The sequence below is a fragment of the Kouleothrix sp. genome (assembly GCF_046328425.1).
Lineage (GTDB): Bacteria > Chloroflexota > Chloroflexia > Chloroflexales > Roseiflexaceae > Kouleothrix.
Genome location: NZ_JAXLWP010000032.1, coordinates 1 through 87,478, shown reverse-complemented (window position 1 = coordinate 87,478; position 87,478 = coordinate 1). Strand labels below are relative to the sequence as shown.

Annotated in this window: 72 protein-coding genes, 6 tRNA genes and 1 pseudogene; 39 read left to right on the top strand and 40 right to left on the bottom strand. The window is 66.6% G+C overall.

Annotated elements, in window-relative coordinates; all coding sequences use genetic code 11:
* The first annotated feature begins 75 nt into the window (after positions 1-75).
* Positions 76-1,062 carry an MDR family oxidoreductase gene (locus U0177_RS24515; protein ID WP_409573302.1) on the top strand — a complete coding sequence of 329 codons (987 nt, stop codon included), beginning with the start codon at positions 76-78 and terminating at the stop codon, positions 1,060-1,062.
* Between the two features lie 448 nt (positions 1,063-1,510).
* The gene (locus U0177_RS24510) at positions 1,511-2,245 is read left to right on the top strand and encodes a PIG-L deacetylase family protein (protein WP_409573301.1); all 735 of its coding nucleotides are present in this window, start codon (positions 1,511-1,513) and stop codon (positions 2,243-2,245) included.
* Positions 2,246-2,342: 97 nt separating this feature from the next.
* On the opposite strand, the gene rpmE is transcribed toward U0177_RS24510, so the two are convergent.
* The 6 genes from rpmE to fmt all read right to left on the bottom strand — a co-directional run bounded on the left by rpmE (position 2,343) and on the right by fmt (position 6,463).
* Entirely contained in the window at positions 2,343-2,645 is a 303-nt protein-coding gene (gene rpmE, locus U0177_RS24505) for a 50S ribosomal protein L31 (RefSeq protein WP_409573300.1), read from the bottom strand.
* Between the two features lie 21 nt (positions 2,646-2,666).
* A complete protein-coding gene (rpmA, locus tag U0177_RS24500) occupies positions 2,667-2,945 on the bottom strand; it encodes a 50S ribosomal protein L27 (RefSeq protein ID WP_409573299.1) in 279 nt (92 codons plus the stop codon).
* Between the two features lie 55 nt (positions 2,946-3,000).
* Positions 3,001-3,309, bottom strand: a complete 309-nt coding sequence (gene rplU / locus U0177_RS24495; protein WP_409573298.1) for a 50S ribosomal protein L21 — start codon at positions 3,307-3,309, stop codon at positions 3,001-3,003.
* 164 nt (positions 3,310-3,473) lie between these two features.
* The gene (locus U0177_RS24490) at positions 3,474-4,022 is read right to left on the bottom strand and encodes a cyclic nucleotide-binding domain-containing protein (RefSeq protein ID WP_409573297.1); all 549 of its coding nucleotides are present in this window, start codon (positions 4,020-4,022) and stop codon (positions 3,474-3,476) included.
* Between the two features lie 58 nt (positions 4,023-4,080).
* Positions 4,081-5,328, bottom strand: a complete 1,248-nt coding sequence (locus U0177_RS24485; RefSeq protein ID WP_409573296.1) for a S41 family peptidase — start codon at positions 5,326-5,328, stop codon at positions 4,081-4,083.
* Positions 5,329-5,527: 199 nt separating this feature from the next.
* On the bottom strand, positions 5,528-6,463 hold the full coding sequence (gene fmt, locus U0177_RS24480) for a methionyl-tRNA formyltransferase (protein ID WP_409573295.1): 936 nt from the start codon (positions 6,461-6,463) through the stop codon (positions 5,528-5,530).
* Positions 6,464-6,834: 371 nt separating this feature from the next.
* Here fmt and U0177_RS24475 point away from each other — a divergent pair, with 371 nt between their 5' ends.
* The 6 genes from U0177_RS24475 (at position 6,835) to U0177_RS24450 (ending at position 16,199) form a co-directional block, all read left to right on the top strand.
* Positions 6,835-7,965, top strand: coding sequence for an SPFH domain-containing protein (locus U0177_RS24475; protein ID WP_409573294.1), 1,131 nt, complete (start codon positions 6,835-6,837; stop codon positions 7,963-7,965).
* Positions 7,966-7,990: 25 nt separating this feature from the next.
* Complete coding sequence (locus U0177_RS24470; RefSeq protein WP_409573293.1) at positions 7,991-8,935, top strand: carbohydrate kinase family protein; 945 nt, start codon at positions 7,991-7,993, stop codon at positions 8,933-8,935.
* Positions 8,936-9,049: 114 nt separating this feature from the next.
* Positions 9,050-10,372, top strand: coding sequence for a response regulator (locus tag U0177_RS24465; RefSeq protein ID WP_409573292.1), 1,323 nt, complete (start codon positions 9,050-9,052; stop codon positions 10,370-10,372).
* 28 nt (positions 10,373-10,400) lie between these two features.
* Positions 10,401-13,982: a tetratricopeptide repeat protein gene (locus U0177_RS24460; protein ID WP_409573291.1), complete on the top strand. Its 3,582-nt coding sequence runs from the start codon at positions 10,401-10,403 to the stop codon at positions 13,980-13,982.
* A 98-nt stretch (positions 13,983-14,080) separates the two neighbouring features.
* A complete protein-coding gene (locus tag U0177_RS24455) occupies positions 14,081-15,391 on the top strand; it encodes an aspartate aminotransferase family protein (RefSeq protein ID WP_409573290.1) in 1,311 nt (436 codons plus the stop codon).
* Between the two features lie 199 nt (positions 15,392-15,590).
* A complete protein-coding gene (locus U0177_RS24450; protein WP_409573289.1) occupies positions 15,591-16,199 on the top strand; it encodes an FFLEELY motif protein in 609 nt (202 codons plus the stop codon).
* Between the two features lie 322 nt (positions 16,200-16,521).
* On the opposite strand, the gene gmd is transcribed toward U0177_RS24450, so the two are convergent.
* Positions 16,522-17,496 carry a GDP-mannose 4,6-dehydratase gene (gene gmd, locus U0177_RS24445; protein ID WP_409573288.1) on the bottom strand — a complete coding sequence of 325 codons (975 nt, stop codon included), beginning with the start codon at positions 17,494-17,496 and terminating at the stop codon, positions 16,522-16,524.
* Positions 17,497-17,784: 288 nt separating this feature from the next.
* Here gmd and U0177_RS24440 point away from each other — a divergent pair, with 288 nt between their 5' ends.
* Both U0177_RS24440 and U0177_RS24435 read left to right on the top strand, forming a co-directional pair.
* Positions 17,785-18,240, top strand: a complete 456-nt coding sequence (locus U0177_RS24440) for a helix-turn-helix domain-containing protein (RefSeq protein ID WP_409573287.1) — start codon at positions 17,785-17,787, stop codon at positions 18,238-18,240.
* Positions 18,241-18,338: 98 nt separating this feature from the next.
* On the top strand, positions 18,339-18,806 hold the full coding sequence (locus U0177_RS24435) for a hypothetical protein (protein WP_409573286.1): 468 nt from the start codon (positions 18,339-18,341) through the stop codon (positions 18,804-18,806).
* 176 nt (positions 18,807-18,982) lie between these two features.
* Here the strand turns inward: U0177_RS24435 and sucC are convergent, their stop codons facing one another.
* On the bottom strand, positions 18,983-20,122 hold the full coding sequence (gene sucC / locus U0177_RS24430) for an ADP-forming succinate--CoA ligase subunit beta (RefSeq protein WP_409573285.1): 1,140 nt from the start codon (positions 20,120-20,122) through the stop codon (positions 18,983-18,985).
* A 151-nt stretch (positions 20,123-20,273) separates the two neighbouring features.
* Here sucC and U0177_RS24425 point away from each other — a divergent pair, with 151 nt between their 5' ends.
* The 3 genes from U0177_RS24425 to U0177_RS24415 all read left to right on the top strand — a co-directional run bounded on the left by U0177_RS24425 (position 20,274) and on the right by U0177_RS24415 (position 24,412).
* On the top strand, positions 20,274-21,920 hold the full coding sequence (locus U0177_RS24425) for an ATP-binding protein (RefSeq protein ID WP_409573284.1): 1,647 nt from the start codon (positions 20,274-20,276) through the stop codon (positions 21,918-21,920).
* Between the two features lie 58 nt (positions 21,921-21,978).
* Positions 21,979-22,683, top strand: coding sequence for a hypothetical protein (locus U0177_RS24420; RefSeq protein ID WP_409573283.1), 705 nt, complete (start codon positions 21,979-21,981; stop codon positions 22,681-22,683).
* A gap of 220 nt (positions 22,684-22,903) precedes the next feature.
* The gene (locus U0177_RS24415; RefSeq protein WP_409573282.1) at positions 22,904-24,412 is read left to right on the top strand and encodes a phenylacetate--CoA ligase family protein; all 1,509 of its coding nucleotides are present in this window, start codon (positions 22,904-22,906) and stop codon (positions 24,410-24,412) included.
* 159 nt (positions 24,413-24,571) lie between these two features.
* Here the strand turns inward: U0177_RS24415 and U0177_RS24410 are convergent, their stop codons facing one another.
* Both U0177_RS24410 and U0177_RS24405 read right to left on the bottom strand, forming a co-directional pair.
* Positions 24,572-25,276 carry a PadR family transcriptional regulator gene (locus U0177_RS24410; RefSeq protein WP_409573281.1) on the bottom strand — a complete coding sequence of 235 codons (705 nt, stop codon included), beginning with the start codon at positions 25,274-25,276 and terminating at the stop codon, positions 24,572-24,574.
* 327 nt (positions 25,277-25,603) lie between these two features.
* Complete coding sequence (locus tag U0177_RS24405) at positions 25,604-26,851, bottom strand: PLP-dependent aminotransferase family protein (RefSeq protein ID WP_409573280.1); 1,248 nt, start codon at positions 26,849-26,851, stop codon at positions 25,604-25,606.
* A gap of 545 nt (positions 26,852-27,396) precedes the next feature.
* Between U0177_RS24405 and U0177_RS24400 the strand changes: the two genes are divergently transcribed.
* The 7 genes from U0177_RS24400 (at position 27,397) to U0177_RS24370 (ending at position 34,389) form a co-directional block, all read left to right on the top strand.
* Positions 27,397-27,705 (top strand): DUF6916 family protein, encoded by a 309-nt coding sequence (locus U0177_RS24400; RefSeq protein WP_409573279.1) that lies wholly within the window; start codon positions 27,397-27,399, stop codon positions 27,703-27,705.
* Positions 27,702-28,223 carry a GNAT family N-acetyltransferase gene (locus U0177_RS24395; RefSeq protein ID WP_409573278.1) on the top strand — a complete coding sequence of 174 codons (522 nt, stop codon included), beginning with the start codon at positions 27,702-27,704 and terminating at the stop codon, positions 28,221-28,223. The genes U0177_RS24400 and U0177_RS24395 overlap by 4 nt, the downstream gene beginning before the upstream one ends.
* Before the next feature lie 37 nt (positions 28,224-28,260).
* Positions 28,261-28,782 (top strand): phage tail protein, encoded by a 522-nt coding sequence (locus U0177_RS24390; RefSeq protein WP_409573277.1) that lies wholly within the window; start codon positions 28,261-28,263, stop codon positions 28,780-28,782.
* 13 nt (positions 28,783-28,795) lie between these two features.
* On the top strand, positions 28,796-29,296 hold the full coding sequence (locus U0177_RS24385) for a phage tail protein (RefSeq protein WP_409573276.1): 501 nt from the start codon (positions 28,796-28,798) through the stop codon (positions 29,294-29,296).
* 63 nt (positions 29,297-29,359) lie between these two features.
* Complete coding sequence (locus U0177_RS24380; protein ID WP_409573275.1) at positions 29,360-29,893, top strand: phage tail protein; 534 nt, start codon at positions 29,360-29,362, stop codon at positions 29,891-29,893.
* Between the two features lie 124 nt (positions 29,894-30,017).
* Positions 30,018-33,779, top strand: coding sequence for a beta strand repeat-containing protein (locus U0177_RS24375; RefSeq protein ID WP_409573274.1), 3,762 nt, complete (start codon positions 30,018-30,020; stop codon positions 33,777-33,779).
* 220 nt (positions 33,780-33,999) lie between these two features.
* Complete coding sequence (locus U0177_RS24370; protein WP_409573273.1) at positions 34,000-34,389, top strand: VOC family protein; 390 nt, start codon at positions 34,000-34,002, stop codon at positions 34,387-34,389.
* A gap of 319 nt (positions 34,390-34,708) precedes the next feature.
* Here U0177_RS24370 and U0177_RS24365 read toward each other — a convergent pair whose 3' ends face one another.
* Entirely contained in the window at positions 34,709-35,566 is an 858-nt protein-coding gene (locus U0177_RS24365) for a TIGR00730 family Rossman fold protein (protein ID WP_409573272.1), read from the bottom strand.
* 457 nt (positions 35,567-36,023) lie between these two features.
* Here U0177_RS24365 and U0177_RS24360 point away from each other — a divergent pair, with 457 nt between their 5' ends.
* The 6 genes from U0177_RS24360 (at position 36,024) to U0177_RS24335 (ending at position 42,621) form a co-directional block, all read left to right on the top strand.
* On the top strand, positions 36,024-36,617 hold the full coding sequence (locus U0177_RS24360) for a hypothetical protein (protein WP_409573271.1): 594 nt from the start codon (positions 36,024-36,026) through the stop codon (positions 36,615-36,617).
* A 64-nt stretch (positions 36,618-36,681) separates the two neighbouring features.
* Complete coding sequence (gene thrS, locus U0177_RS24355) at positions 36,682-38,466, top strand: threonine--tRNA ligase (protein ID WP_409573270.1); 1,785 nt, start codon at positions 36,682-36,684, stop codon at positions 38,464-38,466.
* A 51-nt stretch (positions 38,467-38,517) separates the two neighbouring features.
* Positions 38,518-38,766: a YtxH domain-containing protein gene (locus tag U0177_RS24350; protein WP_409573269.1), complete on the top strand. Its 249-nt coding sequence runs from the start codon at positions 38,518-38,520 to the stop codon at positions 38,764-38,766.
* 261 nt (positions 38,767-39,027) lie between these two features.
* Positions 39,028-39,699 carry a DUF4013 domain-containing protein gene (locus U0177_RS24345; protein ID WP_409573268.1) on the top strand — a complete coding sequence of 224 codons (672 nt, stop codon included), beginning with the start codon at positions 39,028-39,030 and terminating at the stop codon, positions 39,697-39,699.
* Between the two features lie 49 nt (positions 39,700-39,748).
* Complete coding sequence (locus tag U0177_RS24340) at positions 39,749-41,644, top strand: N-acetylmuramoyl-L-alanine amidase (protein WP_409573267.1); 1,896 nt, start codon at positions 39,749-39,751, stop codon at positions 41,642-41,644.
* A gap of 272 nt (positions 41,645-41,916) precedes the next feature.
* Complete coding sequence (locus U0177_RS24335; protein WP_409573266.1) at positions 41,917-42,621, top strand: DUF4013 domain-containing protein; 705 nt, start codon at positions 41,917-41,919, stop codon at positions 42,619-42,621.
* Between the two features lie 6 nt (positions 42,622-42,627).
* On the opposite strand, the gene U0177_RS24330 is transcribed toward U0177_RS24335, so the two are convergent.
* Entirely contained in the window at positions 42,628-44,820 is a 2,193-nt protein-coding gene (locus U0177_RS24330; protein WP_409573265.1) for a hypothetical protein, read from the bottom strand.
* A gap of 318 nt (positions 44,821-45,138) precedes the next feature.
* On the opposite strand from U0177_RS24330, the gene recN reads away from it, so the two are divergent.
* The 3 genes from recN to U0177_RS24315 are packed head-to-tail and all read left to right on the top strand — an operon-like array spanning position 45,139 to position 50,188.
* The gene (gene recN, locus U0177_RS24325) at positions 45,139-46,917 is read left to right on the top strand and encodes a DNA repair protein RecN (RefSeq protein ID WP_409573264.1); all 1,779 of its coding nucleotides are present in this window, start codon (positions 45,139-45,141) and stop codon (positions 46,915-46,917) included.
* A gap of 11 nt (positions 46,918-46,928) precedes the next feature.
* Positions 46,929-48,779, top strand: coding sequence for an O-antigen ligase family protein (locus U0177_RS24320; protein WP_409573263.1), 1,851 nt, complete (start codon positions 46,929-46,931; stop codon positions 48,777-48,779).
* A 2-nt stretch (positions 48,780-48,781) separates the two neighbouring features.
* Positions 48,782-50,188, top strand: a complete 1,407-nt coding sequence (locus U0177_RS24315; RefSeq protein ID WP_409573262.1) for a hypothetical protein — start codon at positions 48,782-48,784, stop codon at positions 50,186-50,188.
* Here the strand turns inward: U0177_RS24315 and U0177_RS24310 are convergent, their stop codons facing one another.
* From U0177_RS24310 to U0177_RS24270, 9 genes are all read right to left on the bottom strand, one after another.
* Positions 50,189-50,890 carry an ABC transporter ATP-binding protein gene (locus U0177_RS24310; protein ID WP_409573303.1) on the bottom strand — a complete coding sequence of 234 codons (702 nt, stop codon included), beginning with the start codon at positions 50,888-50,890 and terminating at the stop codon, positions 50,189-50,191. It abuts the gene before it with no gap.
* Between the two features lie 32 nt (positions 50,891-50,922).
* A complete protein-coding gene (locus U0177_RS24305; protein ID WP_409573261.1) occupies positions 50,923-51,705 on the bottom strand; it encodes an ABC transporter ATP-binding protein in 783 nt (260 codons plus the stop codon).
* On the bottom strand, positions 51,702-52,625 hold the full coding sequence (locus tag U0177_RS24300) for a branched-chain amino acid ABC transporter permease (protein ID WP_409573260.1): 924 nt from the start codon (positions 52,623-52,625) through the stop codon (positions 51,702-51,704). The genes U0177_RS24305 and U0177_RS24300 overlap by 4 nt, the downstream gene beginning before the upstream one ends.
* On the bottom strand, positions 52,622-53,596 hold the full coding sequence (locus U0177_RS24295) for a branched-chain amino acid ABC transporter permease (protein ID WP_409573259.1): 975 nt from the start codon (positions 53,594-53,596) through the stop codon (positions 52,622-52,624). Before U0177_RS24295 ends, U0177_RS24300 begins: the two co-directional genes overlap by 4 nt.
* 432 nt (positions 53,597-54,028) lie before the next feature.
* The gene (locus tag U0177_RS24290; RefSeq protein WP_409573258.1) at positions 54,029-55,306 is read right to left on the bottom strand and encodes an ABC transporter substrate-binding protein; all 1,278 of its coding nucleotides are present in this window, start codon (positions 55,304-55,306) and stop codon (positions 54,029-54,031) included.
* Between the two features lie 115 nt (positions 55,307-55,421).
* On the bottom strand, positions 55,422-56,360 hold the full coding sequence (locus U0177_RS24285; RefSeq protein ID WP_409573257.1) for a YitT family protein: 939 nt from the start codon (positions 56,358-56,360) through the stop codon (positions 55,422-55,424).
* A 121-nt stretch (positions 56,361-56,481) separates the two neighbouring features.
* Positions 56,482-56,557, bottom strand: a tRNA-Phe gene (locus tag U0177_RS24280).
* A gap of 77 nt (positions 56,558-56,634) precedes the next feature.
* Positions 56,635-56,710 (bottom strand) — tRNA-Val (locus U0177_RS24275).
* 3 nt (positions 56,711-56,713) lie between these two features.
* Positions 56,714-56,802: transfer RNA gene (locus U0177_RS24270), tRNA-Leu, on the bottom strand.
* A gap of 165 nt (positions 56,803-56,967) precedes the next feature.
* Here U0177_RS24270 and efp point away from each other — a divergent pair.
* On the top strand, positions 56,968-57,531 hold the full coding sequence (gene efp, locus U0177_RS24265; protein WP_409573256.1) for an elongation factor P: 564 nt from the start codon (positions 56,968-56,970) through the stop codon (positions 57,529-57,531).
* A 14-nt stretch (positions 57,532-57,545) separates the two neighbouring features.
* Here efp and U0177_RS24260 read toward each other — a convergent pair whose 3' ends face one another.
* Together U0177_RS24260 and U0177_RS24255 are read right to left on the bottom strand one after the other, a co-directional pair.
* Positions 57,546-58,634, bottom strand: coding sequence for a methyltransferase domain-containing protein (locus U0177_RS24260; protein WP_409573255.1), 1,089 nt, complete (start codon positions 58,632-58,634; stop codon positions 57,546-57,548).
* 5 nt (positions 58,635-58,639) lie between these two features.
* On the bottom strand, positions 58,640-59,449 hold the full coding sequence (locus U0177_RS24255) for a protein tyrosine phosphatase (protein ID WP_409573254.1): 810 nt from the start codon (positions 59,447-59,449) through the stop codon (positions 58,640-58,642).
* 923 nt (positions 59,450-60,372) lie between these two features.
* Between U0177_RS24255 and U0177_RS24250 the strand changes: the two genes are divergently transcribed.
* Complete coding sequence (locus U0177_RS24250; RefSeq protein ID WP_409573253.1) at positions 60,373-62,949, top strand: Ig-like domain-containing protein; 2,577 nt, start codon at positions 60,373-60,375, stop codon at positions 62,947-62,949.
* Between the two features lie 101 nt (positions 62,950-63,050).
* Here the strand turns inward: U0177_RS24250 and U0177_RS24245 are convergent, their stop codons facing one another.
* Genes U0177_RS24245 through U0177_RS24235 form a run of 3 tightly spaced genes read right to left on the bottom strand, consistent with a single transcriptional unit; the run spans position 63,051 to position 64,720 of the window.
* The gene (locus tag U0177_RS24245; RefSeq protein WP_409573252.1) at positions 63,051-63,803 is read right to left on the bottom strand and encodes a response regulator; all 753 of its coding nucleotides are present in this window, start codon (positions 63,801-63,803) and stop codon (positions 63,051-63,053) included.
* Positions 63,782-64,588 carry a Maf family protein gene (locus U0177_RS24240; protein ID WP_409573251.1) on the bottom strand — a complete coding sequence of 269 codons (807 nt, stop codon included), beginning with the start codon at positions 64,586-64,588 and terminating at the stop codon, positions 63,782-63,784. The genes U0177_RS24245 and U0177_RS24240 overlap by 22 nt, the downstream gene beginning before the upstream one ends.
* Positions 64,589-64,597: 9 nt before the next feature.
* Complete coding sequence (locus U0177_RS24235; protein ID WP_409573250.1) at positions 64,598-64,720, bottom strand: hypothetical protein; 123 nt, start codon at positions 64,718-64,720, stop codon at positions 64,598-64,600.
* 449 nt (positions 64,721-65,169) lie between these two features.
* Here U0177_RS24235 and U0177_RS24230 point away from each other — a divergent pair, with 449 nt between their 5' ends.
* From U0177_RS24230 to U0177_RS24210, 5 genes are all read left to right on the top strand, one after another.
* Complete coding sequence (locus U0177_RS24230; protein WP_409573249.1) at positions 65,170-65,859, top strand: response regulator; 690 nt, start codon at positions 65,170-65,172, stop codon at positions 65,857-65,859.
* 11 nt (positions 65,860-65,870) lie between these two features.
* The gene (locus U0177_RS24225) at positions 65,871-67,352 is read left to right on the top strand and encodes an ATP-binding protein (RefSeq protein WP_409573248.1); all 1,482 of its coding nucleotides are present in this window, start codon (positions 65,871-65,873) and stop codon (positions 67,350-67,352) included.
* Positions 67,343-67,419 (top strand) — tRNA-Trp (locus U0177_RS24220). Before U0177_RS24225 ends, U0177_RS24220 begins: the two co-directional genes overlap by 10 nt.
* A gap of 18 nt (positions 67,420-67,437) precedes the next feature.
* Positions 67,438-67,523, top strand: a tRNA-Ser gene (locus U0177_RS24215).
* Positions 67,524-67,547: 24 nt separating this feature from the next.
* Positions 67,548-67,638: transfer RNA gene (locus U0177_RS24210), tRNA-Ser, on the top strand.
* Positions 67,639-67,777: 139 nt separating this feature from the next.
* On the opposite strand, the gene U0177_RS24205 is transcribed toward U0177_RS24210, so the two are convergent.
* From U0177_RS24205 to U0177_RS24185, 5 genes are all read right to left on the bottom strand, one after another.
* Positions 67,778-68,200 (bottom strand): hypothetical protein, encoded by a 423-nt coding sequence (locus U0177_RS24205; protein ID WP_409573247.1) that lies wholly within the window; start codon positions 68,198-68,200, stop codon positions 67,778-67,780.
* A complete protein-coding gene (locus U0177_RS24200) occupies positions 68,197-69,828 on the bottom strand; it encodes a signal peptidase I (protein ID WP_409573246.1) in 1,632 nt (543 codons plus the stop codon). The genes U0177_RS24205 and U0177_RS24200 overlap by 4 nt, the downstream gene beginning before the upstream one ends.
* 3 nt (positions 69,829-69,831) lie before the next feature.
* Positions 69,832-70,227 carry a hypothetical protein gene (locus tag U0177_RS24195; RefSeq protein WP_409573245.1) on the bottom strand — a complete coding sequence of 132 codons (396 nt, stop codon included), beginning with the start codon at positions 70,225-70,227 and terminating at the stop codon, positions 69,832-69,834.
* A 432-nt stretch (positions 70,228-70,659) separates the two neighbouring features.
* Positions 70,660-72,114 carry an IMP dehydrogenase gene (gene guaB, locus U0177_RS24190; RefSeq protein ID WP_409573244.1) on the bottom strand — a complete coding sequence of 485 codons (1,455 nt, stop codon included), beginning with the start codon at positions 72,112-72,114 and terminating at the stop codon, positions 70,660-70,662.
* 162 nt (positions 72,115-72,276) lie between these two features.
* Positions 72,277-72,630, bottom strand: a complete 354-nt coding sequence (locus U0177_RS24185) for a hypothetical protein (protein WP_409573243.1) — start codon at positions 72,628-72,630, stop codon at positions 72,277-72,279.
* Positions 72,631-72,847: 217 nt separating this feature from the next.
* Between U0177_RS24185 and U0177_RS24180 the strand changes: the two genes are divergently transcribed.
* Together U0177_RS24180 and U0177_RS24175 are read left to right on the top strand one after the other, a co-directional pair.
* Complete coding sequence (locus U0177_RS24180) at positions 72,848-73,774, top strand: AraC family transcriptional regulator (RefSeq protein ID WP_409573242.1); 927 nt, start codon at positions 72,848-72,850, stop codon at positions 73,772-73,774.
* A 31-nt stretch (positions 73,775-73,805) separates the two neighbouring features.
* Complete coding sequence (locus U0177_RS24175) at positions 73,806-75,050, top strand: aminotransferase class I/II-fold pyridoxal phosphate-dependent enzyme (protein WP_409573241.1); 1,245 nt, start codon at positions 73,806-73,808, stop codon at positions 75,048-75,050.
* Between the two features lie 6 nt (positions 75,051-75,056).
* Here the strand turns inward: U0177_RS24175 and U0177_RS24170 are convergent, their stop codons facing one another.
* From U0177_RS24170 to U0177_RS24130, 9 genes and pseudogenes are all read right to left on the bottom strand, one after another.
* On the bottom strand, positions 75,057-76,121 hold the full coding sequence (locus U0177_RS24170) for a 3-deoxy-7-phosphoheptulonate synthase (RefSeq protein WP_409573240.1): 1,065 nt from the start codon (positions 76,119-76,121) through the stop codon (positions 75,057-75,059).
* A gap of 485 nt (positions 76,122-76,606) precedes the next feature.
* A complete protein-coding gene (locus U0177_RS24165; protein WP_409573239.1) occupies positions 76,607-78,604 on the bottom strand; it encodes a fructose-1,6-bisphosphatase in 1,998 nt (665 codons plus the stop codon).
* A gap of 148 nt (positions 78,605-78,752) precedes the next feature.
* Entirely contained in the window at positions 78,753-79,316 is a 564-nt protein-coding gene (locus tag U0177_RS24160) for a DoxX family membrane protein (protein WP_409573238.1), read from the bottom strand.
* Positions 79,317-79,649: 333 nt separating this feature from the next.
* On the bottom strand, positions 79,650-80,681 hold the full coding sequence (locus tag U0177_RS24155; protein WP_409573237.1) for a mannonate dehydratase: 1,032 nt from the start codon (positions 80,679-80,681) through the stop codon (positions 79,650-79,652).
* A gap of 93 nt (positions 80,682-80,774) precedes the next feature.
* Positions 80,775-82,808 (bottom strand): hypothetical protein, encoded by a 2,034-nt coding sequence (locus U0177_RS24150; protein ID WP_409573236.1) that lies wholly within the window; start codon positions 82,806-82,808, stop codon positions 80,775-80,777.
* Between the two features lie 30 nt (positions 82,809-82,838).
* Positions 82,839-83,738, bottom strand: a complete 900-nt coding sequence (rocF, locus tag U0177_RS24145; protein ID WP_409573235.1) for an arginase — start codon at positions 83,736-83,738, stop codon at positions 82,839-82,841.
* 154 nt (positions 83,739-83,892) lie between these two features.
* Entirely contained in the window at positions 83,893-84,291 is a 399-nt protein-coding gene (locus U0177_RS24140; RefSeq protein WP_409573234.1) for a hypothetical protein, read from the bottom strand.
* Positions 84,292-84,813: 522 nt separating this feature from the next.
* A pseudogene (locus U0177_RS24135) lies at positions 84,814-85,224 on the bottom strand (RNase H family protein); the annotation flags it as partial.
* Positions 85,225-85,370: 146 nt separating this feature from the next.
* Positions 85,371-85,811: a hypothetical protein gene (locus U0177_RS24130; protein ID WP_409573233.1), complete on the bottom strand. Its 441-nt coding sequence runs from the start codon at positions 85,809-85,811 to the stop codon at positions 85,371-85,373.
* A gap of 440 nt (positions 85,812-86,251) precedes the next feature.
* On the opposite strand from U0177_RS24130, the gene U0177_RS24125 reads away from it, so the two are divergent.
* A partial coding sequence (locus U0177_RS24125; RefSeq protein ID WP_409573232.1) for a L,D-transpeptidase occupies positions 86,252-87,478 on the top strand: 1,227 nt, incomplete at its 3' end.

The window sequence follows — 87,478 nt, the reverse complement described above, 5'->3', positions numbered from 1 at the left end:
CTCCTAAGAAAAAGAAGTTTGGGGCGGCGAAGCCACCCCAAACCCCCGCCAAAGTGTAAGTAATCAGGGGAAGCTATGACAAACGAGCTATTTCAAGCGCTGGTGCTCGAACAGCGCGATGGCGCCACTGTCGCCGAGATCCGCTCGCTGGCCGCCGACGCGCTGCCAGCTGGCGATGTGCTGGTCGATGTGGCCTTTTCGAGCCTGAACTACAAGGATGGGCTGGCGATCACCGGCCGTGGCAAGGTCATCCGTCAGTTCCCGATGGTGCCGGGTATCGACTTCGCCGGCACCGTGGCCGAGTCGCAGCACCCTGGCTTTCAGCCCGGCGATGCGGTGGTGCTCACCGGCTGGGGCGTCGGCGAGCGCCACTGGGGCGGCCTGGCCCAGCGCGCGCGCGTGCGCGGCGACTGGCTGGTGCCGCTGCCGGATGGCCTGGACACGCGCGCGGCTATGGCGATCGGCACGGCCGGCTTCACCGCCATGCTGTCTGTGCTGGCGCTCGAGGCCCACGGGCTGGCGCCCGGCCGCGATCTGCTCGTCACCGGCGCGGCCGGCGGCGTGGGCAGCGTGGCGGTGGCCTTGCTGGCCCGCGCAGGCCACCGCGTGGTCGCGTCGAGCGGCCGCGCCGACGCCGCCGACTACCTGCGCAGCCTGGGTGCCGCCGAGGTGATCGGGCGCCTGCCGGCCGAGGGCCGCCCGCTCGAGAGCGAGCGCTGGGGCGGCGTGGTCGATACCGTAGGCGGGGCCACGCTGGCGGCGGCGCTGCGCGCCACGGCCTATGGCGGCAGCGTGGCTGCCTGCGGCAATGCCGGGGGCGCCGATCTGAATACCACGGTGTTCCCGTTTATTCTGCGCGGCGTCAATCTGCTCGGCATCGAGTCGGTTATGTTCCCCGCCGAGCGCCGGCCGGCCGCGTGGGCGCGGCTCGCCCGCGACCTCCCGGCCGATCTGCTTGAGCGTATGATCCACGATGCCACGCTGCGCGACGTGCCGGCGCTCGCCGCGGCTATTCTCGACGGCCAGGTGCGCGGCCGGGTGGTGGTGAACGTCGGCACCTGAGACCAAGCGGCGAAGCCACGTAGTGCAACATAATCTTAGGGCAAACGCTTGGCGCCCTCAGCCTTCGCCAGAGCGGTACTTTTTCATGTAATGGTGCTGAGAAGGTGGCGCAAAGCGCCACCTTCTCAGCACAAAAGAAAGCGAAGTACCATGCTGCCGCAGGCAGAAGGAGCCAATATCGCAGGTGACCGCGTTTGTCCTGTAATACCAAATTCGCTTGATTACTTACACTTTGGTGGGGGTTTGGGGGCGGCGAAGCCGCACCTTCTTATTGTGTTGCACTACGTGGCGAAGCCATGTAGTGCAACACACTCTATAAGTGATCAAACGGAGTTGGTATAAGTGAAAAAAAGAAAGGCATCAAACGGAGTTGCTATGATGTGCCGGCAGCCGCAGCCAGGTGGTATACTGTAGCGCGGTACCGCGACACAGTATGAAGGAATGTCTCATGAGCGAGCAGGAGCTGCCGCGCATCGCGATGGTGATAGTTGCCCACCCCGACGATGCCGAGTTTGGCTGCGCCGGGTCGGTGGCGGCGTGGGCGCGCGAGGGCTGGGAGATCTACTTTGTGATCTGCACCGACGCATCGGGCGGCGGCGCCGACGAGGCCACCGATGTCGGGCCGGCCGCGCGCAAGCAGATCACCGATACGCGCAAGGCCGAGCAGCGCGAGGCCGCTCGTATTCTGGGTGTCAAAGACGTGATTTTTCTCGACCGGCCCGATGGCTTGCTGCAGCCAACCATCGACTTGCGGCGCGATCTGGTGCGCCTGATGCGCCGCTACCGGCCGACCCGCGTGCTCTGCCAGTCGCCCGAGCGTACCTGGAAGCCAGCCTACCCGATCGGCCGCCATCACCCCGACCATCTGGCCGCCGGCGAGGCGACGATCGCCGCGCTTTACCCCGCCTGCCAGAACCCCTGGGATTTCCCCGAGCTGCTCGACGAGGGGCTGGCGCCACACAAGGTGCGCGAGCTGTATGTCATGGGCGCGCCCGAGATCAACCACGCCGTCGATATCTCGGCCACGCTCGACGCCAAGATCGCCGCGCTGGCGGCGCATGTTAGCCAGCTTGGCCCGCGCATGCCCGAGCTTGAGCCGCGCCTGCGCGCTTGGGCCGCCGAAACGGGCAAGGCCCACGAGATGGCCGCCGCCGAGGTGTTTCACCGCACCGAGAACGGCTAGCTCGCCGCGCCCGAAGGCCGGCGCGTCCCAGCCAAAAGCCCCGCCGATGCGCGCATCGGCGGGGCTTCGAGTTGCTATGCGAAATCGCGGCCGGGCCTTACGCCTCGTCGCCGTAGATCTCTTTCAACAGGCTGGGCTTCTTGGGCGCAGGCTTGTTCTTCTCTTCGCGGCGGCGCGCGGCGTCGGCCTGCTGGGCCTGGCTGCTCTGCAGCCGCTTCATGAAGCGGTCGACCTGCCCGGCGGTGTCGACGATGCGCTGCTCGCCGGTGTAGAACGGGTGGCAATGCGAGCAGATGTCGACGCGGATGTTCTGCCGGGTCGACTGCGTCGGCCAGTTAGTGCCGCAGGTGGTGCAGACGATCGTGGTGTTGAACACCTTCGGATGAATAGTATCTTTCACGGAAATTCTCCAGGTTGTAAGTTAGGCCGCCGCGCTCTCGGCCGCCGGCGCGCTGTAGACGCTCACCTGCCGCTGCGTGCGCGAGTAGTGCTCGAACGTGACGACGCCCTCGACCATCGCGTAGATCGTGTGGTCGCGGCCGAGGCCGACATTCACGCCAGGCTTGATCTTCGTGCCGCGCTGGCGCACAATAATTTCGCCGGCCTGCACGTGCTGGCCGCCATAGCGCTTCACGCCCAGCATTTTCGGCTTGCTGTCGCGGCCGTTGCGCGAGCTGCCGACACCTTTTTTATGCGCCATTATTGCCTCCGTTATCATACGCGGTGCGCCGCGGGTTTGCTCTCACACCTGGCCGCTAGCCGACGATCTGGCTGATCGATACCGTGGTGTACTGCTGGCGATGGCCCGTCCGCCGGCGGTAGCGCTTCTTGTTCTTGTACTTGAAGACGATGATCTTATCGCCCTTGTCGGTGCCGACAACTTTTGCCAGCACTTTGGCGCCCGCCACAACCGGCGTGCCAACCGTGGGCGTGTCGCCGCCGACCATCAGCACTTCGCCAAGCTCAACCTGGCTGCCAACCTCGGCGTCGAGCAGGGCGATCTGAAGTACTTGGCCTTCTTCGACGCGGTACTGCATCCCGCGATCACGAATAATTGCGTACACGACGCAGCTCCTCAATACTGGCGTGACCGGGGCGCATCGTCCGCCCCCGAAACGTTCTTCACACGAAAAAAGAGTGGACCAGCCACTCTCTGGATGGAGAGCCCTCGCATCAGACTGCGCCTGATTATAGCAAAGCGTGCCGGCTCTGTCAAATTGGTTGGGCGCTACAGCTCGCTCGAGTAGAGCCGCATATCCTGCAGGCGCAGCCGCAGCGCCAGCGCGCCGGCGAGGTTGCGCATGATTCGGTAGCCGATCGCGGTGTCGGCGTCGCACAGCGCCAGCAGCTGCTGCCGCCCGAAGGCCATGAGGCGCGCGCCGTGCGGGCCGGCGCGCAGCTCGGCCGAGCGCACGCCCCCGTCGATCAGCGCCAGCTCGCCGCAAGCCTGGCCGATCTGGAGCGTCGCGATCCGGCGCGGCGTGCTCACAGTATCGCCGATCGAGGCCGGGTCGAGCCATACCTCCACCGCGCCGCCGCCCACGACATACAGCTCGTCGCTGTGCTCGTGCTCGTCGCACACGATCTCGCCGGCAGCAAATGCGCGCATCCGGCCGATCGCCGCCAGGCGCGCCAGCTGGTCGGGCGCGAGCCCATCGGCGATCTCCGAGCCGCCCAACGCCTGGCTGGCAAACTCAACAAACGCCGGATCCTGGCTGATCGCGTCGAGATCGGGCACAAGCGCGTCGTTGTTCGATTGCAGTTCGACACCAGGCATGGCGGCCTCCGGCAGGTGCAAGACGATAGCGAGATCTATGAAAAGTATACCATGCTCGCTATTGGCCCGCCAGCCCTTTCAGCACCATGAGGCCACGCGCAAGCTGAGTGTCGTCGCTGTGCAGCAGCGCCTGGGCGTCGAGGTTGGCGGCGTTGGCCGGCGTCAGCGGCGTGGCCTCGGGTGCTAGCGCCACTAGCTCGTCGGGCGCGATGCCCTTGCCGCGCACCACCTGGCCCTTGGGCGTGAGCCACTGCGTCGTGCCGATGCGCACTTGCGCGCCGTCGTTAAGGTTGTATGTGCGCAGCACCGTGGCGGTGCCGAAAGTCGGCTCGCCAATCAGCCGCGCGCGGCCCGCATCCTTCAGCGCGCCGGCCAGGATCTCGGCCGAGCTGGCGCTGTTGTTGTTCACCAGCACCACCAGCGGCAGGCTGGTGGCCAGGCCGCCGGCGCTGGTTTTGTAGGGCGTCTGCTCGCCCGCGCGGTTCTGCTCGATCAGCACCGTGGTGTCGGCCGGCAGGAACTGGCTGGCCACGCCAACCAGCTCGTTCACGTAGCCGCCGGGGTTGTTGCGCAGATCCAGCAAAATCGCCGTGGCGCCCTGCGCCTGCGCGTCGGTCAGGGCCTGCTTGATCTCGTCGCTCGAGCGGTCGGCGAATTGGGTCAGGCGAATCATCGCGACCTTGTCGGCCAGCATGCGCCAGCTCACGCTGGGCGAAACGATCTCGGCGCGGGTGATGGTGATATCAACCGGCTGAGTTTCGCCGGTATGCTGGATCGTCAGCGTGACACTGGTGCCCTTGGGGCCACGCACGCGGCTGCGCAGCTCGGAGACGGTGATGCCGTGGACTTCCTGGCCGTCGACTTTCAGGATGGTGTCGTTGGGCCGCAGCCCGGCTTTTTCGGCCGGCGAGCCTTCCATCGGCTGCACGATCAGCGGCTGGCCGTCTTTCACATCGATGTATGCGCCAATGCCTTCGAACTTGCCCGAAAGCTCGGCGCGCTCGGATTGGGCCGCCTCGGGCGAAAGATAGCGTGTGTGCCCGCTGTCGCCGAGCGAGTCGAGCATGCCCTCGATCGCGCCGTCGATCATTTTGCTCGGCACTGCGGCGCTTGGGTCGACATACTCGTCGCGCGCGAGGTTCCAGCTCTTCCAGAAGTTCTCGAAGCTGGTGCAGATCTCGGGCGACTCGGGGCAGGTGGTCGGGCCGCGCAGCCACTCGCCGGCGAAGTAGCCGCCGCCTAGGCCGATCGCCAGCGTGAGCGCCAGCATTGGCACTACCAGCCAGATCGGCAGCTGAATTCGCACGATGTTCGATACCAATTGGCGCATAGTATGTATCAGGTGGTTGCCTGCTCCTTGGTCTGCTCGAACGGGGTAAGGCGCCAAACTGCGCCTAATCTTTGATGGCGCGGTTTTTCCGCGCGCCGCACGGAAAAACCGCGCACAGTAGCTTTAGTAGTATACCATCGGGCATGGTGTTTTGGATGAATGGATGGTGAGCCGGCTATTCGCCGAAGCGCGCGGGCGCGGCGCCGCGCAGGCCATTGCGCCACGCCTGCGCATCAAGCGGGCGCTTGCCGGCCGGCTGCACAATCAACAGCTCGAGCGCGCCCGCGCCGCAGGCCACCATCGCCGCGCCCGCCCGCGCCAGCAGCGTGCCGGGCGGCTCGGCCCCGCGCCAGCCTGGCTCGGCGCGCGCCGCGATGACCTTGAACGGCTGCCCGCCCCAGTTGGTCTGCGCGCCAGGCCATGGGTCGTAGGCCCGGGTCATGCGCTCGATCTGCTCGGCCGGCGCGCTCCAGTCGATCGCGCCGTCGCTCTTTTGCAGCATTTTGCAGTAGCTGGCCTGCGCGTCGTCTTGCGGCGCAGGCGCCAGGCTGCCTGCGGCGAAGCCCGCCAGCGCGCCCAGCAGCAGCTGCGAGCCAAGCTCGAACAGCTGGTGCGTAAGCGGCAGGTTGCGCGCGTCGGGCGGCAGCGGCACGCGCTGCTGCGCCAGGATCGGCCCGCTGTCCATCTTCGCGTCGAGCAGCATCACTGTGACGCCAGTCTCGGCGTCGCCGTTGAGGATGGCGGCGTGCACTGGCGTTGGGCCGCGGTAGCGCGGCAGCAGCGAGGGATGGATGTTGAGGTAGCCCAGCGGCGGGAGGCTCAGGACGTGTTTGCGCAGGATCTCGCCGTAGGCCGCCACGACGCCGGCGTCGGGCCGCCAGGCGGCGATCTGCTCGGCGGCGGCTGGGTCGCGGAGCGTCTCGGGCTGGATCACCGGGACGCCCAGCTCGGCGGCGGCCCGCTTGACAGGCGGCGGCTCGGGCGCGCGGCCGCGCCCGCTCGGCCGGTCGGGCTGCGTCACCACACCTACCAGCTGGTAGCGCGGGTCGCTTGCGAGCGCGCGTAGTGGGATGGCCGCATACTCGGGGGTGCCCAGAAAAATCACTCGCATACGATCAAACCCTTTCAAGGCGCTATTGCATCCGCCGCTCGGGCTGTAGTATAATGCAACAACGCGGCGCGGCATAGCGCAATCTGATGCGTCGTTCCGTCGGTAAATAGTATAGCGTTCTTGCGCGGCGATGGGGGCGCGCTGCAACCACCTCAGGCGTCGGTATCGGCCTGCGAGCAACCAAATTCCCGTGAAGAGATAACGCCGTCGCGCTTCGCTGCGCCGCACTAGCCTGCAAGCAATGCCGGCCGTGGCGCAGAATCTGCAATATCGGCGTATGCGCTCTTGCGGCGCCGGGCTCGTGCCTGGCGGCGCGCTTCGTTGTCAGTTGCTGCTCCATACCAATCACAAGCATATTAAGGGAGGTCTGAATGGCTATCAAAAACGTCGCAACCTCTGCCGTTCTGGGTCTTCTGTTCGTTTCGCTGGTCGTGATCTATCTCCTGATCCCCACCAATAACCTGGTGCTGTTTTTGTCGGTGCTGATCATGCTGGTGAGCCTGATCGTCGCCCAGAGCCGCAGCTGGCGCGAGATCGGCGTGATGGCCGGGTTTGCCGCGCTGATGTCGCTGGTGGCCGCCACGCTGCTGGGGCGCGCGCTGTTTGGCACCTTCGGCACGGTGCTGGGGCCGGTGGTGTGGCTGCTGGCGCTGCTGGCCATGTTCTCGTGGACGCAGCGCAACATGCTCACGGTGCCGCGCGAGCGGGCGATCCTGATCGCCAACCGCTACACCGGCGCGGTGCGCGAGGCCGACGGCCCAATTGCGCCGCCGCTGGCGCCGGGCGTCGAGGTGAAGCTGGCCGAGCTGCCGCTGTATGAGCTGAACAGCGATGTGCAGATCGACAAGATCAACACCCGCGCGCGCCATAATGTCGACATGATCAAGGTGCACCTTGAGTACCGCGTGCGCGATAAAGAGGGCCGCAAGGTGCTCAGCGGCATCCCCAACCGCAGCCAGGCCGAGGCCAAGGTCGCCGACGAGCTGAAGAAGCCGCTCGGCGAGGCCCGCCAGGAGGTGGTGTACTGGGAGAAGCTGATCGACCGCCAGATGCAAGCCGAGGCCGAGGATGTTGTGCGCGCGGTGATCTTCAATAATGTCACCGCCCAGAATGTGATCGAGATCTACAATAACCGCGAGGCCTTGGCCGACATGGTGCGCGAGCGTCTGAGCGGGGCGGTGCGCCGCTGGGGCATCGAGCTGCTGGCCGTCGACTTCGAGCGAATCGACTTCAACCCCGATATCGCCAAGGGCATCAACAAGGCCAATGTTCGCGAAGACGAGACGCTGCTCGAAAAGATCAAGGCCGAGCGCGAAGCGACGCGTATTCGCCTCACCGGCACGGCCCAGGCCGAGGCCGAGGCGGTGCGCGTGGCCGAGATGGTGAAGGCGCTGCGCGAGACTGGGGTGGAGCTTTCGCCCGAGGCGCTGCGCGACATCGTGGTCGACGCCATCCACGCTGCGGCCGACGCCTATATCGATAACGGTGTGCTTCGCTCCTAGAGCGGCGCTGCGGCGCTGAACGCCCATGGCACAGCCAAACACAACCGAGGTGGCCGACGTGGTGGTGGTGGGCGCGGCGTGTCTCGATATCAAGGGCCGCATCGCCGGGGATGTGGTGGCCGGCACCTCGAACCCCGGCGATGTACGCATCAGCGTGGGCGGGTGCGCGCGCAACGTGGCCGAGAACCTGGCGCGCCTAGGTATGCCAACCGCGCTGCTGAGCGTGGTGTGCCAGGACGATTTCGGGCATATCATCGTGCAGCAAACCGAGCGGGCCGGTGTGAATACCGACCACATGCTGATGAGCTGCGAGCAGCACTCCGCGGCGTATATGGCGCTGCTCGGCGCTGGCGGCGCGCTGGTGGTGGGCATCGACGATACCGCAGCGGTGGCGGCGCTGACGCCCGGCTACATTCACGATCACGCCGAGCTGCTGGCGCAGGCGCGCATGGTCGTGATCGACGCGAATGTGCCGCTGCCGGCGGCCGAGGCGCTGCTGGCGATCTGCGGCGCCGCTGGCGTGCCAGTTGCGCTCGACCCGGTGGCGTATGGCCTGGCGGTGCGCTACCGCGAGCTGATTGGCGCGTTCTACCTGGCCGTGCCCAACGCCGTCGAGGCGCAAGCGCTGACTGGCCTGCCGGTTTCAACCCCCCAGCAAGGCGCGCTGGCTGCCAAGCAGCTGATCGCGCAAGGGGTTGAGATCGCCATTATTACGCTTGGGCTCGATGGCCTGGTGTATGCCACCGCCGACTCCAGCGGCTATGTGCCAGCCCTGAAAGTCGAGGCCGTCGACCCGACCGGCGCAGGCGATGCGCTGACTGCGGCGGTGGTGTATGCCCTGCTGAACGATATCCCTGTCGATGATGCTGTGCGCCTGGGTGTCAGCGCCGCGACACTGACGATCGACTCGGCCGACACTGTACGCCAGGATCTCAGCCTGGAAAGCCTCTATGCCCAGCTGGTCATCTAGCTAGGCTTGTACAGGCTTATGCAGAAGTTATGAGTTACAAGCGATGAGTTTTGAATTACAACGCTTCCATTACAACTCAAAACTCAAGACTCAAAGCTCAAAACTTTTAACTCTATGACACGCATTCTGATAGCGGACGACGAGTTGACCGTTCGGCAGTTGCTCGAGCTGGTGTTGACCGGTCAGGGGTATGAGGTTGCATTGGCGGCGAATGGCGCTCAGCTGGTGCGTATGGCCCAGGAACGCGTCCCCGATCTGGTGTTGGTCGATCTGATGATGCCCCAGCTTGACGGTTACGAGGCCATCCGGCAGCTGCGCAACGATACCCGCACTGCCCACCTGCCAATGCTGATCCTGACAGCTAAATCGACCCTTGACGATGTTGTGACCGGGTTTGAGACCGGCGCGGACGATTATATTACCAAGCCGTTCAATATTCCCGAGCTGCTCGCGCGGATCAAAGGGCACCTGCGGCGCGCCTCGCAACAGCCGGTGCGCAACCCGCTGACTGGCTTGCCAGGCAATGTGCTGCTGACCGAAGAGCTGAAATACCGGCTGAGCCAGCCCGAGCAATTTGCGTACCTGTACGTCGATCTCGATAATTTCAAAGCGTTCAACGATACCTACGGCCCGGCGCGCGGCGACCGGGTGATCAAGCTGTTGGCCGAGGTGCTGTCCGAGGCGGTCGATGCGCACGGCACCGGGCCGGATTTCATTGGGCATATCGGCGGCGACGATTTCGCGGTGCTGACGACCCCGGCGGTGCTCGATGAGCTGTGCGCGGCGATCATCAGGATGTTCGACGAGCGCGTGCGCCTGCTGTACGACCCCACCGATCTCGCTCGTGGCTACTTGCAGGGTATCGATCGCCAGGGGGTCATGCGGCGCTTCCCGCTGATCACGCTGTCGATTGGCGTGGCTACCAACCGCAACCGGGCATTTGCCGATTATGAAGAGCTTAGCCGGGTGGCGGCCGAGATGAAGCAGTTTGCTAAGCAGGAGCCTGCCAGCTCGTACGCGGTGGATGTGCGCGGCGAGCGCGAGGCCGATGTGCCGGCCGAGCGGCGCGGCACCAAGCTGCCGGTGGTGCTGCTGGTGGCCGGCAATGCCCAGCCGCGCAAGACGCTGCGGCCGGCGCTGCACCAGAGCGGCTACCGGGTGCTCGAGGCTGCTGGCCTGCTCGAGGCGAATGTGCTGCTCTCGCAGGTGCCCGAGCTCGATCTGATCGTCGCCGATGTGCAGCTGGGCGATCAGCTGTGGGAGCTGGCCGCCTCGCTGCAGACCGATATGCCGGGCGTGCCGCTGCTGGCGCTTGTCGCCGACGAGCGCGACGAAGCCGCGGCGCGGGTGCACGGGATCACGGCGTTCGTGCGCCAGCCCTTTCAAATCGAAGATTTTCTCGCGATCGTTGCCCAATCGCTACGTCGCCAGGAGTGAACGCGTTGACGAAAAGCAGGATTGAGCTATGCCATCCCAGTACCTGATTGCGCTGCTGCTGGTTCTGATCGTGTTGGTTGTCCTCCTCGTGGCTCGAACGTCGCTGGCGAGCCAGTTCCACCGCCTCCGGCGACGCCTGTTCCCCCCTCCCCAGCCCCCGGCAAACACCGGTGTCACTATCATCCAATCCAACGGCGAAGAGTACGCGGTTCCACCCGAGCCCGCGCCGGCCGCGAGCCTGGCCGATCGCGCGCTAGCGCTGGGCCGCCAGCGCGCGCTGGTGCTGGTTGTCGTGGTGGGCCTGCTGGCGCTGCTGGCTGCGTGGCAGCTGTACCGGCTTGCTGCGGCACCAGCTGGCGGTCAGTTCGTCGTGCTGGTGGCGCCGTTCCACGAGCCCGGTGGCGCAGTGGGGCAGACTGGCCGCGAGGTCGCGGCTGCGCTGGCTGCGGCGCTGCCGAACGATACCGGCGGGCGGGTGGCCGCTCGCACGATCGCCGACCCGCCCGCCGACGCGGCAGCCGCGCTCGATCTGCTGAGCCGCGAGAATGCCGATGCGCTGGTGTGGGGCGATATTGCGGCGGGCGGGATGCTCGACCGCGCCACGCTGCAGCCGGTGCTGACGTACCGGCCGCGTGGGCCACTGGCCGCGCTTGGCTGGGACGGCTACGCCGGGCGCTTCGCCATGCCAACCGACTATGTGCTTGCGAGCAGCCCGATCAACGGCCAGGCGGTGCTGCGCGACCTGCTCGGGGCGCTGGCCGACTACGACGCCGGGCGGCTCGACCCGGCCTTTGACGGGCTTGGCCGGCTGATGAGCGACTACTCCGCGCTGGCGCCGACGCTGCCGCGAGCGCTGCGCGGCAATATCCTGTGGGCGCGCGGCGAGTTTCAGCAAGCTACCGGCGAGTACCAGGCCGCGCTGCTGGGCGTGTCGAGCGAGCGCGGCGCGGCCCAGTCGGCACTTCTGTACAACAACCTCGGCGCGATTCAGCACGACGCCGGCGATACTGCTGGCGCGGCAGCGTCGTTCGAGCAGGCGATCCAGGCCCTGCAGGGCCATGACCTGAGCGTGCTGCGCTACAACCTTGGCCTCCAGGCGCTGAGCAGCGGCAACACAGCCGATGCGGTCGTGGCGCTTGAGATCGCGCGCTCGCCGGATCTGCTGGGCGGCGCGAACCCGCCCGCCGCGCTGCTGCTGGCGCTGGGCGAAGCCTACCGCCAGAATGCGCAGTTTGAGCAGGCCAGCGCGGCAATTGCCGCCGCCGAGCGCCAGGCCGCTGCCGATGCCGCCGGCACAACCGCCGACATGCGCAATAGCGTCAGCGCGCGCCTGCAGGCCGATGCCGAAACCCAGCGCGCACTGCTCGCGCTGGCCCAGAGCGCCGGGGCGCGCGGCCCGCTGCTGTGGGAACTGCTTGGCAATAATGTGCGCCCGACGCGCGAGCTCGAAAGCGCGCGTAGCGATCTTGGGCGTGCAGTGGACGACACCCAGGTGGCCGCGCAGCTGTGGACACGGCTTTCGACGACCAAGGATGCCGCCGGCGAGCCGATCAGCGGGCAGGTGGCCATCAACCAGGCGCAGCAGGCCCAGGAGCAGCTGCGCGAGCGCCAGCGCTGGCAGGCGCTGGTGGAGCTGGCGCGCGGATCGCTGCAAAGCGCGCAAAAGCCTGGTGGCCTGGCGTCGGTATGGGCGGCGCTTGTCGGCGATCGCTCGCCGGTGGGCCGCGGCCGCAGCATCCTTGAAACTTTGCTCAAGAGCCAGCCCGGCGATGTCGATACGCTCGTGCTGCTGGGCAACAGCGCGCTGCTGAGCGGCAACAACGACGACGCGCTGGCGCAGTTCAACCGGGCGGCCGCGCTGGCTCCCCGGCGCCCCGAGCCGGCGTATGGCCAGGCGCTCGCGACGCTGCCATCCGATCGCGCCCGCGCCAAGCAGCAGATGGCCCAGGCAATTGCAAACAACCCGGCATTCTTCCCAGCGCGCCAGCGGCTGGCCGTGCTGGCCGAAGAGGATCGCGAGTGGGCCGCCGCCGCCGAGCAGCGCCGCTGGCTGGCGCAGAACCGCCCAAGCCTGCAGAACACGCTCGCGCTGGCCGCAGTGCTACAGCAGATCGGGCCGGGCGGTGCTGCCGAAGCCGAGCAGATCCTGCTGCCGCTCGCCAACCAGAATAACACCGAGGCGATGATCGCCCTCAGCGCGCTGTACGAAAAGCAGGGCGACGCCGACGGCGCGCGCCAGCTGCTTGAGCGCGCTCAGCAGGCCGCGCCGAATAGCTCGGAGGTGGCCTACCAGTATGGCCAGCTGCTCGAGCGCCAAAAGAACCCCGACGGCGCGCTGGCTGCATACAGCCACGCGATCGACCTGGACTCCGGCAATGTGCCGGCGCGCCTGGCGCTGGGCCGGCTGTACGCCGACCGTGGCGAGCCCGTCCAAGCCGGCCAGCAGTACCAGGTAGCGCTGAAAGCGGGCGCGAGCGATCCGCGCGAGCTCCAGCACGTGGGCGATGTGCTGCTGGCGAATGGCGAGTACGATGATGCCGCCACCGCGTATCAGAACGCAATCGACTCAATGAAGACATCCAACGCCGCGCTGGCGGCCGGCGATAGCGCCGAGCCGCAGGTTGAGCTCGCCGACCTGTACCATGGCCTGGCGCAGGCCAACCTGAAGCGCAACCTGCTCCCGGCAGCCGAGCAGGCCGAGCTCGAGGCGCTGAAGCTGCGCAGTGCGTTCCCGGCGGCGCTGGTGGGCCTTGGCGATATCGCGCTGCTGCGCGGCAACTCTCCGGTGGCCGCCCAGCAGTACGATGCCGCGCTGAAGCTCGACGCTAACCTCGTCGATGCCTACATTGGCCTGGGGCGCGCCCAGGGCGCACAGGGTAACTGGGCGACGGCGCTGGCGCACTTCAACGACGCCGCGCGCATCAAGCCCAAATCGCCCGAGGCGCACCTGTGGATCGGCGAGGCGCTCGTCCGCCCGCCGAACTCCAACCCGCAGGCCGCGATCGACCAGTACGTGCAGGCGTTGGCGCTGCGCGAGAACCGCTACCCCGAGGCTTACTTCGGGCTGGCCCAGGCGCAGATCGCCGCCAACCGGCCCGATCTGGCCGGCGAAAACCTGGCGCTGGCGCTGCAGCTCAAGCCGAACTACCCCGAGGCGCTACTGCTGCAGGGCAAGCTGAACGAGCAGCTTGGCAACGACAGCGCGGCGCTTGACTCATACACCCGCTCGATCAAGGCCGGCGGCCAGCTCGCCGAGCCATACTACCGCCGCGCACTGCTGTATATGCGCACCGACCAGCTCGATAGCGCGGCGAGCGACCTTGGCTCGGCGCTCAAGATCCAAGAGAACTTTTCCGAGGCGCACTACTGGCTTGGCCGCGTGTACCTGGCGCAGAGCAAGTTCAAGCAGGCGCGCGACGAGCTGGTGCTGGCGGTGAAGTATCGCGCGAATAGTTTCGCCGACGCGTACTTCTACCGCGGGCTGGCCGAAGAGCAGCTGGGCCTGCGCGAAGACGCAGTGCAGTCGTATCAGACGGCGCTCGAGCAGGATGGCAACGCCGCGTGGGTCGGCGAGGCGCGTGGCGCCGTGGCGCGGCTAAGCCAGCCATAGCTATCCGGCGCATTGGGCTATCGATCTGTGCCGGCGCGAGAACCAAAATCGGCAACGCTACGTAGTTCCAATTCGGCAAGGATGCAAAGGAGCAGGCCATGTCGCTTCTCGAAAACCAGCAGCATCTCGCGCCGGTGTGGGCGCGCTACACCGATATTATGGTCGAGCGCGGCGAGGGCGCGTGCCTGTACGCCGCCGACGGCCGCAGCTATCTTGATTTCACCTGCGGCATTGGCGTCACGAATACCGGCCACTGCCACCCGCGCGTGGTGGCGGCCATTCGCGAGCAGGCCGGGCTGCTGCTGCACGGCCAGGCCAACATCGTCTACCACCGCCCGATGCTCGAGCTGGTGGGCGCGCTACGCGAGCTGGTGCCGCCCACGCTCGACACCTTTTTCTTCAGCAACAGCGGCGCCGAGGCGGTCGAGGCCGCGGTGAAGCTCGCGCGCCAGGCCACCGGACGCACCGACGTGATCGTGTTCGGCGGGGGGTTCCATGGCCGCACGGCCGGGGCCATGGCGCTGACGTCGAGCAAAGGCAAGTATCGCGGCGGCTACGCGCCACTACCTTCGGGCGTGCATATCGCGCCGTACGCCTACTGCTTCCAGTGCGCAGTGGCGCGCGCTGCCGGCAAAAACACTGGCGCGATCTCGGCGGCGGCGCCGGCTACCGCCGAGTGCTGCGGCGAACCGCTGCGCCAGGTGCGGCATATTCTTCAGACGGAGACGGTGCCCGAAGATATCGCGGCAATACTGGTCGAGCCGGTGCTGGGTGAGGGCGGCTATGTCGTGCCACCGGCGTCGTTTCTTCAAGGGCTGCGCCAGATCTGCGACGAGCATGGCATCCTGCTGATCGCCGACGAGGTGCAAACCGGCTTTGGCCGCACCGGGTCGTTTTTCGCGGTCGAGCAGTTCGGCGTGACGCCGGATATTCTGATCATGGCCAAGGGCCTGGCGTCGGGGCTGCCGCTCTCGGGCATCGCGTCGCGGCGCGAGCTGATGGACCGGTGGCACCCTGGCTCGCACGGCGGCACCTACGGCGGCAATGCGGTGGCGTGCGCGGCGGCGGTTGCCACGATCGCCGCGATCGCCGAGGATCGGCTGGTCGAGAACGCGGCGCGCCTCGGGGCCGTGCTGAAGCAGGAGCTCGCCGCGCTACAGGTGCGCAACCGCGCGATTGGCGATGTGCGCGGGCTCGGGCTGATGATCGGCGTCGAGCTTGTTCGCCCCGACGGCGGCCCCGACGCGGCGCTGTGCAAGCGCGTGCTGGCCGGCTGCCGCGAGCACGGGCTGCTGCTGCTCAACTGCGGCTCGTACGACAACGTGGTGCGCTTCATCCCGCCGCTGGTGGTGAGCGACGAGCAGGTACGCCAGGCCGTGCGGATCTTCGAGCAGGCGCTGGCTGGCTGAGTGTTGAGTTCTGGGTATTGGGTTGTGGCTTGTACACTCCACGGGCCGTATCAGGCCAGTATTCTCTGGTAGGCACAGCTGAGTCGTAGCGGCTAGCGGTTCGTCACGGTGGTTTTGGCGCGGAGGCGTGCCGGAGGGCGCAGCCCCCTCTGCAGCTGCCCCGCCAAGCCATGTGGCCGACCGCTAGTTATAGAAGAATATGGCAACGCCGCAAGAAATGAAGGCAGTTCTTCAATCCTTTCAGTCGCAGCGCCTGCGCCGCGACCACGCCGACTTGGCGGCCGAACCGCAGTACCACGAGATCGCCGAGTTCTTTTTCGACGAAATGTACGGGCCGCGTGATTTCAAGGCGCGCGACGAGCAGGCCCACCGGCTGCACCAGTTCGTGCACCTCGCGCCGGGGCTGAACATCGGCGATGTGCAGAATGTGCTCGAGCTGCTCGACCTGACGAATATGCTCGACGATCTGGTTGTGCAGCGGCTGAACCAGCTGGGCGCGCCGCTCGACTTCGACGAGCCGCTGTACGAGCGCGCATACCGCGAGGCCGACAACTATAGCGATCGCGTGCACCAGATCGAGCTGGCGCGCCACGCGCTGTACAATGTGTACCGCATGGCCAAGCGCCCGCTCATCGGCGCGGTGCTCAACCGCACCCACGGCCTGGCCCAAACCGTCGGCATGGCCGATATCCACCGCTTCCTGCGCCTCGGCTTCAACTCGATCCAGTCGGTGCGCGACATCCACCGCTTTGTCGAGACGGTGTGCGTGCGCGAGCAGGATCGCCTCGATCGGATCTACGACGTGTAGCGCGCCTGGCAAGGCTGGCTGGAGCCACTACGCTTCACATAGCCACAAAGACGCAAAGAATATGCTGTTGCAGCGTGCCTTCGAGACTTTGTACCTTTGCGGCAAACGTCCTACGATCACCGTATTTGAAAAGCATCAGAACCTACGTAGCTGCGCTGTTCGGCTTCCTGAAGCCGTGCATCAGTGCCTGCGGCAGCACGGTGCTTTTTGATATCATGTGTCCAATTTCCGCGCGCAGCGCGGAAATTGGACACGTCCACAAGGAAAGTACCACTCTGCCGAAGGCTGAACACGCCAACTGCGTAAGCCCTAAGTATGATGGCTAGACCTGGCTTTTCAGCAGCGCCAGGTCGGCGTCGACCATCATATTGACGAGCTGCTCGAACGAGGTTTCGGGCTTCCAGCCGAGCGTGGCGCGGGCCTTGGAAGGGTCGCCCACCAGCAGATCAACCTCGGCGGGGCGCATGAAGCGCTCGTCGACCGCCACGTACTTGCTGTAGTCGAGCCCGGCGCGGCCGAATGCCAGCTCGCAAAACCGCCGCACCGACTGCGTCTGGCCGGTGGCGATCACATAGTCGTCGGGCTGCTCCTGCTGAAGCATCATCCACATCGCCTGCACATAATCGCCAGCGAAGCCCCAGTCGCGCTGCGCCTCGAGGTTGCCGAGCCGCAGCTCGCTGTCGAGCCCGAGCTTGATCCGCGCGACGCCATTGGTGATCTTGCGCGTGACGAACTCCAACCCACGCCGGGGACTCTCATGATTGAACAGGATGCCGCTGCTCGCGTGCATGCCGTAGCTCTCGCGGTAGTTCACGGTGATCCAGTGGCCGTACACCTTGGCCACGCCATACGGGCTGCGCGGGTAGAACGGCGTGGTTTCGCGCTGGGGCACTTCCACTACCTTGCCGAACATCTCGGAAGAGCTGGCCTGGTAGAAGCGAATGTCGGGGTCGACGATGCGGATCGCGTCGAGCATGCGCGTGACGCCGAGCGCGGTGGTTTCGCCCGTGAACACCGGCTGGCCCCACGAGGTCTGCACGAACGATTGTGCGGCCAGGTTGTACACCTCCTGGGGCCGGCACTCGCGCAGCAGGTTGATCATCGACACTTCGTCGAGCAAGTCGCCGGTGGTGAGCGTTACACTGTTCTGGATATGCTTGATCCGCTCGAAGTTGACGGTGCTCGAGCGGCGGATCATGCCGATCACCTCGTAGCCCTGGCCAAGCAGGAACTCGGCGAGGTAGCTGCCGTCTTGCCCGGTGATGCCGGTGATCAGGGCGCGCTTTGTTTTTGCCATGGTGCTTCCTTTGGTAGCGGTGCGTACACGGCGCCGCGTACGTTCGCTGCGATTCCTGCGCTACTATAGCCGAAAACCGTGGCTGTGTCTGCTAAGTGGCTTAGCGAGATGCCGCCCGCGCGAGGCGTTTTCAGCATCCGGCTGATCGCTTGGATTATGGTGGGGTTCGGGGCCGGCTTTGCCGCCCTCGAAATTTCGTTTTCTGGCGCCCGGCAAAGCCGGGCGCCGCACAAGAAAACACAAGTAATCAAACGGAGTTGGTATAACTCCTAGAAGTATAATCGGCGTATGATGCAACAGCCGGCCGAGAACCCTGAGTCGCTTGGCGCCCGGATCGCGCGGCTGCGCGCGGCGCGCGGCTGGACGCAGGAGCAGCTGGCGTTGCGGCTGGCGGCCTCGCGCGTGGCGGTGTCGCACTTCGAGCTGGGGCTGGCGCTGCCGAGCGAGCGCACGGTGGTGCTGCTGGCCGGCCTGTTCGGGCTCGACCCGCACGAGCTGGTGGCCGGCACCTCGTACCCGCCCGCCAAGGCCGAGCGGCTGCCGGCGGTGGCCTGCCGCTACACCGAAGCGGCGCACCAGCTTGCGCTGCTGGCGCGCGACCTGGCGTGGGCAGCGCGGCTGGGCGGCGACGCGCCAGGCGCGACGGCGGCCGAGTGGCGCGCCCGGCTGGCGGCGCTGCTCGGCACAACCTACGACGCCGAGGAGCGGCGTATGCTCGAGGCGGCGCTGCGCGAGCTGCTCTAGCTCTGGCTTACTCGCTAAATAGTACTACACTCGTACTATTTTGGTTATGCCGGGGTGGTATGGTAGGGGCGGAACACTTCTATAGCCAAGAGACGCCCATGACCCACATACCATCCACGTCCAACCGCCCGCGCCAGCCAGGGTACGAGTACATCTGTGCCGAGGCGTACTATGTGGCGATCGACACGCACCAGCACCTGCCGCTCTTCGAAGACGTGCAGCTGCGCATGATCGTCGAGCGCGCGTGGCGTGCGCTACCCGACCGGTTTCCGGCAGTGCGGCTAGACGCGTGGGCGGTGATGCCGAGCCACTTCCGCGCGGTTATATGGCTGAACGAGCCGAGCACGCCAATGGCGTTCAAGCCGTCGATCGGCACAGTGGTTGGCTCGTTCAAGGCGTTTGCGGCTGTGCAGTGGGCCGCGTGGCTGCGCGACGTGGCGCCCGAGCGCCCGGCCGAGGTATGGCAGCATGGCTTTTACGAGCAGTTCATCCGCGACGCACACCAGCTCACAAACGTACGCCGGTATATCGGCACCATCCCCGATAGTCATATCAACTCTGTTTGATCGCTTGCTTGATGGTGCGGGTTCGGGGGAGGCATTGCCGCCCCCGAACTTTGTTTTTGTGATGCCCTGCCTGGCAAAGCCGGACAGGGCATCACAAAAACAAAGCGGGCAAGCGGAGCTGGTATCAAAAGGGCGAAGGGTGCGCACCCTTCGCCCTTGGTTTTTCGCGGGGCAGGTTAGCGGGCCTGGGCGGCGGCCACGGCCTTCTGCGCGGCGTCGGCCAGGCTTTCGGCGGGCTGCAGCACCGACTCGGCCAGCAGCCGGCGGCCCTCGGCCTCGTTGGTGCCGACCAGGCGGGCGATCATGGGCACGTCGGTCTTCACCTCGTCGAGCGCGGCGATAATGCCGCGCGCCACCTCGTCGACGCGGGTGATGCCGCCGAAGATATTGAACATCACCGCCTTGACGTTCGGGTCGGCCAGGATGATCTGCAGCGCGGCCTTGACCTTGTCTTTGCCGGCGCCGCCGCCGATATCGAGGAAGTTCGCGGGCTCGCCGCCGTACAGCTTCACCACGTCCATGGTGGCCATGGCCAGGCCGGCGCCGTTGACCATGCAGCCAATGCTGCCGTCGAGCTTGATAAATGTGAGGCCGGCCTCGCGGGCCTTGCGCTCGGCCTCGGGCTCGTCGGAAGCATCGCGCATGGCCTCGAGGTCGGCGTGGCGGAACAGCGCCGAGTCGTCGAGCACGATCTTCGAGTCGAGCGCCTGCAGCGCGCCGCCGGGCAGCACCACCAGCGGGTTGATCTCGGCGAGGTTGGCGTCGGTATCCATATACGCCTTGTAGAGCGCGGTGGCGATCGACGCGAACTGGCGCGCCTGCTTGCCATCGGTGAGGCCGATGCCAAAGGCCAGCTGGCGCGCCTGGAACGGCTGCAGGCCCAGCGTCGGGTGCGCGGCCACCTTGACGATCGCGTCGGGGTTGGTTTTGGCAACCTCTTCGATCTCGACGCCGCCTTCGGCCGAGGCCATTAGCACAATGCGCTTGGCGGCGCGATCCATCACGACGCCGAGGTAGATCTCGCGCTCGTAGGTGATCGCCTCGGCCACCAGCACCTTCTCGACGGTAAGACCCTTGATGTTCATGCCCAGGATCTGCCCGGCCACCTGCTCGGCCTGCTCGGGCGTGTCGGCCAGCTTTACGCCGCCAGCCTTGCCGCGCCCGCCGACGAACACCTGGGCCTTCACCACCACGCGGCCGCCGATTTGCTCGGCGATCGCGCGCGCTTCGGCAGCGGTGGTGGCTACGCCGCCGCCGGTGACGGGTATGCCGTAGCGCGCCAGAATATCGCGCGCCTGATATTCGTGCAGTTTCATGCGAACTCCTTCTGATGCGGCGAGCAGGTGCCGGCGAGCATAGTAGCACGTTCGGTTGGAGGCGTCAACGCGGCTCGCAGCGATCATACACGCGGCCAGTTACAGTCGCCGATTCTTTTTATGCTATACTCGCAGCAACCAGGAGGAGTCTATGCCGAACATTCCTAGCACCCTGCTGGCACATACGTGCCGGCGGGTGCGGCGCCTACCCCGCCGCCAGGTAGCAGCGCGGCCTGCGCCCCCTGCTACCGAACAGGCGCTACAGAGCGCGAACGATCGGCTGAGCCTGGCGCTGGAGGCGCTCGATGGCTTTATCTACCACGCCGACCTGAGCGACCAGCGCGTCGAGCGGAGCGCTGGGCTGGCGAAAGTGCTGGGCTTTCACCCTGGCGATGTTCAGCCAACCATGGCCTGGTGGCAGGCGCAAATTCACCCCGACGACTATGTCCGCGCCACCAGGCAGGCGCGGGAAAGCAGGCTGGCAACCGACGGCCACTCGATCGAGTACCGCGCGCGCCACCGCGATGGCCACTATGTGACGGTGTGGGATCGCGCGCGGGTGCTGCGCGACGCGGCCGGCGCCGAGCGCTGGCTGGTGGGCACGACGGTAAACATCAGCGAGCGCAGCCAGATCGAGGCGGCGCTGCGCCGTAGCGAAGAGCGCTTCCGTGCCGTGCAGGATCTGTCGCTCGACGGCCTGAATATTCTGCGCGCGATCTACGACGCGCAGGGCCAGGTGGTCGATTTCGAGTATGAATACATCAACCCCACTGCCGAGCGGCTCGCGGGGATCTCCAACGCAGATCTGGCGGGCAAGCGCATGCGCGAAATATTCCCGGGCGCGCTCGAAACCAGCTTTTTCCAGCGCTACCTGAGCGTCGCCCAAACTGGCGAGCCGCAGGATTTCGAAAGCTATTTCGAGGCCGAAGGCATTAGCGGTTGGTTCCGCAACCTTGTGTACCGCTACGGCGATGGTATTATCATCGCGTTTACCGATATCAGCGCGCGCAAAGCTGCCGAGGCCGAGCGTGTGCAGCTGCTCGCGCGCGAGCAGGCCGCCCGCACCGAGGCCCAGGAGGCGGTGCGAGTGCGCGACGCGTTTCTGTCGATCGCCGCGCACGAGCTGCGCAACCCGCTCACGACGCTGCTGGGCAGCGCCGAGGCGCTGCAGCGCCGGATGCGCCGCGCCGGTACGCTTGCCGAGCGCGACGACGCCACGCTGGCGCTGATCGCCAGCCAGGCCCGCCGCCTGAACCAGATGATCGGCGACTTGCTGGATAGCTCGCGGCTCGAACGCGGCCAGCTGCAGATCGAGCGCCACCCGGTGAATCTGGTGGCGCTGGCGCGGCGGGTGTGCCAGTCGGTGCGCGCTGGCCTCGGTAGCCATACGATCGAGCTAAGCTGCCCGCGCGGCGCGCTGGTGGTGGACGGCGATGAGCTGCGGCTCGAGCAGGTGCTGCATAATCTGCTTGGCAATGCGATCAAGTATAGCCCCGGCGGCCAGGTGCGCGTGCGCGTCGAGCGCCGGCCCGGCCGGGCCGTGGTGGCTGTGGCCGACGAGGGCGTTGGTATTGCGCCCGAGGTGCTGCCGCAGCTGTTTCAGCGTTTCTTCCGTGCCGACGACCCGGCGGTGCGGCAGGCGAGCGGCGTGGGCGTGGGCTTGTATGTGGTGAAAGAGATCGTGACGCTGCATGGCGGCGATGTGAGCGTGGCCAGCCGGCCAGGCGCTGGCAGCACGTTTAGCTTCTGGCTTCCGGTGCGCGCCGAAGCCGCCCCGGCTGCCACGCGTACCGAGTAGCCACGGCCGGCGGGTATGGCGATGGCTTGAGGCCGCGCGATGAAAATGAGGTTCAAGCATGAAACGTATCAACACGATCGTCACGCTCTACTCGCTCACGGCGCTGGTGATCATCATTGAGCGGCTCTTGCCGGCCACGCGCATGCTCTTGCAGCCATACAACTTCATCCGTCTGCACGAGCTAAACCAGACGGTGATCTTTCTGACAATTACGGTGATACTGTCGTTCTTTGTGCTGCAGTCGGTCACGGGCAATTTCCAGGCGCTTCAGCAGCGCGCGAATGTTGCGCTGGCGGCGGTGTTTTTGGGCGGCGCGTACCTGTACGGCGCGGGCGAGGGCTGGCACGAGGTGGCGAGCTTTACGCTCAATACATACTGCGACACGCGTGTTGTGGCGGGTGACCTATGCAATGGGCTCTTTATAAACGATTACTACGCCGGCAACCTGATCTTCTTTGTGGGCGGCGTGCTGATGAATAGCGTGCTGCTCGTATTCGCCACGCAGCGCGCCTCCGAGCGCTTCGATACCAAAGATATGGCGATACTGCTGGTGAATAGCCTGGTGTACGCGTTTACCTGGTTTGCGTACGCCGCGTTTGATGTGGTGCTGCTTGGGCTGTTTTTTGCGGCGCTGCTGGCGCTGATCTCGCTCGTGGCGTTTGCGAAGGTGCGCTGGAACGCGCGCGAGTACCCGTACATTACCTATGGGGCGGTCGCGTATACGCTGGCAACCATAGCGACGGTGCTGTACCGGTTTGCCTAGGTGCAGGGGATACTCTGCTTTGTTGACACGACAAACGCAGTGCGCGTTTTTGCCTTCGGCAGAGCGGTACCTCATTCCGTAGAGGTGTCCAATTTCCGCGCACAGCGCGGAAATTGGACACGATGATCAAAAAGAACCGTGCTGCCGCAGGCACCATGCACGGCTTCGGGAAGCCGAACAGCGCAACTGTGTAAGCCCTAAAAAAGAGGAAGTGAGAGCAATGCAGAGCCAACCTGGCGAGGAGGCGCTCGCGGCATGGCAGGCGTTTCTTGCGACGCCGCTCGACGCCGTGCTGGATCGGCAGCGCGCCGAGCGCCCCGAGCACGCCGCGCTCGCGCTGTTCCACGCGGCGGTGGCGCGCGTGCCGGCCTACCGGGCGTTTCTTGCCGAGCATGGCATCGACCCGGCGACGGTGCGCGAGCCGGCCGACTTCGCGCGCCTGCCGCTGGTGACGAAAGACAACTACCTGCGGCGCTTTTCGCTGGCCGAGCTGTGCCGCGATGGCGCGCTGGCGGCCTGCGCCATGATCGCGGTGTCGTCGGGATCGACCGGGCAGCCGACCTTCTGGCCGCGCGCGCTGGCCGACGAGCTGCAGATCGCCAGGCGCTTCGAGCAGGTGTTCCACGACAGCTTTCGCGCCGACGAGCGCCGCACGCTGGCGGTGGTGTGCTTCGCGCTGGGCACCTGGGTTGGCGGCATGTTTACCGCCGCGTGCTGCCGCTACCTGGCCGCCAAGGGCTACCCGATCAGCGTGATCACGCCGGGCAACAACCGCGACGAGATCCTGCGGGTGGTTGGCGAGCTCGGCCCGGCCTACGAGCAGGTGGTGCTGCTCGGCTACCCGCCGTTTCTGAAGGACGTGGTAGACGCCGGGCGCGCGCGCGGGCTCGACTGGTCGCGGCTGCGCGTGAAGTGGGTGATGGCCGGCGAGGTGTTCAGCGAAGAGTGGCGCACGCTGGTGGGCGAGCGCGTCGGCGCCTCCGAGCCGTGCTTCGACTCGGCCTCGCTGTATGGCACCGCCGACGCGGGCGTGCTGGCGAACGAGACGCCGCTGAGCATCTGCATCCGCCGCTGGCTGGCGGCACACCCTGCCGACGCGGCCGAGCTGTTCGGCGAGGCGCGCCTGCCCACGCTGGCGCAGTACGACCCGCTGAGCCGCTTTTTCGAGGCGCGCGACGGCACGCTGCTGTTCTCGGGCGAGAATGGCATCCCGCTGATCCGCTACCATATCGCCGACACCGGCGGTCTACTGGGCTACAACGATCTGCTGGCCTGGCTGGCCGGGCGTGGCTTCGACCCGCTGGCCGAGCTTGGCGCCGGCGCGCGCGGCGTGCGGCCGCTGCCGTTCGTGTATGTGTTCGGCCGCTCGCATTTCACCATCTCGTACTTTGGCGCGAACATCTACCCCGAAAACGTGACGGTCGGGCTCGAGCAGCCGCCGATCACCGGCTGGGTGACGGGCAAGTTCGTGCTTGAGTCGCGCGAGGATGCCGATCGCAATCGCTTTCTGGCGATTGCGGTGGAGCTGGCGCCTGGCGTGGCCGCCGACGACGCCAAGGCCGGCGCGATCGCCGAGTCGATCGTGACACAGCTGCGGCGGCTCAACAGCGAGTTCGCCAACTACGTGCCGCCCGAGTACCAGCTGCCGCGCGTGACGCTGCGGCCGCTCGGCGACCCGGAGTACTTCCCGGTTGGCGTGAAGCACCGCTATACGCGTAAAGGCGCCTAGCGCGCCCCACGCTGGTCGCTTGCTTGCGCGGGTTCGGGGGCGGCACTGTCGCCCCCGAAATTTTGGGATGCCCCGCCCGGCCAAGCCGGGCAGGGCATCCCAAAGCGAATGTGAGCAAGGCGATGCGCTGCTTCACCGCCCGGCCTTGGCTGTGAGGCGCTACTCGCCGGTGCTGGCGCGCTCGTCGCGCGAGAGGATGGCGTAGATCTCGCGGCGCGTGCTGTCGAGCAGCTTCATCACCGCCTGCACCTGCTCGGGGGTGCCGTGCTTGCCTACCTGCATCACGCTGGCAATCAGGCTCATGCTAGTCTGGCGCAGCTCGTTCAGCTCGAGGCCCGGCCCACGCCAGCCTGGGCCGCGCCACTCGGGGCCGGCGGGCTGGCGCTCGGCCAGCAGCTGCCTGCCCGAGTCGGTGATCGTGTACACCCGCTTGCCCTCAACCGTCTCGCTCGTCAGGTGGCCCTCGTCTTCGAGCAGCTGCAGCGTCGGGTAGACCGAGCCGGGGCTGGGGCGGTAAAAGCCGCCGTAGCGCTGCTCAAGCTCTTTGATCAGCTCGTAGCCGTGGCGCGGCTGCTCGGCCAGCAGCTCGAGCAGGGCGAACTTGATGTCGCCGCGGCGCTGCCGCCGCCGCCCGCCGCCGTCTTCGTCGAATGGCCGCCCGCCGAAAGGCCCGCCGTGCGGGCCGCCAAACGGGCCGCGCGGGATGAAGTGCTCGAACGGCTCGTCGTCGTGCGCGAACCAAAACCGCCGGCGCAGCCGGTCGGCCGGGCTAAAGTGCTCGTGGTGGTGCTGGTGCGGTGGGCCGTGGTGCTCGTGCTCGGGCGCCTCGCCTTCCCACGGGCGCCGGAATGGTCGTCGAAACATTGTATGTGCTCCTTTTCTTGTTACGATAACGATATATCGTGATGGCTCGTAGAATATCACGATATATCGCTAAAGTCAAGAGGCAATTTTCGGCGATCGGCGAGCTGGTTGCGAGGGGCACAGGCGCACGCCGGCCCGCTCGCGCAAGCGCGAGCGGGCCGGCGTATGTGATACCAAATTCGCTTTATTACTGCCACTTTGGTGGGGGTTTGGGGGCGGCGAAGACGCCCCCAAATTTCTTGTGTTGCACTCCGTGGCGAAGCCACGGAGTGCAACACAAGCTATACGTGATCAAGCGAACAGCGTATGAGGATGCCGCTGGTGCGGCTAGCCCAGGGCTGCTTTAAACACCTCGGAGAGGCGGCGCACGCCCTCGACGATTGTGTCGGGCGGGGAGAACGAGAAGTTGAGCCGCATGGTGTTGGTGCCGCCGCCGTTGGCGTGGAAAGCGCCGCCCGGCACGAACGCGACCTTGCGCTCGAGCGCGCGCGCCAGCAGATCGGTGGTGTTGTAGCCGGCGGGCAGTGTGATCCACAGGAACATCCCACCGTCGGGCTTGGTCCAGCGCGCGCCGGCCGGCAGGTACTGCTCGAGCGCGCCGAGCATGGCGTCGCGCCGCTGCTGGTACACCGCGCGGATGCGCGGGATCTGGCGAGCCAGCAGGCCATCGCGGCAGGCCTCGTAGGCGATCGCCTGAGCCAGCGAGCTGGTGTGCAGGTCGAGCCCCTGCTTCACCTGAACCATGCGGCGCAGCAGCACCTCGGGCGCCACGGCCCAGCCCACCCGCAGGCCCGGCACCAGCAGCTTCGAGAAGGTGCTGAGGTAGAGCACGTGGCGCGGCGCGCCGTGGCGCTCGATATCGAGCGCGGCCAGCAGCGGCGGCGCCGCGCCGCTGTAGCGCAGCTCGCCATACGGGTCGTCCTCGACGATCGGCAGGCCGTGGCGCGCGGCCAGCGCGATCAGCGCGCGGCGCCGCTCGGCCGAGAGCGTGACGCCGGTGGGATTCTGAAAGCTGGCGACGGTGTAGAGGAACTTCGGCGCTTGGCCGGCGGCGGCCAAATCGGCCAGCGCGCGCTCGACACCCTCGATCTGCAGGCCGTCGTCGTCCATCGGCAGCGTCACAAAGCGCGGCCGGTAGGGCCGGAACGCCTGCAGCGCGCCCACGTAGGTTGGCTCCTCGACCAGCACCACGTCGCCGGGGTCGACCAGCAGCTTGGCGATCATGTCGAGGCCCTGCTGCGAGCCATTGGTGACAAGCAGGTGCTCGGGGCCGATGCTCAGGCCGCGCGCGCGCATCAGCTCCACCAGAAACGCGCGCAGCGGCGGAAAGCCCTCGGTGGGGCCGTACTGGAGCACGCGCCCGGCCTCGTTGGCCAGCACGCGCTCGGCGGCTAGTGCGATCTCCTCGGCCGGAAAACAGTCGGGCGAGGGCAAGCCGCCCGCAAACGAGATCACGCCAGGCTCCTCGGTAACCTTCAGCAGCTCGCGGATGGCCGAGCTGCTGATGTTGCCGACGGCGCTGGCCCAGTGCGCTTCCCAGAGCTGGCCGGCCGAATCAGAGGCGGTGATTGTCATAGGTGTTGCTCCGGCTAGGTGGCTACTTGCGGCGGCGTCCGCGGAAGTAGCCGCTGCGATACGACAGCCCGACCACAATGATCAGCACCACCAGAATGATCAGGCATTCGGGTGTGCCAAGGCGAAAGAACATGGCAGCTCCTTGTTCGAGCCTGGCCGCTAGTATACTCGCAGCCGGCCCTCGGCGATAGCGACAAGTCGGGCTGGTATGTCGCGACAATGGCGCATGCGATGCGGGCACTCCCCGCGCGGGAGGTGTGGGGGCCGCAGCCAGCGCGCGCATCGCGACAATTATAGATCGCTGCGGGTGCGACTGCCGCGAACTACGTAACCGAGAATACGTAATTTACCTGATGCGTCACCGCACCGTCCATGATATATATACAGTATCAGCCCGCAAGCTCTTGGAGCGGCAGGGGGTGGAGGCAGAGGACTGGCGAAGCGTGTGCTGGCGCTCGAGGCTCGCTCATCCCCGACGATGCGTATCGGGTATTCGCCCGGTACCGGCTTTGTGCTGCGCCGAAATCTGAAATGTGAGGTGATCCATGGCGACGGCCTATTCACACGAGGCATTCGCCGGCCAGCTGAACACGAAATTCTGGCTGGCGGCCGCTGGCGAACCGCTGGCACTTGAGCTGATCGAGGTTTCGCCACTACGCCGCAACGCACCCTACGAATCGTACTCGCTCGAGCTGCGCGGGCCGTCCGGCCGCTATATTCCCCAGGCCTCGTACCGCATGGATCACGCCGCGCTCGGGCAACTCGAGATCTTCATCGTGCCGGTTCGCCAGGATCGGCAGGGCCTGTACTACGAGGCTTCCTTCAATTGCCTGAGCGCCGAGGCGGCGCCATGAGCACACCGGCGATCTGGCTGCGCCCGGCCAAGGCAAGCGACATGCCGCTGCTGTACCAGGTATACGCCAGCACGCGGCTCGACGAGCTGGCGCTGCTGGGCTGGAGCGCCGCGCAGCAGCACGCGTTTCTGGCCCAGCAGTTCGAGGCCCAGCACCAGCACTACCATACCTACTCCGCAGGCGCCGACTTTCTGGTGATCATGTGCGGCGAGCAGCCAATCGGCCGGATGTACGTCGATCGCCGCGCCGACGAGATCCGCCTGATCGATATCGCGCTGCTGCCCGCGCGGCGCGGCGCCGGCATTGGCTCGCGCCTGCTGCACGAGCTGCTGAGCGAGGCAGCGGCCTGCGGCAAGCCGCTGCGCATCCATGTCGAAAAGTTTAACCCGGCGCTGCGGCTGTACCAGCGGCTGGGCTTTGCCCTGGTCGAGGATCGCGGGATGTACTGGTTTATGGAATGGGCGCCGCCGGCCCGTCAGCCTGTGGCCAGCGGCGCGCAGGCGCTAGCCCCGGCATAGTGTTCGGCAGTACTGGCTGTAGTGAGAAAGGAAGAACATGAGCGACCCCTATATTGGCGAGATCCGCTTGTTTGGCGGCAATTTCGCGCCCTATGGATGGTTTTTCTGCGATGGCTCGACGCTGCAGATCTCGCAGTACGAGACCCTGTTCAGCCTGATCGGCACGACCTACGGCGGCGATGGCCAAACGACCTTCCAGCTGCCCGACCTGCGCGGGCGCCTGCCCATCCACCAAGGCCAGGGCAATGGCCTCTCGCTCCGAGTGATAGGCCAGCCTGGCGGCGCAGAGCAGGTGACGCTGCTCCAGGGCCAGCTTCCGGTACACAACCATTCTGCCTTAGCCAATTCCGGCGCCGGCAACAGCGACGAGCCGGCCAACAACTACTGGTCGGGCTCGGCCACCGTGCCGCAGTTTGTGCCCGGCGACCAGGCCAACACCAACATGAACACTGCGGCGATCGGCGCGAGCGGCGGGAGCATGCCACACGAGAACATGCAGCCGTACCTGGCCGTGAGCTTCATCATCGCGTGGCAGGGCATTTATCCGTCGCAAAATTAGTGTGAGGGTGCAAATGGGAGATCCATTTATCGGCGAGATCCGCATGACTTCGTGGGGCTTCGCCGCCAAAGGCTGGGCGCTGTGCAATGGCCAGATCATGCAGATCAACCAGAACCAGGCGCTGTTCTCGCTCCTTGGCACGATGTACGGCGGCGACGGCGTGACCACCTTCGCGCTGCCGGACCTGCGTAGCCGCGTGCCGATCCACTTCACACCGCAGTATGTGCAGGGCTCGAAGAGCGGCGAGGAAACCCATACGCTCGCCGTGAACGAGATGCCTATGCACACGCACACTATCTCTGGCAGCAACAACCCTGCCGACCAGCCCATCCCGCAGGATGCCTTCTGGGCGGCCAAATCGACGCAGTCGCCGTTCGCCAGCACCGCAAACTCCAGGATGTGGGATGGCGCGATCGCCATCGCCGGCGGCGGCCAGCCGCACGAGAATATGCAGCCGTACCTGACGATCTCGTTTATGATCGCGCTCGTCGGGATCTATCCGCCGCGTAACTAACACGAGGGCGCGGTCGCCCACGATACGGGCCTACTAGCTCATAGCATACAGGGGGCAAGATATATGTCTGATCCATTCATAGGCGAGATCCGGGTCGTTGGCTTCAACTACGCGCCGCAGGGCTGGGCGTTCTGCAATGGCCAGCTTATGTCGATCCAGCAGAACACGGCGCTATTCTCGCTGCTGGGCACCACCTACGGCGGCAATGGCACGACAAACTTCGCGCTGCCGAACTTCCAGGGCATTGCGCCGATGAACTGGGGCCAGGGGCCGGGCCTGAGCTATCGCGACCTGGGCGAGACCGCCGGGGTGACGAGCGTGACGCTGCTCGAGAGCGAAATGCCCGCGCACGCGCATATCGCCAAGGCCAGCGGCAATAGCGCTAGCGCCACCGACCCGACGAACGGGATATGGGCCGTGGGCGGCGAGCCGCGCGCCGCCGTGCCGATGTACACCGCCAACGCCAGCAGCCCGGCGGCCATGAATGTCGGGGCGCTGACGCCGCAGGGCCAGAGCCAGGCGCATAACAATATGCAGCCCTACCTGACGCTGAACTTTATTATCGCGCTGCAGGGAATTTTCCCACAGCGCCCATAGCAACCAAGGTTAGAGAAAGCCATGATGCTGGGTGGGGCAAGTGGCCCCGCCCTTTTCTGCGCTGAGGTGCAGCGCGCCCGCCGCCTCACTCAACCCGGCGCATACCGCTACAGGAGCAGTACCCATGGGGAAACATCTGTCTCAATTACCCACCTGGCGCGCCGGGCGCGCCGCGTTCGCGCTGCTGCTGGCGCTCGCGGCGCTGCTGGCCGTGCCGCCGTCTGCGCGCGCCGCCAGCACGATCAATGTGACCACAACTGCCGATGAGAACGGCGCTGGCACTGGCTGCTCGTTGCGCGAGGCGCTGGCCTCGGCCAACAGCAACACCAACGTCGGCGGCTGCACCGGCTCGGGCGGCGGCGTGCCGTTTACGATCAACCTGCCGGCCGGCACCTACAACCTGACCGTCGACGAGCTGCAGATCGGCGATGCCAGCAACACCGACACCCGCATCGTCGGCGCCGGCGCGAGCAGCACGATCATCCGGCAGACGACCGCCAACCGGCGCGTGTTTGATGTCAACCCCCCAGTGAGCTCTGTGGCCGCGCCGAATGTGGCCCTCAGCATCTCTGGGGTGACGATCACCGGCGGCAATTCGCCAAGCGACAACTTCGGCGGGGCGGGGGTGTTCGCCGGCGGCCCGGGCAACTCGCTGACGCTCAGCAACTGCGTCATCAGCGGCAACAGCTTGCCCGCCGGTGTCTTCAACGTCGGCGCCGGCGTCAGCTATAGCGGCGGCGGCGTGCTGACGATCAACAACTGCCAGTTCGACAACAACACCGCCGCCAACGTGGGCGGCGCGATCAACTACAGCCTGCTTAACAACTCTGGTGCGGCCGGGCAGGGCGGGCTGAGCATCACCAACAGCAGCTTCTCGAACAACTCGGCTGGGGCTTCGAACACCGGCGCCGGCGGCGCGATCCGCGTGGCGATCGCGACGACGCAGGCGCTCAGCGCCTTTACAATTTCGAAGAATAGTTTCACCAGCAACCAGGCCACTGCCGGCTTTGGCGGGGCGATCTATGATGCCGGCTCGCAGTCTTCGACGATGCAGTTCAACCGCTTTTTCAACAATAGCGCCAGCCAGGGCTCGGGCATCTACAAAGCAAACGGCTCGGGCGGCACGCTTGACGCGACTGAAAACTGGTGGGGCTGCAACGCCGGGCCGGGCAGCACCGGCTGCGACACAATCGGCGGCCTGACGAGCAGCATCACTGCTGCGCCGCGCCTGGTGATGAGCCATACGCCGGCCTCGTCGACGCTGCTGCAGGGCAATTCCACCACCCTCACCGCCAGCTTCCTGACCGACTCGGCCGGGTCGGCGGTGGCAGCTTCGAACCTTGGCGCGATCATCGGCGAGCCGATCACCTTCAACAACGCCACGCGCGGCTCGCTCTCGAGCATACAGACGACGGTGCAGTCGAATGGCACCGCTACCGCCTCGTTTACCGCCGGCAACACTTCGGCGGCCTGTGGCGCGGGCGGCGCCGACGCCGTGTTCGACAACCAGACGCTCACGGCGGGCGTTTCTGTGGAGTGTGTTGGCGACCTGACCGCCACGCTCGCCAACAATGTGGGCGACAGCGCGGTGGTCGGCCAGAGCTGGACGTGGACGGCCACGATTGCGAACGGCGGCGTTGGCGCGGTGAACTTCAGCAGCGGCCAGACGGTGTTCAGCGCCAACCTGCCCAATAGCGCCAACATCACCTACGGGACGCCGACATCGAATAACCCGAACGTCGCGTGTAGCATCAACGGCAGCAAGGATCTCGTCTGCACCGCCAGCTCCGGGCTGTCGATTGCGTCGTCTGGCTCGCTCACCGTGTCGTTCAGCGCGACCGCCAGCGCGACTGGCGGCTACGCTGTGCCGCGCAACGGCGGCAGCTGCGCCGCCGACCCCGGCAGCGTGGTGACGGAAAGCAACGAGGCCAACAACGCCTGCAGCAACACCGTGACGGTGGGCAAGGCCAGCACGACCACCTCGATCACCTCGGACACTCCCGATCCCTCGACCCAGGGCCAGGCCGTGACGGTGCAGTACACCGTGGCGGTGAGCGCGCCCGGCGCGGGCACGCCGAGCGGCAATGTCACGGTAAGCGACGGCGTCGACAGCTGCACTGGCACGGTTGCCGCCGGGCAGTGCAGCATCACGCTGAACACCAGCGGCAGCCGGACGCTCACGGCCACATACCAAGGCGATGGCAGCTTCAGTGGCAGCACCTCGGCCGACGAGCCGCACACCGTCAACCCGGCGGCGCAGGGGCCGCAGATCACCACGCAGCCGCAGGATCAGACGACATGCGTGAATGGCACTGTGACGTTCACGGCGGCGGCGAGCGGCACCCCAACGCCGACGGTGCAGTGGCAGTTCAGCACCGACAACGGTGCGACCTGGAGCAATATCAGCGGCGCGACTTCCACGTCGCTCTCGATCCAGGCGAACGCATCCGATAATGGGACGCGGTTCCGCGCGGTGTTCACGAACAGCTCGGGCAGCGTGGCCACGAACGCGGCGACGCTGACGGTCAACACCGCGCCGACGATCACCACCCAGCCGGCGAACAAGTCGGTGGCGGCAGGCACCACGGCAACGTTCACAGCGGCGGCGAGCGGGCGGCCGACGCCGACGGTGCAGTGGCAGGTGAGCGACGACAACGGCGCGACTTGGAGCAACCTGGCGGGCGAGACGAGCACGACGCTGAGCTTCACCGCTCAGAGCGGCGACAACGGCAAGCAGTACCGCGCGGTCTTCAGCAACGGCTGCGGCACCGCCACCACAAACGCCGCCACGCTGACGGTCACCACCCCGGACACGACAGCGCCCAACACGACGATCGATACGCCGGTGCCTCCCGACCCGAGCAGCAGCAATGCGGCGACGTTCTTCTTCCACGGGTCGGACGACCAGACGGCGCCAGCGAAGCTGACCTTCGAGTGCAACCTCGATAACGGCGGCTTCGCGGGCTGCACGAACCCGCAGAGCTATAGCAACCTGGCCAACGGCCAGCACACCTTCGAGGTGCGCGCGAAAGACGAGGCCGGCAACGTCGACCCGACGCCGGCGAGCTACACCTGGACGATCAACGTGCCGGCGAAGATCGACACGACCACGACGATCACCTCGGACACGCCCGATCCCTCGGCACAGGGCCAGGCCGTGGTTGTGAAGTACACGGTTGTGCGGAACAGCGGCAGCGGCACGCCCACTGGCAATGTCACGGTAAGCGACGGCGTCGACAGCTGCACCGGCACGGTTGCCGCCGGGCAGTGCAGCATCACGCTGAACACCAGCGGCAGCAGGACGCTCACGGCCACATACCAGGGCGACAGCAACTTCAATGGCAGCACCTCGGCTGGCGTTCCGCACACCGTGACCTCGGGCGGATCGACCACGCCGACGTGCAACAACCTGACGGCGACGATCTATGTCAAAAACGGCAAGATCGTCGGCGGGCCGGACAACGGCAAGACCTTCACCGGCAAGCTGAAAGGCACGAAAAACGCCGACGTGATTGTCGGCACCGAGGGCAATGATACGATCGAGGGCGATAACGGCAACGACGTGATCTGCGGCCTCGGCGGCAACGACACGCTGCGCGGCAACAACGGCGACGACTACATCGACGGCGGCAGCGGCAACGATAAAGTTGACGGCGGCAGCGGCAACGACACGCTGATCGGCGGTGAGGGCGACGACACGCTCGAGGGCAACGACGGCAACGATACCCTGAACGGCGGGAGCGGCAAGGATCGGCTCGAGGGTGGCAAGGGCAACGACACGCTCACCGGCGGCCCCGGCCCCGACAAGTTCAGCGGCGGGCCTGGCACCGACACCGCGACCGATTTCAACCCGGCCGAGGGCGATACCAAGGACTCTATCCCCTAAGCGGCGGGCCTGTGTCGGGCGAGCGGGCTGGTGCGACGCCCTTCGATGCCCTCGCCCGCTCCCTTGGCAGGGGAAAGGAAACCAAAGGCAGCGTGGCGGTTTCGGCTTTGCCGAAACCGCCACGTTGCATCTCGCGCCGCCATTCGCCTGCTATACTTACGCCAAGGCATGTTTCAAATCAGCTAGAGCTTACCGCGCCGGGCGGCGCAAGGAGGCAGGTATGGCAGTACAACCCGATATGATAGGCATCATCGTGAGCGACATGGCCCGCGCGCTGGCGTTCTACCGGCTGCTGGGGCTGGCGATCGCCGAAGGCGCCGAGGCTGAGGGGCACGTGGAGGTGATCACCCCCAACGGCTACCGGATCGCGTGGGATAGCGAGGATATGATCCGCAGCTTCGACGCCGATTGGCAGCCGCCACGCGGCCAGCGCATCGGCCTGGCGTTCAAGTGCGATAGCCCGGCCGATGTCGATGCGCTGTACCGCCAGATCGTGGCTGCCGGCTTCCATGGCCACAAGCAGCCGTGGGATGCGTTCTGGGGCCAGCGCTACGCCCAGGTCGCCGACCCCGACGGCACAGTGATCGATTTGTTCGCGCCGCTGGGCTAAGCGCAGGTTCGGGGGCGTCATTGCCGCCCCCGAAATTTCTTTGAGTGATACGCTGTTCGCTTGATCACGTATCGATTGTGTTGCACGACGTGGCGAAGCCACGTCGTGCAACACAATAAGAGCCGCATTGCAAATAAGGGGTGCGGAGGGGCTATGCTGGCGGTCGGCCACAGTTCCAGTGGCCGCCACCCGCCAGAAAAAGTGGATACTTGAGGACGAAGTCCTCCAAACCACCCTTTTCAAACGGCTTCTAAGAAATTTGGGCGGCGAAGCCGCCCCAAACCCCCACCAAAGTGTAAATAATCAAGCGAATTTGGCATTACCCAGACTCTCCCTCGCTCAGCACCTGGCGCGTCACGGCGCGCGCGGCTGCCTCGTGCTCGCTGCGCCAGCGCTGCTCGCGCGCCGACCTGACGATCAGATCGCGCACTTCCTCGGGCGAGTCGCAGAGCACCAGCAGGTTCAGGTCGGCCTCGGCGATCTTGCCGCCCGCCAGCATTGTGTCGCGCAGCCAGCCGATCAGGCCCTGCCAGTAGGCCGAGCCGAACAGGATGACTGGGAAATCTTGCACCTTGCCGGTCTGGATCAGCGTCAGCGCCTCGAACAGCTCGTCCATGGTGCCGAAGCCGCCGGGGAAGATCACGAACGCCTGCGCGTACTTCACGAACATCATCTTGCGCACAAAAAAGTAGCGGAACTCGATCGCGATATCGACAAACGCGTTCACGCCTTGCTCGAACGGCAGCTCGATATTCAGGCCCACCGACTTCGCGCCGGCCTGGCGCGCGCCGTGGTTGCCGGCCTCCATGATCCCCGGCCCGCCGCCGGTGATGATCGTGAAGCCGGACTCGCCCAGCAGCCGCGCGGTGGTTTCGGCTGCGGCGTACATCGCGTCGCCCTCGCGGATGCGCGCCGAGCCGAAGATTGTCACCGCCTGGCCCAGCCCGGCCAGCGCGTCGAAGCCCTCGACAAACTCGCCCATGATCCTGAACACGCGCCACGGGTCGGAGTGCGTGAAATCCGGCTCGGCGCGCGGGCTCGCCAGCAGCCGCTCGTCCTCGGTCTGCTTGCCGCTGATCACCGCGCGGTTGAGCGATCGGTGGGCGTGCTTGCGCTGCGACTGGCCGCGCCGCCGGTCTTTGTTGGCCATTGAGTGCTCGCTTTCGATTGTGCGCATTGTTGCGTCATGTGCTGCAGCGTGGCGGGAATGCAAGCCGAGCCAGCCCGTGCGCCGCGCCTGCCCGGCCCATTTTGCCTGGCAGCAGCGGCACATCCGCCCGACGACCGACTTGACATCTGCAAGACGCGTGCTATGATTTTTGGCAATAGTATTATATCGATCCCGACGACGAGGATATGTCCCCTGGCCACAGCCATCAGGGAGGCCGCGCCACCGACTGCGAGCGCGGCCGGCCACGATCCAGGGCGATACCACCTCCGAGCCGCCGCCCGAACACCAGAGTAAGGCGGCGCGGCCTGCCACCGTTACACGGCCCCAAGGTTGAAGGTTGAAGATCGCCGATCGAGCGCGCTCGGTTGGCAATCTGCAGCCCGCAATAAAGTTTGGGTGGAACCACGAAGCATACCTTCGTCCCGAGCATGGGGCGAGGGTTTTTTGTTTGAGGAACACAGCCATGAGCTACCGACAAGAGCGCTACCGCCGCCGGCGCGGCAACGGCTGCCTGCTAGCGCTGGTGATCCTAGTGTGGGGCCTGCTGATCGCCGGCCTGTTGTACTACTTCCTGCTGCGCCCGCAGGTCAGCCGCTTCCTGGGCAGCCAGATCGGCGACGAGCTGCGCGGCAACCCCAACGGCCAGCTCGAGCAGACGGCCGTGCAGGGCGCGGCCAGCACACTGCCGACGGCGATCGCCGCGCTGCCCTCGGGCGAGCTGCACATCAGCGAGGGCCAGGCCAACGACTTCCTGGCCGCGCGCGCCGGCCAGCTTAAGCCGCTCGACAGTGTGACCGTGCGCTTTGTGCCTGGCCAGGTGCAGGCCGACCTCAAGGCGCTCGGCACTACCAGCACTGCCAAGCTCGGCCTGGCCGTACAGAACGGCCGGATCATCGCCGTCGACCCGCAGCTCGACGGCCCGCTTGGCCGGGTGGTGTCGCTGCCGAGCCTCACCGGCGCGCTTGAGCGCCAGCTGAACGACCAGCTGGCCCTGCAGGGCCGCCGCATCACCGACGTGCGCGTCGACCAGGGCGAGATCGTGATCACAACCGAGTAACCGCGCACGATGCGCTTGAATTCTAACCAGAACGCCAACATCGACAACCCAAAAGGAGTCTGCTATGCCAGTATCACCCGACAAAGACCCCTACTACCGGCTGCGGCACTCGGCCGCGCACGTGATGGCCGAGGCCGTGCTGGAAGAGTTCCCCGAGGGCAAGATCGCGATCGGCCCGCCGATCGAGGATGGTTTCTACTACGATTTCGACCTGCCGCGCACGCTCACGCCCGAAGACCTGGCGGCGATCGAGGCGCGCATGCGCCGGATCATTGGCGAGCACCACGCGTTCGTGTACCACGAAGTCAGCGCCGAGGCCGCGCGCGCGCTGTTCGCCAGCCAGCCGTATAAGCTCGAGCTGATCGACGGCCTGGCCCACGGCCTCGACGAGTATGGCGAAACGCACCACGGCGACACGGTGATCTCGACGTACACGCACGATACGTTCGAGGATCTGTGCCGCGGGCCGCACCTGGCGCACACGGGCGAGATCCCCGCCGATGGCTTCAAGCTGCTGAGCTTGGCCGGCGCCTACTGGCGTGGCGACTCGGCCCGGCCGATGCTGCAGCGGATCTATGGCACGGCCTGGAACAGCAAGGCCGAACTTGACGCGTATCTGTTCCGGCTGGAAGAGGCCAAGCGCCGCGATCACCGCAAGCTCGGCAAGGAGCTGGGGCTGTTCTACTTCTCCGACGACATCGGGCCGGGGCTGCCGCTGTTCACGCCCAAGGGCGAGCTGCTGCGCCACACGATGGAGAGCTTCGTGCGACAGACGCAGACGCGCTACGGCTACCAGCACGTCTGGACGGGCCACATGGTGAAAGAAAGCCTGTACCATAAATCGGGCCACTACGAGAACTACTCCGACGTCATGTTCCCGCCGATGGAGGACGAGGGCGTGGCCTACCGGCTCAAGCCGATGAACTGCCCAAGCCACATGACGCTGTTCAAAGAGATGGGCGTGCACTCGTACCGCGAGCTGCCGCTGCGCTTCGCCGAGTTCGCCACGCTCTACCGCTACGAGCCGACGGGCACGCTCAGCGGGCTCACGCGCGTGCGCTCGCTCACGCAGGACGACTGCCACGTGTTCTGCACGGAGGATCAGATCCAGGCCGAGTTCAGCCTCGCGCTCCAGCTCATCCGCGAGGTGCTGGCGGCCTACCAGATGAGCGACTACCGCGTGCAGCTCTCGCTGCCGGCGGCTGAGGGCAAGTTCGTGCGCGACGACGAGAAGTGGGGCAAGGCAATCGCCGCGCTCAAGCTGGCGCTCGAGGCCAATGGCGTGGCCTACGAGGCCGTCGAGGGCGAGGCGGCATTCTATGGCCCGAAGGCCGATTTCATGGCCAAAGACGCGCTCGGCCGCGAGTGGCAGCTCAGCACGATCCAGATCGACTTCATCCAGCCGGCGCGCCTGCAGGTCGAGTACATCGGCGAAGACGGCCAGGCGCACACGCCGGTGCTGATCCACCGCGCCGTCACGGGCTCGACGGAGCGCTTCCTCGGCGTGATCATCGAGCACTTCGCGGGCGCGTTCCCGGCCTGGCTGGCGCCGGTGCAGGCCGCGGTGATCCCGATCTCGGACGAGAAGCACGGCGCGTATGGCCGCGAGGTGAAGCAGAAGCTCGAGGCCGCCGGGCTGCGCGCCGAGCTGGACGAGAGCAAGGATCGCATGCAGGCGAAGATCCGCCGGGCTCAGCTGCAGAAGGTGCCGTACATGCTGATCGTCGGCGGCAAAGAGCAGGAGGCCGGCGCGGTGGCGGTGCGCCTGCGCAGCGGCGAGGATCTGGGCGCCATGCCGATCGAGGCGTTTATCGCGCGCGCCCAGGCCGATATCGCCGCGCTGGTGTGAAAGTTGGTGTATGATGTGCGCGGCAATCCTATGTATCGATAGGAGCGAGTAATGGGACGATTTCTGCTGGGGTTTGTGGTTGGCGCGGCAATCGGCGCGGCCTCGGTGATCCTCACCGCGCCGCGATCGGGCGCGGCCACGCGCCAGGGCATCCGCGGCACCATCGAGGGCACCCGCGATAATATCAGCGGCCTGCTGAGCGACACGGTGGCCGTGGCACGCAAGGCCAGCGCCGCGCGCGAGCGCGAGCTGTGGGCCGATTTCCGCGCCCGGCTCGAGAACAAGGGCGCCGGGAGCTAGCGGCTTTGCACGCTCGCGCGCTCTGCCGCCGGCAGAGCGGTACGTTCTGTGTAGCTGTGCGCGATGTCTCTAGGGCTTACGCGGCTGGCGCGCTCAGCCTTCGGCAGAGCGGTACTATCCAATAACTGTATGGGGTTTTCCGCGCTCCGCGCCGAAAACCCCACTCAGAAGATGGACCGGTGCCATGCTGCCGCGGGCTGCAAACTCGCCGCACTGTGATGCGGAACCACGCAGACGCGTAAGGCCTAGCCCTACTAGCCAATGAACCTACGCACCGCGCTCGCCACCATCCACCGCGACCCACACTGGTGGCGCAAGATCTTGATCGGCGGCGCCCTGATGCTCACGATCGTCGGCTACCCGTGGGGCGCCGGCCTGGTGATCGAGAGTATGGATCTGACGCGCAAGGGCTTCGCCACGCCGCTGCCGCCCTGGCGCGAGTGGGGCAACCGCTATATCGCCGGCCTGCTGGCGGTGCTGATCGACGTGCTGTTTTTCGGCATGCCGATCTTTGGCCTGGGGCTGGCGCTGCTGTGTTTAGCCGCAGCTATGCTCGCCAGCGGCGGCGCCGCGAGCTGGCCGGCGCTGGCGCTGCTGGCGCTGCTGGCGCTCTACGAGCTTGCGGCCTTTGGCGCCAGCGTTGCCCCTGTGGGCCGGCTGCTCTTCGCCGACACTGGCCGCGCCGAAAACGCGCTGGGTATGCGCACCGTGCGCGCAGCGCTGGCCCCGCGCGCGCGCGCGATCTACGCCAGGGCGCGCCTGCGCTCGCTGCCAGCCTACCTGCCGGCGCTGCTGCTGGCCGGCGCCGCGTGGCTGCTGCCCTGGCCGCTGACGCTGCTGGCGCTATGGCTGATGTTCAGCGCGCTGCTCTACGCGCACCTCGCCGTGGTGCAGCTGTACGTCGCCGCCGAAAGCGACGTGCGCTTCGGCTGAACCATAGGCGCTGCCCCCGTTCCCCTTCACGCCCGGAAGGAGGCTCCCCATGGCACAGTACGAGGTTCGTAGCCTGCCGGCACCGCCAACCGCTAGCCAGCCTCGGCGCAGCAACCGCGTGCAGGCGATCGTGCTGCACAGCCGGCTTGGCCCGGCCCTCGCGGCGCTCGGCAGCTTCACCGCCCCCGGCAGCACCGCCGCCCCGCACTTCTACATCGACGCCGACGGCGCGATCTGCCAGCTGGTGCCTTACCGCCAGCGCGCCGCGCGCCATAGCGGCCTGGCGGCCTGGAACCGCCGCGCCCGCAATATCGACCTGATCAGCGTCGGCGTGATGCTTGAGCATCGCCTCGACGGCGGCTCGGGCGCCGCGCAGCTGGCCGCGCTGCACTGGCTGCTCGACCGGCTGCTGGTGTACTATGGCCTCGAAGACGACGCGATCGTGCGCTGGCAGCCGCCGCAGAGCGCCGGCCGGCTCGGCAGCCTCGAGCACTACCTGCCCGCGCAGCCCCCGCCCGAGCGGCCGCGCCCGGCCGCGCCACGCCGCCCGCCGGTGCTGAGCGACGCGCCCGACCCGCAGGCGGCCCAGCGGCTCTGGCAGTTTCTGGCCGAGCATACCTACCAGCAGCGCGGCGGCACTTTTCATCTCGACTGGTCGTTTCACCTGTACGCCGCCAAATTTGGCCTGGGCGCGCCGCTGGCCCCCAGCGACCCGACGCCCATCCAGGCCGATGGCCGCACGTATGACTATCAGCCGTTCGCGCGCGACACGATCTGCAACGAGGGCCGCAACTGGGATGCCGTGCAGAGCCTGAATGCCATGCTCGGCGCCTCGGTGCCGGCCGGCGGGCTGGCGCGCGCGCTGATTGAGGCCGGCTACCGCGCGAGCCTGGCGGCCAGCGCCACGCGCGTGCCGGCCAAGGGCAACCAGGCCTTTCACCCCGACTGGACGTTTCACCAGGTGGCGCTGCAGGCCCGGCTCGGCCCGCCGATCGGCGGCAACTATGCCACCGCCGATGGCAAGTACGCTGTGCAGGTGTTTGCCGGCGATACGCTCTACACGCCGCGCAGCGAGATCACTCGCTGCCGCCGCCTGAGCGAGACGCCCGCCAGCGACCCGGCCTACGCTGCGATCTGGGCCGAAACCTACGCCGCGATTGGCGCGCCATACGACGCGAATGCGCCATTTCAGCAGTTCGCAGCGGCCAACAAGCTTGGCGCGCCGCTTGGCCCGCCCCGCCCGGTGGCGTTCGAGGGCGCCAGCTACACCGTGCAGGTGTTCGCGCTCGATACGCTCTACGCCGCCGCCGACGGCGCGATCAAGCGCCTGAGCGCGCTGCCGCTGCCGGCCGCCGTGGCCGCCTGGCAGCCTAAGCCCGTGGCGCCACCGCCGCCACCGCCGCCGCCCGGCGGCATGCCCGAGCGCGCGAGCCGGCTGGCGAATCTGGCGATTGGCTTGCTCGGCAGCGACGCCGACGACCTGGCCAGGTTCCCGCAGCTGAGCAAGTTCGCCCCCGACCGCGACATCGTCTGCGCCGACCTGGTCACCTTCTGCCTGAGCGAGGTTGGCGTCAAGCTCTGGGGCAATGTCGCCGATCCGACTGGCTCGGGGCGCACCGGGCCGCGCGCGGCCAACTACTACCGCCCCGACCCGGCTAACCAGGGCATGCTGCGCGAGGTGACGAACGAAAGCACCTGGCTGCCCGGCGACATCCTGATCTACGGCAAGCGCGATCTGTCGGTCGACCGCGCCTACCACGTGAATCTGTATGTCGGCCCGTTCACCCACGAGGGCCGCGCCCGCGACGTGGTGAACTCCAGCCTTGGCGACCCGCTCGTGATTGCGCTGAACAAAGAGCGCTGCGTCGAGACGCACTGCTCGGTCGACTACACCTGGACGCGGCGCGTGCGTGTGATCGAGCTGGAGCGCGAGTTTGGCGGCTAGCCGCCTCGCGCAGCCTGGCCCTGGCCGGCCGCCATGTAACCCGGGGCCCGGCGTATCGTATATCTTTAGAGCCTGTTTGAAAGGGGGTGCGCGAGGGGCTATGCCCCTCGCACTTCCCTTCTCAAACAACTTCCTAGGAGTGGAGCTACGCACTTGCGCTACAGAGATTGAGTAGCGCTCTGCCGAAGGCAGAGCGCGCCAACTGCCTAAGCCCTAATCGTATAGAGCGATCGTCGACGCGACTGTTCAACAAGAACTGAAGGAGCCAGCATATGGACATTGGCAAAGCATTCAGCTTCGTATTCGAGGACGAGGAGTGGGTCGGCAAGGTGCTGATCGGCGGACTGATCTCGCTGATCCCGCTGATCGGCCAGCTGGCGGTGCTGGGCTATGCGCTGAAGGTCGCGCAGAATGTGGCGCAGGGCAACCCGCGCCCGCTGCCGCGCTGGAATGAGTTTGGCGACCATCTGATGCGCGGCCTGTACGATTTCGTGATCCGGCTGGTGTACGCGCTTCCGGTGGTCGTGCTGGGCCTGCTGTTTGGCTGTGTCGCGGCGTTCTCGGGCGGCGCGGCATCGAGCCAGCGCGGGCAGCAGCAGGTGGGCGCGCTGTTTGGTGTGCTGGGTATCTGCCTGGTGCCGCTGATGATCGTGCTTGGCCTGGCGCTGAGCCTGCTGAGCTTCGCTGCGCTGGCGCGCTTTATCGCCACGAACAACCTTGGGCAGGCGCTGCGCGTCGGCGAGGTCGTGGCGATCGTGCGCCGGAGCATTGGCGCGTGGGCCATGGTGTTGGTGGTGGCGATCCTGGCCGGCATGGTCGGCGGCCTTGGCGCGATCGCCTGCGGCTTCGGCGCGCTGTTCACCAGCTTCTACGCCCAGTGCGTGATCGGCCACGCGCTTGGCCAGACTGCTGTGCAGCAGGGGTTGGCGGGGGCCGCGCCGCAAGCCTACAGCTACGGCCCACCGCCTATGCAGTAGCGCCGGCTACCACTCGCAGACGAAAAGCTGCTCGTCGCGCCGCAGGTCGGCCGGCCAGGCGCCGCCGCTGGGCGCGCCGCGCGGCGGGGCGCTGCTGGTGCTCGCGCAGCTGCTTTGCAGGCGCGGCCCCAGCGTTATCAGCGGGAGCGACACGCGATAAGCCGCCGCAATGCCGGCCGCCGCAGGGGCGCTGGCCGCGTTGCGCACGCTGATGTGCAGCGGGTAGTAGCTGCCCGAGCCATCGCCCGCGCCCAGGTAGTCGGCGATGCTCGGCACGCAGCGCGCGTCGTAGGCGCGCACATACACCTCGTGCAGGCCATTCGCCAGCTTGCGGGTGTCGAGGTTAAAGGTTGCCAGCACCGCCGGCGCCGGCGCGGCCGCGTCGGCGCGCTGCGAAAACACGGCGACGCCATCCACCAGCAGATCGACCTGGCGCACGCCCTGGTTGCTGCCGGTGCTCTGCAGGGCAATGTCGTTATGCACCTCGGCCTTGATCGGCACCACGCCGCTCACCGGCTGGTTGAACACCGCCGTCCTGCTGAGGTCGCTGATCGCTGGGTCGATCAGCGTCGCGCCGATCTGCGCGATGACCGCGTTCGGCCCTACCGGCTGGATCGCCGGCTGGGGCGCGCCGCTGGCGGCCTGCGCTGGCGGGGTGTAGCCCGGCGCGCTGGCGCTGTCGAAGTCGAGCTCGGCGTGGATATTGTGCACCGAGCTGCCGGCGGTGCTGAAGCTGATCTGGTTCGCGCCCTGCTTGAGCACGCCGTCGGGCAGGTCGATCGCTACGCTGTAGGGCGCGATTGTGCTCACCAGGTCTTCGGGCGCCAGCGCCGGCTGCGCGTTCGACACCGGCTTGGGGATCGCGAACTGGCTGCCGTTCACCGTCACGCGATCTTCGGGCGACCAGCTGTAGGCGTCGAATTCGTCCATCTGCAGCGTGAACATCAGCCGCCGCGCCGCCGCGCCCGCCACCACGTCGGGGATGTTCAGCGTGGCCGCGGCCGGGGCATACTCGCCGTACGCCTTCATGAAGTCGGTTCCGCTGTTCACCAGGCGGTAGTTATGCGTCACGCTGCTGCTGGCGCTGCCGGCCGGCGCGTCGAAGCCAAAGTTGTCCCAGTGGCCTAGCACCATTGGCACGTTGGCTTTGTTGCTGTTGTAGCTGAACATATTCCACAGCAGGTAGTAGCGCGTCTGCTTCAGCTGAAATGCGCCGGGCTTGGTGGCGAGCACCTTTTGGCCGTCGATCAGCACCTCGGCGTAGCTGCGGCTGACGTGGATCTCCCAGTGGCGGCGCACATTCGGCACCTGCTTCACCCCGAGCGCGTCGAGCTTGGGCGCCACGACGTTGTCGGTATAGGCCAGGCTCTGCGCCGCGCCGTCGTCGCCGAACAGGCTGATGCTGGCGACCTGCTCGCTCTGGTGGAAGCGCAGGCCGTCGGCCGGGTCGGCCGGGGCGCTGAGGCCCTCGATATTCACCTGGCCGCTGATATCCATCAGCCGTGGCACCAGGTCGAGGTACCACTGGTTGCGGCGAAACGCGCCGTCGAAGTCGAACACGATCGTGCGCGTGCCGCCGTCGGAGAGGTCGAGCACGGCGCGCGGCCGGCTGATGCTCTGGCCGCGGTCGCAGTTGGCCGAGAAGCCGGTGTTGTGCGCGTGAAACTGGTCGTTGATAAAGAAGCCGTTGGCTGCGGCGGCGTTGCAGCGCGAGTACGCGCTGTTCCACTTGGTCTCGTCGGGCAGGCCCTGCGGCAGGTTGAAGTCGTCGAAGAAGCCGTTCATACGCGCGCGCAGCCCGTCGACGCGCGTGGAGTCGCCGGTGAAGCTCAGGCTTGGGCTGGGCGCCGACAGGTTGCCCTGGCTGTCGACCGACTGGATCTGCACGGCGTAGGGCTGGCCGTTGACGAGCGGCTGGAGCTGGATGATCCGCTCTTCGGTGAGCTTGCTGAAGGCGGTGGGCGTGGCCGCCGGCCCCCAGCTGATCTTGTAGCCCACCACGCCGGCCGGCAGCGGCGCGGTTGGGTCTTGCGGGTTGGTGTCCCACTGAACGATCGCGCTGCGGTCGTCGGGCGCTACGCTTACGCCGGCCGGCACGGGCAGGGCGGCGGCGCGCGCAAGCGGCAGCTGGCGCCACGCGCCCAGGCTCAGCAGCGCCGCTAGCGCCAGCGCGGCCGGGCCACACTTCCGGTTGAACACTTGGTGCTCCTTTGTAGGGCGGCGGCCGGCACAGAACGAGTGCGGGACGGTTGCCGGCGCGCCAGCGCCTTTGTTGTATCATGGCAGGCGGCCTACTACCAGAGGCCGCAGGCTACAATTCTTTTAGCTGAGAACATTTTGTTATCGGCGGGGCCGGGCGCACGCCGGCGAAAAATAGGCGAACATGCGTTCGATCACCCTATCCTAATGCCCTGAAACGGCCCGCTCTCACTGAACCTTCATTGCCGCGCCCCCCTCGATATGGTACAATGCGATCGCACGGCTATTGGTTAGCACATATGTATCGAAACAGTACGCATGCTACTTGAGCTGAATATTCGCGATTTCGCGATCATCGATCGCTTGAGTCTGCGCCTGGAACAGGGCTTCAACGTACTCACCGGCGAAACCGGCGCCGGCAAGTCGATCATCATCGACGCGCTGGGCTCGCTGCGCGGCGAGCGCGTCGACCCGACGTTTGTGCGCGCCGGCAGCGAGCGCGCCCGCGTCGAGGGCGTGTTCAGCATCGCCGACCGGCCCGATGTCGCCCCGCTGCTCGACGAGTACGGCCTGTGGGACGCAGAGGACGACCAGGTGATCCTGACGCGCGAGGTCAGCGCCGAGAGCGGCCGCAGCGTGGCGCGCATCAACGGCCGCGCGGTCAATGCCTCGGTGCTGCGCGAGGTCGGCGGCCGGCTCGTCGACATCCACGGCCAGCACGAGGGGCTGTCGCTGTTCAACACCCGCACCCACGCCGACATGCTCGACCGCTATGGCGGCCTGGTGCCGCTGCGCGGCCAGGTAGCCGAGAAGGTGGGCGAGCTGCGGCGCGTGCGCGACGAGCTGGGCGCGCTGCGCAAGGCCGCCGCCAGCCGCGCCGAGCGGATCGAAGAGCTGCGCTTCTTGCTTGAAGACGTAGCCCAGGCCAAGCTGCGCCCCGGCGAAGAGGCCGAGCTGGCGAAAGAGCGCACGCTGGTGCAGAACGGCGCGCGGATCACCGAGCTGGTGAACTCGTGCTACGCCCTGCTGTACGCCGGCGACGAAGGCGGGCGCCGGCCGATCAAGCCGATCGTCGAGTCGCTGGGCAGCGTCACCGACGCGCTCGCCGAGCTGGCCCGCCTCGACCCGCAGGTGGCGCGCGCGGCCGAGCAGGCCAGCGAGCTGCTGTACACCCTCGAGGATCTTGCGGCCCAGGTGCGCGCCTACCGCGATGCTATGGAGTTCGACAGCGGCCGGCTCGACGCGATCGAAGACCGCCTGACGCTGATCCGCGACATACAGCGCAAGTACCACGGCTCGGTCGACGACATCCTCGCGCGCGCGGCCTCGGCCGAGGCCGAGATCGAGCGGCTGACCAACAGCGCCGAGCACCTGGCCGACCTCGAGCAGCAAGAGCTGCGGCTGCTGTCGGCGATCGGCCAGCTGGCCGGCGAGCTCTCGCGCCGCCGCCGCGCCATGGGCGACGCGCTGGCCGCCGCAGTCGAGGGCGCCATGCGCGACCTGGCGATGCCGCACGTGCGCTTCTACGTGGCGCTCGAGCGCACCGAAGACCCGCAGGGCGCTCCGGTTGGCGGCTCCGCACAGCAGCGCTACGCATTCGATAAAACCGGCGTCGACAAGATCGAGTTTCAGCTCTCGCCCAACCCCGGCGAGCCGCTCAAGCCGCTGGCGCGGATCGCCTCGGGCGGCGAGAGCGCGCGGCTGCTGCTGGCGCTGAAATCCATCCTGTCGCGCGTCGACGACGTGCCCACGCTGGTGTTCGACGAAGTGGACGTGGGCGTGGGCGGCCGCGCCGGCCACGTGGTGGGCGAGAAGCTGTGGGGCATCAGCGACCGCCACCAGGTGATCTGCATCACCCACCTGGCCCAGGTGGCCTCGTTCGGCGATACCCACTACGCGATCGCCAAGTCGTTCAGCGCCGACCGCACGCGCACGCTAGTGCAGCGCCTCGGCGACGACCAGCGCGTCGACGAGCTGGCGGCCATGCTCGACGGCGTGCCGATCAGCGATCACAGCCGCCGCAGCGCGCGCGAGATGCTCGAGCGCGCCGAGGCGTTCAAAACCCAGCGCGCCACGGAACCGATCGCCGTCAAGTAGGAGACATTCCGTTGCAACGACAGACCACCATCGCCGTCTGGTGCGAGCGGATCATTGAAGGCGGCTGGCTGCTGGCGCTGGTGCTCATTCCCAGCTATTTCAACCTGCTTTCGTCGCGCCATTTCGAGCCCGATAAAGCCACCTCGCTGCGCGCGATCGTGCTGATCATGGCCGCCGCCGGGATCATTCGCGCGCTCGAGCAGGCCGGCCGCCGCGCGCCAGGCGCGCCGACGCCGTGGCGGCGCTTTATCACCACCCCGCTGGCGCTGCCGGCCGCGCTCTACGCGCTGGTGTTTCTCGTCACTACAGCCACCTCGGTGGTGCCTAGCACCAGCTTCTGGGGCTCGTACCAGCGCCTGCAGGGCACCTACACCAACCTCTCGTATATTGGCCTAGCCACGCTGATTGTGCTGACGCTGCGCCGCCGCGAGCAGCTTGAGCGGCTGATCACCGTGGCGGTGCTGGGCAGCCTGCCGGCGATCGGCTACGGCCTGGTGCAGCACTACCAGATCGACCCGCTGCCGTGGAAAGGCGACGTGATCTCGCGCGTGGCCTCGACCATGGGCAACTCGATCTTTGTCGCCGCCTATATGCTGATGATCGTGCCGTTTGCGCTCTACCGCGCGGTGGTGGCCTTCGCCGAGGCGCGCGCCGCCGACGAGCCGGGCGACACCGCCGACTTCGGCTGGGCCGCGGCCTACGCGCTGCTGGCGATCGGCAGCCTGCTGCTGCTGCTTGGCGTCACCAAGTTTGGCGCGGTGGTGCGCTCGTTCGATACCTCGACGAACATCCCCGACCTGCGCTACTGGTGGATCTTCCCGGCGGCGCTCACTGCGGTGTGCGGCCTGTATATTCTGCCGACGCTGCGCCCGCACACCGCCGAGCGTATCAGCGGCGCTATGATCTGGCCCGGCATCCTGACGGCCGGGTTTGTGCTGCTGCTTGGCTTCGCCTACCTGCTTGGCCAGGCCGCCGGCGCGCAGGTGGTGCAGTCGCGCGCTGGCCGCAACGACGCCGACTGGCCGTTCTGGCTGGTTGGCGGGCTGGCGCTGGTGGTGGTGGCGTACGTGCTGATCTACACGCTGCCGCGCCGCGCCGCGCCGTCGCGGCGGCTGCTGTGGCTGCAGGGCGCCGGCATGCTGGTGATCGCCGGCTTTTTGCTGCTGACGATCTTTTTCACCCAGAGCCGCGGCCCGTGGATCGGTATGGGCGCGGCGCTGTTCGTGTTTTTTACGCTGCTGCTGTGGCGCGCATACCGGCGCGCGCGGGCCGGCGCCACGGGCCGCACCGGCCTGTACCGCAACCTGCTGATTGCCGAAGTCGTGGTGACACTGGTGCTCGGCGGCTTCGTGGCGGCCTTCAACCTGTCGAGCGCGCCGGTGTTCCAGCAGCTGCGCAGCGTGCCGTACATCGGCCGCATGGGCACGCTGCTCGAAACCGAGACTGGCACCGGCCTGGTGCGCACGCTGATCTGGCGGGGCGACGACAAGGCCGGCGGCGCGATCGGGCTGATCAGCTCGAGCCCGCTGCGCGCGATCATCGGCTGGGGCCCCGAGAGCATGTTCGTGGCCTACAACAAGTTCTACCCGCCGGCGCTTGCGAACATCGAGGCGCGCGGCGCATCGCCCGACCGCTCGCACGAGGCGTACCTCGACGAGCTGGTGACCAAGGGCGCGCTCGGGCTGGCCAGCTACCTGTTCGTGATCATTAGCTTTTTCGCGCTGGCGTGGCGCCTGCTCGGCCGCACCGACGACTGGCGCACGCAGGTGCTGTGCATCGCCGGCGTGGCGGTGGTGGTGGGCCATAGCATCGAGGGCCTCACCGGCATCCCGATCGTCTCGACGCTGATGATGCTGGGGTGACGATGGCGGTGGTTGTAGTGGCGGGCGCGCTGGCCGGCCAATACTCGCTCGAGGCCGAACTCGCCCCGGCCGCGCCGCCGGCCGAGCCTGCGGCCGAAGCGCCCGCCCCGGCCCGCGCCAGCGGCAAGCCGGGCAGCCGGCGCCAGCCCGGCGCAGTGGCGCGCGGCGCCGCCCAGGGCCGCGCCGCGCGCGGCCGCGCCAGCGCGCGTGGCGACGGCAACCCGCTGAAGCTGCTGGTGTATGGTTTGGTCGGCCTGTTCGCGCTGCTGGGCTGCTGGTTCTTTAATATCGACAATGTCTACGCCGACATGCGCTTTCAGCAGGGCCAGATCCTCAGCGATAACCCCAGCTCGAGCTACGACCAGCTGCTGTTCGGCATGGGCTACTACCTCGACGCCATTCGCATGGAGCCGGGGCAGGATTTCTACTACCTCAACCTCGGCCGCAGCCTGATGAGCATCGCAGATGTGAAGCGCCAGCAGGCCAACGGCCAGCTCGGCCAGCCCAAGCCCAATGCCAGCGTCAACGACCTGCTCGACATGACCGGGGACCAGGCCGCCGAGCAGGCGGTGCTGCAGCAGACGCCGCTTGAGACGATGAGCTACGCCCAGGTGGTGCTCGAGCGCGCGCGCCAGCTAAACCAGCTGAACAAAGATCACTACGCCAACCTGGCCCGGCTGCATAACTTCTGGTTCGGCCGGATGACCCAGGACCCGCAGCAGCTGACCGAGGCGATCGATTGGTACCGGCGCGGCAATGAGATCGCGCCGCAGGATGTGACCATCCTGAACGAGTACGCTAGCTCGGTGGCGCTGATGGGCAACTACCAGAAGAGCCAGGGCAACGACGCCGAGGCGCAGCGCTTCTACGCGCAGGCCACCGATCTGCTGGCCCGGTCGAAGCAGCTCGATCCGCGCTACGGCGACACCGACCTGCGCCAGGCCGAGCTGCTGCGCCTCGAGGGCCGCGCCGCCGAGGCCGTCGATATGTACCTCAAGCTGCTCGACGCGAACCCGCACGCGATCGACAACCAGGTGTCGCAGCTGGCCGATGCGCTGCGCGACCAGCCCGACCAGCTGCGGCGCCTGCGCGACGCCTACGCCGACGCCGCAGCCGAGCGGCCGGACGACGCCACGCTGCAATCGTTCATCGGGCTGTTCTCGGTGCGGCTGAATGAGCTTCCCAAAGCTGCCGAGGCGTTTGGCCGCTGGGCCCAGCTGCAGCCGCAGAATATCGAGGCGCACCGCAACTACACGCTGGTGCTGAGCGAGACCAGGCAGTATGCCCAGGCCGCCGGCGAGGCCCAGGTGCTGCTGACGCTGGCGCAGCAGCAGCGTGCCACCCAGCAGCAGCTGAGCGCCTACCAGGGCCTGATCGACTTCTTCAAGGCCAGGGCGCAGGGCCAGTAGCTACCCCAGGTAGGCCTGGCGTACCCGCTCGTCCTGCAGCAGCGCGGCGGCTGGCCCGGCGGTCGCTAGCCGGCCGGCCTCGAGCACATAGCCGCGGTCGGCGCTCTGCAGCGCCAGGTTGGCGTTCTGCTCGACGAGCAGGATCGTCACGCCGGCGTCGTGCAGCTCGCGGATGATCGCGAAGATCTGGCGCACCACCAGCGGCGCCAGCCCAAGCGAGGGCTCGTCGAGCAGCAGCAGCCGCGGCCGACTCATCAGCGCGCGCGCGATCGCCAGCATCTGCTGCTCGCCGCCCGAGAGCGTGCCGGCCAGCTGTTTGCGGCGCTCGGCCAGCCGTGGGAAGCGCGCGAACTGCTGCTCGACATCGGCGGCAATGCCGGCGCGGTCGCGGCGGGTGTAGGCCCCCAGCAGCAGGTTGTCGAGCACGCTCTGGCGCGCGAGCATGCGCCGGCCCTCGGGCACCTGCGCGATCCCCAGCCGCACCACCTCGTCGGGGCGCGCGCGCGAGATGTCGCGGCCGTCGAAGCGGATCGTGCCGGCGCTGATGCCCACCAGCCGCGAGATCGCCCGCAGCGTGGTGGTTTTGCCGGCGCCATTCGCCCCGATCAGCGTCACCAGCTCGCCGGCCGCCACGCCGATCGAAATGCCTTCGAGCGCGCGGATGCCGCCATAGCTGACGCTCAGATCGCTGATTTCGAGCAACATTGCCATTGTGTTTGTGCGCCTTCGTTCCGCTACTCGCCCAGGTAGGCCTCGATCACCGCCGGGTCGCTCTGCACCTGTGCCGGCTCGCCCAGCGCGATCAGCTGGCCGAAATCGAGCACGGCGACGCGGTCGCACAGCCCCATCACCAGCGGCACGTGGTGCTCGATCAGCAGGATCGTCAGGTCGAAGCGCGCGCGGATCTGCCGGATAAGCTCGGTGAGCGCGCCCTTCTCGTTCGGATTCATGCCGGCGGCTGGCTCGTCGAGCAGCAGCACGCGCGGCCGCAGCGCCAGCGCGCGGGCGATCTCGAGCCGGCGCTGGTCGCCATAGGCGAAGTTGCGCGCCTTCGCTTGGGCCTGCCCCGCCAGCCCGACCATGCCAAGCAGCTCGGCGGCGCGCGCGCGCACGTCGCGCTCTTCGGCCGGCGCGGGCGGCAGGCCCAGCACGCCGCGCAGCATGCCGGCGCGCGCGTGAATATGCTGGGCGATCATGACGTTTTGCAGCGCCGAAAGCTCGCCAAAGAGGCGGATGTTCTGGAAGGTGCGGGCGATGCCCATAGCCGCGATGCGGTGCGGCCGCAGCCCGCTGATCGGCTGGCCGCGGTACAGCAGCTCGCCGCTGGTGGGCGGTGTCAGGCCGGTCATCAGGTTGAACAGCGTGGTCTTGCCGGCGCCGTTTGGCCCGATCAGCCCAAAGATCTCGCCCTGGCGCACGCCGAACGACACATTATTCACCGCCAGCAGCCCGCCGAAGCGGCAGGTGATCGCGCGGGCCTCGAGCACGGCCCCGGCTGCCGGCTGCGCTGCGCTCATTGGCGGCCCCCGCCCCAGCGCTCGAGCAGCTCGGGGGTGATCAGGCCGCGCGGGAAGAACACCGTGCCGACCGCGATCAGCGCGCCATAGATGATCAGCCGGCCGTCGCGCAGAAACTGCGCCAGCCAGGGCGGCAGCGCGCCTATGCCGGCCAGCGCGCGCAGCAGCTCGGGCAGCGCGGTGAGCGCCAGGCCGCCCACCACCGGGCCGACAAATGTGCGCGAGCCGCCGATCAGCACAAACGCCAGGTAGCTGATGCTCGCGTCGAAGGTGCCCTGGCGCGCGTTCCAGGTGTTGAGGAAGTGCGCGCTGAGCGCCCCGACCACGCCGGCCAGCGCCGCGCCGAGCGTGAACGCCAGCACCTTGTAGCGCGTCGGGCTGATGCCCATCGCGTCGGCCGCAAGCTCGTCTTCGCGGATGGCCACGAACGCGCGCCCGACGCGGTTCCGCTCGAGCCGGTAGACGAACAGCATGCTCAGCAGCAGCAGCGGCCCGGCCACCCACAGGTAGCCGACCTGGGTGGTAAATGGCTGCGGAATGCCGAAGATGCCGACCGCGCCGCCGGTGATCTCGAGGTTCAGCGACAGCACGCGCAGGATCTCGACAAACGCGATCGTCGCCAGCGCCAGGTAGATGCCGCGCAGCCGCAGCGCCGGCACGCCCACCAGCAATGCCAGCGCGCCCGAGGCCAGCCCGCCCAGCAGCATTTCGGCCAGCAGCTGCCATAGCGCGAAGCCGGGGCCAGGCGCGAAATACTTCGTCGACATCACCGCAGCGATGTAGCCGCCCAGCGCGTAGAAGCCAGGGCTCGCCAGCGAAAGCTGCCCGGCCATCAGCGGCAGGTACAGTGACAGCGCCAGCGTGGCCGCCAGCACCATCGAGGTGATCAGAAAGCCGTAGGTGTTGATGAATGCGGTCATACCTTCTGCACCAGCGCGCGGCCGAGCAGGCCCTGCGGCCGGGCCAGCAGCACCGCAAACAGCAGCGCAAAGGCAACCGCATCTTTGTAGGCGTTGTACTGCGGCGGCACGAACGACTCGGCGATGCCGATCACGAACCCGCCCACCACCGCGCCTGGCACGTCGCCGAGGCCGCCCAGCACGATCACTGCCAGGCCCTTCAGGCCAAACGCAATGCCGAAGTAAGGCCCGTTGATGCCGACGCTCACGCCCACCAGCGTGCCCGCGATGCCGCCCAGAAACCCGCTCAGGAAGAACGCCAGCAAGATCAGCCGGTCGGGGTTGATGCCGAGCAGCCGCGCGGTTGTGAGGTCTTCGGCCACCGCGCGCAGCGCCTTGCCCAGCCTCGTCCAGTTGATCAGGTAGGTCAGCAGCACGACCATGGCCATCGAGACGGCGAAGATGATGATCTGCACCGTGCGCACCGGCACCGGCCGCCCTGCAGCGCCGAAATTCACCGCGCGCGGCAGGCCGCCGAATAGCGTATCGGGGAAGGGGTAGATCTCGGTGCCGACGAGGTACTGGATGACGTTCACGATCACGATCGCCACGCCCAGGCTCGAAACCAGCGCGAGTAGCGGGTCGGCGCCGCGCGCGCGCAGCGGCCGAAATGCGACCCGCTCGACCAGCATCGCCGCAGCGCCTGCAGCCACCGCGCCCAGCGGCAGGGCCACCAGAAACGGCAGCGCGAATGGCAGCGCCGGCTTGCCAAACAGCCAGGTAAACACGCTGGCCAGCACCCCGCTGGGGTTGACGGCCGAGCCGGTGAGCAGGTAGGTGGCGTAGGCGCCGAGCGCGAACACTGCGCCGTGCGAGAAGTTGATCACCCGCAGGATCGAGAAGATCAGCGTATAGCCGAGCGCGAAGATCGCGTACAGGCTGCCGATTGCCAGGCCGTTGAGAATCTGCTGGAGGAGCAGCGACCAGTTCATAGAGTTATGATCACTCGAGCTATGCGGTGCCCCGCCTCGTACGTCGATTCTGCCTGCGGCAGCAAGGTATTGCCGATCTTTTGTGCTCAGAGCCTGTTTGAAAAGGCGGTGCGCGAGGGGCATAGCCCCTCGCACTTCTTCTGGCGGGTGGCCGCCACCCGCCAGAAGAAGTGGATACTTGGAGGACTTCGTCCCTCCAAACCACCCTTTTCAAACAGCTTTCAGAAGGTGGCGTGGAGCGCCACCTTCTGAGCACTTTAAACGAAAAAGTACCGCTCTGCCGGGGGCAAACCGCCCACCGCGTAGATCGCCTGATGAGGATTTACGCAGTTGCGTGGTGTGGCATCGCAGTACGGCGAGATTGCGGCCCCCGGCAGCTGTGTGCGGTTTTTCCGCGCTAGCGCGAAAAACCGCACACAGAGCAGCGATAGGCTACTTGATGAACTCGAACGCGCCGCTGGTGCCGTCCGGACTCATCTTGACCTGAGCCACATAGAACTGCTTCTGGTTGATATCGCCCTCGGGCGTAAACGAGATCGCGCCAAGCGGGGTGTCGTAGGTGCCTGCCAGGATCTGCTTGTTCAGGGCAGTGCGTAGCTGCGCCAGGTCGGCCGAGGCGATCGGCGACTGCTTGTCGAGCGCGGCCAGCGCTTCGACGAACACCTGCACCGCTGTGAACGCCTGCCCGCTGAACTGCCCCGGCTCCTTGTTCTGCTTGGCTTTGAATGCCTCGCGGAACGCCTTGTTGACATCGCTCTCGGATTGGTAGCTGTAGGCCTGCGCCACCAGAATGCCATCGCAGGCGGATTTGCACACCGGGAAGAGGTTCGGCGTATTCAGGCCGTTGCCGCCGACGATCACGCCCTTGTACCCCAGATCGCGCAGCTGCTTCACCAGGTTGCCGCTGTCGGCCGCCAGGCCCGAGATGATCACCATGTCCGGGTTTGCGCCGAGCACAAAGGTCGCCTGGGTCGTGAAATCAGTGTCGGTGGTCTGGAACGTCTGCACGCCGAGCAGGTCGAGCTTGAATGTATTGGTGACGGTCTGCTGGAACACCACCGTCTCGGATTTGCTGAACGCGTCGTTTTGCGCGAACAGCACAACCACCTTCTTGATATTCGGGTTGATATTCAGCGCGGCCTTGACTGCGTTTGGCGCCACGGCCGAGACGGGCGCCGAGATGCGCGCGATGTAGTCGCCGATCTGCGGGATGCCCTTGGCGGTGTTCGAAGGCGCAATCACCGGCACGCCAGCCTTGTCGGCGATCGGGTCGGCGGCGAAGGCCTGCTGCGACAGCGTCGGGCCGACGATGCCAACCACTTTGTAGTTGTTGATCAGCGTGTTGAAGGCATTGATCGCGCCGGCCTCGTCGCCGCCGGTATCCTGCAGAATCAGCTTGATCGGCCGGCCATTGACCCCGCCCTTCTGGTTGAAGTACTGCTCGGCGACCTGCGCGCCGGCGACTTGCTCCTGGCCGAACAGGGCGACGTTGCTCGTCTGGGCTACGGCGATGCCGATCGGGATCGGCTCGCCCGACGCGGCGGCCCCGCTCGGAGCCGCGGCGGTGGGCTGTGCGGCGGCGGGCGCCGCGGTTGGCTGGCTTGCGGCGGTAGGTGCGGCGGTGCTAGGCGCCTGGCCCTGGCCGCACGCAGCCAGCAGCAGCGCCAGCACCACCAGCGCGACGCGCATGCGCGTAACGGTGCTTCGCATAAGCTCCTCCTCGAACATCTGGTGGGCCTCCGGCCCGTAGTCGGTGGGTCGCTGGATTATACCACAGGCTGCGGCCGGGAGCGGGCCGAAAATGCCGCATGCGGCTGGGGCGGCGCTAGCGCGCGTCGCCCTCGGCCGCCTCGTCGGTTCCTAAATCGAGCTGGAGCGAGGCGAAGCGCGGGCGCAGCGGCCGGAAGCGATGGCCGAGCGCCTGGTGGCCCTGGCCGATCACCAGCAGCGCGTCGGGGTCGGCGGCGGCCACCAGCGCGCGCAGCTCGCTCACCTGCGAGCGGTTGATCGTGGTGAACAGCACGTCGTGGGCCTGGTGCGTGTACTTCCCTTCGCCGCGCCAGGCCGTCACGCCGTAGCCCAGGTGGTGCATGATCGCGTCGGCCACGCGGTCGCCGCGGTCGGTGACGATCGTGGCGATGCGCACAACCCCCGGCCCCTCGAGCACATAGTCTGCTACCACGCCCCAGATAAACAGGGTGATCAGCGCGTACAGCGCGGCCTCCCAGCTGAACAGGAGCGCCGCCACGAGAATGATGCCGCCGTCGACGCACAGGTAGGCCTGGCTCAGCGGCATGCCGGTGAGGCGCTGCAGCACGCGCGAGATAATGCCGGTGCTGGCGCCGGCGCCGCCGCCGCGGTAGAGCAGGCCCGCGCTAATGCCGCCGACCACGCCGGCGTAGATTGCGTTCAGCAGCAGATCGTGGCTGATGCCGGTAGCCGGAAAGAAGCGCGCTGCCACGTCGACGCCGCCGCTGGAGATGATCGTGTAGATCAGCGAGCGGCGCAGAAAGCGCCAGCCGCCGAGCATGCGGAAGCCGAGCGCAAGCAGCGGCACGTTGAAGCCGAGCATCACCAGGCTGATCGACCAGCCGGTGACGGCGTTGATCAGAATGGCCATGCCGCTGACGCCGCCGGGCGCGATCCGGTGCGGCGCCAGGAACAGCGCCACATTGACGGCCGAGACCATCGCCGAGACAATGATCAGCAGGTAGTCGAGGGCGCTGCCCCAGTTGAACGGGGCGCGGCGGGCGGGCGCGGGCATACTGGCCTCCAGGCGCGGCACTGCGGCTTCGGTAGCATGGGCGCACAATACACGCGCCCGCCGCGCCTGTCAAGTCGCGCAGGCAAAACAAAAGAGAGCGGCTTTTACCGCTCTCTGATGCTGGTGCCAGGGACCGGGGACGATCCGGTGACCTCGTGTTTTTCAGACACGCGCTCTACCAACTGAGCTACCCTGGCGAGCGTGAGCTATGGGGACCGAGCGCTGAGCTTCAAGCCGGGCCGGCTCAAAAGGCAAGCTCGCAAACCCGTAACTCTGGTGGGCGATGACGGACTCGAACCGCCGACAACCTCGGTGTAAGCGAGGCGCTCTACCAGCTGAGCTAATCGCCCGTGTGGTGCCGAGGAAGGGACTTGAACCCTTATGAGCATTACTGCTCACTAGGCCCTCAACCTAGCGCGTCTGCCAATTCCGCCACCTCGGCGCACGTGCCGCATTATAGCTATGAATATCAAGATTGTCAACCCGCGCGTGCCGGCGCGCAATTTGCGCCTACCGGCGCAGTTCTGCTATAATATCGGGTAGCGTTTCACGGCTTTCACTGCGCCGCCACCACAGGGCGGCGCTTTCTATGGACAGGAGCATAGCCATGCCCACGACGTCGGATCTGCGCACAAATATTATTATTCGCTATAACGGCACGCTGCATCGCGTGGTCGAGTTTCACCACCATGCCCCAGGCAACTGGCGCGCCATGGTGATCATGAAGCTCAAGAACGTGCAGACCGGCAAGGTGATCGAGGATCGCGTTCGCGCCGGCTCGGATATCGAGATTGTGCGCGTCGACAAGCGCTCCATGCAGTTTCTCTACCGCGAAGGCCAGATGTATCACTTCATGGACACCGAGACGTTCGAGCAGCTCGAGATCCCCGAGGACGATATCGGCGAGCCGGCCAGGTTCCTGAAAGAAGCCGAGATGGCCGACGTGCTGTTCTACGACGACAATAAGATCTTGGGCGTCGAGGTGCCATTCTTCGTGACGCTGCAGGTGACTGAGGCGTCCACTGCGGTGCGCGGCGACACCGCCACCAACATCACCAAGCCGGTGACGCTCGAGACCGGCGCGGTGATCCAGGTGCCGGCGTTCGTCAACCAAGGCGACACAGTGCGGGTCGATACGCGCACCGGCGAGTATATCGAGCGCGTGAAGTAGCGCCGCCCCTGGCGCTACACGCGCTCCAGGGCGTATACGCCGGCCGGCTGGCCGAGCAGCATCACTGGGAAGAACTCACGGCGCGCGAGCTTGCTTGCGCGCCGTAGCGATTCTTCCAGGGTGCGCCGGTCGCCGGTGAGCGCCACCAGCCGCGCGCCCGGCCGCAGCACGCGCGCCATCTCGCGCAAAAATGCCGGGTACAGCTGGCGGTTGTCTTCGGTGCTGCCGATCTGCCGGCCAAACGGTAGGTTTACCGCCACGGCACTGGCCGCACCCGCGTCGACAGGCAGCGCCCGCGCGTCCCACTGGCGCAGCTCGATCGGCTTGTAGCGCGGCCCGATGTTCGCGCGCGCCAGCTCCACCGCCTCTTCGCGAATGTCGCCGCCCAGCAGCAGCCGGTAGCGGCCCATGTGCGCCCGCTCGATCAGCAGCGTGCCCGCGCCGCACATTGGCTCGAGAAACAGGTCGTCGTCGTGCGGGCGCGTGAGCCACGCCAGCGCCGCTGCCGCCGAGGGCCGTAGCGAGGCCGGCAGGTGCTCGATCTTGTACTCGCGGTGGCGCATGCGTTCGTCGCTGAGCCGCAGCGCCACGATCGCCTCGCCGGGCAGCAGCGTCAGCCAGAACTCGATGCCGCCATCGTCTACCGCCTGCCAGCGGTGGTCGTCGCGCGCCGCCAGGCCGCGCGCCAGCGCCTGCTGTGCGTCGACGCGCCGGTAGGCCGCGCGCCCGACCTGCCGGGCAATCACCCTGAAGCGCAGCTTGCCTTTGCCGCCGCGCGCGGGGGCGATCTGCCGGGCCTGCGCTAGCGCCGAGGTGATCGCCGTGGCGCGCGCGGCGGAGCCCTCGATCAGCCGCAGCGCCTCGCGCGTGGGCGGCAGGTTTTCCAGCGTAGCCACCACCACAAATAGGTCTTCGAGTGTGCGCAGCGCCAGCAGGTCGCGGGCGTCGCCGGGGTACTCGAATAGCACCATGCCGTTTTTGTCCGCTACGCTGCGGGTGCCGCGCACGCGCGCGCCATCGACGCTGCGCTCGATCTCGTCGATCGCGATTGCCTCGAAGCCGGGCTGGGTATGCGCTAGAAACAGCGGATGTGGGCGTTTCATACTCGTCAGGCCAGTGCTGGCAGGCTTGCGACCTGCGCCGAAAGCTCGTTCAGCGCCGCCTGGTCGACCGGGTCGCTCAGGCGGGTGGTGGCGCGCTGCAGCAGCCCAAGCTGCGTGGCCGCCGGCTTGGGCGGCAGCATCGCCAGCCCGGCGCGCAGCAGCGCCACGTAGGCGGCCACCATGTCGGATGCGCCAGCTGGCGCGCTGCCACAGGCGGCTAGGTCGCCATCGAGGCGGCCGCGCGCTACACTCCAATCGATCACGTCGGGCATGGTGGCAGCGAGCTGGAGCAGCTGCGCCAGGCGCTCGGCGGCGGCGCGGCGGGCTTCAGGTACGCCACCGGCCGGGGCGGGCGCAGCTGGCCCGGCTCGGCCGATGATCGCCGGCAGTGCGGCCCGCAGCATGTCGTCGATCTCGCGCGCGTAGGTCATCCAGGCGCCGATCTGCATCCGAAAGGGGTCGGGAACGTCGCGCTTGCGCCCGGCCAGCTCGCCCAGCGTGGCCACGCGCGCGGCCGCGCCTGGGAAGCGCCCGCGCAGCACCAGCGCGGTGCCGCTGTCGATTGCCAGCAGCAGCGCCGCAGCAGCGGCGAGCGCGTCGTCGACCGAGCGCGCGCGGTGCCCCGAGAGGTCGATGCCCATGTGCAGCATTGTGTCGCGCGCCTCAACCTCGGCCGGGTCGCCGTCGTGGCCCAGCACCCCGGCGCTCTCGGCGCGGGCGCCGGGGTATTGTGTATCGAGCAGGCGCTGCAGCAGCGCCGCCGCGATCGGCGCGCGCCCCGTGTCGGCCGCGCCCACAATCAGAATTGTGGTCATTCATGCCGCCTTGTGTCGAACCATCAGGCGGATTATAGCATGCGCCCCGCTATCATAGCGCTGGCACGATGCAGCACTATCGCACGAGCGGCGCCGCTGTGCGGTGCTGCCCTGCTCGCTATGCCAGCGACCGGAGGCTGCCGTTTTTACGGTGGCATACCGGGCCGCGAGCTGCGGCTTGTAGATTCTTTACCCTTGGTATCGTATGATCTTCTTGAAATGTGCCCCGCTCTGGCCTACGCTAGTATATATAGGCCCATTCAGGCATTACTGCAAAGCTTAGTATTTCCACACGCGTTTCAGTTATCTTTGATCCGAGCGGTGCGATCGTGCTGTTTGGCTGGGCGTCGCGCCACTCGTGCTATGATACACTCTTCGCTTGATCACCTTAGAGCCTGTTTGAAAAGGGGGTGAGCGAGGGGCTTTGCCCCCTCGCATTTTTTCTGGCGGGTGGCGGCCACATTCGTGGCCGCCACCCGCCAGAAAAAGTGGAAACTTGGAGGGACTTTGTCCCTCCAAACCACCCTTTTCAAACAGCTTCTTAGGACTTACGCAGTTGCCTTGTTCGGCTCGCTCAATCGGGTGCATTTGCCTGCGGCAGCATGGTACTTATTCATCTTCTGTGTGCGGTGTTTCCGTGCTCCGTGCGGAAACACCGCACACGATACGGAACATAGTACCGCTCTGCCGACGGCTAAAGGCGCCAATTGCGTAAGTCATACACCTATAGATTGTATTGCACTGCGTGGCTTCGCCAGGTAGTGCAGCACAAAAAGAACTTTGGGTGCGGCGAAGCCGCCCCCAAACCCCCACCAAAGTGTAAGTAATCAAGCGAATTTGGTATGATAAGCAGACGCGCGACGGCGCCGCGCTGCGTTTTGGCCGCTCAGCGGACGCTGGCGCCGAGCGTAAAGGAGCCGCACATGCTTCGAAGAACCACTGCTGGCCGTTGGGCGGCGCTGGTGCTGGCATTGGCGCTGGCAGCCGCGTGGCTCGCTCGCCCCATGGCCAATGTGTATGCGGCGGTGCTGATAGTCGGCCCCGGCGCGGGCGATTTCGCCAGCATTCAGGCGGCGATCGATCACGCCAGCCCCGGCGATGCAGTGCTCATCCGCGCCGGCAGCTACGACGAAAATGTCGATATCGCACGCATGGGCAGCGCGTCCGGTGGCGCAACCGGTAACCTCACATTGTTCGCGCTCGACGGGCCTGGCAGCGCCGCGCTGGGCGGTGCGGGCGTGAAAATTCAGAATAGTGGCGCGTTCAATGGCGTACTGACGCTCGACGGCCTGCGTATAGCCAGCGCCGATGCCGATGGCGTGGCGCTTGCCGATCTCCCCGGCCTTGTGGTTGCCAACAGCAGCTTTGGCCCGATCGGCAGCGACCCCGCCGCGCACGACGCGATTGATCTAAGCATGGCGGCCGGGGCTACGAATGTGCTGCTGGCCGGCAATAGCTTCAGCGATACCGCTCACGCGGGCGTACGTATCGCCCTGCAGGGCGGCGCGGCTGCGCTTACCATCGCCGGCAATAGCTTTAGCAGCGGCGCTAGCCCGAGCGGTAGCGGCATGGGCGTGGAGATTAGCGCCGCCAGCGCGGTTGTCAGCGCCACACTCGACGCAAATACCTTCACCAACCTGCGCGGCAGCGCGGTGGCGCTCCGGGCTTCGGGCGCCGCGGCGTTCAATGGTTGGGTAACTGGGAACACGATCACCGGCCTTGCCGGCGACGCTGGCCCGGCGATTGTGGCCGGCACCGCCGACGGCGCGCCAGAGCTTAACATAACAATAGCTGATACCAGCATTACCACGGTGGCGCGGGATGGCGGCGTGCGGCTCGAGGCGCAGGCGGGTGCGCGGATCGGCGCGCAGGTGCTGCGCAACCAGGTGAGCGCGGTTGGCGGCGACGCGATCGCGCTCGTAGGCTCCAACGGCACGGGCGGGCAGCAGCACGCGCTGATCGCGGGCAACCATGTCGATGGCGCCAGCGGCAGCGGGATAGCGGCGCAGGCGCTGGGCGCGGCCACATACGATCTGATCATCCGCGATAATAGCGTGATCAACAGCGTGCAGTCTGCCGCGCCGGCCGCTTCCGACGCCGCGATCAGCCTGCTTTCCGGCGGCCCGGCGGTCACGGCGACGCTAAGCTTGCTGGGCAATACCGTCGACGTGCGCAACATCCGGCTCGAGCAGGCGGCTGCGAACGCCGCGCCATTCGCGCTCGAGGGCGACGGCGCACTGACGCCGCAGCAGAATATCGATCTCAACAACGCCAACGGCGGGGCGCCGGCGGCGATTGTTGGGACGATCGCGATCACCTCGCCCGGTACGCTTGTGCAGCCGGCCGAAAACCATCCGCCAACCGCCCGCGACGATAGCTTCAGCACCCTGGTTGATACACCGGCTACATTCGCGGTGCTGGCAAACGACGCCGACGCCGACGCCGACCCGCTCGCGCTTCAGTTTGTGCAGCCGGTTTCGGCGCGCGGTGGCAGCGTTGCGATCAGCGGCGGGTATGTACGCTACAGCCCGCCCGCTGGCTTCAGCGGAACCGATACGTTCTTCTACGGTGCTGGCGATGGGCGCGCGGCCAGCGCCGCGGCGAAGGTGTTTGTTCAGGTGCAGGCAGCCCCAACGGCCACGGCTACGAGTACCGCTACGAGCACACCAACAGCCACGGCTACGAATACTGCTACGAGCACACCAACAGCCACGGCTACGCCTACACGCACGGCGACGCCTACGCCCACGGCGACGAATACCGCAACGAACACGGCAACACCCACCCGCACGGCGACAAATACCGCAACGAACACGGCAACGCCCACGCGCACGGCGACAAATACGCCTACGGCGACGAATACCGCAACCAGCACGGCAACGCCCACCCGCACGCCAACGCCCACCCGCACGCCTACGCGCACGGCGACAAGCACGCCAACGGCCACGCGCACGGCGACAAGCACGCCAACGGCCACGCGCACGGCTACGCGCACGGCGACAAGTACGCCCACGGCCACGCGCGTAGACGCGCCAGAGCGATCGTTCCGTGTGTATCTGCCGGTGGTTGCGCAGCTGAGCGAGCCCGATCTGATCGTCGAGCGGATCGCAGTAGTGGGCGGGCAGGTGCAGGTGACGATCAAAAATATTGGCGGCGCCGCGGTAACGAATGCGTTCTGGGTCGACGCGTATATCAACCCGGCTGTGCCGCCGACGCATGTGAACGAGACCTGGCCGAAGCTAGGGAAACAAGGGCTGGTGTGGGGCGTGACCTCGGGCGGCCTGCCGCTGGCGCCTAACGCCGGGCTCACCCTTGTGGTTGGCGACCAGTTCTACCACCCGGCGCTGAGCCAGCTTAGCACGCCGATCGCGCCAGGCGATGTTATCTACGCCCAAGTCGACTCGGCGAATGTCAACACCGACTATGGCGCAGTGCTCGAATCGCACGAGCTGCACGGCGGGCCGTATAACAACATCAGCAGCATCACCGTAGGGCGGTAGGCCGCCAGGTATGCCCTGTGGCCATTGCGCCGATTGATTCTGCAGCCGTGCCTGGCGAAGCCGCATGCCGCAGCTGCACCAGCTTCACAGCGCCGTGGGCATCAATCAACATCGCCCAGGTCGGCGTCGGGGGCAATACCGGGGAGCATATCGGGCGTGCCGATCCAGCCGCGCCGTAGCGCCATAATCACCGCCTGGGTGCGGTCGTTGAGCGAGAGCTTGCGCAGGATCGACGAAATATGGTTCTTCACCGTCTGCGTGCTGATGCCGAGTGAGTCGGCAATGTCTTTGTTGCTGCCGCCGCCGGCGATACGCTCGAGCACCTCGATCTCGCGGTCGCTGAGCTTGTTGTACAGCGGAAACTCGGGGTCGGTCGAGTCGTAGCCTTGCGAGAGGCTGCGGAATTGCGAGAGCAGCCGGCTGGCCACCTTGGGCTTCTCGACCATATCGTTGATCACGTACTCGCCGCGCGCGACGCGCCGGACGACATCGGCCAGCTCTTTGGGGTGCACATCCTTCGAGCGATAATCGGCCGCGCCGGCTTCGAGCGCGCTGAACTCGTGGTCGTCGCTCTCGTGGATGCTGAGGATCACCACGCCCAGGCTCGGGTACTGGTGGCGTAGCCGGCGCGTCAGCTCGATTCCGCTCATACCCGGCAGGTTGAGATCGACCAGCGCGACGTTCGGCTCGCGGTTGGGCGGTGCCGACTCGAGCCACTCCAGCGCATCCTCGCCGCTCGGCGAGTCGGCCACTACGTCGATGTCGTCGTAGGCCGAAAGCGCCGACCGCACGCCCTGGCGAAACAGCGGGTGATCGTCGACGATCAGCAGCTTTATGGAAAGGTGGGAGGGCATGGCAGCGGCTCCTTTCCCTGTGCCTGGATCCAGCGCTGGTATGCGTCGGCTGGGTCGTGTAATCCACTGAAGCCAGCGGCTGCCAGCAGCCGGTGCAGGTTCGGCAGCGGCAGGCCGACAACGCAGGTGTAGCTGCCGCCGACCGCGCGCACCAGCCGGCCGCCGAGCCCCTGGATGCCGTACGCGCCGGCTTTGTCCATGGGCTCGCCTGTGGCGACGTACGCCTCAATCTCAGCCTCGTCGAGCGGGGCGATATCGACGCGGCTGGCGACGAGATCGAGCTGGAGCCGAGTGCGCGCGGCCTGCTGCTCCCGCGCTTTCTCGCCGCGATCGGCCAGCCCGGGCTGGATGAGCGCTATGCCGGTATAGACCGTATGGGTGCGGCCGGAGAGCTGCCGCAGCATCGCGCGGGCGTGGGCTGCGTCGCGCGGTTTACCCAGCACTTCGCCGTCGAGCACCACAATAGTGTCTGCACCGATAATAACACTATCGGGCGCCTCGGCGCAAGCGCCATCGGCCTTGCGCCAGGCTAGCAGCGTCGGATGGGTGGCCAGCGGCACCGGGCAGGCCGGCAGCGCGGCCACCAGATCGGCAGGCGCTGGCGTCTCGTCTTCTTCGGCGTTGTTGGCCAGAACGCGGAACGAGGCGCCTAGCCAGCCAAGCAGCTCGCGCCGGCGCGGCGAGGCCGACGCAAGCACTAGGTCGGGCGGCCCTGGCGGAAATCGCAGGCGAGCGCCAGAGGGTTCTCCCTGGCGCTCGAAAGGCGGGTCATGAGTTTGATTCATGGATTACGCTTAGTGGTTCGGGTTATACTGGGTTCGCTCGCTGATTGGCTCGTTGATATACAGGTTGCCCTTGTGGATCTTCAGGTTGAAGCCACAGCTTGGGTTCGTGCAAACCCACGCCTTGTAGGTCACAGTCGCGCCCTCGGTTCCATAATCAGATAGGGGAACCAGCTCACCCTCGGAACATTTGCGACACTTTGGCCATGCTGCTACTATCATCACACTCTCCTATTCGACGCTCCTTACTGGAGTGTAGCTGAGTTGCGCCTGGCCCCCACAACTATGCCAGCGCGCCTGCGACTGTGTACGCTGCCGCGCGCCTGCGTTGCTCGCTACATCGTAACATAGATGCAGGTGTACGACAAACACAATATTCGTGCTTATGATGCAATTCTTATGCCATCGCTATTGTTTCCATACCAAATTCACAATTAAGGGCTACAATACCTATATTGGCCTATGGCATGGCTCGATTCCTGGGGTTTCGACGCGGCGCCGTGCGTGATATATCGCGCCCCTCCGTCTCCGAGGACGATGAGCTGGAAAGCTGGTTTGAACCATGCCTATGCAAGGAGTTTGGCGTGGCGCAACGAGTGCTGCTCGTCGACGACGAGCGCAAGCTGGTAGAAGGGCTGGCGGCCTACTTTCGCCAGGCTGGCTTCGAGACGCTGGCGGCCTACGACGGGCGCGTGGCGCTCGATCTGGCCCGCCGCGAGCAGCCCGACCTGATCGTGCTTGATTTGATGCTGCCGCAGGTTGACGGCATAGAGGTATGCCGTCAGATTCGCCGTGTGTCGGCCGTGCCGATCATTATGCTGACGGCGCGCGTAGAAGAGGCCGACATGCTGATCGGCCTGGAGCTCGGCGCCGACGATTATATCGCCAAGCCGTTCAGCCCGCGCGAGGTGCTGGCGCGCGCGCGCGCGGTGCTGCGCCGCACCAACGGCGCGCTACAGCCGGCGGCGCTGCTGCGTGGCGCCACCGTGACGCTGGATGTCGAGCGGCGCAGCGTTACGGTGGCAGGCCGCGCGGTCGAGCTCACCCCCACCGAGTTCGATCTGCTGGCCGCGCTGATGCGCAACCACGGCCGCCCGCTCTCGCGCGTGCAGCTGCTCGATGCAACCCAAGGCGACGAGTATATTGGCTACGACCGCACGATCGACGCCCACATCAAAAATCTGCGGCGCAAGATCGAGGCCGACCCGGCCAACCCGCGCGTAATCGTGACGGTGTTTGGGGTGGGCTACAAATTCGCCGACGCCGGCGTGTAAAGGCATCTGCTTTGAACGCGCGCACACCCTCTACGAAAAGCCTGCGCTCGCGCCTGACGTTTACCCACGCGTTGGTGGCGTTTGTGGCGGTGATCATCGTGGCCGTGCTGATCGGCGCGGTGACCCGGCTGGCCTTCAACCGGCTGACCGACCGGCGCATTCAGAACGAGGCCGACGCGGCCGCCGAGCTGATCGCGGCCATATACCAGCGCCGCGATAGCTGGGATGGCGCCGAGGTAGTCTTGCGCCGGCGGCTGGCGCAGGCCGGCCCGAACGACCTGATCAAGCGCCGCCGGCTGCAGGTGTTCGATGCGGCGGGCGATATGGTGTTCGACAACGCAGGGCCGGTATTGCAGCGCCGCCAGCCCAAGCCGCGCAACGGCCTCGAAAGCCCGATCGAGGTCGATGGCCAAACCGTGGGCACTGTAGTGATGGGCGGGCAGATCGGCGAGTTCACCCAGGCCGAGGCCGATTTTCTCCGGCTGGTGCGCTGGAGCACGGTGATCGGCTGTGTGCTGGCCGGCCTGCTGGCGCTGATGGTGGGCCGGGTGATCGCCGGCCGGCTGACGCGGCCGCTGCGCTCGCTGCAAGATGCCGCGCAGCGGCTCTCGAGTGGGGCGCGGCACGAGCCGCTGAGCCTGCCGCCCGACCGCGAGCTGGCCGACCTGGCGTCGTCGTTCAATGTTATGGCCGCCGAGCTTGAGCGCCAGCAGCTGCTGCGCCGCCAGCAGGTGGCCGACATTGCGCACGAGCTGCGTACGCCGCTGAGCGTGCTTCGCTTGCAGATCGAGAGCATCGAAGATGGCATCGAGCAGCCTGGCCCGGCCACATTTCAGTCGCTGGCGGAAGAGGTAGGCCTGCTGACGCGGCTCGTCGACGATCTGCGCCTGCTGTCGCTGGCCGAGGCCGGGCAGCTGACGCTGATGACTGAAACGGTCGACGTTGGCGCGGCGATCGAGCGGGTGGTCAACACGGCGCTGCCGCGCGCGCGGCAGCAGCATGTCGAGCTGCGCGCCGAGCCACTACGGGCGCCGCTGCAGGCCCTGGCCGACCCACAGCGCCTGACGCAGATCCTGGGTAACCTGGTGGAGAATGCGCTGCGCTATACTCCAGCCGGCGGCAGCGTGACGATGCGGGCCTATGCTGAAGATAGGCTGGCATTGGCTGCCAATCGGCGTGTGCCCAACGGTAAAAGCGCAGGCCAGCTTGCGACTGTTGTTTTCGAGGTTGTGGATACTGGCGCGGGTATACCAGCGGCCGAGCTGCCGCATATCTTCGAGCGTTTCTACCGCGCCGACAAAGCCCGCGCGCGCGAGACCGGCGGATCGGGGCTAGGTCTGGCGATTGTGCAGCGGCTGGTCGAGATCCAGGGCGGCCGTATTTGGGTAAGCAGCGCGCCTGGCCGGGGCACAACGTTTCACATGGCGCTGCCATCGCCTACACTTGCATCCTCGGCAGGGGTATGGTATGATGGGCCGCAAGTAGGCGGGTAGCTCAATTAGGCAGAGCAGCGGTCTCCAAAACCGCAGGTTGCAGGTTCGATTCCTGTCCCGCCTGCCACTGCCATCGCGGCGGCGCGGAGAGATGGCCGAGCGGTTTAAGGCAGTTGTCTTGAAAACAACCAGGCGCAAGCCTCGTGGGTTCGAATCCCACTCTCTCCGCCAACAACATACAAACCGCTTTTGTATGGGGAGGTCGCATAGTAGGCCTAGTGCGGCGGTTTGCTAAACCGCTAGGGGAGCAATCCCCTCGAGGGTTCGAATCCCTCCCTCCCCGCCACAACGTTACAATCGCCTTTGCCGCACGGCAGTACCGCGAGAGCCACGTAATAAACACCCGGCCGCCTTCCGGCGCCGGGTGTTCACTATGTCACGAGTGTTTCACTAGCGGCACGCCACGGAAACAGCCCGAGGCCGCTTTAGGGCGCCTCGCTCTCGCACCCGATCAATGTGTTCTCGCCAGAGCCGCCGACGCAGGTGTCGTTGCCACGGCCGCCGATCAGCACGTCGTTGCCGCCGCCTCCACGGAGCACATCGTCGCCACCGCCGCCCACGATGCAGTCGCCGCCCCCCAGGCCAGCCAGCGTGTCGTCGCCGCGACCGCCAAGGATCAGTGTGCCGCCGGTGTTGCCGGTGATCACGCCGCTGGCCGTGATAATCGACGAAAGATCGAGGCTGGCGCAGGCCGCAGGCTTCAGTGCGTTTGCGTCGATCTCGAACGCCGTGAAGGCCACGTTCGAAGCTGGCACGGTGTTGGCCGATGCTGAGGCCGACAGAATTCCCGCCAGGATCAGGCCAAGCATGCCCAGCACCGATCCATAGATACACACTCGGGCGATCATGACTCGTGCCTTTCCGTTTCTATCGCCAGCGCCGCCACCGCGTCGACCGAGCGATATTGGTAGTTCACGCCGGCAATCGGCACCATGTAGTAGTGCACAGCGCCGCGCCGCGTATACAAAATCATGCGTTCGTCGCGATCGGCGATCCGCACTAGGTCGGCAATCGTCGCGACATCTACCACGTGGTCGGTGTCGCTGAGGTCGCTGTCGTTTACGGCCACCAGCAGCTGCCCGTACTGGCGGCGAATGCGAGCTGGCTCGTTAGTGCTGTTAGCCATGGCCAGCTTGATGCTCAGCGCCACGGCTGTGCCGCCCGCTAGCACTGCGGCGATTGTGGCGAGCCAGCGTGTCAGGCCGGCATCGAGCGCCAGGCCGAACACGCCAAGCGTGGCAGGGCTGGCTTGTGTGCGCTTGATCAGGCCTTTCTGGCTTGGCGCGAGCGGATCGTCGCTGCGCGTGCTATCGCGCTGCTGCTGTAGCTCGAGCGCGCTGAGCTGAAATTCCAGCCGTGGCGCGAATGTATCGTGTAGCGCCTGGCCGCCCAGCGTGCCCGACAGGGTCACCTCTGGCACGAGCGCCAGAGTATAATGTTGGTGAATCAGCCCGGTTTGCTGCTCCATCGCGTCGATCAGCGCTTGAATATCGTCGAGGTTGAGCCGGGCCTGGGTGGCGAAATGCTCGCCTGTGAATTGGCTTGTGGGCAGTAGCTCGACCGAGCGCTTCCAGCCGTCGGCGGCGCTGATCTCGGCGAGCATGCGGTACGAGCCGGCCAGCTGGTGTGGCTCGTCGGCGCTGGCAGTGTAGCTGAAACGCAGCTGTAGCTGGTTCATGAGCTTACGGAAGATCGGCTCGCCGGTCTGGGCTGTGCCGGCGTCGTACAGGCCGGCTGGCGCACTGGCAGTGTAGCTGAATACGCCGCTCTGCGTGTAGGGCAGGTCTTCGGTGGTTGCGGTCTCGAGCGGGCGGATGAATGCCAGCACTGCCAGGCTCAGCGCGCCCAGCGCCGCTAGCGCCAGCACCGCGGCGGCAAGCTGGATGGCGCCGCCTGGATGGAGCGGCGTTGGCCGGCCCAGTGGCGCGGCGGCGCGGCGGCGGTATGGCTGGGGCGGCTGCTGAGCGCGCAGCTCCTCGGCGTAGCGCAGCAGGCGCTGGTGGCGGCGCGCCTGGTCGCGGTTCAGGTTGAACATAAGCACGCTCCCCAACAAGGCTGCCATCAGCGCCATTCCCAGCGGCTTGCGCAGCCAGCCGATCGGCTTGCCAGCGCTAGGAAGATACAGCCACAGACGGCCGATCAGCTCGGCTTGCGCCGGCGCGTAGGAGTCAGTCCAGTGGTTATGATCGCCTTTGAAAATATAGCGATCGCCATCGCGCCTGATGATCCGGTGGATAACCGGGCCAATCTGCGGATGGCGGTAGGTGACAATATCGCCGGCCTGGTAGCTCGCGGCCGCGCGGACGATGACGAGGTCGCCACGGTGGAGGGTTGGCTCCATGCTGTTGCCGTTGACGATCACGAATGTCGCGCGGCCGCCAAGACTGGGCGGCGCCAGCGCGGCCCAGGCCACGGCGAGCAGTGCGAGCATGCTGGCCGCGAGAAGGGTTGAGCGCTGGCGCCGCCGGGCACGCATTGCCTACTGAGCCGCCACAACTTGCAGCTGGTTGACGGCGCTGGCCGTCACGCTGGGGCTGGTGGTGGCGCACGACCAAGTGGTGCCGGTGGTTGGTGCGGTGCAGCTGTACCAGGTGCTGCCCGACGATATCAGCTTGACCCTGACAGTGGTGGGCGGGTCGGCGCCGGCGCTAGGCGCGACATCGAACTCGACCTTGTCGAGGTTGGTCGGGGTGGTGGCGTTCAGGGTGTAGGTGACGTTTGTCACCGCGTAGCCGCTGATGGTTGCCTGGCCGTCGCCAGCGCCGTTCTCGGGCACGGTGTTCGACGCAGCGAAGCCGTATGCAGTGGCTGATAGCAGCACGAGCAGTCCAAGTGCAATCGCGATGCGGAGGATTGGGATGCGAGAGTGAAACATTGGGCTACCTCCATCTGGGTTCTTGTTGAGCATCCGGTCGTTCCGGTTGCTTGATATTACTTTACACCTACTTACCCTGGTAGTGCAATTACATATAAGTCCTACCTAACGGTAGTCCATGGGGGATTGCCGGCCTATGCCTAAAGTACCAGGCAGCGATCTTATGGCATAGCAATGCCATGGACGCGGCTTTGAAGAATCCGCACGCCCGGTGGGTTCTACTACATTCGGCTGAACACTTGCTGTATGGTGGGGCTTTGGGGGCGGCGAAGCTGCCGAATTTCTTTTTGTGATGCCCTGCCAGGTGAAGTCGGGCAGGGCATCACAAAAGAAAGTGAGCAAACGGAGTTGGTATAATGCTGGTGGCTGCGCGCCTATGCTCGGCCGGCTCTGGCGAGCATCGGCCATGGACTAGCGGCGTCTGCCGGCGGTCTAGCGGGTTTCGACGTCGTGCGCGCCGCTTTCCTGTTTGCCAGCCGAGGTGATGCGCACAAACTCGGCGTGTTCCCACAGCTCGGGGATGCTGGCGGCGCCCGCGTAGCTCAGCCCCGAGCGCAGGCCGCCGACAAGCTGGTATACCACGTCTTTCACGGGGCCGCGCGCTGGAACCATCGCCTCGACGCCCTCGGGCACGACGCGCTCCCAATCTTCGGGGTCGACCTCGCGATGGGCTTCGACCGATTGGCGATCGATGTTGGCTGTGAGCGAGGCCATGCCGCGCACCACTTTGTAGCGCCGGCCGCCGCGCACCACGCTGGCGCCGGGGCTTTCGTCGGTGCCGGCCAGCAGGCTGCCGAGCATCACCGTGCTGGCGCCTACCGCCAGCGCCTTGGTGATATCGCCGGAGGTGCGGATGCCGCCGTCGGCGATGATTGGCACGCCCAGCGCGCGCCCGGCCTCGGCGCACTCGGCCACCGCCGTAAGCTGGGGCACGCCAAAGCCAGTGACGATCCGGGTAATGCAGATCGACCCGGCGCCAACGCCCACCTTCACTGCATCGGCGCCGGCCGCCACCATATCGCGCACGCCCTCGGGGCTAGCGACATTGCCGCCAATTATGTCGATCTTGGGGAAGCGCTGCTTAAGCGCGCGCACCATCTCGAGCGCGCCGTCGGAGTGGCCGTGGGCGATGTCGACCACCAATGCGTCGACGCCGGCATTCACGCAGGCCGACGCGCGGTCGATGTCGGAGGGGCGAATGCCCACGGCTGCGGCCACCCGCAGCCGGCCGCGCGCGTCTTTGGTGGCGTTGGGCCACTGCTCGATCTTGATAATATCCTGCGCGGTGATCAGGCCATGCAGCGCGCCATCGCTGCTGAACACCGGCAACTTCTCGAGCCGGTGGCTGTGCAGCTTGGCGCGCGCGGCATCGATCGAGCCGCCCGGCTCGGTGGTGACGAGCTTCTCGCGCGGCGTCATGACCTCGCGCACCGGCCGCTGCGCATCGGTCTCGAACAGCAGGTCGCGCGTTGTCACCAAGCCCACGACTTCGTCGTCGCTGCCGCACACCAGCAGGCCGCCGATATCGTGCTCGGCCAGCTGCACGCGCGCCTGCTGCACGGTGGCGTCGGCTGCGATGCTGTGGGGCTGCTCGACCATGAAGCCCTCGGCGCGCTTCACACGCTCGACCTCGGCAGCCTGGCGTTCGATCGTCATGAAGCGGTGCAGCACGCCGATGCCGCCCATGCGCGCGATTGCCAGCGCCAGCGCCGACTCGGTGACAGTGTCCATGTTGGCCGAGACGATCGGAATAGCGAGCGAGATCGCGCGGCTCAGCTGAGTGCGTGTGTTTACAGCGTGCCGCGAGCGGATCGAGGAGCGCTTGGGAACCAGCAGAACGTCGTCGAAGGTGAGGGCGGTTTCGGGCCGTAGTTTCATAGCTGCCATGGTTCGATTTCCTTACCTGCGTTATTTTTCGAGCGCCAGCGCGCAACTGCGTATTATAGCGGTACTTTTTCGTAGCTGTGCTCGATTTTGAAGCCTCACCCCAAAATCGGGCGAAGACTGCGGCAGGCGCGATGAAACCCAAGCCGGTAGCCCTGCCGTGGCCTATGCCACGGGTGGCTGGCGTGCGGCCACGCGGCGGAAAAGGCCCCAGGCGGCCAGTGCGTGCAGGGCGATCAGCGCCAGTGTGAACACTGCAGCGCCGATCAGGCGTGGCGGCTGTGTGCCTTGTGCCAGGCCTATCAGCAGCGACGCGACATCCTGGGCGTCAATAGTGATACGCATAAGCAATAGAACCGCAGCTAGATATGCTTCGCGGCGTATCAAAAACAGCACGGCGAACACGCTCCAGGCGAGATCGCGCGCCGAAACCTGGCTAGCGAAGAGCTGTGTGGAGGCCGCCACATCTGCCTGGAGGTAGCTGGCGAGGGCGAAACGCAGTGTGGCGGCGTTGATCATAAACAGCAGTGCGACAATCCCAACCCAGATCCAGGGCAGATACGTCCGTATCCTCGACATTGCTTGCTCCTTGTTTGCGCGGCATCTATACAGCTAGGGCTTACGCAAAAGATCTTTGGATGTAATTTCCGATCTGGAGTATAATCCCGCGACACTCACACGATGACTCTTCGCGTCCGGCCTTCCTGCTCGAACGTCTCCAAAGGCAGGTTTGCCTATGGATGTCTTAACCGATATCTTGACAACGCTGCATCTCCGCAGCAACCTTGCCTGCCGCTCGGAGCTCGCTGCGCCGTGGAGTGTTGGGATTGCACCGTCCCGCGTGGCGGTGTTTCATATGATCGACCGCGGCGCGTGCTGGCTGCGTCTCGATGGCGAGCACGCGCCAATAGCGCTGGCTCCGCGTGATCTGGTGGTCGTGCCACATGGCTGCGGGCATCAGCTCAGCGATATGCCCGTGGCTCCCGTCCGCTCGTGGCTGGATGTTTCCGATCCGGCGGCGCAGACGGCCGGGGCACGCCAGAACGGCGGCGACCCAGCCGCCGTGATTCTCTGTGGGACGTTTGCGATCGAGTTCGGCGCGGCGCATCCGCTGATGACCGTATTGCCGCGCCTCATTCATATTCGCGGCGCGCGCGAGCTGGCCACCACCCAGTTGCATGCCACCCTGACGCTGTTGGCCAGCGAGGCGGCGCTGCCGCGGCCCGGCGGCGAAATCGTCGTCCAGCGGCTGGTCGATGTTCTCTTTATTCAAGTGGTAAGGGCTTGGCTTGAGCAGGAGCCGCCTCAGCACCGTGGCTGGCTTGGCGCCTTGCACGATGCATCGATTGGCGCCGCGCTGAGCGCGCTGCATGCCGAACCCCGCCGCCCCTGGACAAACGCGGCGTTGGCGTCGGTCGCCGGGATGTCGCGCTCGGCATTCTGTGCACGCTTCACGACCCTCGTGGGCGAGCCACCGCTCCGCTACCTGACACGGTGGAGGATCGCGCTGGCCGCCAATATGCTGCGGAGTCGCGATCTGACAGTTGCGGCGCTGGCCGAGGCGTGCGGCTACGCGTCCGAGGGCGCCTTCAGCCGCGCGTTTAAACACCAGATGGGCATCGCGCCAGCCGCGTATCGGCGGCAGTTCCGGTCGATGAATTGAACGTTCTGCTTACCCTTTGAGGAGCCAACCAATGACTGACCGCCCGGCCCGGCGCGTCGCCGGCTTCGGCACGACGATCTTCACCGAGATGAGCGCGCTGGCGCTGCAGCACAGCGCGGTGAACCTTGGCCAGGGCTTTCCCGATTTCGCCGGCCCCGCGTTCGTGAAGCAGGCTGCCGCCGACGCGATCGCCGCCGATCTGAACCAGTACGCGCCCATGGCCGGCACGCCACGGCTGCGGCGGGCGGTGGCCGAGCAGTGGCGCCGCGAGCATGGTCGCGAGATCGACTGGCTGAGCGAGGTGAGCGTCACCAGTGGCGCCACCGAGGCGCTGTGCGACGCGGCGCTGGCGTTTCTCGATCCTGGGGACCGGGCGATCGTGTTCGAGCCGGCCTACGATGCCTACGTGCCCGACATCACCATGGCCGGCGCGCAGCCGATTGTGGTGCAGCTCTATCCGCCGACGAAGGGCGAAGAGCTAACGACGAACGAGCAACGCAATCTTTCGGCTTCCGTCATCCGCTCTTCGTCGGCATGGCACTTCGACCCGGCCGAGCTGCGCGCGGCGTTTGAGCAGCGCCCGCGGCTGATTCTGCTGAACACGCCGCACAACCCGACGGGCAAGGTATACACGCGCGCCGAGCTCGAGCTGATCGCCGGGCTGTGCCAGGAGTTCGACGTGCTGGCGATCACCGACGAGGTGTACGACCGGCTTGTGTACGATGGCACTGCGCACGTGCCGCTGGCGACGCTGCCGGGCATGTGGGAGCGCACGCTGACGCTCAACAGCGTCGGCAAGACCTTTAGTGTCACCGGGTGGAAGATTGGCTGGGCGGTAGGCCCGGCCGCGCTGAATACCGCGCTGCGCCAGGCCCACCAGTGGGTCACTTTCGCCACTGCCACGCCGTTTCAAGAGGCCGCCGGCGCGGCGATCGAGCTGTCTGCGGCGAACGGCTACTACGGGCAGATGCGCGCCGAGTACGCCGAGCGGCGCGCGCTGCTGCGGAGCATCCTCGAGGCGGCCGGGCTGCCAACGCTGCCGGCCGAGGGGTCGTATTTCATCAGCGCCGATATTGGCGTGCTTGGCTACACCGACGACCGGGCGTTCTGCCGCTGGCTGACAACCGAGATCGGCGTGGCGGCGATCCCGACTTCGGCATTCTACAGCGACCCGGCCACGGCCACGCCGCTGGCGCGCTTTTGCTTTGCCAAAAAGCTCGAAACGCTGCATGCGGCCGGCGAGCGGCTCGCGCGGCTGCGCACGGCTGGCGCCTGAGCGGCGCTACCCTAGCTGCGCGTGGGCGGCGCGCAGCATCCGCTCGGTCTGCTCCCAGCCAATGCAGCCATCGGTGAGCGACACGCCATAGCGCAGCGCGCCGCGATCGGCGCTAAGCTGCTGCTTGCCTTCGTGCAGGTTGCTCTCGACCATCAGGCCGACGATCGCGCCGGGCCGGTCGATCGCCTGGCCGAGCACATTGCCCCACACACCCTCTTGCAGGCGAAAATCGCCGCCAGTATTGGCGTGGCTGCAGTCGACCATCACGGCCTGGTGCAGGCCGGCCGCGCCAATCTGCCGCAGCGCCTCGGCCACGTGCTCGGAACCATAGTTTGGGCCGCCGCGCCCGCCGCGCAGAATCACAAAGCTGTCGGGGTTGCCGGTGGTCTTTACCACCGCGCTACGGCCGTCGTCGTCGATGCCCAGGAAGCTGTGCGAGCCGGCAGCGGTGATGCAGCCGTTGATCGCCACCTGCACGCTGCCGTCGGTGCCGTTCTTGAAGCCCACAGGCATCGACACCCCGCTTGCGAGCGCCCGGTGCGTCTGGGCCTCGGCCGTGCGGGCGCCGATCGTCGCCAGGCTGATCTGGTCGTCGAGGTACTGTGGGCTGATTGGGTCGAGCATCTCGGTGGCGATTGGCAGCCCTAGCTCGTTGATCGCGATCAGTAGGCGCCGCGCGATCGCCAGGCCGGCGCTCATGTCAAACGAGCCGTCGAGGTGCGGGTCGTTGATCAGGCCGCGCCAGCCGATCGTGGTGCGCGGCTTTTCGAGGTACGCGCGCATGATGATCATCAGCCGGTCGTCTAGCTCGTTGCGGAGCCGGTACAGGCGCCGGGCGTAATCGAGCGCGGCCTCGGGATCGTGGATGGAGCAGGGGCCAATCACCACCATCAGGCGCGCGTCGTCGCCGCGTAGAATGCGCCGGATTTGGGCGCGGGCGGCGGCGACGGTGTGGGCTGCGGCTTGCGAGAGCGGCAGCTGGGCCTTGAGATCGCGGGGCGATTGGAGCGGGGTAAGCTCGCGGATGTGGAGGTTGCCAAGCTGATCCGCGAGCGGCGTGGTGGTGTCCATGTGTTCCTGCACTCTGCTTTCTGACGGCGAATCGACGGTGCAGGCGCAATGGCGAGCCAGGGCTGGCGCATGGCCGGCGAGCATGGCTGCCACGCCGCGCACCGGCCGCCATTATAGCAATTTTTTCGGGGTTTGGGTGTGGCCTGCTGATCACTTGCTGTATGTGCGGGTTTGGGGCAGCGAAGCCGGGCAGGGCATCGCAAAAAGCAAGCGATCAAACGGGGCTGGTACAAGCCCCGTAAAATGACGGGTCGCCATGCCGCTCTCAGCTCGAGCAGCATGGCGACCCGCCAAGGAGGAACCCTGAACGCGTTACACTGATCACATCCCCACGTACCCGTCGGCTCCAAGTGCGTAGCCAGTGATCTGTGCAACCAGAGTATAGCGCACTGCGTTACTTCCGCGCGTAATGGTGTCTCCACGATTAATAATGATCTCGTAACTGCAATTTGTCACAATCTTGCGGGTGCCGGGCGCGCGGCGGCTCACGAGCGGGCCAGGCGCGCGCCGGGGGCCTGCTCGACGAGCACGCCGCTGCGGTAGGCGTCGATCAGCTTTTGCAGGTCTTCAAGCTGGCCGCGCAGCATCTGGCCAGTGTCGGTGGCGGCGATCAGCACGCGCTCGGGGAAGGCCTCGATCTGCTCGGTGTGCGGCGTGACGTCGACGCCCTGGCGGATCATCGCGTCGGCCGAGGTGAACGCCTCGTGTGCCGCCAGTGTCATCTCGTGCGAGTTGCCGATTAGCGTGTAGCCGGCGATGCCGGTGACGGGCTGGTATGCCTCGCTCATGCCGCCGTCGATTACGATCAGCTTGCCGTGCGCCAGCAGCGGGCGCTCGCCTTTCTTCAGCCGCACTGGCGTGTGGCCATTGATGATATGCCCGCGCTCGACATCGCCGCCGAACGCTGCCAGCACCTTGCGGCAAAATGCCTCGCTGTCGCGCAGCTCGTAGTATGGGCCTTTGGGTTCGGCGTGCGTGGCTGTGTCGCCGATGAAGTAGCGCTCGAACGTGGTCATGCGCGCGCGGCCGAAGAGCGGCGAGAGCGGCCCGCACCACAGGTACCACATCGCGTCCTGTCCGGCCTGGCGCGCCTGCGGATCGTGGCTGAAGAATGCCTCGCGCGCCATCTGCTCGTAGCGCTCGAGCAGCGCCGGGCCAGCCAGCCGCTCGCCGCCCAGCAGGAACTCGACAAACTCGCCGCGCTCATCGACCGGCAGGCAGCCGTGGAACTTCAGGTTGCCGTCTTGCACTTGGAACATATTGCCGTAGCTGTACAGAAAGCGAATGTGCTTCTGCAGGCGCTCGCTGTGCTGAAATTGGTAGCGCAGGTCGTCGAGCACAGCGGCTTCGTCCTCGGTCGGCGCGGCGCGGTCGGGCGCGCGCAGCGTGGGCCAGCTGGCGTCGAGCAGCGGGTATGTCGCGCCGTAGAGCGTGCTGGTGCCGGCGGCCAGGTCGAGCGTGTCGAGCACCAGCCGGTCGTCCATGGCGTACTCGGGGTGGCGGCGGATGATCTGCGCCTCGAGCTTGAGCTGGATGACCGTGAGCGCCTTGTGCATGCGCGCCACGGTCGCGGCGCTGTAGCCTTCGAACTGCAGGCCGGGCTTGGGCATGAACTGGGTGCAAGCGTCGCCGGCGTAGGCCGCCTCGGCGAAGCGCGCCAGCCGGCGCAGGCCAATGCCATAGCCGTCGCTGAGCGTCTCGAGGTTGCCGTAGCGCAGCGAGAGCCGCAACGCATTGGCGATCAGCGCGTCGCAGCCGGCGGCCGCGCCCATCCACGAGATGTCGTGATTGCCCCACTGGATCGCTACATAGTGGTAGTTCATCAGCCGGTCGATCACCTTCTCGGCGGCCGGGCCACGGTCGTAGATATCGCCTAGAATGTAAAGCCGGTCGACAACCAGGTGCTGAATAAGATAGGCCAGCGTCACGATGACATTCTCGCCCTCGCCCAGATCGACGATCGAGCGCACAATGCTGCCGTAGTAGTGCTCGCGCTGAAGGTTGTCGGATTGGCTCTCGCTGAGCAGCTCTTCGAGGATGTAGGCCAGCTGCGGCGCCAGCCGCTTGCGCACCTTGCTGCGGGTGTACTTCTGGGCCGAGGCGCGCGCTACCCGCACCAGCCGGCCGATCGTCGCGGCCATCCACGCGGCTGGCGCTGGCTGGTCGCCCAGCGTGGCGCGCAGCTTGCGCTCGGGGTAGTAGATCAGCATCGCCAGCTCGACCTGGTCGCGCGCCGATAGCTCGTCGCCAAAGGTCTGGCCGATCTTGCGGCGGATCGCGCCCGAGGCGTGGCGCAGGATGTGGTCGAACTGCTCGTAGGCGCCGTGAATGTCGGAGATATAGTGGTCGGTGCCTTTGGGCAGCGCCAGGATGGCGTGCAGGTTGATCATCTCGATATGCGCGGCGGTGATCGTGGGGTAGCGGCTGCTGAGCAGCTGGAGCAGGCGCAGCTCCTGCGGGTCGTACCTGGTTGGTGCGGTCATCGGCGGGCTCCTTGCGGGTAGCGCTGGTCTGGAACCAGTCTACTTCAGGATGGGGGTTTCGTAAACAGCGCTACGGTGGAGCCGCCACGCCAACGCAGCGGCGGCCGGGCATTGCCCGGCCGCCGCGTTGGGGCGCTTGGCGCGAATGTTATCCGGCCGCTGGCTCGGGCAGCAGGTGCGCCCGCCGCAGCACCTTCAGCTCGATCGGCCGTGCGAAGAAGTCGACCCCGTAGTAGCCCACTGCCACGCCGCCGGCCAGCAGGATGACCATCCCGACGACCAGCATATTCGGGTTGGTGCTGGTGGTGCCGGCGAACAGGTAGGCCAGGTTCATAAAGATGCCCATCAGCGCCGCAAAGTGCGTGAATACGCCCAGGATCAGGGCGATGCCCACCAGCAGCTCGCCATAGGCCACCAGATGGCTAAACAGCGCGGCATTGGGCAGAAACACGTCGCGCGCCAGGTAGGCGTACCATGCCTGCACGGCGGGGTGCGCGTTCTTGATCGGGTCGAAGTTCGGCGCCAGCGGCGACTGGGCGATTGCGCCCTTCAGAAAGCCGCCGACTACCGCGCCGGCCTTGGAGCCGACCCACACCACGTTGCCTTCGCCAAAGACTTTCTCGTAGCCTGCGGAAAACCACTCGTAGCCAAGCCACAGACGGGCGACCAGCCATAGGATGCCGGTGAACTTCGGTTGATTGAGCGCTTTCATTATGTTCCTCCTTGAAGCTGATTGAGTGTTTTTGTTTGTGCCGATGGATACAGGATATACCCACTACGGTTGCGCTTCAGGGATCAGAACGCAATTGTTGGTTAAAAAGCGGCTACCATCGTGAATTTAATCACGATAGATGATATAGGCCTGTTCTGCCGACATGGCCACGCCGAAGCCAGGGATACGTGGCAATGTCTGGGGTGAGTGCCGGGCGGCGCACGCCGCCGAGGATATGTTGCGGCATGCCTGTGCGTGGCTTCGGGGCTGCCGGGCATGGCGCCTGGCAGCCCCGGCCGAGGGCAATGCTGCTCGCGGGCGTAGACGCGAAGCTTATGCGCCAGCCTCGTCGTGTGCGCGGCGCAGCAGCGCCTTCATGTAGGCGACGGTATAGGCTGTGCCGACGCGCGGGTCGCCGGCCATCAGCGGAATATGGTCGGCGATTGTCACGCCGTTGAAGCCTGCGGCCACAAGCTCGCGCATCACCTTGTACATGTCGTAGTAGCCGTCGTCGACAAACGTTTCGACAAAGTGCGGCAGCGGCGCGTCGACATTGCGGAAGTGAACCTTGAACAGCTTGCCCTGCTCGGCAAAGAAGCGGATCGACTCGAGCACGCCGTTGCCCATCAGCTCGCCGCCCTCGAGCCAGCAGCCAACGCAGAAGCACACGCCCACGTTCGGGCTATCGGCGATCTCGAGCGCGCGCTTGTAGCCGGCGAAGTTGCCGAAGATGCAGCGCGGCACGCCGGCCAGGTCGACGCCGGGCGGATCGTCGGGGTGGATGCCGATCTTCACGCCGGCTTCCTCGGCCACTGGCGTAACCTCGTGGATGAAGTAGGCGAAGTTCTCCCAGATCTCGTCTTCGCTGTAGGCGCGGCCGTGCGAGAGCGGCATGAAGTAGCGCCGGCCAAACCAGTGCCCGCTCTCGGCCTGCGCCAGATCGAACGCGCGCGCAGGCGCGCCGCCGCGCGTCGTCTGGGGCGCGGTGCTCCAGATCCCATTGGCCATGTGCGCGTAGGTGGTGTAGGGGATGCCGGCTTTGCCGAGGGCCCGCAGGTGCTGCTTGTACTGCTCGATCTTCTCGTCGCGGCCGGGCAGATTCAGCACGATTGCGTCCTGGTTGTGCACATCCCAGTTGCCAAAGCCGTAGATCGTCAGTCCGGCGCGCTCGAACAGCTCGCGGCGGCTGGCGTAGTATTCGTACCCGGCGTGGGCGCCGTCGGTCCACAGCACCGCGTACTTTACGCCAAGCTGCTGCGCGAACTGGAGATCGGCCTCGCTTGGTTCGGCTGGCAGCTGCAGCGCGATCTGGGTGCCGATCTGGGTGCTGGCCATGGGTTGAGATGGAAGGGTTGCGGTTGTCATGCGTGGCTCCTCGGTGCTATGTCAGGCGAACAAGTAGCGTAGAGTGTAGCATATGCGCGGTTCTGCAAGCCGCATGCTACTGCCTGTTGCGTGCTATGGGCTAAACATAACGCTTGACACGCCTACGGCGATCGGGTCGCCGGCGGGGTAGCCAAAGTCGGCGGGGTTGCTGGCAGGCTCAACGCTGGCCAGCTCGAGCCATGTCCAGCCCGCCGGCAGGTCGAGCGTTACGCTCAGCGGCTGCGGCGCGCCGCAGTTGGGCAGCGCGGCCAGCACCCGCCCGGCCTGGCGCAGCTCGGCGTGGCGCGGCCCAGCGAAGCAGTGCAGCGTCAGGCGCAGCGTCACCGTGGCGGGCGAGCGCCGCAGCAGCGCGAAGCGCGCCGACTGGCCGATCCAGCGGTACGGCGTGCCGTCGTCGAACTTGCTCGGCTGCTGCCAGCCGGTGTCGAGCCACGCGCACGTCGTGGCCGTCCCAGGGTCGCCAAGCCCGTACAGCGTCGCGCCGCCGTCGGCGCGCAGCCGGGTGGCGCCAGGCGGCTCGGGCCGAGGCTTGGGCGTGTCGTAGCGCACCAGGTGGGTTATATGCATCGCGGCGGCCACGCACAGCCAGTTGCGCGTGTCGTCGAATATGTCGGATGTTGGCGCAGGTGGACCTTCGCGCAGGTAGCTCAGCAGCGGCCCGGCCGGGTTGTCGCGGCTCAGCTCGCCCCACAATACCGGGCGATCGTGCAGCGTCTGAAAGAACATGCCGCGGTTCGAGGGGTTGGGCTGCTCGAGCAGCGCGCCCGCCCCGGCCAGCGTGCCGTCGTTGTAGAATGCCGGGATCGGCGCCAGCGGCTCGACGGCGTTTGGCGCCGGCCATAGCTCGGCCACCAGCGCCAGGCCCGCGAGCGCCGCCAGCCAGGTGCGCGGCCGGCCGGCCCGCGATTGCACGCCGGCGCGCAGCAGCGTGGCCACGCCATAGGCCGCCAACACCGCCAGGCAGATCTGCGTGACGATCGCGTAGCGCGCCGGGAAGCGCGTGATCTGCACGAGCTTCAGCTGGAACAGCGCCAGGTATGGCAGCGGCACATCGGTCTGCGTGCCGAACCACTTCAGCCGCGGCCCCAGCGACAGCAGCCAGAAGCACGCGCCCACCACGAGCCAGAAGCGCGCGCCGCGCCGCTGCGCGAGCGCGCCCAGCAGCGCCAGCGCCAGTAGCACGTAGCTGCTGCTCACCACTGTGGGGATGATCCCCGGCGCGTTTAGCGCCGCCGCTTGGCGCGCCGCCCAGCCGCCCCAGATCGGGCTGGCCGGGTTGGGCAGCAGAAATTCGGCGACATCGGCCGAGTGGTAGATCGTGTCGATCTCTTTGCGCAGCATATACGGGTTGTCGCTCGCTAGCTCGCGCAGCATCGGTAGCACATATGGCAGCAGCACCGCCAGCGCCAGCGCGCCGGCTACGATCGCCGGCGGCAGGATGCGCCGCCACTCACGCGGGCTGCGCGCCAGCGCCGCGCCCACCGCTAGCAGCGAGTACAGCCCCAGGTAGATCACGAACTGCCAATCGCACAGCGCGGCGCACGCCAGCGCGGCGGCGCACGCCAGGATGGCACGCCAGTTCCACCCCCCGGCGCGCAGCAGGCGGCGCAGCGCCAGGATGTAGAGCGGCAGGAACTCGACTGACAGCATGTTGTACTGGCCTACCCGCCAGTGGAACAGCTGCGTTGGCCCGAAGGCGAAGGCCACGCCCGCCAGCAGCGCCCCGGCGCGGCTGCCCGTCACGTCGTAGGCCAGCCAGGCCATGCTGAAGCAGGTAGCCACGAAGATCGCCAGCCCGATCAGGTTAAAGGCCGGCACCAGGCCAAGCAGCGGTTGGAGCGGGATCGACAGCAGGGCGTGGAGCGTGTTGGTGGTGAAATAGCGCAGGCTGACGCCCTCGGGGTAGTACAGCATGCCCGTGACGAACGGCGAGCTGTGGCGCGCCACTAGCGCCTCGCGGAACCACCAGAACGACCACAGGAACTGCTCGGCGTCGACCGAGCGCCCGGCCACATGGTCGCTCAGCAGCGCCGCTAGCGGCCAGGTGAACCACAGCGCTAGCGCCAGCGCGGCCGCGCATATCAGGGCGACGAAACGGCGATCCATGGAACCTCGGGGCATGTCGGGCGTTGGGCTTTAGAAGATGCGCTTGCCCAGCGCCGAGAGCGCGAACTCAACCGCAAGCTCGGCGGTTACATTGTGCGAATCGAGGATCGGGTTGACCTCGACCAGATCCATGCCCAGCAGCTTGCCCGATTGGGCCACCATCTCCATGGCCAGGTGTGCCTCGCGGTACGAGATACCGCCCAGCACTGGCGTGCCGACGCCGGGCGCGTCGGCCGGGTCGAGCGCGTCGAGATCCAGGCTCACGTGTACGCCGGCGGTGCCCATGCCCACGCGCATGAGCGCCTCGTCCATCACCGCCGCCAGGCCGCGCCGGTCGATATCGTGCATGGTGAATACCTGAATGCCCGAATGGCGCAGCGCCTCGCGCTCGGCCGTGTCGAGGTCGCGGATGCCGATCAGCACCACGTCGCTGTCGCGCAGCACCGGCCCATCGCCCAGCAGGCCGGCCAGGCGCGCGTGTCCGCGGCCGGTGAGCGCGGCCACGCTCATGCCGTGGATGTTGCCGGAAGGTGTGGTATCGGGCGTGTTGAAGTCGCCGTGCGCGTCGACCCAGATCACGCCGATGCGCCGGCCGCGCGCCACGCCGCTGATCGAGCCGATCGACAGGCTGTGGTCGCCGCCGAGTATCAGCGGAAACATGCCCTCGGCCACCGCCGTCGCCACCTGGTGCGCCAGATCGAGGTTCACCTGCACAATTGCGTCGAGGTAGCGCAGGCGCTCGTGCGGCGTGGGCGGCTCGAACTGCTCGGCCTGCGGCACCACGATATTGCCAAGGTCGCGCACGCGGTGGCCCAGCGCTTCAAGGCGCTCTTTCAGGCCGGCGTAGCGGATCGCGCCCGGCCCTAGGTCGACTCCGCGCCGGCCTGCGCCCAGGTCTACCGGCGTTCCGATAATCGCGATATCGCGCATATGTGTTCTCCTCTGCTCGCGGCTGTGCGATCGGCGGCGCTACGCTGCGCCGGGCCGGCTGCATTGTACCACGAGCGCGCGCCTGGCCCACGCAAAGCGGCGCGCCCGGCATTGCCGGGCGCGCCGCGCTGCTAGCAGTTACGCAGTGGTAGGCTTACAGGCCGTCGGGCGTCACCTGGCCGCTTCGGCCGATCGGTGCATTGTCGTTTGCGCCTACCTCCCAATAGCCGCCGCCGGGAACCATCGCCGGCGCAAGCGGCGCACCCACAATGCCGCCACTCGCGGGAACGCCCGTCACAATGCCTTCGGTCGGCCCGGCCATTGGCGCCGGCATGGGCGTAGGCCCGCCGACCTCGGCCGCGCGGTGGTAGCGCAGCTGCCCACTGGCAACCATGGCGTCGATCGTCTCGTTCGCGTCAGTATCGCTGAAGCCTAGCTGCTCCCGCAAGATCTTGCTCATCTCGCGGCGCCCATCGAGCTCGGCGCCCTCCCAGCGGCCGCCAAAGCGATCCTTCAGTACCTGCACGGCGTCCTGGTAACTTTTTTCAGCCATAGCCTCCTCGCTTTGCTAACAAGCTCCGCGAGGATCAAGGCAAGAGCTATGCCGTGGGCATGGCGCGAAAGATGCACAGCGGCTATGGCCGCTCGATTATGGCCGCTCGATCTGCTCGATGACGGCGGCGGTGGGCGCGAACTCGAAGCGTACCTGGCCGAGTGCGCCGCGCAGCTCGGCCACGCGCGCGGCCAGCGGCTGTTGCTCGGGCTGCCTGACGCGCCACTCGCCACGGCCCTGCTTGACGATCAGCTCGTAGTTGCTCACCACCGCCAGCGCCACCGGCTGGCCGTCTGCCAGCGCGAGCGCAGCTTCGAGCGCCTGTACCAGCGCCTGGTACATGGCCGTCGGCTCGGTGACGCCGCGCACCACGAGCTCGCCGGCCCTGCGACCGCGCGGCGTAAGCAGCACCCAGCGCACCGGGCGCTGGCCTGCCGGCGAGCACAGCGCCAGCAGCCACTCGTCGCTGGGGCGTTCGGCGGGGGCGCGTGCCTCGCTGGCGGCATACGCACGGCCTGCCGCAGCGTTCGCGGCCGCGTCAACGCGCTCGTTGCGCGGGTCGCCGCTGTGGCCCTTTACCCATTCGAATTCGATCTGGTGGCGCTTAGCGGCCGCGCCCAGCCGCGCCCACAGCTCGCGGTTCTTGTTTGGCAGCGCGCCGCCCGCCAGCAGCCGCCGCAGGCCCTCGATGACATATGTCGAGTCGGCGCGCAGTGTGACGGAGCAGGGCCGCTTGAGCGCCTCGAGCGCGGCGGCCACTGCCAGCAGCTCCATGGCATTATTGGTGGTGGCCTCGGCCACTTCGCCCGTCAGCAGCTTCTCGGCGCCGTCGGCGCGCTGCAGCAGCGCGGCCCATCCGCCGGGGCCAGGGTTGCCGCGCGCAGCGCCATCGCTGGTGATCGTTACGCGCGGGTAATCGTTGTTTGCTGTCATGCCAGCATTATACCGTACGTCTGCCCCTTGCCGGCGCTGCGCGGGAAATGCCGAAGGCACCGCCATCGCGCGGTGCCTTCGGCAAAGCACAAACATTTGCGCTGCTCGCGCTCAGTATCGAGGCGGCAGATGCGCCCGGCTGCGGCTCATCGCACCTCGAGCGGGATCACCATGCCCTTCTTGAAATGCGTCGCGATGTTGCACAGCAGCAGGTATTTGCCAGGCGCCAGATCGAGCGAGACGGTGCCGTTCTTGCTAGGTTCCAGCTCGGGCACTTCGCCTTTCGAGTCGATTTGATCCTCGGATAGCCGCCCCTCGTTGGTATTGTACGGCAGCGCGTCGGGTGTCTGATCGCTTTTTACGACGAGCATCTCGTGTACCAGGTCGCTGGATTGGTTGGTGACGCTGAAGGTTACTTTGCCGGCCCTGGCCTTGGCTGTGTTCGATTGGATGCCGAACGACTTAAGGCTTACCTCTACCGTCGATGGGAGCGCGGCCGCAGGCGAACCGCCACAGGCCATCAGCAGCCCGGCCAGGCAGCAGATGACGATCTGGCTTAGCCGGAGTCGTTGGGGTTGGTTCCTCATGTTTCCTCCTCTACACATCCCACCACAATCACATAGGTTCCGGGCAGAACCTAACGAGGAATCCAAAACGCACATATCTGTGGTATGTGGAACTAATCGTGACAAACGCTAGCGCAAGCCAGCGCACTCGATCAAAGAGGTGAGCAAGCCATACGGCGCATACCTCAGGGGCACGATCCTGAGATGGCGAGAGAGTATATTCTTTTTACGCAACAAGTGGTATATAAATTGTATAACAAAAATTATGGCCTGTAAAGTGTCGATTTCGTGCCAGCCGGCCTTGGTAGCGTACCCGATCCGGCCGCGCGGAACAGGTCGCCAGCCTACGCGCGGGCGGCGTAATCGTCAATTTTGCCTATGGTCAGGAAAATGAAATGTACATATAATATGAACCCATGGTATCGTAGCACTACGGTATCACATCTGACGTAGAGGCCCATATGACGCGCTCGCGCCCCTATCTGCTGCTCCTCCCGCTGCTCGCCAGCCTGCTCGCCGCTTTGCTGGTGCTCTTGCCCCGCCCCACCGACGCACGTAACGCGCCCGCCGTGGCCGACTTCAGCGCCCCGATGCCGCGCGACCGCGCACAGGCGCTGGTGTCTGCCGCACAGCAGGCCGACCGCGCCCAGCGCGAGGCGCTTGCCCGCCGGCTTGGCGCGGCGTCGGCGGCGGCGCTGCCGGTGGTGCAGAATATGTTCTTCTCGCCCACCAGCCACCACGTCAGCGACCGGGCCGGCTTTCTGACGTACTGGCGCGAGAACGGCGGTGTGCTGGTGTTTGGCTACCCGATCAGCGAAGAGATCGTGGAGGACGGCCGGGTGGTGCAGTACTTCGAGCGGGCGCGCTTCGAGTATCACCCCGAGTCGCCAAGCTCGGTGCAGCTCTCGCTGCTAGGCAGCCAGCTCTTCGGCAAGCAAGCTTTTGCGCCCGGCAAGCCCGAGGACGGCGCGCGCTATTTTCCTGAAACGGGGCACACGCTTGGCGGCAAGTTTCTCAACTTCTGGCTGAAGCGCGGCGGCCTGGCAGTGTTCGGCTACCCAATCAGCGAGCCGATCGAAGAGCCTAGCCCTACCGACGGTGTGACGCGCGTGGCGCAGTATTTCGAGCGGGCGCGCTTCGAGTACCACCCCGAAGAGCTGGGCGGCTTTTACCAGCAAGAGGCGCAGTCGCTAGGCCTGGGGCTGGCCGCGCTGCACGAGGTTCAGCTGGCCGATCTAGGCCGCCAGGCGGCGATGCAGCACGGGCAGCTGTTCTCGGGCAGTGCCCAGATGGCAGGCGCGCCCGACTGGTCACCAGCGATCTGGCCACGCCATATCGACGTAGATCTGACGGCGCAGCACCTGACGGCCTACGAAGGCGATACCCCCGTGTTCAACGCGCCGGTGGCCACCGGCAAAGATGGCTTCAACACGCCAACCGGCACCTTCGCGATCTATAGCAAGTACCCCGTGGAAACCATGACCGGCTCGGCCGGCGGTGAGACATGGTATGTTCCAAACATCCCATGGGTGCAGTATATCGTTGGTGGCGTGGCGTTTCACGGCACCTACTGGCACGATCGCTGGGGTACCGGCTTTCGCCTCTCGCATGGCTGCGTCAACCTGAATATCGACGATGCCCAGTGGCTTTATGAGTGGGCCGACATTGGCACGCAGGTGACGATCCAT

Bases quoted from the DNA above. Each gene is read 5' to 3' on its own strand.
- gmd (WP_409573288.1), bottom strand. From the start codon at position 17,496: ATGGCAAAAACAAAGCGCGCCCTGATCACCGGCATCACCGGGCAAGAC.
- U0177_RS24195 (WP_409573245.1), bottom strand. From the start codon at position 70,227: ATGTTTCACTCTCGCATCCCAATCCTCCGCATCGCGATTGCACTTGGA.
- U0177_RS24515 (WP_409573302.1), top strand. From the start codon at position 76: ATGACAAACGAGCTATTTCAAGCGCTGGTGCTCGAACAGCGCGATGGC.
- U0177_RS24460 (WP_409573291.1), top strand. From the start codon at position 10,401: ATGCCATCCCAGTACCTGATTGCGCTGCTGCTGGTTCTGATCGTGTTG.
- U0177_RS24450 (WP_409573289.1), top strand. From the start codon at position 15,591: ATGGCAACGCCGCAAGAAATGAAGGCAGTTCTTCAATCCTTTCAGTCG.
- U0177_RS24415 (WP_409573282.1), top strand. From the start codon at position 22,904: ATGCAGAGCCAACCTGGCGAGGAGGCGCTCGCGGCATGGCAGGCGTTT.
- U0177_RS24130 (WP_409573233.1), bottom strand. From the start codon at position 85,811: ATGAGGAACCAACCCCAACGACTCCGGCTAAGCCAGATCGTCATCTGC.
- U0177_RS24245 (WP_409573252.1), bottom strand. From the start codon at position 63,803: ATGCCCTCCCACCTTTCCATAAAGCTGCTGATCGTCGACGATCACCCG.
- U0177_RS24510 (WP_409573301.1), top strand. From the start codon at position 1,511: ATGAGCGAGCAGGAGCTGCCGCGCATCGCGATGGTGATAGTTGCCCAC.
- U0177_RS24340 (WP_409573267.1), top strand. From the start codon at position 39,749: ATGGCACAGTACGAGGTTCGTAGCCTGCCGGCACCGCCAACCGCTAGC.
- efp (WP_409573256.1), top strand. From the start codon at position 56,968: ATGCCCACGACGTCGGATCTGCGCACAAATATTATTATTCGCTATAAC.
- U0177_RS24465 (WP_409573292.1), top strand. From the start codon at position 9,050: ATGACACGCATTCTGATAGCGGACGACGAGTTGACCGTTCGGCAGTTG.
- U0177_RS24440 (WP_409573287.1), top strand. From the start codon at position 17,785: ATGATGCAACAGCCGGCCGAGAACCCTGAGTCGCTTGGCGCCCGGATC.
- U0177_RS24285 (WP_409573257.1), bottom strand. From the start codon at position 56,360: ATGCCCGCGCCCGCCCGCCGCGCCCCGTTCAACTGGGGCAGCGCCCTC.
- U0177_RS24150 (WP_409573236.1), bottom strand. From the start codon at position 82,808: ATGGATCGCCGTTTCGTCGCCCTGATATGCGCGGCCGCGCTGGCGCTA.
- recN (WP_409573264.1), top strand. From the start codon at position 45,139: ATGCTACTTGAGCTGAATATTCGCGATTTCGCGATCATCGATCGCTTG.
- U0177_RS24170 (WP_409573240.1), bottom strand. From the start codon at position 76,121: ATGGACACCACCACGCCGCTCGCGGATCAGCTTGGCAACCTCCACATC.
- U0177_RS24455 (WP_409573290.1), top strand. From the start codon at position 14,081: ATGTCGCTTCTCGAAAACCAGCAGCATCTCGCGCCGGTGTGGGCGCGC.
- U0177_RS24365 (WP_409573272.1), bottom strand. From the start codon at position 35,566: ATGCGCACAATCGAAAGCGAGCACTCAATGGCCAACAAAGACCGGCGG.
- U0177_RS24420 (WP_409573283.1), top strand. From the start codon at position 21,979: ATGAAACGTATCAACACGATCGTCACGCTCTACTCGCTCACGGCGCTG.
- U0177_RS24200 (WP_409573246.1), bottom strand. From the start codon at position 69,828: ATGCGTGCCCGGCGGCGCCAGCGCTCAACCCTTCTCGCGGCCAGCATG.
- rpmA (WP_409573299.1), bottom strand. From the start codon at position 2,945: ATGGCGCATAAAAAAGGTGTCGGCAGCTCGCGCAACGGCCGCGACAGC.
- U0177_RS24180 (WP_409573242.1), top strand. From the start codon at position 72,848: ATGGATGTCTTAACCGATATCTTGACAACGCTGCATCTCCGCAGCAAC.
- U0177_RS24240 (WP_409573251.1), bottom strand. From the start codon at position 64,588: ATGAATCAAACTCATGACCCGCCTTTCGAGCGCCAGGGAGAACCCTCT.
- U0177_RS24315 (WP_409573262.1), top strand. From the start codon at position 48,782: ATGGCGGTGGTTGTAGTGGCGGGCGCGCTGGCCGGCCAATACTCGCTC.
- U0177_RS24470 (WP_409573293.1), top strand. From the start codon at position 7,991: ATGGCACAGCCAAACACAACCGAGGTGGCCGACGTGGTGGTGGTGGGC.
- U0177_RS24140 (WP_409573234.1), bottom strand. From the start codon at position 84,291: ATGGCTGAAAAAAGTTACCAGGACGCCGTGCAGGTACTGAAGGATCGC.
- U0177_RS24390 (WP_409573277.1), top strand. From the start codon at position 28,261: ATGAGCGACCCCTATATTGGCGAGATCCGCTTGTTTGGCGGCAATTTC.
- U0177_RS24300 (WP_409573260.1), bottom strand. From the start codon at position 52,625: ATGACCGCATTCATCAACACCTACGGCTTTCTGATCACCTCGATGGTG.
- U0177_RS24290 (WP_409573258.1), bottom strand. From the start codon at position 55,306: ATGCGAAGCACCGTTACGCGCATGCGCGTCGCGCTGGTGGTGCTGGCG.
- U0177_RS24425 (WP_409573284.1), top strand. From the start codon at position 20,274: ATGCCGAACATTCCTAGCACCCTGCTGGCACATACGTGCCGGCGGGTG.
- U0177_RS24305 (WP_409573261.1), bottom strand. From the start codon at position 51,705: ATGAGCGCAGCGCAGCCGGCAGCCGGGGCCGTGCTCGAGGCCCGCGCG.
- U0177_RS24410 (WP_409573281.1), bottom strand. From the start codon at position 25,276: ATGTTTCGACGACCATTCCGGCGCCCGTGGGAAGGCGAGGCGCCCGAG.
- U0177_RS24165 (WP_409573239.1), bottom strand. From the start codon at position 78,604: ATGACCGCACCAACCAGGTACGACCCGCAGGAGCTGCGCCTGCTCCAG.
- guaB (WP_409573244.1), bottom strand. From the start codon at position 72,114: ATGGCAGCTATGAAACTACGGCCCGAAACCGCCCTCACCTTCGACGAC.
- U0177_RS24350 (WP_409573269.1), top strand. From the start codon at position 38,518: ATGGGACGATTTCTGCTGGGGTTTGTGGTTGGCGCGGCAATCGGCGCG.
- U0177_RS24155 (WP_409573237.1), bottom strand. From the start codon at position 80,681: ATGACAACCGCAACCCTTCCATCTCAACCCATGGCCAGCACCCAGATC.
- U0177_RS24345 (WP_409573268.1), top strand. From the start codon at position 39,028: ATGAACCTACGCACCGCGCTCGCCACCATCCACCGCGACCCACACTGG.
- U0177_RS24395 (WP_409573278.1), top strand. From the start codon at position 27,702: ATGAGCACACCGGCGATCTGGCTGCGCCCGGCCAAGGCAAGCGACATG.
- U0177_RS24175 (WP_409573241.1), top strand. From the start codon at position 73,806: ATGACTGACCGCCCGGCCCGGCGCGTCGCCGGCTTCGGCACGACGATC.
- U0177_RS24490 (WP_409573297.1), bottom strand. From the start codon at position 4,022: ATGCCTGGTGTCGAACTGCAATCGAACAACGACGCGCTTGTGCCCGAT.
- U0177_RS24370 (WP_409573273.1), top strand. From the start codon at position 34,000: ATGGCAGTACAACCCGATATGATAGGCATCATCGTGAGCGACATGGCC.
- fmt (WP_409573295.1), bottom strand. From the start codon at position 6,463: ATGCGAGTGATTTTTCTGGGCACCCCCGAGTATGCGGCCATCCCACTA.
- U0177_RS24435 (WP_409573286.1), top strand. From the start codon at position 18,339: ATGACCCACATACCATCCACGTCCAACCGCCCGCGCCAGCCAGGGTAC.
- U0177_RS24205 (WP_409573247.1), bottom strand. From the start codon at position 68,200: ATGATCGCCCGAGTGTGTATCTATGGATCGGTGCTGGGCATGCTTGGC.
- sucC (WP_409573285.1), bottom strand. From the start codon at position 20,122: ATGAAACTGCACGAATATCAGGCGCGCGATATTCTGGCGCGCTACGGC.
- U0177_RS24250 (WP_409573253.1), top strand. From the start codon at position 60,373: ATGCTTCGAAGAACCACTGCTGGCCGTTGGGCGGCGCTGGTGCTGGCA.
- U0177_RS24335 (WP_409573266.1), top strand. From the start codon at position 41,917: ATGGACATTGGCAAAGCATTCAGCTTCGTATTCGAGGACGAGGAGTGG.
- U0177_RS24380 (WP_409573275.1), top strand. From the start codon at position 29,360: ATGTCTGATCCATTCATAGGCGAGATCCGGGTCGTTGGCTTCAACTAC.
- U0177_RS24375 (WP_409573274.1), top strand. From the start codon at position 30,018: ATGGGGAAACATCTGTCTCAATTACCCACCTGGCGCGCCGGGCGCGCC.
- U0177_RS24400 (WP_409573279.1), top strand. From the start codon at position 27,397: ATGGCGACGGCCTATTCACACGAGGCATTCGCCGGCCAGCTGAACACG.
- rocF (WP_409573235.1), bottom strand. From the start codon at position 83,738: ATGCGCGATATCGCGATTATCGGAACGCCGGTAGACCTGGGCGCAGGC.
- U0177_RS24475 (WP_409573294.1), top strand. From the start codon at position 6,835: ATGGCTATCAAAAACGTCGCAACCTCTGCCGTTCTGGGTCTTCTGTTC.
- U0177_RS24185 (WP_409573243.1), bottom strand. From the start codon at position 72,630: ATGATCAACGCCGCCACACTGCGTTTCGCCCTCGCCAGCTACCTCCAG.
- U0177_RS24255 (WP_409573254.1), bottom strand. From the start codon at position 59,449: ATGACCACAATTCTGATTGTGGGCGCGGCCGACACGGGGCGCGCGCCG.
- U0177_RS24360 (WP_409573271.1), top strand. From the start codon at position 36,024: ATGAGCTACCGACAAGAGCGCTACCGCCGCCGGCGCGGCAACGGCTGC.
- U0177_RS24385 (WP_409573276.1), top strand. From the start codon at position 28,796: ATGGGAGATCCATTTATCGGCGAGATCCGCATGACTTCGTGGGGCTTC.
- U0177_RS24295 (WP_409573259.1), bottom strand. From the start codon at position 53,596: ATGAACTGGTCGCTGCTCCTCCAGCAGATTCTCAACGGCCTGGCAATC.
- thrS (WP_409573270.1), top strand. From the start codon at position 36,682: ATGCCAGTATCACCCGACAAAGACCCCTACTACCGGCTGCGGCACTCG.
- U0177_RS24405 (WP_409573280.1), bottom strand. From the start codon at position 26,851: ATGACAATCACCGCCTCTGATTCGGCCGGCCAGCTCTGGGAAGCGCAC.
- U0177_RS24260 (WP_409573255.1), bottom strand. From the start codon at position 58,634: ATGAAACGCCCACATCCGCTGTTTCTAGCGCATACCCAGCCCGGCTTC.
- U0177_RS24160 (WP_409573238.1), bottom strand. From the start codon at position 79,316: ATGAAAGCGCTCAATCAACCGAAGTTCACCGGCATCCTATGGCTGGTC.